Source organism: Mycobacterium sp. NGS40 (assembly GCF_059812735.1).
Genome location: NZ_JCALDG010000006.1, coordinates 115343 through 229463, shown reverse-complemented (window position 1 = coordinate 229463; position 114121 = coordinate 115343). Strand labels below are relative to the sequence as shown.

At 65.9% G+C, this 114121-nt stretch carries 102 protein-coding genes and 4 pseudogenes (2 of these 106 cut by a window edge); 53 read left to right on the top strand and 53 right to left on the bottom strand.

Annotation, left to right across the window (positions count from 1 at the left end):
- The 3 genes from cysW to AC5Y5O_RS12065 all read left to right on the top strand — a co-directional run.
- Positions 1–575 carry the 3' portion of a sulfate ABC transporter permease subunit CysW gene (gene cysW, locus AC5Y5O_RS12075; RefSeq protein WP_500025333.1) on the top strand. It extends 241 nt beyond the left edge of the window, so only the last 575 of its 816 coding nucleotides appear in the window; its start codon lies off the left edge, out of view; it ends in the stop codon at positions 573–575.
- Between the two features lie 174 nt (positions 576–749).
- Positions 750–2927 carry a glutamine synthetase III family protein gene (locus AC5Y5O_RS12070; RefSeq protein WP_096287514.1) on the top strand — a complete coding sequence of 726 codons (2178 nt, stop codon included), beginning with the start codon at positions 750–752 and terminating at the stop codon, positions 2925–2927.
- A gap of 161 nt (positions 2928–3088) precedes the next feature.
- Positions 3089–4213, top strand: coding sequence for a hypothetical protein (locus AC5Y5O_RS12065; protein ID WP_500025331.1), 1125 nt, complete (start codon positions 3089–3091; stop codon positions 4211–4213).
- On the opposite strand, the gene AC5Y5O_RS12060 is transcribed toward AC5Y5O_RS12065, so the two are convergent.
- From AC5Y5O_RS12060 to AC5Y5O_RS12050, 3 genes are all read right to left on the bottom strand, one after another.
- Entirely contained in the window at positions 4214–5893 is a 1680-nt protein-coding gene (locus tag AC5Y5O_RS12060) for a serine/threonine-protein kinase (protein ID WP_096287518.1), read from the bottom strand.
- Between the two features lie 256 nt (positions 5894–6149).
- Entirely contained in the window at positions 6150–9392 is a 3243-nt protein-coding gene (locus AC5Y5O_RS12055) for an MFS transporter (protein ID WP_500025328.1), read from the bottom strand.
- A gap of 32 nt (positions 9393–9424) precedes the next feature.
- Positions 9425–10492: an adenylate/guanylate cyclase domain-containing protein gene (locus tag AC5Y5O_RS12050; protein WP_500025326.1), complete on the bottom strand. Its 1068-nt coding sequence runs from the start codon at positions 10490–10492 to the stop codon at positions 9425–9427.
- A 666-nt stretch (positions 10493–11158) separates the two neighbouring features.
- On the opposite strand from AC5Y5O_RS12050, the gene AC5Y5O_RS12045 reads away from it, so the two are divergent.
- Entirely contained in the window at positions 11159–12931 is a 1773-nt protein-coding gene (locus tag AC5Y5O_RS12045) for a cyclic nucleotide-binding and patatin-like phospholipase domain-containing protein (protein WP_096287520.1), read from the top strand.
- Here the strand turns inward: AC5Y5O_RS12045 and AC5Y5O_RS12040 are convergent.
- Positions 12910–13311 (bottom strand): response regulator transcription factor, encoded by a 402-nt coding sequence (locus AC5Y5O_RS12040; RefSeq protein WP_096287522.1) that lies wholly within the window; start codon positions 13309–13311, stop codon positions 12910–12912. The two genes, AC5Y5O_RS12045 and AC5Y5O_RS12040, sit on opposite strands and share 22 nt — an antisense overlap.
- Before the next feature lie 46 nt (positions 13312–13357).
- The gene (locus tag AC5Y5O_RS12035) at positions 13358–14578 is read right to left on the bottom strand and encodes a sensor histidine kinase (protein ID WP_133160857.1); all 1221 of its coding nucleotides are present in this window, start codon (positions 14576–14578) and stop codon (positions 13358–13360) included.
- A gap of 340 nt (positions 14579–14918) precedes the next feature.
- Between AC5Y5O_RS12035 and AC5Y5O_RS12030 the strand changes: the two genes are divergently transcribed.
- Positions 14919–16361 (top strand): adenylate/guanylate cyclase domain-containing protein, encoded by a 1443-nt coding sequence (locus tag AC5Y5O_RS12030; RefSeq protein ID WP_243394014.1) that lies wholly within the window; start codon positions 14919–14921, stop codon positions 16359–16361.
- A gap of 3 nt (positions 16362–16364) precedes the next feature.
- Here the strand turns inward: AC5Y5O_RS12030 and AC5Y5O_RS12025 are convergent, their stop codons facing one another.
- Positions 16365–18158 (bottom strand): serine/threonine protein kinase PknE, encoded by a 1794-nt coding sequence (locus AC5Y5O_RS12025; protein ID WP_096287528.1) that lies wholly within the window; start codon positions 18156–18158, stop codon positions 16365–16367.
- Between the two features lie 130 nt (positions 18159–18288).
- Complete coding sequence (locus AC5Y5O_RS12020; RefSeq protein ID WP_096287530.1) at positions 18289–18630, bottom strand: hypothetical protein; 342 nt, start codon at positions 18628–18630, stop codon at positions 18289–18291.
- A 357-nt stretch (positions 18631–18987) separates the two neighbouring features.
- On the opposite strand from AC5Y5O_RS12020, the gene AC5Y5O_RS12015 reads away from it, so the two are divergent.
- On the top strand, positions 18988–19473 hold the full coding sequence (locus AC5Y5O_RS12015) for an SRPBCC family protein (protein WP_096287532.1): 486 nt from the start codon (positions 18988–18990) through the stop codon (positions 19471–19473).
- An 18-nt stretch (positions 19474–19491) separates the two neighbouring features.
- Here the strand turns inward: AC5Y5O_RS12015 and AC5Y5O_RS12010 are convergent, their stop codons facing one another.
- From AC5Y5O_RS12010 to AC5Y5O_RS11995, 4 genes are all read right to left on the bottom strand, one after another.
- Positions 19492–20211 carry a pyrimidine reductase family protein gene (locus AC5Y5O_RS12010; protein WP_096291111.1) on the bottom strand — a complete coding sequence of 240 codons (720 nt, stop codon included), beginning with the start codon at positions 20209–20211 and terminating at the stop codon, positions 19492–19494.
- A gap of 35 nt (positions 20212–20246) precedes the next feature.
- Positions 20247–20687, bottom strand: a complete 441-nt coding sequence (locus AC5Y5O_RS12005) for a flavin reductase family protein (protein ID WP_096291112.1) — start codon at positions 20685–20687, stop codon at positions 20247–20249.
- 144 nt (positions 20688–20831) lie between these two features.
- Complete coding sequence (locus AC5Y5O_RS12000; RefSeq protein WP_096291113.1) at positions 20832–21920, bottom strand: zinc-binding metallopeptidase family protein; 1089 nt, start codon at positions 21918–21920, stop codon at positions 20832–20834.
- Between the two features lie 63 nt (positions 21921–21983).
- Positions 21984–23108, bottom strand: coding sequence for an FAD-dependent oxidoreductase (locus AC5Y5O_RS11995; protein WP_096287534.1), 1125 nt, complete (start codon positions 23106–23108; stop codon positions 21984–21986).
- A 339-nt stretch (positions 23109–23447) separates the two neighbouring features.
- On the opposite strand from AC5Y5O_RS11995, the gene AC5Y5O_RS11990 reads away from it, so the two are divergent.
- Positions 23448–23897, top strand: coding sequence for a DUF1003 domain-containing protein (locus AC5Y5O_RS11990; RefSeq protein ID WP_096291114.1), 450 nt, complete (start codon positions 23448–23450; stop codon positions 23895–23897).
- 57 nt (positions 23898–23954) lie between these two features.
- Entirely contained in the window at positions 23955–24806 is an 852-nt protein-coding gene (locus tag AC5Y5O_RS11985; protein ID WP_243394016.1) for a hypothetical protein, read from the top strand.
- Between the two features lie 4 nt (positions 24807–24810).
- Here AC5Y5O_RS11985 and AC5Y5O_RS11980 read toward each other — a convergent pair whose 3' ends face one another.
- From AC5Y5O_RS11980 to AC5Y5O_RS11965, 4 genes are all read right to left on the bottom strand, one after another.
- Positions 24811–25743: a TIGR03564 family F420-dependent LLM class oxidoreductase gene (locus AC5Y5O_RS11980; protein WP_096287536.1), complete on the bottom strand. Its 933-nt coding sequence runs from the start codon at positions 25741–25743 to the stop codon at positions 24811–24813.
- A 35-nt stretch (positions 25744–25778) separates the two neighbouring features.
- A complete protein-coding gene (gene car / locus AC5Y5O_RS11975) occupies positions 25779–29327 on the bottom strand; it encodes a carboxylic acid reductase (RefSeq protein WP_096291116.1) in 3549 nt (1182 codons plus the stop codon).
- A gap of 93 nt (positions 29328–29420) precedes the next feature.
- Positions 29421–30530: an oxidoreductase gene (locus tag AC5Y5O_RS11970; RefSeq protein WP_500025319.1), complete on the bottom strand. Its 1110-nt coding sequence runs from the start codon at positions 30528–30530 to the stop codon at positions 29421–29423.
- A gap of 165 nt (positions 30531–30695) precedes the next feature.
- Positions 30696–31616 (bottom strand): TIGR03619 family F420-dependent LLM class oxidoreductase, encoded by a 921-nt coding sequence (locus tag AC5Y5O_RS11965; protein WP_165796400.1) that lies wholly within the window; start codon positions 31614–31616, stop codon positions 30696–30698.
- Positions 31617–31825: 209 nt separating this feature from the next.
- On the opposite strand from AC5Y5O_RS11965, the gene AC5Y5O_RS11960 reads away from it, so the two are divergent.
- Positions 31826–32437: a PadR family transcriptional regulator gene (locus AC5Y5O_RS11960; protein WP_096291118.1), complete on the top strand. Its 612-nt coding sequence runs from the start codon at positions 31826–31828 to the stop codon at positions 32435–32437.
- Here the strand turns inward: AC5Y5O_RS11960 and AC5Y5O_RS11955 are convergent.
- Positions 32434–34049: pseudogene (locus tag AC5Y5O_RS11955) on the bottom strand (3-ketosteroid-delta-1-dehydrogenase). The gene AC5Y5O_RS11960 and the pseudogene AC5Y5O_RS11955 overlap by 4 nt on opposite strands.
- Positions 34050–34237: 188 nt before the next feature.
- Here AC5Y5O_RS11955 and AC5Y5O_RS11950 point away from each other — a divergent pair.
- Positions 34238–35365, top strand: a complete 1128-nt coding sequence (locus tag AC5Y5O_RS11950; protein WP_096287540.1) for a 3-ketosteroid-9-alpha-monooxygenase, oxygenase component — start codon at positions 34238–34240, stop codon at positions 35363–35365.
- Entirely contained in the window at positions 35356–35703 is a 348-nt protein-coding gene (locus AC5Y5O_RS11945; RefSeq protein ID WP_096287542.1) for a ferredoxin, read from the top strand. Before AC5Y5O_RS11950 ends, AC5Y5O_RS11945 begins: the two co-directional genes overlap by 10 nt.
- Here AC5Y5O_RS11945 and AC5Y5O_RS11940 read toward each other — a convergent pair.
- The 5 genes from AC5Y5O_RS11940 to AC5Y5O_RS11920 all read right to left on the bottom strand — a co-directional run bounded on the left by AC5Y5O_RS11940 (position 35618) and on the right by AC5Y5O_RS11920 (position 41030).
- Positions 35618–36448 (bottom strand): SDR family NAD(P)-dependent oxidoreductase, encoded by an 831-nt coding sequence (locus AC5Y5O_RS11940; protein WP_096287544.1) that lies wholly within the window; start codon positions 36446–36448, stop codon positions 35618–35620. The two genes, AC5Y5O_RS11945 and AC5Y5O_RS11940, sit on opposite strands and share 86 nt — an antisense overlap.
- The gene (locus AC5Y5O_RS11935; protein WP_500025314.1) at positions 36445–37290 is read right to left on the bottom strand and encodes an IclR family transcriptional regulator; all 846 of its coding nucleotides are present in this window, start codon (positions 37288–37290) and stop codon (positions 36445–36447) included. The genes AC5Y5O_RS11940 and AC5Y5O_RS11935 overlap by 4 nt, the downstream gene beginning before the upstream one ends.
- A 173-nt stretch (positions 37291–37463) precedes the next feature.
- Positions 37464–38930 (bottom strand): FAD-dependent oxidoreductase, encoded by a 1467-nt coding sequence (locus AC5Y5O_RS11930; RefSeq protein WP_096287548.1) that lies wholly within the window; start codon positions 38928–38930, stop codon positions 37464–37466.
- Positions 38927–39835 carry a biphenyl-2,3-diol 1,2-dioxygenase gene (gene bphC, locus AC5Y5O_RS11925; protein ID WP_500025312.1) on the bottom strand — a complete coding sequence of 303 codons (909 nt, stop codon included), beginning with the start codon at positions 39833–39835 and terminating at the stop codon, positions 38927–38929. The genes AC5Y5O_RS11930 and bphC overlap by 4 nt, the downstream gene beginning before the upstream one ends.
- Before the next feature lie 10 nt (positions 39836–39845).
- A complete protein-coding gene (locus tag AC5Y5O_RS11920) occupies positions 39846–41030 on the bottom strand; it encodes an acyl-CoA dehydrogenase family protein (RefSeq protein ID WP_500025310.1) in 1185 nt (394 codons plus the stop codon).
- Positions 41031–41101: 71 nt separating this feature from the next.
- Here AC5Y5O_RS11920 and AC5Y5O_RS11915 point away from each other — a divergent pair, with 71 nt between their 5' ends.
- From AC5Y5O_RS11915 to AC5Y5O_RS11900, 4 genes are read left to right on the top strand one after another with little or no spacing between them, the layout of a single operon-like run.
- Positions 41102–41284 carry a hypothetical protein gene (locus AC5Y5O_RS11915; protein ID WP_096287554.1) on the top strand — a complete coding sequence of 61 codons (183 nt, stop codon included), beginning with the start codon at positions 41102–41104 and terminating at the stop codon, positions 41282–41284.
- Positions 41281–42084, top strand: coding sequence for a mycofactocin-coupled SDR family oxidoreductase (locus tag AC5Y5O_RS11910; protein WP_096287556.1), 804 nt, complete (start codon positions 41281–41283; stop codon positions 42082–42084). Before AC5Y5O_RS11915 ends, AC5Y5O_RS11910 begins: the two co-directional genes overlap by 4 nt.
- Complete coding sequence (locus tag AC5Y5O_RS11905) at positions 42081–42926, top strand: mycofactocin-coupled SDR family oxidoreductase (RefSeq protein ID WP_096287558.1); 846 nt, start codon at positions 42081–42083, stop codon at positions 42924–42926. Before AC5Y5O_RS11910 ends, AC5Y5O_RS11905 begins: the two co-directional genes overlap by 4 nt.
- Positions 42927–42936: 10 nt before the next feature.
- On the top strand, positions 42937–43422 hold the full coding sequence (locus AC5Y5O_RS11900) for a nuclear transport factor 2 family protein (protein WP_096287560.1): 486 nt from the start codon (positions 42937–42939) through the stop codon (positions 43420–43422).
- On the opposite strand, the gene AC5Y5O_RS11895 is transcribed toward AC5Y5O_RS11900, so the two are convergent.
- From AC5Y5O_RS11895 to AC5Y5O_RS11885, 3 genes are all read right to left on the bottom strand, one after another.
- The gene (locus AC5Y5O_RS11895) at positions 43419–44279 is read right to left on the bottom strand and encodes an alpha/beta fold hydrolase (protein ID WP_096291119.1); all 861 of its coding nucleotides are present in this window, start codon (positions 44277–44279) and stop codon (positions 43419–43421) included. The genes AC5Y5O_RS11900 and AC5Y5O_RS11895 overlap by 4 nt on opposite strands.
- A 202-nt stretch (positions 44280–44481) precedes the next feature.
- Complete coding sequence (locus tag AC5Y5O_RS11890) at positions 44482–44922, bottom strand: nuclear transport factor 2 family protein (RefSeq protein WP_096287562.1); 441 nt, start codon at positions 44920–44922, stop codon at positions 44482–44484.
- 54 nt (positions 44923–44976) lie between these two features.
- Positions 44977–45159, bottom strand: a complete 183-nt coding sequence (locus AC5Y5O_RS11885; protein WP_096287564.1) for a hypothetical protein — start codon at positions 45157–45159, stop codon at positions 44977–44979.
- Between the two features lie 184 nt (positions 45160–45343).
- Between AC5Y5O_RS11885 and AC5Y5O_RS11880 the strand changes: the two genes are divergently transcribed.
- The 3 genes from AC5Y5O_RS11880 (at position 45344) to AC5Y5O_RS11870 (ending at position 48694) form a co-directional block, all read left to right on the top strand.
- On the top strand, positions 45344–45769 hold the full coding sequence (locus tag AC5Y5O_RS11880; RefSeq protein ID WP_096287566.1) for a PPOX class F420-dependent oxidoreductase: 426 nt from the start codon (positions 45344–45346) through the stop codon (positions 45767–45769).
- A gap of 50 nt (positions 45770–45819) precedes the next feature.
- Positions 45820–48078, top strand: a complete 2259-nt coding sequence (locus AC5Y5O_RS11875) for a molybdopterin-dependent oxidoreductase (RefSeq protein ID WP_500025303.1) — start codon at positions 45820–45822, stop codon at positions 48076–48078.
- 109 nt (positions 48079–48187) lie between these two features.
- The gene (locus AC5Y5O_RS11870) at positions 48188–48694 is read left to right on the top strand and encodes an isoprenylcysteine carboxyl methyltransferase family protein (protein ID WP_096287570.1); all 507 of its coding nucleotides are present in this window, start codon (positions 48188–48190) and stop codon (positions 48692–48694) included.
- 4 nt (positions 48695–48698) lie between these two features.
- Here the strand turns inward: AC5Y5O_RS11870 and AC5Y5O_RS11865 are convergent, their stop codons facing one another.
- Positions 48699–49544 carry an SDR family NAD(P)-dependent oxidoreductase gene (locus AC5Y5O_RS11865; RefSeq protein ID WP_096291120.1) on the bottom strand — a complete coding sequence of 282 codons (846 nt, stop codon included), beginning with the start codon at positions 49542–49544 and terminating at the stop codon, positions 48699–48701.
- Positions 49545–49730: 186 nt separating this feature from the next.
- Here AC5Y5O_RS11865 and AC5Y5O_RS11860 point away from each other — a divergent pair, with 186 nt between their 5' ends.
- On the top strand, positions 49731–50741 hold the full coding sequence (locus AC5Y5O_RS11860) for an alpha/beta hydrolase (RefSeq protein ID WP_096287572.1): 1011 nt from the start codon (positions 49731–49733) through the stop codon (positions 50739–50741).
- A 34-nt stretch (positions 50742–50775) separates the two neighbouring features.
- On the opposite strand, the gene AC5Y5O_RS11855 is transcribed toward AC5Y5O_RS11860, so the two are convergent.
- Entirely contained in the window at positions 50776–50964 is a 189-nt protein-coding gene (locus tag AC5Y5O_RS11855; RefSeq protein WP_096287574.1) for a hypothetical protein, read from the bottom strand.
- 130 nt (positions 50965–51094) lie between these two features.
- On the opposite strand from AC5Y5O_RS11855, the gene AC5Y5O_RS11850 reads away from it, so the two are divergent.
- The gene (locus AC5Y5O_RS11850) at positions 51095–53803 is read left to right on the top strand and encodes an FHA domain-containing protein (protein ID WP_165796401.1); all 2709 of its coding nucleotides are present in this window, start codon (positions 51095–51097) and stop codon (positions 53801–53803) included.
- 31 nt (positions 53804–53834) lie between these two features.
- On the opposite strand, the gene AC5Y5O_RS11845 is transcribed toward AC5Y5O_RS11850, so the two are convergent.
- Positions 53835–53999, bottom strand: coding sequence for a hypothetical protein (locus AC5Y5O_RS11845; protein WP_165796402.1), 165 nt, complete (start codon positions 53997–53999; stop codon positions 53835–53837).
- A gap of 312 nt (positions 54000–54311) precedes the next feature.
- Here AC5Y5O_RS11845 and AC5Y5O_RS11840 point away from each other — a divergent pair, with 312 nt between their 5' ends.
- From AC5Y5O_RS11840 to fadD1, 9 genes are read left to right on the top strand one after another with little or no spacing between them, the layout of a single operon-like run.
- Positions 54312–55490 (top strand): acyl-CoA dehydrogenase family protein, encoded by a 1179-nt coding sequence (locus tag AC5Y5O_RS11840; protein ID WP_096287576.1) that lies wholly within the window; start codon positions 54312–54314, stop codon positions 55488–55490.
- Between the two features lie 3 nt (positions 55491–55493).
- A complete protein-coding gene (locus AC5Y5O_RS11835) occupies positions 55494–56615 on the top strand; it encodes an acyl-CoA dehydrogenase family protein (RefSeq protein ID WP_096287578.1) in 1122 nt (373 codons plus the stop codon).
- Positions 56608–57108 carry a MaoC family dehydratase gene (locus AC5Y5O_RS11830; protein WP_096287580.1) on the top strand — a complete coding sequence of 167 codons (501 nt, stop codon included), beginning with the start codon at positions 56608–56610 and terminating at the stop codon, positions 57106–57108. Before AC5Y5O_RS11835 ends, AC5Y5O_RS11830 begins: the two co-directional genes overlap by 8 nt.
- Positions 57109–57115: 7 nt before the next feature.
- Positions 57116–57556, top strand: a complete 441-nt coding sequence (locus tag AC5Y5O_RS11825; RefSeq protein WP_096287582.1) for a hotdog family protein — start codon at positions 57116–57118, stop codon at positions 57554–57556.
- Positions 57553–58755, top strand: a complete 1203-nt coding sequence (locus tag AC5Y5O_RS11820) for a thiolase family protein (RefSeq protein ID WP_096287584.1) — start codon at positions 57553–57555, stop codon at positions 58753–58755. Before AC5Y5O_RS11825 ends, AC5Y5O_RS11820 begins: the two co-directional genes overlap by 4 nt.
- Positions 58756–58759: 4 nt before the next feature.
- Positions 58760–59170 carry a Zn-ribbon domain-containing OB-fold protein gene (locus AC5Y5O_RS11815; protein ID WP_096287586.1) on the top strand — a complete coding sequence of 137 codons (411 nt, stop codon included), beginning with the start codon at positions 58760–58762 and terminating at the stop codon, positions 59168–59170.
- A 20-nt stretch (positions 59171–59190) separates the two neighbouring features.
- The gene (locus AC5Y5O_RS11810; RefSeq protein WP_096287588.1) at positions 59191–60147 is read left to right on the top strand and encodes an alpha/beta hydrolase; all 957 of its coding nucleotides are present in this window, start codon (positions 59191–59193) and stop codon (positions 60145–60147) included.
- Positions 60144–61751, top strand: a complete 1608-nt coding sequence (locus AC5Y5O_RS11805; protein WP_096287590.1) for a flavin-containing monooxygenase — start codon at positions 60144–60146, stop codon at positions 61749–61751. Before AC5Y5O_RS11810 ends, AC5Y5O_RS11805 begins: the two co-directional genes overlap by 4 nt.
- A gap of 4 nt (positions 61752–61755) precedes the next feature.
- Positions 61756–63360, top strand: a complete 1605-nt coding sequence (gene fadD1 / locus AC5Y5O_RS11800) for a fatty-acid--CoA ligase FadD1 (protein ID WP_096287592.1) — start codon at positions 61756–61758, stop codon at positions 63358–63360.
- Between the two features lies 1 nt (position 63361).
- On the opposite strand, the gene AC5Y5O_RS11795 is transcribed toward fadD1, so the two are convergent.
- Positions 63362–64207 carry a DMT family transporter gene (locus AC5Y5O_RS11795; RefSeq protein WP_096287594.1) on the bottom strand — a complete coding sequence of 282 codons (846 nt, stop codon included), beginning with the start codon at positions 64205–64207 and terminating at the stop codon, positions 63362–63364.
- 97 nt (positions 64208–64304) lie between these two features.
- On the opposite strand from AC5Y5O_RS11795, the gene AC5Y5O_RS11790 reads away from it, so the two are divergent.
- On the top strand, positions 64305–65045 hold the full coding sequence (locus tag AC5Y5O_RS11790) for an SDR family oxidoreductase (protein ID WP_096291122.1): 741 nt from the start codon (positions 64305–64307) through the stop codon (positions 65043–65045).
- On the opposite strand, the gene AC5Y5O_RS11785 is transcribed toward AC5Y5O_RS11790, so the two are convergent.
- Positions 65042–65551, bottom strand: coding sequence for a hypothetical protein (locus tag AC5Y5O_RS11785; protein ID WP_243394021.1), 510 nt, complete (start codon positions 65549–65551; stop codon positions 65042–65044). The genes AC5Y5O_RS11790 and AC5Y5O_RS11785 overlap by 4 nt on opposite strands.
- A 382-nt stretch (positions 65552–65933) precedes the next feature.
- Between AC5Y5O_RS11785 and AC5Y5O_RS11780 the strand changes: the two genes are divergently transcribed.
- Genes AC5Y5O_RS11780 through AC5Y5O_RS11765 form a run of 4 tightly spaced genes read left to right on the top strand, consistent with a single transcriptional unit; the run spans position 65934 to position 69991 of the window.
- On the top strand, positions 65934–66245 hold the full coding sequence (locus AC5Y5O_RS11780) for a hypothetical protein (RefSeq protein ID WP_133160858.1): 312 nt from the start codon (positions 65934–65936) through the stop codon (positions 66243–66245).
- Between the two features lie 49 nt (positions 66246–66294).
- The gene (locus tag AC5Y5O_RS11775) at positions 66295–67917 is read left to right on the top strand and encodes a class I adenylate-forming enzyme family protein (RefSeq protein ID WP_096287596.1); all 1623 of its coding nucleotides are present in this window, start codon (positions 66295–66297) and stop codon (positions 67915–67917) included.
- Positions 67904–68677, top strand: a complete 774-nt coding sequence (locus AC5Y5O_RS11770) for a class II aldolase/adducin family protein (RefSeq protein WP_096287598.1) — start codon at positions 67904–67906, stop codon at positions 68675–68677. The genes AC5Y5O_RS11775 and AC5Y5O_RS11770 overlap by 14 nt, the downstream gene beginning before the upstream one ends.
- Positions 68678–68722: 45 nt before the next feature.
- The gene (locus tag AC5Y5O_RS11765; protein WP_096287600.1) at positions 68723–69991 is read left to right on the top strand and encodes an amidohydrolase family protein; all 1269 of its coding nucleotides are present in this window, start codon (positions 68723–68725) and stop codon (positions 69989–69991) included.
- Between the two features lie 4 nt (positions 69992–69995).
- Here the strand turns inward: AC5Y5O_RS11765 and AC5Y5O_RS11760 are convergent, their stop codons facing one another.
- Positions 69996–70346, bottom strand: coding sequence for a hypothetical protein (locus AC5Y5O_RS11760; RefSeq protein ID WP_133160859.1), 351 nt, complete (start codon positions 70344–70346; stop codon positions 69996–69998).
- A 212-nt stretch (positions 70347–70558) separates the two neighbouring features.
- Here AC5Y5O_RS11760 and AC5Y5O_RS11755 point away from each other — a divergent pair, with 212 nt between their 5' ends.
- Positions 70559–71377, top strand: coding sequence for a class I SAM-dependent methyltransferase (locus AC5Y5O_RS11755; RefSeq protein WP_096287604.1), 819 nt, complete (start codon positions 70559–70561; stop codon positions 71375–71377).
- Positions 71378–71548: 171 nt separating this feature from the next.
- Positions 71549–71773: a hypothetical protein gene (locus AC5Y5O_RS11750; RefSeq protein WP_500025284.1), complete on the top strand. Its 225-nt coding sequence runs from the start codon at positions 71549–71551 to the stop codon at positions 71771–71773.
- Positions 71774–71792: 19 nt separating this feature from the next.
- Here the strand turns inward: AC5Y5O_RS11750 and AC5Y5O_RS11745 are convergent, their stop codons facing one another.
- A complete protein-coding gene (locus AC5Y5O_RS11745; protein ID WP_500025281.1) occupies positions 71793–72812 on the bottom strand; it encodes a nitronate monooxygenase in 1020 nt (339 codons plus the stop codon).
- Between the two features lie 93 nt (positions 72813–72905).
- Between AC5Y5O_RS11745 and AC5Y5O_RS11740 the strand changes: the two genes are divergently transcribed.
- Genes AC5Y5O_RS11740 through AC5Y5O_RS11730 form a run of 3 tightly spaced genes read left to right on the top strand, consistent with a single transcriptional unit; the run spans position 72906 to position 76768 of the window.
- The gene (locus AC5Y5O_RS11740; RefSeq protein WP_500025279.1) at positions 72906–74519 is read left to right on the top strand and encodes an arylsulfatase; all 1614 of its coding nucleotides are present in this window, start codon (positions 72906–72908) and stop codon (positions 74517–74519) included.
- A gap of 37 nt (positions 74520–74556) precedes the next feature.
- Entirely contained in the window at positions 74557–75768 is a 1212-nt protein-coding gene (locus tag AC5Y5O_RS11735) for an FAD-dependent oxidoreductase (RefSeq protein WP_500025277.1), read from the top strand.
- A gap of 10 nt (positions 75769–75778) precedes the next feature.
- Complete coding sequence (locus tag AC5Y5O_RS11730) at positions 75779–76768, top strand: Gfo/Idh/MocA family protein (protein ID WP_096287608.1); 990 nt, start codon at positions 75779–75781, stop codon at positions 76766–76768.
- 3 nt (positions 76769–76771) lie between these two features.
- On the opposite strand, the gene AC5Y5O_RS11725 is transcribed toward AC5Y5O_RS11730, so the two are convergent.
- Positions 76772–77596 carry a sugar phosphate isomerase/epimerase family protein gene (locus tag AC5Y5O_RS11725; protein ID WP_500025270.1) on the bottom strand — a complete coding sequence of 275 codons (825 nt, stop codon included), beginning with the start codon at positions 77594–77596 and terminating at the stop codon, positions 76772–76774.
- Positions 77593–78159 (bottom strand): SecDF P1 head subdomain-containing protein, encoded by a 567-nt coding sequence (locus AC5Y5O_RS11720; protein WP_500025267.1) that lies wholly within the window; start codon positions 78157–78159, stop codon positions 77593–77595. The genes AC5Y5O_RS11725 and AC5Y5O_RS11720 overlap by 4 nt, the downstream gene beginning before the upstream one ends.
- 180 nt (positions 78160–78339) lie before the next feature.
- Between AC5Y5O_RS11720 and AC5Y5O_RS11715 the strand changes: the two genes are divergently transcribed.
- The 7 genes from AC5Y5O_RS11715 to AC5Y5O_RS11685 all read left to right on the top strand — a co-directional run bounded on the left by AC5Y5O_RS11715 (position 78340) and on the right by AC5Y5O_RS11685 (position 86767).
- Positions 78340–79047: a TetR/AcrR family transcriptional regulator gene (locus tag AC5Y5O_RS11715; RefSeq protein WP_096291127.1), complete on the top strand. Its 708-nt coding sequence runs from the start codon at positions 78340–78342 to the stop codon at positions 79045–79047.
- Between the two features lie 287 nt (positions 79048–79334).
- A complete protein-coding gene (locus tag AC5Y5O_RS11710) occupies positions 79335–80537 on the top strand; it encodes a cytochrome P450 (protein WP_096287614.1) in 1203 nt (400 codons plus the stop codon).
- Positions 80537–81373, top strand: a complete 837-nt coding sequence (locus AC5Y5O_RS11705; RefSeq protein WP_096287616.1) for a mycofactocin-coupled SDR family oxidoreductase — start codon at positions 80537–80539, stop codon at positions 81371–81373. Before AC5Y5O_RS11710 ends, AC5Y5O_RS11705 begins: the two co-directional genes overlap by 1 nt.
- Before the next feature lie 38 nt (positions 81374–81411).
- Positions 81412–82380 (top strand): enoyl-CoA hydratase/isomerase family protein, encoded by a 969-nt coding sequence (locus AC5Y5O_RS11700; protein WP_096287618.1) that lies wholly within the window; start codon positions 81412–81414, stop codon positions 82378–82380.
- Positions 82381–82399: 19 nt separating this feature from the next.
- Positions 82400–84742, top strand: a complete 2343-nt coding sequence (locus AC5Y5O_RS11695; protein ID WP_500025262.1) for a CaiB/BaiF CoA transferase family protein — start codon at positions 82400–82402, stop codon at positions 84740–84742.
- Positions 84739–85503 (top strand): SDR family NAD(P)-dependent oxidoreductase, encoded by a 765-nt coding sequence (locus AC5Y5O_RS11690; protein ID WP_500025260.1) that lies wholly within the window; start codon positions 84739–84741, stop codon positions 85501–85503. The genes AC5Y5O_RS11695 and AC5Y5O_RS11690 overlap by 4 nt, the downstream gene beginning before the upstream one ends.
- A 4-nt stretch (positions 85504–85507) precedes the next feature.
- Complete coding sequence (locus AC5Y5O_RS11685; RefSeq protein WP_096287624.1) at positions 85508–86767, top strand: hypothetical protein; 1260 nt, start codon at positions 85508–85510, stop codon at positions 86765–86767.
- Positions 86768–86794: 27 nt separating this feature from the next.
- Here AC5Y5O_RS11685 and AC5Y5O_RS11680 read toward each other — a convergent pair whose 3' ends face one another.
- The 12 genes from AC5Y5O_RS11680 to AC5Y5O_RS11625 form a co-directional block, all read right to left on the bottom strand.
- Entirely contained in the window at positions 86795–86989 is a 195-nt protein-coding gene (locus AC5Y5O_RS11680; RefSeq protein WP_096287626.1) for a hypothetical protein, read from the bottom strand.
- Between the two features lie 56 nt (positions 86990–87045).
- Complete coding sequence (locus AC5Y5O_RS11675; RefSeq protein ID WP_243394025.1) at positions 87046–88407, bottom strand: HNH endonuclease signature motif containing protein; 1362 nt, start codon at positions 88405–88407, stop codon at positions 87046–87048.
- A 270-nt stretch (positions 88408–88677) separates the two neighbouring features.
- On the bottom strand, positions 88678–89790 hold the full coding sequence (locus AC5Y5O_RS11670) for a M24 family metallopeptidase (protein ID WP_096287628.1): 1113 nt from the start codon (positions 89788–89790) through the stop codon (positions 88678–88680).
- Positions 89780–91015, bottom strand: coding sequence for a M24 family metallopeptidase (locus AC5Y5O_RS11665; RefSeq protein ID WP_500025256.1), 1236 nt, complete (start codon positions 91013–91015; stop codon positions 89780–89782). Before AC5Y5O_RS11665 ends, AC5Y5O_RS11670 begins: the two co-directional genes overlap by 11 nt.
- Positions 91012–92184 carry an amidohydrolase family protein gene (locus tag AC5Y5O_RS11660; RefSeq protein ID WP_165796403.1) on the bottom strand — a complete coding sequence of 391 codons (1173 nt, stop codon included), beginning with the start codon at positions 92182–92184 and terminating at the stop codon, positions 91012–91014. Before AC5Y5O_RS11660 ends, AC5Y5O_RS11665 begins: the two co-directional genes overlap by 4 nt.
- A 19-nt stretch (positions 92185–92203) precedes the next feature.
- The gene (gene car / locus AC5Y5O_RS11655; RefSeq protein WP_500025254.1) at positions 92204–95719 is read right to left on the bottom strand and encodes a carboxylic acid reductase; all 3516 of its coding nucleotides are present in this window, start codon (positions 95717–95719) and stop codon (positions 92204–92206) included.
- Positions 95720–95753: 34 nt separating this feature from the next.
- Positions 95754–96701, bottom strand: coding sequence for an SDR family oxidoreductase (locus AC5Y5O_RS11650; protein ID WP_096287634.1), 948 nt, complete (start codon positions 96699–96701; stop codon positions 95754–95756).
- The gene (locus tag AC5Y5O_RS11645; RefSeq protein WP_096287636.1) at positions 96695–97924 is read right to left on the bottom strand and encodes a cytochrome P450; all 1230 of its coding nucleotides are present in this window, start codon (positions 97922–97924) and stop codon (positions 96695–96697) included. Before AC5Y5O_RS11645 ends, AC5Y5O_RS11650 begins: the two co-directional genes overlap by 7 nt.
- A gap of 25 nt (positions 97925–97949) precedes the next feature.
- A complete protein-coding gene (locus AC5Y5O_RS11640; protein WP_096287637.1) occupies positions 97950–98627 on the bottom strand; it encodes a TetR/AcrR family transcriptional regulator in 678 nt (225 codons plus the stop codon).
- A 90-nt stretch (positions 98628–98717) separates the two neighbouring features.
- On the bottom strand, positions 98718–99608 hold the full coding sequence (locus AC5Y5O_RS11635) for a DUF4344 domain-containing metallopeptidase (protein WP_096287639.1): 891 nt from the start codon (positions 99606–99608) through the stop codon (positions 98718–98720).
- A gap of 44 nt (positions 99609–99652) precedes the next feature.
- Positions 99653–100276, bottom strand: coding sequence for a hypothetical protein (locus AC5Y5O_RS11630; protein ID WP_500025251.1), 624 nt, complete (start codon positions 100274–100276; stop codon positions 99653–99655).
- A gap of 106 nt (positions 100277–100382) precedes the next feature.
- Complete coding sequence (locus AC5Y5O_RS11625; protein WP_096287643.1) at positions 100383–101192, bottom strand: SigB/SigF/SigG family RNA polymerase sigma factor; 810 nt, start codon at positions 101190–101192, stop codon at positions 100383–100385.
- A 476-nt stretch (positions 101193–101668) separates the two neighbouring features.
- On the opposite strand from AC5Y5O_RS11625, the gene AC5Y5O_RS11620 reads away from it, so the two are divergent.
- Positions 101669–102559, top strand: coding sequence for an SDR family NAD(P)-dependent oxidoreductase (locus AC5Y5O_RS11620; protein WP_096287645.1), 891 nt, complete (start codon positions 101669–101671; stop codon positions 102557–102559).
- A 138-nt stretch (positions 102560–102697) separates the two neighbouring features.
- On the opposite strand, the pseudogene AC5Y5O_RS11615 reads toward AC5Y5O_RS11620, so the two are convergent.
- Positions 102698–102991: pseudogene (locus AC5Y5O_RS11615) on the bottom strand (ATP-binding cassette domain-containing protein); the annotation flags it as partial.
- Positions 102992–103315: 324 nt separating this feature from the next.
- Between AC5Y5O_RS11615 and AC5Y5O_RS11610 the strand changes: the two are divergent.
- From AC5Y5O_RS11610 to AC5Y5O_RS11600, 3 genes are all read left to right on the top strand, one after another.
- Positions 103316–104710 (top strand): WS/DGAT/MGAT family O-acyltransferase, encoded by a 1395-nt coding sequence (locus tag AC5Y5O_RS11610; protein ID WP_096287647.1) that lies wholly within the window; start codon positions 103316–103318, stop codon positions 104708–104710.
- Between the two features lie 136 nt (positions 104711–104846).
- On the top strand, positions 104847–105632 hold the full coding sequence (locus AC5Y5O_RS11605; RefSeq protein ID WP_096287649.1) for a heavy metal-binding domain-containing protein: 786 nt from the start codon (positions 104847–104849) through the stop codon (positions 105630–105632).
- Entirely contained in the window at positions 105632–106009 is a 378-nt protein-coding gene (locus tag AC5Y5O_RS11600; RefSeq protein ID WP_096287651.1) for a DUF5073 family protein, read from the top strand. The genes AC5Y5O_RS11605 and AC5Y5O_RS11600 overlap by 1 nt, the downstream gene beginning before the upstream one ends.
- 179 nt (positions 106010–106188) lie before the next feature.
- Here AC5Y5O_RS11600 and AC5Y5O_RS11595 read toward each other — a convergent pair.
- From AC5Y5O_RS11595 to AC5Y5O_RS11585, 3 genes and pseudogenes are all read right to left on the bottom strand, one after another.
- A pseudogene (locus AC5Y5O_RS11595) lies at positions 106189–106857 on the bottom strand (cutinase family protein); the annotation flags it as partial.
- 104 nt (positions 106858–106961) lie between these two features.
- On the bottom strand, positions 106962–107432 hold the full coding sequence (locus tag AC5Y5O_RS11590) for a hypothetical protein (RefSeq protein WP_096287653.1): 471 nt from the start codon (positions 107430–107432) through the stop codon (positions 106962–106964).
- A 31-nt stretch (positions 107433–107463) separates the two neighbouring features.
- Positions 107464–108132 carry a TetR/AcrR family transcriptional regulator gene (locus AC5Y5O_RS11585; RefSeq protein WP_096287654.1) on the bottom strand — a complete coding sequence of 223 codons (669 nt, stop codon included), beginning with the start codon at positions 108130–108132 and terminating at the stop codon, positions 107464–107466.
- 157 nt (positions 108133–108289) lie between these two features.
- Here AC5Y5O_RS11585 and AC5Y5O_RS11580 point away from each other — a divergent pair, with 157 nt between their 5' ends.
- A complete protein-coding gene (locus AC5Y5O_RS11580) occupies positions 108290–110098 on the top strand; it encodes an N-acyl-D-amino-acid deacylase family protein (RefSeq protein ID WP_500025244.1) in 1809 nt (602 codons plus the stop codon).
- Here the strand turns inward: AC5Y5O_RS11580 and AC5Y5O_RS11575 are convergent.
- Positions 110087–110686: a TetR/AcrR family transcriptional regulator gene (locus tag AC5Y5O_RS11575; RefSeq protein ID WP_096291131.1), complete on the bottom strand. Its 600-nt coding sequence runs from the start codon at positions 110684–110686 to the stop codon at positions 110087–110089. The genes AC5Y5O_RS11580 and AC5Y5O_RS11575 overlap by 12 nt on opposite strands.
- Positions 110687–110886: 200 nt before the next feature.
- On the opposite strand from AC5Y5O_RS11575, the gene AC5Y5O_RS11570 reads away from it, so the two are divergent.
- Complete coding sequence (locus AC5Y5O_RS11570) at positions 110887–111432, top strand: class I SAM-dependent methyltransferase (RefSeq protein ID WP_096291132.1); 546 nt, start codon at positions 110887–110889, stop codon at positions 111430–111432.
- 10 nt (positions 111433–111442) lie between these two features.
- On the opposite strand, the gene AC5Y5O_RS11565 is transcribed toward AC5Y5O_RS11570, so the two are convergent.
- Together AC5Y5O_RS11565 and AC5Y5O_RS11560 are read right to left on the bottom strand one after the other, a co-directional pair.
- Positions 111443–112813, bottom strand: coding sequence for a DEAD/DEAH box helicase (locus tag AC5Y5O_RS11565; protein ID WP_500025240.1), 1371 nt, complete (start codon positions 112811–112813; stop codon positions 111443–111445).
- Positions 112814–113113: 300 nt separating this feature from the next.
- Positions 113114–113394: pseudogene (locus AC5Y5O_RS11560) on the bottom strand (thiocyanate hydrolase).
- Here AC5Y5O_RS11560 and AC5Y5O_RS11555 point away from each other — a divergent pair.
- Entirely contained in the window at positions 113333–113494 is a 162-nt protein-coding gene (locus AC5Y5O_RS11555) for a hypothetical protein (RefSeq protein ID WP_500025450.1), read from the top strand. The pseudogene AC5Y5O_RS11560 and the gene AC5Y5O_RS11555 overlap by 62 nt on opposite strands.
- Here AC5Y5O_RS11555 and scnC read toward each other — a convergent pair.
- Positions 113484–114121: the 3' portion of a thiocyanate hydrolase subunit gamma gene (scnC, locus tag AC5Y5O_RS11550; RefSeq protein ID WP_500025238.1), read on the bottom strand. The gene runs 61 nt beyond the window's last position; 638 of the gene's 699 nt are visible here — the last part of the coding sequence; its start codon lies off the right edge, out of view — the gene reads right to left on this strand; the stop codon is at positions 113484–113486. The genes AC5Y5O_RS11555 and scnC overlap by 11 nt on opposite strands.

Genomic DNA, 114121 nt, shown 5'->3' with positions numbered 1-114121 from the left:
GCAGCCGGTTTCGCGGACGCGGTGTGCTCCAGGCGATTGTCGATCTGCCCTTCGCGGTGTCGCCGATCATCGTGGGGGTGGCCCTGATCCTGCTGTGGGGATCGGCCGGGGCGTTGGGCTTCGTCGAGAACGACCTCGGCATCAAAATCATCTTCGGCCTGCCCGGACTGGTGCTGGTCAGCATCTTCGTGACCCTTCCGTTCGTGGTGCGAGAGGTCCAACCGGTGCTGCAGGAGGTGGGAACCGAGCAGGAGCAGGCCGCGGCAACCCTGGGTTCGGGTCCATGGCAGACGTTTTGGCGGATCACTCTGCCGACCATTCGGTGGGGTCTGATCTACGGAACCGTGCTGACCACCGCGCGCACTCTCGGCGAGTTCGGTGGGGTCATCATGGTGTCGTCCAACTTGCCGGGGGAGTCGCAAACATTGACGCTGCTGGTCAACGACCGCTACGCCCGCGGGGCCGAGTATGGCGCCTACGCGTTGTCCACGCTGATGATGGGCGTTGCCGTGTTGTTCCTGATCGTCAAGACCACGCTGCTGGTGCGCCGCAAACGCGCCAAGGCCACCGCCTGACCCGACATCGGAAGCCGGCCCGCCCGGGTAGGCAACACGGGGGTCTCATATTCGAAACCGATGAAGCGCACCGTTGACGCGTGCGTAACAAGTTCGGCATCGAAGGTTCCTAGGGTGGGGCGGTCCACCTACCGCACGTGAAGAACGTCGACCCCCTCAGCGATAGGAACTCCATTGAGCGGAAACGCAGTGCGCCTGCAGGCGATCAACAACGTCGAGGCATACGTCCCCCCGGCCAACAGCTTCGTCCCCGGTGAGACCCCCGGTGAGGTATTCGGCTCCAACGTCTTCACCAAGGCCGAGATGCAGGCACGGCTGCCCAAGTCGGTCTACAAGTCCCTGGTGGCGACGATTGACAAGGGCGCCAAACTCGACCCGGCGGTCGCCGACACGGTCGCCGTGGCCATGAAGGACTGGGCCCTGGAGAAGGGCGCCACCCACTACGCCCACGTGTTCTACCCGATGACCGGCCTCACGGCCGAGAAGCACGACAGCTTCCTCGAACCCGTCTCCGACGGGCAGACACTGGCCGAGTTCGCGGGGAAGACCCTGATCCAGGGCGAACCCGACGCCTCCAGTTTCCCCTCGGGCGGTTTGCGCAGCACCTTCGAGGCGCGCGGCTACACCGGCTGGGACGTAACCAGTCCCGCGTATGTCCTGGAGAACCCGAACGGCAACACGCTCTGCATCCCAACGGTTTTCGTCTCGATGACCGGCGAGGCGCTGGACTACAAAACGCCTCTGCTGCGCAGCCAGCAGGCCATGGGCATCCACGCCGAGCGAATCCTGACCCTGTTCGGTCACAAGGAACTCAACAAGGTGGTGTCGTTCTGCGGCCCGGAGCAGGAGTACTTCCTGGTCGACCGGCACTTCTTCCTGGCTCGGCCGGACCTGATCAACGCCGGTCGCACGGTGTTCGGCGCGAAGCCGCCGAAGGGACAGGAGTTCGACGACCACTACTTCGGTGCGGTGCCCGAGCGGGTGCTCGGCTTCATGATGGACACCGAGCGGGAGCTGTTCAAGCTCGGTATCCCGGCCAAGACCCGCCACAACGAGGTGGCCCCCGGCCAGTTCGAGATCGCGCCGATGTTCGAGCGGGCCAACATCGCCTCGGACCACCAGCAGCTGCTGATGACGGTTTTCAAGACGATCGCCAAGAAGCACGGCATGGAATGCCTGTTCCATGAGAAGCCGTTCGCCGGCGTCAACGGATCGGGCAAGCACGTCAACTTCTCGATGGGCAATTCCGAGCTGGGGTCGCTGCTGGTCCCGGGTGACACCCCGCACGAGAACGCCCAATTCCTGGTGTTCTGTGCCGCGGTGATCCGGGCCGTGCACAAATTCTCCGGGCTGCTTCGGGTGTCGGTCGCATCCGCGACCAACGACCACCGGTTGGGTGCCAACGAGGCGCCGCCCGCGATCATCTCGATCTTCCTGGGCGAACAGCTTGCCGACGTGTTCGATCAGATCGCCAAGGGCGCGGCCACCTCGTCAAAGGGTAAGGGCACCATGATCATTGGTGTCGATACGCTGCCTCATCTGCCGACCGATGCCGGTGACCGCAACCGGACCAGCCCGTTCGCCTTCACCGGCAACCGGTTCGAGTTCCGGGCGCCCGGCTCCGGGCAGACGGTGGCGGTGCCGTTGATCGTGCTCAACACGATCATGGCGGACTCGCTGGACTACATGGCCACCATCCTCGAGCAGGCCGTCGCCGACGGCGAAGACTTCGACCAGGCGGTTCAGAAGCTGCTCACGGAGATCATCACCGAGCACGGCGCGGTGGTGTTCAACGGAGACGGCTACTCGGAGAACTGGCAGATCGAAGCGGCCGAGCGTGGCCTGCCGAACTTGAAGACCACCCTGGACGCCATTCCGGAGCTGATCAAGCCGGACGCGATCGAGCTGTTCGCGAAATACGGGGTGTTCAACGAACGCGAGCTGCACAGCCGCTACGAGGTCCGGTTGGAGCAGTACGCGTTGACGATCGCCGTCGAGGCGAAGTTGGCGCTCGAGATCGGGACGACGATCATCATGCCCGCCGCAATCCGCTACCAGACCGAGCTCGCGCAGAACGTCGCGACGATGAAGAAGGCCGGTGTGGCGGCCAGCACGGCGGCCCTGGAAGCGGTTTCGGCCCCACTGGCCGATCTCTCCGCGGCGCTGACGACCTTGCAGGCGGCCCTGTCCGATCACTCGGCGGAGTCGGCTCTTGCCGAGGCCACCCATGCCCAAGAAGCGCTACTACCGGCGATGGAGGCGGTGCGTGCCGCGGCCGACACGCTGGAAGGCGTTGTCGCCGACGACTTGTGGCCGCTGCCCACCTACCAGGAGATGCTCTACATCCTCTAGAGCCGTCGTCGGGCGTGGGGGTCGACCGCGCGCTCGCGGAGCTTGGTAATCCGCGGCTCCCACGCCCGGCGACTCGACATCCCGCGAAACGCTCCGCTACACGTGCCGCACCTGACGCGTTAAGTTCTGAAGGAACGAAAGTCGCCCGGTCAGGGGAGAGCATGGGGCCATTCGACGACGGCCGGCGTCGTGCCGCCGAACTGGAGGCGTACCAGGCGCTCTGGAACCTGTGGCGGTCCGCGCGACGAACCGACATCGAGAACTGGGAGTCGGCGTGCCGGATGCTCGAAAATTACTACACCGTCGGCAAAGCCCGAGACAACGCCGAAGTCTGCGAAATGCGGATCCACTACCTGGAGATCGCTGAACCGTTGCCCCGGCTTGCGGACTTCGTGCAGCCGCCGGCCTACGACCGCGTGCCCGACGCCGAGCGGCTGCTGGGGCAGGCCCGCTATCAATATCAGCTGGCCCGGCGGCGGCACCCGGTGCGCGAACAGCAGCGGTTGAAAGAACTCGAAACGACCAAGGCGCTGTATGCGGCGGTGCGGGCCGCCGAAGCGAGAGCCGAAGCCGCGGAGCTGGCCCGCCGGCGTGAACGGCAGCAGAGCTGCTGGCCCAAAGGCATTGTGCTGGAAAGCGACGTCTACGACCTCGACGGCGTGGCCGCGCAGGTGGATCGGCAGAACGCGAAAATCGACTCCCAGATTGCCGCCCTGACCGATCTGCTGCGAACAGGATTGCGCCAGCTGCCCGACACGCTGACGCCGGACCCGGCCGAGTTGGCGGCCCACGTCGAATCGGCGCTGGCGGCAATGCCGTTGCCGCGGGGCTGCACCCCCAAGTCGGTCGTCGAGTATGCCCCGGCCACCGGCCAATTGGTTGTCGAATATGAACTGCCCACCGTGGCCGTCGTTCCGGCGGCCAAGGCGTACCGGTATGTCAAGAGCCGCGACACGGTTGTCGAGACGGCGCGGCCGGCGGGACAGGTGAAAGCGTTGTACGCCAGCACTATTGCGCAGCTGACGCTGCTGGCTTTGGCGACTGTTTTCGCCCTCGACGGCGAGCGCCGGTTGGAGGTGGTGATCTTCAGCGGTGTCGTAGAGACGACGGACCCGAGCACCGACCAGCCGGTCCGCCCGTGCTTGATCAGCGCGCGGGTCGACGCGGACACGTTCGCCGGGATCGACCTGCACGACATTGACCCGTCCGTGTGCCTGAAACGGCTGAACGCAACGGTGTCGCCGAATCCGACAGAACTGGTGCCGGCGCCGCCGTTGGCGGAGTGATCAGCTGTAGTTGTCCCACCAGGTGTGCAGATCCTCGATGGTGGCCGGGTCTCCCGAGACGTCGCTGAGCATCAGTTTTTCGTCGTAAGTCCAGACCACGTTCGGGTGGTTGTTGTAAGTCCCGCACGCGAGCATGCCCGCAGTCTCGGTGGGACCTTGGTCGTAGTGCCAGTTGGCGGGTGACCGCGACTCCCCGCGACATTTCACCAGGCTGACGTTGGCGACGTCATCGGTGAAAGCCTGCTTGAGGCTGGCGGCATTCGGGAAGAGTCCGTAGGTGGCGTGCGTCGGGCCGCCGGGGTTGGTGTTTTGCCCGCATGACACCAGGGCCACCGCCGTTACCCATACGCTGCCCGACTCGGGAGTGGCCGGTGTGCAGACGCCAGCAGGGTAGCCGGACGGAAGTAGGTTCAGCAGTCGGTCCAGGTCATTGCTGGGAGCTGCGGCGGATGCCGGCGCGGTTTTCGCCGCGCCTGTCTTTGAATGCTGCTGGGCAGAGGGTTTCAACAACAGCCAGATGCCGACCGCGGCAACGGCCACGACGACAGCGGCGCCGGCCGCGGCCAGGATTGGCCAGCGACTGCGCTTGCGTGCCGGCACCGGCTGATCCGAGCCGGCGCCGCCCGCTGCGATTTCGGGGCTGGATTGCCCGGCGGTGGGTGGCGCACCGCCGGCGTTTGTCAGCGGCGGCGCTGCGCTGTCCGGCTGCGTCTCGGGCAGGGATGTCAGCGGGTTGTACCGCGTGTGCGGGGAGCTCGACTCGGACACGGCGCTCGGCTGGGTTTCCTTTGCCTTCGCCGATGTTTCACTGCGCCGCAAAATGGTTGCGGCGCGGTCGCGCTCCGGGCGGGAAAGGGCGTCGTGTGCGGCCTCTGCCAGATCGCCCGCGGTGGCATAGCGTTCGATCGGGTTCTTGGCCATTCCGCCCGCGATCACGGCGTCGAATGCCTGGTCCACGCCCAAGCCTTGGGCGCTGGCCAGGGGGATGGGCTCCAACATGTGCGAGGTGACCAGCACGCCGGTGCTGTCCGCGGGATAGGGCGGCGCCCCGGTCAGGCATTCGAACAGCACACAGGCCAGCGCGTAGACGTCGGCCCGGGGAGTCACCTCGTCGCTCGAAAAGCGTTCGGGTGCCATGTATTTCCAGGTTCCCACCGCGGTGCCCATTTGGGTGAGCTTCTCGTCGGTTTTCGCGCTGGCGATACCGAAGTCGACGAGGTAGGCGAAGTCGTTGCCGGTGATCAGGATGTTCTGCGGTTTGACGTCGCGGTGCGTGACCCCGGCGGCGTGTGCGGCATCCAGCGCCGCCGCGACCTGATGGATGATGGCCACCGCGCGAGGCGGGGACAGCGGCCCGTCCCGCTCGAGCAGGCTGCCCAGGTCGATGCCCTCGATCAGGCGCATCTCCAAATACAGTTGCCCGTCGATTTCGCCGTAGTCGTGAATGGGCACCACGTGGGGCTCCAGCAAACGGCCGGTGATGCGGGCCTCACGCTCCATCCGCTTGCGGAAAACCGGATCCTGGCTGTAGGCAAGCGACATCAGCTTGAGCGCCACGGTCCACTGTTTAACGGTGTGCTCGGCCTCGTAGACCTCGCCCATGCCACCGCGGCCCAGCAGCCGTTTGAGATGGTAGGGGCCGAACATCGTTCCCAACCGCGAGCCCTGCGCGCCGCTCATCGCTGACTCCTATTCACGGTCTGGCAACCATGACGGTAAGCCCCGGCCAATATCACCGCTCGAAAACTACAACATCGCGGTGGCAAATGCGCGATCGCGTTAGCCGCACCTGTGCCCGGGTTTTCGTCCAGGTCACCGTTATTCGCGCGCACCACGGCCAGCCGATGCGAACGGTTGGTGAACTCCCGGCAACGCGTTGGTTGCGACTCGCAGCGAAAAGCGAAAATGCTTGCGTCGCAGCAATTTTCGGTGCCGCTCAACGATGTGCGAGCGCAAGGATCTGGGGCAGTGCCTCGCGGGCCGCGGCCCGGCCGGCCTCGCGGGCCGCGTCGATCTGATGGAACTCCAGCAGCCCGACGCCGCGGGTGCTGGGCCGGATCACCACGTCGGCTTGAGCCAGCGTCTCGGCGGCGGCCAGCCCGCTGCCCATCATCATCGTGCGAATGAGGGTTTCACCGATGCCGGGAACACGTGGGGGATCGGCGAATTCGCTCCTGGACGCCGTTGCGTCGCCGCCGAAACCGACCGCGACCGCGACCAGCGGGCCCTCGGTGCTCGACAGCGACGACACCGGGAGGTTGTCGAGCACCCCTCCGTCGACGTGCAGCGTGCCGCCATAGACGTAGGGCGGGAAGATGCCGGGCAGGCGCAACGAACACCCCACGGCGTCGGCAACCGGGCCCCGGCGATGCACGACGGTGCGCCGGCCCAGCAGGTCGACGCTCACGCACCGGAACTCCTTGGGCAGTTCCTCGACCAGCCGCTCGCCGTAGGCGCGACGCAGCAGCGCCGGAATGCGCCGCCCGCGTGTCAATCCCTTGATCGGCACGGTGTAGTCGCGGATCGGATTGGTGCGGATGAAGTACTCGTACACGTAGGCGTCGACGCCCGCCGCGTCCAAGCCGCTGGCCGCCAGCGCCGCGACGATCGCGCCCATGCTGGTGCCGGCGAAGCGGTCGACGACGACCCCGGCGGCTTCCAGCTCCTCGAGCACACCGAGATGGGCGAACGCCCGCGCACCCCCGCCGCCCAGTACCAAACCGATCGAACGCCCGACGATGCGCGCGGCGAGCGGCCGCAGGTCCTCGGCCGAACCGGAGGCGTGCAACGTCAGTACCGACCGCGGCGTGATCAGTTCTTCCCAGGCGCGCCGGTGCTCCCGGCTGGCGGGCGGACCGGCCAGCAGCAGGTCCGCGCCGATTGCGCGTTCGGGCAGCGGATCGGCAGGCGGCGCCGGATTTCCGGAGACGAGCACGATCCGATCGGCGACGCGCAGGCAGAAGTCTCGCCATTCCGCGTCGTCGACCTGCGCCTGCAACACGACCTTGTCCGCGGCCCGTTCGGCCCGCTCCAGGCCCTCGCGGTCGACGCGGCCCGGCCGCACCGCGCGGACGTAGCCCGACAGCAGGTGCACCAACTCGTGGGCCACCATCGTCACGGGCGCGTCGGCGTCGACGCCGACAATCGCGACCACCACATCGCATGTGGTCAGGTGCGCCGTTGTCGGCGGTGGCAGCTGGTGCAGCCGGGTGGCCAGCGAGCGCACCAGCGCACCGAGCATGCCGACGTCGGCGATCTTGTCGAACTGCGCCTTGGTGAGCCGTACCAGGGTGGAGTCGCGTACGGCCCGGATGGACGCGGACCGTGGTGTGCCGGTAAGCAACCCGAGCTCGCCGATCACGTCGCCGCGCCCCAGTTCCCGGATCGCGACGCCCTGCTGCAGCGCTTGAACGCGGCCATTGCGCACCACGTACAGGGAGTCGGCCGTATCACCTTCGTGGAACAGATACGAGCCCGCCGTGAGTTCGATCTCCTCGGCGCTGTGCCGCAGATCGGCGAGAGCGTCCGCGTCCAGGCCGGCGAACAGCGGCAGGTTCTCCAGGAGGTCGTCTTTGCGGTCGACCGCGAGCACTTGTTCGTGCCGCGCGACAGCCGTTGCGCGCGAACGTGGTTCGAGTCTCGGTGGCGGTGTGGCAGCCACGGCGTCGTCCGTGGCCTGCTGACCGGTGCGGCCGAGGAACAACGCCCCGATGGCAACCGCCACGAAACAGATGGCCGCCATCACCCAGCCTCGGCGCAGCGCGTCGGCGGCTTCACCGCGTGCCGGCGTCCCGATCAGGACGACCAGTAACGCGATTCCGATCACCGCGCCCAGTTGGCGGCAGCTGCTGACCACCGCCGACGCGGTCGCGTAGCTGCCGCCCTTGGGTACCCGGGCCAGGGCGGCGCTGCCGAGCAGCGGCAGCGTGGCGCCGACGCCGAGCCCCTGCAGCAGCTGGCCGGGCAGCCACTCGCGCAGGAAGTTCGGATGTGTCCCGACGCGCTGGAAGTACCAGACCAGGCTGCCGGCCCAGATCAGCGCCCCGACGAAGATGATTGCGCGGTGTCCGCGCCGGTCGGCGATCTTGCCCAGCCGCGCCGCGACGACGGCCGCGACGAGCGCCGCGGGGGCGACCGCGAGGCCCGTCTTGAGCAGGTTGTATCCCCACACGTAGTTCAGGAACAGCACGTGCGTCAGGAGGTAGCCGTAGAACCCCGCGCCCGCGACGATGGTCAGGGCGTTGCCCGCGACGAAGGACTGGACGCGCAGGTAAGCGGGCTCGATCAGCGGCGACGGGTGGTGTCGGGAGCTGATCACGAACCCGACCAGGGCGACGGCCGCGGCCACGAACGACCCGATCGTGCCGGTGCTGGACCAACCCCAGTCCGGGCCCTTGATCAAGCCGAGTGTCAGCAAGCCCAGCGCGGCCGCGAGCAGCACCGCCCCGCGCAGATCGGGCAGTCGTCGCTGTCCGGGCGAACGGCTCTCCACCAGCTCGCGTCGGGCCACCACCACCGCGACGACACCGAGTGGCACGTTCACCAAAAACGCCCAGCGCCAATCGGACACCTGCACGATCGCCCCGCCGATCGGCGGACCCAGGCCCGACGCGATGGCCGCCGCGGCTCCCCACAACCCCACGCCGTGGGCGCGGCGCGCAACCTCGAAGCCCTCGACGACCAGAGCGAGGGACGCCGGTACCAGCAGCGCCGCCCCGACGCCCTGCAGGATCCGGTAGGCGACCAATTGCTCGACGGTGGCGGCCAGCGCGCACAGCCACGAGGCGCCCGTGAACAGCACGACACCCCAGATGAACATCCGCTTGCGCCCGAGCAAGTCGGCGAGTTTGCCCGCCGCCACCAGGAAGGCCGCAAACACGATGTTGTAGGCGTTGAGGACCCAGGACAGGCTGCCGATGGGGTAGGTGGGGAAGGACTGCTGGATGTTCGGGAACGCGACGTTGACGATCGTCGAGTCGAGGAACGCGAGGAAGGCCCCGAACGCCGCGACCAACAGCACCGCCGTCGACGACGGCTGGCGGCGCACGCTGAGCGTGCCCGTGAGCGCCTGGTTGTCCTGACGCGTTACGGCCGTATTGCGTTTGGCTGCACCGTTACCCGTTGTCGTCGCGTCGGCGGCTTTCGATTGGCCCTGCACATGGGACGTTCCGAGATCCATCATTGACCCCTGGGGTGAAGCCGGCGGGCGGCTCAGTCGGCTTTTCGGATGGGCATTTCCGCAGTGGATTCGGGACCACCGCCCGGATCCCCCGCAGCGTTTCTCCCCGGAAGAGTCGTCGACCCGCTGGCCTGCCCGCGGCCGAGAACGGGAAATACCGTCTCTTTCCCGCTTCGGCCCTTGAGCTCGACCTCTTCGCCTTCCCCCCACGTGAAGTGACTCTCGACAGTCCGCCGCACTCCGCTGGTCACCATCACCGACGCGCGCCCTTGCCGTCCGGCGAGGCCGGCCAACCGGAACGCCACATTGGTCGAGTCGCCGATCACCGCCTCCACCGATCTCGTCATCGCCGCCAGCGCGACCCGGCCGACCACCACGCCCCAACCCATGCGGATCGGCGAGCCGTCCGGGCTGCGCAACGGTAGTCGTGGTCCTAGCTCTCCGACCAGCCGGTTGGCGGCAAGCGAGAAATCGATCGCGCGCTCGGCGGCATCCGGGAACCTGTTCGCCTCCCAGATCGCGAATATCGCGTCGCCGGCGTAGTGGTTCAGCGTGCCGTGATGGGCGTGCAGCACACCTCCCACCTCGTGCCACAGCGTGTGCAGGCTTTGCGCGATGACCTCTTCTTCGGTCACTTCGGAGATCGTCGAGTAATTGATGATGTCGCCGACCACCATCACCATGGCGGCCTGGCTGATTCGGGTCCGGGTCAGGCCAGGGGCGATCCCGGCGTCGACGGCGGTGAATCGCTGCGAGCGGAAGATGAGTGCCACGTCGGCGATCCGGATCTCGTCACCGGGCTGGATCGGCCGCGGAACGGCTCGCTCCAGCCGCATCCCGTTGAGCAGTGTGCCGTTGGTGCTCGTGTCGATCACGAAAGCCTGATCGGCGACGGCATCCAAGCGGATTTCCAGATGAGTCCGGGAAATCTCGGGGTCGCGGATCACCAGCCGGCGTGACTCGCTGATCCCGGCGCATTCCCGACCGATGAACAGCTGATCGATGATCGGCACGCTGTGCTCGGTGCCGCCGTCGCGCAATTCGAGGTAGGCCAGCGGGGTGCCAGGCTCCCGGTTTGGCATCCCCATAGACGACGTCATCATTGCCTCGCTGCCCGCCGTGTCAGTCCGCTCACCTGAAAGTCGGTTGGTGCCAATGTTCCTCCGCAGTCACGACGTCGCTGCGGTCTCATGACACGCCGTCATCAGCCGGGGTAGGGCGCCAGTTCGCCAGTCGTCACCCATGAGCTGCCTTTCCCGGTGATGAGGATCGCCGCGACCACGTCGACTCGCTGGTCCTTCGAACTCACGGCTGTCCTTCGTACCGGTGATTGGTGACGGTGCGGACATTACCGGAAACCACCCCGGGGAGTTTGAAATTCTGGAAATGGCCTACAGAAGCGAAATTATGGGTAAATCGCCGGTTAATCAAGGATGACGTTTGCCCGCGCCCGAATTGAGCCTTCATGCGTTCCGTTCCTGACGCCGGGTTGGATTCTGCGCCAAAAGGATTCGAGCGTGGGGCGGTCACCGTAGTATTGACGACCGAATACTCGTTGCGTCCGCCGCGCTGACGACGGCAAACGGGGGATCGGTTCGCCCGAGAGCTGGCGGGATTTCGAAAGGCGCGTCGGTCGGCAGATAAACTGCTGACCGACACCTCAATCCTTTTGGAGCGCCGGGGAGGAAGAGCATGCGTGCAGCAATCCCGTTTGCGGCCACCTGGGCCGCCCGTTCGCCGGGCGCCATCGCCGTACCGGCCATTAGATGAGTACTCGGCGGGAGTGGCGAGTCGCCGACGCGCGAAAGGCACTGCGGAATGTGCCGATACTCGCCGACATCGACGCGAAACAACTCAACGACCTGGCGAGCGCCGTGGACCGGCTGCATATCCCGGCATACGAATGGCTTTTTCGTTTAGGTGAGCCATCCGACGCCATATACGTGATCGACTCAGGACGGTTCGCGGCCGTCGGTGCCGATGGGCAGGTCATCCGGGAGATGGCGTCCGGCGACTCCATCGGGGACCTCGGTGTGATCTCCGGGTCGGTTCGTTCGGCCGGCGTCCAGGCGCTTCGTGACGGCGTGGTCTGGCGGATCGCCGGCGAGACCTTCAGCGAGGTGCTTGCCAACACTCCGCAACTGCAGCTGGCGATGGTCAAGGCGATGGCCGGGATGCTGCGCGACTCCCGGTCCGCGAATATCTCCTCGGCGCCGCGCGTCATCGGCATCGTCTCGACCGGATATACGGCGGCGGCACCGTTCGTTGATGCGATCGCGACGTGGCTGGGCGGATACGGATCGATCGCCGTGGTCGCGCCGCCCGCCGAGAAAACCGCCGAGATCACGGCGCACGCCGAACTCGTCGAGGCGTTCGCCGAGATCCTCGACCGCGCCGAGCGCAGCCACGATTGGGTGTTGGTGGTGGCCGACGGGGACTCGGGCGAGTTGTGGCAGCGATACGTTGTGGCGCAAAGCGATCGGCTCGTGATGCTGGTCGACCAGGCCCAGCCGCCGGACGGGCTCGATCAGCTCAATGCCCAGGGGCCGGTCCACCTGATCGCGCTGACCGAGCCGGATACCAGTTGGTGGGATCTGCTGGACCCGGTGTCGCACCATCGCGGCGACGACGACGGAATCGCTGCGATGGCTCGCAGGATCGCCGGCCGGTCCTACGGACTCGTGCTGGCGGGTGGCGGCGCTCGGGGACTCGCACACTTCGGCGTTTACGAAGAACTCACCCGGGCGGGCATCGTCATCGACCGCTTCGGCGGCACGAGTGCCGGTGCCATCGCCGCCGCGGCCTTCGCACAGGGAATGACCGCGGACGAGGCGACGGACGCGGCCTACCGCTTTGTCGGAAACACCAGCCCGCTCGGTGATTACACGGTCCCCGCGATCGCGCTGACCCGAGGGACCCGCATCGAGCGGTTGCTCGAGGACTTTTTCGGCGGCAGCGTGATCGAGCATCTGCCGAAGGGATTCTTCTCGGTCTCGGCGGACATGATCACCGGTGAACAGATCGTCCATCGTCGCGGATCGCTGACGCTCGCGGTGCGCGCGTCGATCTCGATTCCGGGTCTCATTCCGCCGGTGCAGCACGGCGAGCGCCTGCTGATCGACGGGGGTCTGCTGAACAACCTTCCCGCCGATGTGATGTGCGCCGACTGCGACGGTGAGGTCATCTGTGTCGACTTGCGGCGAAAGTTTTCGCCGTCCAAGGGTTTTGGTTTGTTGCCCGCAATCGTTCAGCCGCCCGGATTTGTCCGGCGCCTACTCACCGGGACCGACATCGCCCTGCCGCCGCTGCAGGAGACGCTGCTGCGCACCGTCGACCTGGCGGCCTCCACCGGCGACCTGCGCGCGCTGCCGCGGATCGCGGCCATCATCGAACCGGATATCTCAACGATCGGTCCGCTGGACTTCAAGAAGATCGATGCCGCCGTGGAGGCCGGACGGCTCGCCACCCGGGCCGTGCTGGAGGCGCAGCCACACCTGGTCGGCGCCAACACCCATCCTCAAGTCGCGAACATGATCTGACGCAGCGCCGAGAAGTCCAGCGGCTTGGTGAAGTAGCCGTGGGCGCCGAGCGCGGCCGCACGCTGGGTGTAGTTCGGGCTGTCGTACGCGGTCGCGAGGTAGATGCTGACGTGCGGCCACTTGTCTCGGACGTGTTCGAGCAATTCGAGGCCGTTCATCTCCGGCATCTCGATGTCACTGAAGATCAGGATGACGTCGGGGTCGACCATCTCGAGCACCTCGAGGGCCGCGCGCCCGGTGTCGGCGAACTGCATGATGACCTGCCCCGAGCGCAGTTCACGACGAAACCGCTGCCGAAACAGCGTCACGACGTCGGCTTCGTCGTCGACGACGAGCACATGCGTCGCCTTGCCGGCGACCGCGGTGTCGGTTCCGTTCATCGGCTTTTCCCCCTGTCGGCGTGAAATGGATTGGGTCGCAAGCGCTCTAGGCGGGTGTGGCGGCCTTGGCCGCCACCGCCTCCAGCGGGAGTTTTACTACGAACCGGGCGCCGGCCCCGGGCACGTTGCTCGCGGACAGCTCGCCGTGATGCCGGTTGTCGACGATGTTCTTGCTGATGGAAAGACCAAGGCCGGTGCCACCGCTGCGGTACTTGGTGGTGAAGAAGGGCTCGAAGATGCGGGGCAGGGTCTCGGGGTCGACGCCCGGCCCGTTGTCCGTCACGACGACCGTCGTCCAATGCTCCTCGTGCTGCACCGTGATATGCACCTCGCCAACCCGGTCGGCGTCCGTCGACGCGGCCTCGAGCCCGTTCATCACGAGATTGATCATCACCTGCACGAGGTCACCCTCGAAGCCGCGCACGATCGGGTCGTCGTCATCCAGGCTGATCTGGATCGCGCAGCGCGCGCCCTGGTGGCTGGCCCGCCACGAATGCTCGGCGAGCCCGGCGCTCTGCTCGACGATCGCATTGAGATGACATGGTTGTGCGTCGCCGGCATGCGATCGGCCGACCTGGAGCATCGTCGCCATCACCGCGAGGGCCCGGTCGGCGTGGTGAACGATTTTGGTCGTGTTGGCCCCGATGTCTGAGACCAGCTCTTCGCCGTCCTCGGTGACGAGTTCGCGCAGCTCATCGCAGAGCTCGAGGTTCAGCTCCGCGAAATTCTTGACGAAGTTCAACGGGTTCTTCGTCTCGTGCGCGACGCCGGCGGTCAGCGTTCCCATTGCGGCGAGCTTGGCCTGTTCGACCAGGCTCTGGCGCAGCTCGCGTTCGGCCAGTTGGCTGGAATCAAGCGAACTCAGCAGGTAGTTGAACGATGCGGCCGTCCGGCCGAATTCGTCGTCGCTGTACACGGGCAGCCCGTACCGCATCGTCAGCGGCTCCCAGTCATCGGCGCCCACGCTCGCCGCGATTTCGCGTTGTGCCGCCATCAGGCGAGTCGTGACGACGTGCAAACGGTGGCGCACCACCCGGCTGACGATCAGATAGTTCAACAGGCCGATCAACAACCCGGCCGTGATGCTGATGAAGACGGGCTCCGGGCGAAACGCTTCGTGACGATCAATTCCCAGCCCGAGAAGAGAGATTCGTCCGACCACGGCGACGAGCATCCCGAAGCCGATCATCGCCACGGCGAGGTTCCAGAAGACCCTGTTTGTCGGCCAAGGCCGCCGAACGTTCGGGGGATCGCTGTCTTGTTCCACGCTGCCTCATCGGTGTTCGTGTGTATGCGCAGTGTAGGGACATCGTCGGCGCCGATGCGCGGCAACGACGAGAAACATGCTCGCCCGAATTCCGTTGCGGCAGTGAATCGCCGACCGTTCCGCCGCGGGCGAAGCCGGATTGTAACCTTGCGTTCAACCGCGAGATAGCTTCTGACGCCCGGGAATCGCACTCGGTGCGAGTACGTGTCGGTTACGATACGCGAGAACCTCAGCCGACGCGGGCAACGCGATGAAGGTGCACACTGCATGACCGCCTGGTGAACAAACACCAAACCAACACGTTGGCAACGTAATTGATGCGTAGATGATTGGGGCCGCTGTGCCAGAGACTGAGCAGCCGGTGCGGCTTCTGGTCGTCGATGACGAAGAAGACGTCGGGGCGCTGTTCAAGGGCCGCTTCCGCAAGGAGTTGCAGCGCGGCGAGTACGACCTGATCTTCACCACGGATCCGGTGCACGCCCTGAAGCTGGTGGATGCGAGCCCGGACCTCGAGGTCTTGATCACCGACTTGAACATGCCGCAGATGAACGGCCTGGAATTGCTCACCGAGGTGACCAAGCTGCGCCGTCCGCTTAAGACCATAGTGCTTACCGCCTACAACGACCTGGAGAATGTGCGCGCGGCAATGATGCGGGGGGCCTTCGACTTTCAAGTAAAGCCGCTCGATGTGGCCGACCTCCGGACCACGATCTCCAAGGCCGTCACGATTGTGCGCGAGCTGCAAGCCGGCGAAGACGCGCGGCGACAGGCGAAGGAACTGACCGAACAGAAGCGCCGTGTCGAGGAGATCTTCGGCCGCTATGTCTCCGAAGAGGTCAAGGCGCGGCTACTGGCGCGCCCGGAAGGAAACCTCAGCAGTGAGCGACTCACCCTCACGGTGCTGATGGCCGACATTCGCGGGTTCACCGCCTTGTCCGAGGTTCTACCGCCGGAGCAGGTGGTCCAGGTGCTCAACGGCTTCCTCGAGCGCGCGACCGACGTCATGTTTCGCCGCAACGGCACGATCAACGAAATCCTCGGCGACGGCCTGCTCGTCTTCTTCGGGGCACCCATCACCGACGACAACGCCGCCGAGCACGCCGTCGTCGCCGCACTCGAATTGCAGCTCGCGATGCACGATCTCAACGTGGGCCATCGCGAACAGGGGCTGCCCGAACTGGCGCTGGGGATCGGCGTGCATACCGGGGAGGTCGTGGTCGGCACCATCGGCTCGCGCCGACGGCAGAAGTACACCGCCGTCGGCAGGACGGTCAACCTGGTCGCCCGTATCGAGGCACACACCGTCGGCGGCCAGGTTCTGGTCTCCGATTGGACATATCGCGAGATCAGCGGTATCGCAAGCACTTTGGGTTCTTTTCAGATCCGTGCGAAGGGCTTCAAGGATCCGGTGACCGTCCACGACGTCAGAGGCCTGGCCGGTGAGTACGACCTCCAGCTGCCCAGCGCCAACCGGGTCCTGAGCAGTCTTGCGGTGCCCAAACCGATTGGCATTGCGATCGTCAAGGACAAGATCATCGGCGAACAGCATGCCGCCGAGGTGATCGCCAGCGGTGAGGAAGCGCTTCGCATTCGCACCGAAGTGACCGTCTGTCCGTTTGACGACCTCGTGCTCGAGGTTGCCGGCCAGCAGGCGTTCGTGAAGGTGATCGAATGCGATAGGCAAGAAGGGATTTACGACCTCTTCGCCGTGTACACGTCGGTGCCGGCTGACGTGCGCCAAGCGCTGTCGGCAGTCAACGGCGCCGATCCGGTCCGTTCCTGATGCTCACCCGAGCAGCTTGGTCAGCCAGGTCGCGTCTTGGTAGTTGATCGACTTGTTGCCGTCCCAAACGAACGGTGTCCCAGAGGCATTGAACCCGGCCAGCGTCGTGTCTCCGGCCTCGGCTTTGGCCTTGGCGGTGGCCATGTCGTCGCCGGCTTTGATGCAGTTGATCACGTCGGCGTCGACACCGACGGTTTTGGCCAGTTGCGCCAGCTCGCCGTCGGTTCGGTCTTCGGGCGCGCCTTCTTGCGGCTGGAAGGCGCTGGCGAAGATCCCCGAGTAGAAGCTCATGTAGAGCTTCGGGTCGTTCTGGGCCGCCACGCAGTACGTGGCCGCCACCGCGCGAGTGGAGTAGTTCTTGCTGTGCGACTTGTCGTCGAGGAAGTTCAGCAGGTGATAGCGCACCGCGAGTTTCTGGTTGTGCACCGCGGTTTCGATGTCGCCCGCATTGGACCGGATGAAGCTGCCGCACGGCGGGCACATGGGTTCGTTGAAGATGTCGATCGTGACCGGTGCCGCGGTGCTGCCCACCAGCACACCGTCCTCGAGTACGCGGAGCTCGACCCCGTCGGGGGTGGTTGGCGGTTTGGACGAGGACGGTCCCGACGGCCGCCAGGGCTGGGCGACCACCAGAACGGCGCCTACCAGCGCTACCACGACGATGCCCGCAAGGCCGACCCACAGCCACGCTTTGCTTGCGCGCCGGGGTGCGGGCGGCTGGGCCCACGCCGTGCCGACGCTGGAGGGATCGCCCCAGCCGGCAGCGCCGGGCCATCCCGTCGGTTGTGGGAGCAGTCCGCTTGGCGGAGCCGGGATCCCGGTCGCCGATGGGGGCCAGCCCGGCGTCTGGTTCGCCATGGCGGGTGGAGTGGACGCGAAACCCAGCGGCGCCTGACTCGCGTACGCGGTCGGTAGTTCGGCGACCTGGCTGCGCTGCAAAATATCGGACGCCCGGTCCTGATCCGGGGTGGCCAGCGCGGCGTACGCGGCGGCGGACAGATCGCCGCAGGTGGGATAGCGGTCCAGCGGATCTTTGGCCATGCCGCGCGCGATTACCTGGTCGAAGGCCGCCGGGATGCCCGGCCGAGCGGCGCTGGGCCGCGGGATCGACTGGTGCAGGTGCGCGCTCATCACACTGACCTGATCACCCTGGTAGGGCGGAGATCCGGTCAGGCACTCGTAGAGGACGCAGGTCAGGGCGTAGATGTCGGCCCGGTAGGTGACGTCGGAGTCGCTGAACCGTTCCGGCGCCATGTACTTGAAGGTGCCCACCGTGGTGCCGAACTGGGTCAGTTTCTCGTCGGAGGTCGCGCTGGCGATCCCGAAATCCACCAGATAGGCGAAGTCGTCCCCGCTGACCAGGATGTTCTCCGGTTTGACGTCGCGATGCGTAATGCCCGCCGCGTGGGCGGCGTCGAGTGCGGAGCCGATCTGGCGCACGATCGCCACCGCCCGCGGCGGTTTCAGCGGTCCGTACCGGCTCAAGATGGTGGCGACGTCGCGACCGTCGATCAGGCGCATGTCCACATAGAGTTGGCCGTCGATCTCACCGAAATCGTGAATCGGCACGACATGGGGCTCCTGCAGCCGTCCCGCGGTGCGGGCCTCGCGTTGCATCCGGGCGCGGAAGACCGGATCGCTGGACAGCGTCTGGGACATCAGCTTGAGCGCCACGACCCGTTCCCGGACGGTGTCCTCGGCCTCGTAGACGTCGCCCATCCCGCCGCGACCCACCAGCCGTCGCAGTAGATACGGCCCGAACTGCGAGCCCTCCCGCGAACCCGCGGTGTCACCCATCGCCGACTCCTCTTTGCCAGGCATCAGGCTAATAGTTTGGGCCCACCGCAGGCACGGTGAATAGAGAGAATGCCGGCTAATTCGATAGCGTGCGGTCGCGCGGCCGAAAAGCGCTTTCAGCAGCCGAGTATCAGCGGCGTTCCTCGTCACCGGTCCGGCGTTCGCTGAGGCCCTCCCTGGACAGCGCCCGGAGGAACCCATACGCGTGAATCCCGGCCTTCCCGGGATTCTTGACGATCCATTCGTTGATGTTTCCCAGCGCCGCGGCCAGGTGGTCGCGCTTGATCCGCACCAAGTAGGTCATGCGGTCGTCGTCGGGGTCGTCGCTGGAGTCGGCGACCGCGACGGGATTTTTGAACGCGTACGCAATGCCATGAACGGAATCGTGGTTGAGCGCCCAGCGAAGTTCGTTGGGCCGCAGCCGGTTCACCGCGATGTTGCGGTAGCCGTCATCGTCGTCTGAATTGTTCACTTGGCCGATGGTCCTCCTCGGGAACCGCGCGAAAGTGGACGACGGGGTGCGCAAGGTGATGTCGCACAGGCAATTCGACGATCGTTTGAACTCGTGTCACCACAGCGAAACCGGGAGCACGCCCCGGACTGGCCCGTCGCAGGCCGAGACGGAGAATAGGCCCGGGCATGCATTCGGGAATTGCGCCGCCACATCAATCCACCGTGACACAGCACCGTCGCCGGCGCCATTGCAGCAGCACAGCAGCGGCGTCGCGGGACCGCGAGGCAGCCGTTGCGGGGCACCGCTTTCGGACATCGACCGGCGTGAGCGTCGTAAAGTAACCTCCCGACCCATCAACGTTGGCTGGGAGGACGCATGACCGAACGCATTGAGATTCAGCGCACCATTGCGGCGCCGGCGCCCGACATCTTCCGGGTGCTGTGCGACCCGCAAGGTCATGTCGCGATCGACTCCACGGGAATGCTGCAGGACGCCGACGGCGGTCCGGTGACCGCGGCCGGCGAGAGCTTCGTCGTGCACATGGACCGTGAGGCGCTCAACGACTACCCGCAACTCGGCAAGTACGACGTCACCGTCGAGATCACCGAGTTCGACCAGGACCGACTGATCTCGTGGACGGTTCTCGGTCAGCTGCGCCCCCAGATCGGCCACATCTACGGCTTCCAGCTGGAGCCGACCGAGGAAGCGGCGGGCACCGTGGTCACCTCGTTTTACGACTGGTCGAACATCGACCCGAAGTGGCGGGAAGCCGGGATTTTCCCGGTGATCTCCGAAGGGGCACTGCGGGCGACGCTGGGCATTCTCGACCGCACGGTGCGACGGGGATATCCGCGGCCCTAACTCCTCGGCGCCCCGCGGTCAGCGGCGATACTTCAAAAAAAGGTAGTCGTCGTGGGCCAGGGCGTGCTCGAGCCGCAACGCGGCCGGCAGCGGCAGTCGCGACGGCTGCCGTCGGTGTCCCACCGGTTGGCTCGCGGCCAGCTTGGGGGCGAGCGTGACACAGATCTCCGCGACCACGTCGGCGTCCACGAGTTCGTCGAGCAGTGTCGGTCCGCCCTCGCACAGCACCCGGGACAGTCCATGCGCGCGCAGTAGCGCAATCGCGCGTGCGACATCGACGGTGTCCTCGCCGGCCACCAGGACGCCGCATCGTTGATCGCTGCTGCGGTTGTGTCGCGCCGCGGACTGGGCGCAAGTCACCAACAGCGGTGGATGGTTGGGGTCGCTGACGAGCCGGGTCGGGAGCCGGCCAGTTTTGCTGATCACGGCGATCGGAGGCGGCTTGCTCCGTCCTTCGCGCTGCCGCTCGGCTTGTTGACCGTCGCTGAGCTGCACCGGACCGTAGTTCTCGGCGCGCGCGGTGCCGGCGCCGACCAGCACCACGTCGGCGAATCCGCGCAGGATCTTCAGGAGTTGCTGGTCGGTTTGGCCCGACAACGGGCCGGCGCGACCGCCGAAGACGGCGGCGCCGTCGGCGCTGTAGATCATGTTGACGCGCACCCCGTCGGGGGGCTCGGCATAGCAGGACGCGAGTTCGGCGATGTCGCTGACGGTCCCCACCCGGGGTGAATCGTGCACCGTGTCGGCCTGCTCGCGGTGCTGTTCGGATGCCGTCATGCCTCGTGGCCCGGGTCCAGCGAGCGGACATCGTCAAAGGACACCCATTGCTCCTGTTCGGTCGGCGGGTCGCCATCCAACGGTTCCAGCAGGTGCCCGACGTGATCGCCGAGCGAAAAGCGATCAACGATCTTCCCGACGAACCAGGCGGCTGAGTCGTCGAGGATGGGTAGCTCGGCTGGGCCGCGGTGCCAGCGGCAACGGTTGAATTTGTTGGTCTCGTCGCCCGTCTGGCTGCCGAACAGTTCGACCAGGTCGATGTGTTCGATATCGAACACGTGTACTGCCAGATGGGTAGCCTCGGCGGCGACGCGGAAGGTGTGGTTTTGCGAGGACAAGCCGACCAGGAATCGAGGCGGACGAATGCTGGCCTGGCACGCGAAGCCCACCAGGCAGCCGGCCGTAGACCCGTTGGACTGCGTGGTTACCACGAACATCGGGTAGTTGAGCAGCGCCACCAACTTCTCAAACGCACTGACCCCCGGCTCGCCCACCCGCTCTCTATTCCCATTCGGTGCGGTTTGGAATCACATCGACGCCAATGTCTTCAGGAGCACAGTCCGGTCGTCCAATTCGGCCGTTCAGAGGGTATTCGGCGGTCCTGTGTAATCGTTGGGAGTCGCCTGACGAATTACCTTGTGTACGAAGCCCAATTTGCGGATCACCGGGGGCGGGATTTCGAAGGGGTACAACGGCGCCTTGCCCATCGCGGTGTTGATGCGATTGAAAAACAGCGCGAGCCAATGCCAGTCATAAAGCAGCTGCTCGATGGGGGCCTCGGCGTAGGAGGCGAGCGGAACGATGTCGCGGGGAACGGCAACGCTCGCGCGGTCGGCAACCAGAATCAAACCGGCCTCTCGCACCGTGTTGATCGTGTCGGTGATGTGCAGATAGTGCGCAAAGCATTCCGCGAAGTCCTCCCACGGATGCATCGTCGCGTATTCCGATATGAACGACTCTTCCCAGCTGTCGGGCGCGCCGTATTGGTAGTGGCGAGCGATTGCGGCTTGGTAATCGGCGCGTTCATCCCCGAACAACTCCCGGCACTCGTCCAGATAGCGCACGCCGGGGCCGGTCTCGACCAAAAGGTTCTGATAGTAGTGGCCGACCTCGTGCCGGAAATGCCCCAACATCGTGCGATACGGCTCGCCGAGGTGCACCCGCAATGATTCCCGGTATGCGTCCAGGGACTCCGTCAGGTCGATGGTGATCACCCCGCCGGCATGGCCGATCACGATTTTGCGCCCCGAGCTGTGGCTGGACAGCAGGTCGAAGGCGAGGCCACCCTCCGCCCGCCAGAACGGATCCACCGGAAGTGCGAGGTCTAACAGCTGATAGGTGAGCCGGCGCAGGTCGACCGCGGTCGACACCAGCTTCTCGCGTGCGATCGTGTCGTCGGCGGCCGGTTCCTGCCGGATCGCAGAATCGGGCAGGCAGCGCCCCCGGCTGGCATGATCCGGCTGTTCGGCGGGCACCAGCCAATTGCAGCCCAGGTCGGCCGCTTTCGTGCAGCCGATCCACCGGCTACCGTCCACGACCGCGGCGCCGGACGAGGTCGCGACCATGGCCATCGACGACGCGTGAAACCCCAACGCGGCCTGGCAATTCGGGCAACGGTGCGATTCGAACGTCACGAACCCGTGGCACACCGGGCAGGCGAATGCGCGCACGCGATCATCGTGGCATACCGCCGGGTCGAACAGCACCCACCGCGATCAGACTTTCACAGGTGATTATCGAAGCGGGTCGTTCGCCCGCACCCCGCGGTACATGCCCCAGCGGACAAGGCCCGGCATCACCACGCGCTGGACCGACCAGGCGGGCAGCCGGAACGCGTGGCCGGTGGGCAGGAAGACTTCCAGCCCGTCGGCCTGGATCCCCACCAACGAGCCCCACCGTCGTCCCGGCGTTCGGTAGGTGCGCAGCCGTCGACCGGTGAACTCGGCACGAATGTTGTGCGCTACCAACGAGTCTCCGCGGTTGCGTGCCGAGCTGCGCAGAGGGTCGCTGGCCGCGACGTCTCCGACGGCGAACACACCGCGATGGCCGGGCACCTCCAATTCGGGTGACACCCGAACGAAACCGTGTTCGTCGAGCAGTTCGGGTGGCAGCCAGTCGGTATTGGGCCGTACCTTGCCGATGGCCCAGAGCACGGCGTCTGCGGTGGCCGGCGGTTGTCCGGTGGTCCAGCTGACGGGTTCGCTGGTGATCTCGTGGCCGGCGCCGTTCGAGAGCACCGCACGATGGCCGGGGTGCACCCCCACGCCCAGTGCGGTGAGTCGGCCGCGGATCCGGTCCCAGGTCCGCGGGTGATACCCGACGAGTGCGGCCTCGCCGGGGAAGTACAGGTCAATTCGCTTGTCCGGCCAGGTGGTTGCCATGTTGACCGCGCTGCTAACCGCCGCGGCCCCGCCGCCGACAACGATGACCGAGCCCGCTGCGGCCAGGCGATTGTGCGCGGCGTGCAGCCCGGCGCCGATCTCGTCGGCCGATTCCATGGTCGGTTGGCGCCAGAAGCCGTTCGTCACCCCCGTGGAGATCACCAGTGCGTCGAACTCCTCGGCTGTCGTCGCGCCGTCGCCGCCGCGGCCGAACACCGTTCGAGAAGCCAGGTCCACTCCGGTCAGGGTGGCCTGCACGGTGCGCACCCGATCCAGACCGCGGAACCGGTCGAAGGGTATCCAGTAGTCGCGTGCCCAGTCGCCAGGCCGGGAGATTCGGACGCCGAGTTCCTGGCCGCTTACCAGCGCGGACTTGGCGGAGATTCCGACCACGTCGGCGTGCTTGGCCAGCCGGATCGCGGTCAACAGGCCCACGTCGCCCAGCCCCGCCACGACGACGCGCTTGCGCGCCGCCATTACGGCGTATCCATTTCTGCCCCAAGGCGTTTGGAACGCGCGCGGCCACCGGCGCTGGAATCCATGCGGGCCTCCTCGCCCCTGCGACGCCCGGCTGACACCACCGGCCGGAATCGGCAAACTGTAACACGTTCTACTCGGCGACCTGGGGTGTGAGCTCAGCTGCGGACAGGGGCGAGTAATCGCTCGTCGCCACGGTGAAGACCGCCTGTGGGTCAACGTCTTCGCCGTTGCGCCGCTCGTCGGCCACTAGCATTGGCCAGCGGCTCGTCCATTCGCCGGAGCGGCTCAGTGGACACCGAACGCGCGCATCACCGCCGCAGAAAGGAACGGCTTCCGATGACGACACCAGCCGAGGGCCATCGACACAGCCCCCAATTGATTCCGCGCCGGCTGCTGCGCGGTGGGCAGATCCATCACCCCGCTGTCCTCGAGGAAGCCAAGCGGCGCAGCGACAATTTTCAGTTGAGACTGGCGGACCGGATCACGGCATTCGCCGGATCGATGAACTTCGTCTGGCTGCACGCGGCCTTGTTCGGCGTGTGGATGGTGTTCGTCGAACCCAGTCCATGGCCGACGCTGACCCTGGTCGTGTCGCTCGAGGCGATTTTCCTGTCGACATTCGTGATGATCGGCCAGAACCGTCAAGCGGCTTTCCAACAGGCCAGGGCCGACCACGACTTCCAGACCCAGGAGCTGGAGCTGAAGACCAACACCGAACTGACCCGTGAGATCCACCTGCTCACCGAGGAACTGCACCGGCGGTTCATCGGGACAACGCCGCAGTGACATTCGCTCGATCAATAGGCATTGGTACAGCGGGTGGTCGCTCGGGTGGGGGTTGACATGGCGGAGTTGCAGGAGACGATGCGCCCGCGGTTGCGTGCCGCCTTGCGAACGGTGGTGCGGGCATCCGCACCTCGTCCCGCCGCGGCCAAGCGGGCGGCCAAGGATTTGAGTCACCCGCTGTGGCCGGCCGTTGCGGCCGAAATCCGCTGGGCCTTCACCCCGCCCCGCACCTGGTTGATGGGCGTGGTGGCGAACCTGGTCTTCGCGGTGGGGTGGTTGGCGGTGCAGCCGCTGACGCTGGGCCGCCACCAGGACTGGGTGGTACTGGTCGGCACGTACTTCTCGTCGTGGATCCTCGCCGATGTCACCACGACGAATCTGCTTGGCTCGGACCATTATCGAGTCATCCAGGCGGTGTCCGACGGCGTGCCGTTCGGGCGGGTGCTGGTGATCAAGAACCTGGCCCTGCTGGTAATCGTCGGGCTGCCGACGTTGGTGACGGCGGTGGTGCTCACACTGTGGCTGGAAACCCCGCAGCGCCTGGGCATCACGATCCCGACGGTCGCGGTGCCCATCGTGTCCTGGCTCGGGGTGGGCAACTTCTTCTCCGTGCTGCACCCGGTCGGCGTCGCGCCGCTGACCCGGCGCTGGCGGCAGCGTGGCGACCATCGCCGCACCCGCGGCTGGATCGTTGCGCTGACGCTGCCCTACGCGCTGTACTACTTCGCCGACCCGATGAACGGGGTAGAGCATCAGCTGCTCTGGACGAAGGTGCCCGCGCTGATCTGGCCGGTCTTCGGCCGCGACACGAAAAGCTTCGTGCACCTGGGCATTGCGGTCGCGGTGTGGTTGGCCGGAACCATTGCGGCGACGCTCTGGGTGCGCAAGCGGGGACTGCGGATCCGGTGATCCGTCAGGTGGTGGGGTCGGAGACCTTCCGCAACAGCGCGCGGGTTCGTGCCATGGTCTCGTCGTCGCCGAACGGGTACGCGACGAATTCGTCGACGCCGGCGGCGCCTATTTCCGCGACGCGATCGGCGACGGTGGCTTCGTCGCCGATGAGCGCGATCTCCTCGGGGCGGCTCACTCCCTCGCGCTCCAGCATCGCGCGATATGACGGGAGCGTGCCGTAGATCGCGAATTCTTCGGCGGCCCGGGCCCTGGCGCCGTTCGCGTCATCGGTGACACAGATCGGCAGGCCGGCCAGTACCTCGACGGCGCCCTCGGGCCGCCCAGCCGCGGCCGCGGCCTCCCGCAAGGTGGGTCCGACATGATTGGCCAGCGTCGTGGGTCCGGTCATCCAGGTGAATGTGCCCGCGGTGCGCCGCGCCGCCACGCGCAGCATTTGCGGCCCCAGCGCGGCGATGTAGACCGGGGGAGCCGAGATGCCGGAAACCCGCAGCGCGCCACGCGTTGTCACCGTCTCGCCGACAGCGTGGGCCTCCTCACCGGCGAGCAGCGGTTGCACACCGTCCAGATATTCGTTCATCCGCCGTACCGGTTTGTCCCAGGGGATTCCCCACAACTCCTCGCTCATCTGCGGATGATTCACTCCCAGACCGAGTTTGAACCGCCCACCGGCGAGCGCACTGAGGGTCAGCGCGCGCTGGGCGGTCAACATGGGATGGGCGACCTGGAGGGGCAACACACCCACGCCCAGTTCAATATCCGGCACCGCGCGCAGTGCGAGTCCTTGCACGGTCAGCAGATCGAGTTGCCACGGAAGTTGGGCCGACCACATGGTGGTGAAGCCCTCCGCGGCCACGCGTGCAACGGTCTCGATGTACTCGTCCACCAGCGACGGTCCGTCGCCGTCGCCCAGGCTGTTGAAGATGCTGATCTCCATAAACCATTCCTTTCTTCGGTGGTTATCGGCGAGTCTCAGCCGATCAAGGACAGCTGCCGCAAGTCCTCGGCGTACTTGTCGATCAACTCCGCCGAGATATGCGGGATGTCTTTGTCGGGTCCGATGTCGGCGGCACGCACCGCGGCGTGGAACACGGCGGTGGGTGCGGCCGCACCCCGGATTGCCTTCTCGGGTTTTCCGAACGCGTGCAGCAGCGGCAGGACCGACCGCTGACGTTGCCGCTCGGGCAAACCCGTCAGCGCGGTCTGGAACCGGCTCAGCCATTCGTCGTAGTCGGCGATGCGCTGGATCCGGTGTCCGGCCCGAATCAGCCAGTCCACGAACACATCCAGCGAGACCCCGTCGTCGTATGGGTTCATGACGTCGAACGAGCGGTAATCGCCGGTGACCCCCGAGCCGATCGTGGTGATCGCCTCGGCGATGAAGTCGACCGGCAGCCCGTCGTAGTGTGCCCGCGCCCGGCCGCCGATCCCGTCGCATTCGTAAAACGAATGCGGCGCAATGCCCGTCACCAGCAGGCTGAAGATCAGCCGGGTAAACATGTCGGGCACGTTGAGTTGCCCGCGGTATCGGGTGTGGGCGAGGATCATGTCGGAGCGGAACACCGCGACCGGCAGGCCGCACAGCTCGTTGGCCTCCCGCAGCAACACCTCGCCGGCCCACTTGCTGTTGGCGTACCCGTTCGCGTAGTCGTCGTTGAGCGCACGGGTGGGGCTTACCTGCCGGATGTCACCGTCCTCCTGAAACTCGCCGGGCGGCACCGTCATCGCGACCGCGATGGTGGACAGGTAGGTGACCGGCTTGATTCGGGTCGTGATCGCCAGCCGGATAAGTTCGGCGGTCCCAACGACATTGGGCCCAAATAGCTGGGCATAGGGCAACACGTGGTTGACCAGTGCGGCGGGATGCACGATCAGATCGACGGTGTCGGCCAGCTGCCGCCAGGTCGCGGGGTCCAGGCCCAGGTTATGGTCGGCGACATCGCCCGCATGCACCTCGAGATGCATGGCGGCAAGCTCGCGGAAGCGGCTCAGCAGCTCGGGATCGCCGCTGTCGAAGGCGCTTTCCAAGCGAGCCCTGGCCTCATCGTCGTCGCGGCCACGCACGATCGTGATCAGCTTGCCGCCCCGTTCGGCAAGGCGTTCCAGCCACTCGAGAGTCAGAAATCGTCCCAGCCAACCGTTCGCTCCGGTCAGCAGCACCGTATCCGCCGCACCGGCGGCGTGCGGCAGAGACGCAGCGGTGGACAATGCGCGGGCGTCGATGAACTTGTCCAACGTCAGGTCGGCGGCCGAAATAGCGGTGCTGCCTTGCCCGTGAACGGTGCTGAAGATCGGCCGACGGATACCGGCACCGCGCTGGGCGTCGATGTAGTCGGCGATCTTCGCGATGGTGTTGGCCGGGCTGGTGATCACCGCGACGGGGACCTCGACGCGGAAGATCTCATCCAGCAGGTGCGAGAAGGTCAACGCGGACAATGAATCTCCGCCAAGGTCGGTGAAATGCGCTTCGGAGTTGGCGCTCGTGGCGCCGAGCAGGGCGCGACAGGCTCCGGCCAGCGTCTCCACCACGGGCCGGTCGGCCGCGCTCTCGCGCAGTATCCGGATGTCGTCGACCTGTGCGGCCGCGATTTCGGTGTACAGCCGCTCGAGCTGTTCGCCGTAGCGTTCCTTGAGCCGGGGGCGCAGCTGCTTGCCCAAGCCGGAAAGCAACCCGTTTTCGGTGGTGAACGGTTTGGTTTCCAGAATGAAGTCCACGGGCAGCTCGTAGGACTGCAACTGGGCGGACGCCGCGGTCTGCCGAAGGGATTGGTGCACAGCAGTTTTCAGAGCAGGGCTGTTGCCGTATTCGGTGAGCGCTTCGGGGGTGGGCACGATTACGGCCAACAGGCTGGGTCGTTCGCTGTTGCCGTAGACGAAGATCTGTCGTACCAGCGGTGCCCCGGCGTAGATGGACTCCAGATTCGTCACCGCGACGAACTCGCCCTGGGCAAGCTTGAGCACGTTGTTGCGACGATCGACATAGACCAGCCGGTCGGGCCCGACCTCGGCCATCACGTCGCCGGTCTTGTAGAAGCCGTCCTCGTCGAAAACCTGGCCGGTGATTTCCGGGCGCTTGTAGTAGCCCGGCGTCATCATGTCGGTCTTGACGAGCAATTCCCCACGCGGATAAGGCCGGTCGGTCAGGAAATAACCGAGCTCCGGGACGTCGATCAGTTTGTAGTCGACGACCCGCTTGCGGCTGATCACACCGTCGCGGGTGAGGATTCCGGTCTCGGTCAGACCGTAGCCGTCCAGGATGTGCGTGCCGAGCACCCCGTCCAGGAAGGCCTTCATCTCCGGTGCCAGCGGTGCGCTCCCGACAAAACCGCCCAGAACCCGGCCGCCCAGCACACTCTCGCGCATCTCCGTCGCGGCATCCCGCTCCGCGGTGGCGGGATCTGCCCCCTCGGCGATCCCGCGGTCAACGGCGCCGCGGTAGTGCTGGTACAGCATCTCCACCACCCGGGGAACCACACCGAGTTCGGTGGGCCGCACCAGTGCCCAGTCTTCGAACAGCGTCGACAGATCGGACTCGGGGACGAAGTAGTTGGTGCCGCCGGCGATGAATGCCGACGCCAGGGGCAGCCGGCCGCCGAGGTGATTCAGTGGCATGAAATTCACGTTGAAGACCGGCAGGCCGGATGTGAGGAACGAGCCCGATGTCCACACCTTGGTGACCGTCGCCTCGGTGTACATGGCGCCTTTGGGCGTTCCGGTGCTGCCGGAGGTGTACATGATCATTGCCAAGCGGTCGTCGCCGCCGTCGGTGATCGGTGCGACCGCAGGCAATTGGCTGCCTCGCTCGACGACATCGTCGATCGTGGTGACGACGACGTGCGTGCCCGAGCCCTGCAAGCGCACCCGGGTCTGTTCGAGGTTCTCCCGCTGCTCGTCGACGCCGGCGTGATAGTCGAAGACGATCAGCTGCCGCAGCGAGGCACTGGTCAGCACGGATTCCCTTGCCAGGTCCAGGTATTCGGCGCTGACTGCGACGATCGTCGGTTCGCATTCCTCGATGATCGGGCGCAGCCGGGCCACCGAGGCGTTGTGTTGCAGCGGCACGGTCACCAAGCCGAGGTAGGCGCAGACCAGGTCGATGACCAGATAGTCAGCGCTGGAGAATCCGATCGTCGCCACGACATCGCCTGAGCCGATCGGGTTCTCGGGGTCGTTGTGCCAGTCGGTGGCGATCGCGCGCACCCGGTCCCACAATTCGCGGTAGCTGATGGTCTCGAAGCGTGGTTGCAACCGGATCGACGTGCGGCCGTTGGCGTCGGTCACCAACGCGCGAGCACGCTCCCCGAGCGCGGGACGATCGGCGTAGCCCCCGACGATCGTCGCGATGACCTCGGTGAGCCGTAGGCCCGGCGTGCAGGCCGCCTCGATTACCTCGGGAAGCGGCACGGCCGCCGGGAATTGCGGTTCGGTGTCGAACAATTCAGCCACCCGCCGGGCCAGCTGCTCGTCTCGGTCATCACCCGTCCCGGTCAAGGTTGTGTCACGCAGCGATCCGCTTGTCATCGTGTGTCCTTCCGTCTTTATTTCTTCTTCGAAGCCGGCCACCACCCGGATGATTGGGGTATTGCGCCCAGTGAGTGTGAGTTCGGTTACGCGTCACGACATCGACGGGTAATCGGTATAGCCCAATGCGCCGCCGGTGTAGAGGAATTCCATCCGGGGCGCGTTGAGTTGGCTGCCGTAGGTCCATCGCCGCACCAGATCCGGATTCGCCAGAAACGCACTGTCGATGGTGACGGCGTCTGCGGTACCGGTCGTGACGACGTCGACGGCTCGCTCGCGGGTGGTCGTCGTCTGGAACCTGCGATTGAGCAGCAGACGGTCTGGCCAGCGGCGACGCAGCCACGAGTAGATCGGCCGTTCGGGTGGGACTCGTGCGTGCAGATATGCCAACCCCAGTTCGCGGGCGTGCTTGGCGAGGATCAGGTGCGCCTCGAGGTCCGGTTCGTGAATGTCGTTCTCCGGATTGCCCGGCGAGATGCGCAGCCCCAGCCGGTCGGGACCGATCGCGTCGGCGACCGCGGCGATGACCTCGCTCGGAAGCCGTGCCCGAGCCTGAGCGGAGCCGCCATAGGGGTCGCGTCGATAGTTCGCGTCGTAGGTGAGAAATTGACTCAACAGGTATCCGTCGGCGGCGTCGATCTCGACACCGTCGGCGCCGGCGGCGCGGGCACGGCACGCGGCGGACACGAAAACTGCTACGGTGCAATCTATTTCGTGAGCAGTGAGTTGGTGTGGTACAACGAAGGGTTTTTTGCCGACGGCGGTGTGCACCGTGCCGTTGGGTCTGATCCCCGACGGCGCCACGGGCCGTCGACCGCCCAGGATAGCGGGATGTGAGATCCGGCCAGAGTGCATGATTTGCATCACAATTCGGCCATCCGCCGCGTGGACCGCTTCGGCGACGCGCGCCCATCCGTCAAGTTGTGCGTCGGTGTGCAGACCGGGCTGGTTGGGGTACGCCCGCCCACGCGCCGAAGCGAAGGTGCCTTCGGAAATGATCAGACCCGAACTCGCCCGCTGCGCATAGTAATCGGCCATCAGCTGGGTGGGCACTCCGTCGTCGTCGGCGCGGGTGCGGGTGATGGGCGCCATCAGAATCCGGTTCGGAGCGTACAACGCGCCCAATTGAATTGGGGCTAGCAAAGGATGGCCCGGGCACAGCAGCCGCGTGGGTAGTGCGCGAGCGGCGAATCTTCGAGCCACGGTTGTCCGCTCCTTTCGTCCGGGGAGTTGACCGCCACAACACCGCACCTGCGAACTGCCCGTTGTTCGTGCGGACACCTCCATGGTGTCGGTGCGATACCGTCGCCGCTAGGACACGTGTCCTACCGCATGCGAGGCGTGGACTCCCACAGCGAGCGAACGCAGCTAACGGACGTTCGGCTTGATCTCCTCGATCACCCACTGCGCGTAGTCGAGATATTCGTCGACGCCGCGTACCGCCGGAACGGGAACGGCGCTGACCGTCACGCCCTGCTCGGCAAACCAGTTCAGCCTGTCGATGATCTGCTCGGCGCTCATACCCGGCCGGTCGCGGATCCCCTTTCGGACAACGTGTCCCTCGCCGACCCGATTGGTGCCCATCCCGTGCATCACGTCGAACGGCCGACCGTCGTAGCACGGCTGGGATTTGATGTAGTCCACCTTCTCGGCAATGTGTTCGGGCGGCGTCAGAAACGCCCACCAACCCGAGGCATGCCGGGCCGCCCGCCGCAGAGCCGCGTCGGCGTCACCGCCTATCCAAATCGGAAGATGTGGTTTCTGAACGGGTTTCGGCTCGAACACGACGTTGTCGAAGGATACGTAACGACCCTCGAATTGCGGTGTGTCGCTGGTCCACAATTCGACGATCGCGGCGAGGTATTCGTCGGCGATGCGGCCCCGCTCGTGAAACGGCACCCCGAGCAGTTCGAACTCCCGTGCCAGCCAACCGACTCCGAAGGTCACCATCATCCGGCCCCCACTCATCCAGTCGGCGGTGGCCAACGCCTTGGCCAGGACGATCGGATGCTGCAGCGGCAAGATCGTGACACAGGAATTGATGGCGATGCGTTCGGTGGCGCCGGCGACATGGGCTTGGGCGACCGTTGAGTGCAGATAGTGCGGCCCGGACAATTCGACATGCTCGACCGGAATGACGAGGTGTTCCGGAAAAGCGATCATGTCGTAGCCCCAGCGGTCGGCGCATTTTGCCATTCGGGTCTGATCGGGCCCGGTGACCTCTGGTTCCCACGGCTGCATCGTGGCCTTGAGCCGGAGCATATGCGGAAGCGGGAAGACGAATTTCACGCGGGAACTCCTTTTCGAATGCTGCCCACCACGAAATCAAAGCTCACCCGGCCGCCGTCGTCATCCAAAACCGGAAACCTAGCGTGTCCCGGCCAGCGGTCAGTGTCGCGCGATCACGGGTGCGGAGTTGTTAACCTGGCCACGTGGCGCGGACCAGCGAAGAGCCGGTGAAAGGGTCGCTTGCGGCGACCAGCTGGGCGCTGCTGGGCATGCTCTCCTACGAAGAGGAAGTTTCGGGTTACGACCTGAAGAAGTGGATCGACTGGAGTGTCGACCTCTACTATTGGAGCCCGTCGTACAGCCAGATCTACACCGAGCTGAAGAAGCTGGAGGGCCTGGGCCTGGCGACGTCTCGCGTCGAGCACGACGAGGGCACCCGCAGCCGGCGGCTCTACAAGATCACCAAGGCTGGAATGGCGGCGGTTACCGAGTGGGCCACTGACGCACCGGTGGACCCCCCGGTGCTCAAACACAGCGTGCTGATGCGCATGACGCTGGGGCATTTGAGTAACCCGAGCCGGCTCAAGGAGCTGCTGCAGGACTACGTGGCCTACACCGAGGCCTGCCATCGCAAGGCGGTCGAGGACGCCGAGGGCGCCGAAGCCGAACCCGCGTGGGCTTACTCGGTGATCGCGTTGCGCTGGGCGGCCAAGTACTACGCCGCCGAGCGCGAGTTCGCCCTGGAGATGATGAAGGACATCGACGAGGCCGACCGCATACTGCAGACGGCGCCGAAGGGTAGTTCGGGCAAACCGCGGACCACGCCAGGTTCCTGGCGCGAGGTCGAAAAACAGGTCCAGGCCAAGCGCGAAGCCGACTAATCGGCGCCGGCCGCGTCCCGCGCGGCGATGTAGCCGTAGACAAGTCCCTGCGCGATCGTGGCACCCGCACCCGGATACGTAGTGCCGAACGCGTTGGCAGCGGTATTGCCGATTGCGTAGAGCCCGTTGATCACGGCGCCGTCCTCACGCAGCACCCGCGCCCGGTGGTCGGCTGTCAATCCGCCGCAGGTGCCCAGGTCGCTGAGCACCATCTTCACGGCGTAGAACGGGCCCTTGGTCAACGCTCGCAGGTTGGGGTTCGGCGATATCGTCGGGTCGCCATAATAGCGATCGTAGGCACTGCGACCCCGCGCGAAGTCGGGATCGACACCGGCGGCGGCGTTTTCGTTGAAGCGGGTGACCGTCGTGGTGAACTCCGGAACCGGCACGCCGATCCGGGCGCCGAGTTCGGCGAAGTCGTCGGCGCGGACCGCGATGCCGGCGTCGTACCACCTCTGCGGGATACGCATCCGCGGAAAGAGTTGGGCGCCAAAGACATAGCTGTTGCGGTATTGCTGGTCGAAAACGATCCACATCGATTCCACCGGACTGCCCGCGCGTTCCAACTCCAGCAGCCGTTGGCCGAAGGTCATGTAATCGAGGACTCGTTGGCGAAGCGGCTCCCATGCTGGTTGACGATCAGGCTGCCCGGTAGCGACCGTTCGGCCAGCATCACGGCGGGCGCCTCGCCGGGCAGCGGCGCGACGGCGGGGAACCACCATGCCTGGTCCATCAGATCGATGCCAGCGCCGAGTTCCTGCCCCGCGCGAATACCGTCGCCGGTGTTGGCCGCCGCACCCAGACTCAGGTTGGCGCCCAACGATTCCGACTGGAATTTCCAGCGCATGTCCATGCTGTGATCGAAACCGCCGGTGGCCAGCACGACGCCGTGCCGAGCCGTGATCGACACCTCACGGCCGCCGTGCACCACGATCGCGCCGCGGACCCGATGACCGTCGACGTCTAGACGCAACAGGCTGGTGTCGGTCCATACCGGGATGCCGGCGCGCAACACGCCCGCGAACATGCCCGCCGCCAAACCCTGACCGCCGGCGGCGTAGCGCCGGCCCAGCATCAGGCCGCCCACTCCTTGCCCAATTCGCTTGGCGAACGTCGGAATTCCCTTGCGCGGCACTCGTGCCACCAGATTCATCCAGCGGTAATCGGCGCCCGTCGTCGGGACCGGGACGCTCACCTCCATCAAGCCCGGTTCCAGGCGGGTGCGGTAGGCGCCGAGAAGCGACGTGTCGAACGGATGGCACTCGCAGGTGCGTCCCGTCGCGCTGCCGCCGGGTTCCTCGGGGTGGTAATCGGAGTAGTCGCGCGCCCAGAAGAATCGCAGGGGAGTGGTTCGTCGCAACATGTCGACCATCGCGCTCACGTGCGTCACAAATCCCGTCGAGCGCTGCCGGGGCGCCGAATCCGCAACCACCGCGTCCAGGTAGGTCGTGGCGTGCTCTTGCGTATCGCCGGCACCCGCTTCGGCCAGCACCGGACCCACGGGCAACCACAGTGCGCCGCCGGACCGCGCGGTCGAGCCCCCGACGTGCGACGCCTTCTCGACGACCAGCACCGACAACCCGAGTTCGTGGGCGGCCAGCGCCGCGGCCATCCCGGTGCCCGAGCCCACGACCAGCAAGTCGGCGCTCGTGTCGGCCACAGGAAGTCCAGCGGGGATGGTCGCGCTGTGTGCTGTCACCCGAGAACGGTATTTCGCGCCGCCCAGGCAGCGGAATGGTCGTCCTGATGAGTGGAACAGCCAAGTCCAAAAGGGTCTATTCGCGGAGTTAAATCGTGCCTATGCATGACACCGACGACATTCGGCTCATTGAGGCCCAGGCCGCACCGACGCGGTTTGCCCGCGGCTGGCATTGTCTGGGGTTGATCAGAGATTTCGGTGACGGCAAGCCACACGCGGTCAACGCGTTCGGCCAGAAGCTTGTCGTCTTCCGAAGCGGGGACGGCAAAATCAACGTCCTGGACAGCTACTGCCGGCACATGGGCGGCGACCTGTCCCAGGGCGAGGTGAAGGGCGACGAGATCGCCTGCCCGTTCCACGACTGGCGCTGGGGCGGTGACGGACGATGCAAGATGGTCCCGTACGCCCGACGTGCGCCCCGGCTGGCCCGCACGGCGACCTGGACGACGCTGGAGCAGGACGGCATGTTGTTCGTCTGGAACGATCCGGAACGCAAACCACCGCCGCCAGAGGTGACGATCCCGCGCATCGAGGGTGCCACCAGCGACGAATGGACCGACTGGCACTGGTACACCACGGTCGTCGCTACCAGCAACTGCCGTGAAATCATCGACAACGTCGTGGATATGGCGCACTTCTACTACATCCACGGTGCATTGCCGACCTACTTCAAGAACATCTTCGAGGGTCACGTCGCGACGCAGTACATGAACGGCGAGGGTCGCCCCGACATGGGTGGCACCGAAGGTGCTCGGATGCTCGGCAACACGTCGGTGGCGTCGTATTACGGTCCGTCCTTCATGATCGACGACCTGACCTATCACTACGAATATGGTGACGCGCAATCCGTGCTGATCAATTGCCACTATCCGATCGACTCGAATTCCTTTGTGCTGCAGTACGGCATAATCGTCAAGAAGTCCGAAGCGCTGCCCGGAGACCCAGTCCAGACCGCGATTCAGCTCGGCGATTACGTCAAGCTGGGTTTCGAACAGGACGTCGAGATCTGGCGGCACAAGGCGCGCATCGACAATCCGCTCCTGGTCGAGGAGGACGGCCCGGTTTATCAGCTGCGGCGCTGGTACGAGCAGTTCTACGTCGACGTCGCCGATGTCGAGCCGGAGATGGTGGACCGCTTCGAGTTCGAGCTCGACACCACTCGGCCGTACGAGGCGTGGATGAAAGAGGTCGAGGCGAACATGGCGGCTCAGGGTTCGGTATGTGGTTGAATTCGCCGGTGCAGATGGATAATCGGCTCGACGAGATGCCGATGCTGCCCGTGGCATGCGGTAACTGCGGCGCGCAGGTGCTGGTCCGCAAGAGCACCTGGAATCAGACCAGCGTGCAGTGGGACGCCGATGCGACCCGGCGCTGCGCGCAGCGGGCCGAAGCGGTGTCGGCGCACGCCAATCGCGGGGTGTTCCTGGTGTGTTCGGCGCTGCGCGAGTCGATCCTGGATGCGGTGCGCCAGGGGGAGCTGGCTATCGTCGACGAGACGGAGGGCTCTGCGCCGCAAGCACATTGGCTCGTCCCGCCATCGCCGCCCCGACATACTCCGGTTCGGTGAGCAGGTAGAAGCGGCCTTCGGCGGCCTGCTCGAAGATCGCCGCCGCGGCCGTTTCCGCATCCATCGCAGCGGCTTTGACGTCGAGCATCGCCGCGCGCTGCGCCTCGGCAACGTCACCGTCCCCGTGCGAGTCGACACCGCCGGCCGACTCGAAGATGTTGGATTTCACCGCACCCGGCAGCACCGCTTGTACGTGAATGTGGTGACCGTGCCCGGCCGACTCCACATCCAGATACAGGCATTCGGTCAACGCCAGCACCGCGTGCTTGCTCACGATGTAGGGCGCCTGCAACGCAATTGCCACTACGGCGCCGACCGAGGACAGGTTCCACACCCAGGCGGGCTCGTCGGTGGCCATCATCATGGGCAGAAAGGCTCGCACACCGTGGAATACGCCGCTGATGTTGATGTCGACGACCCGCCGCCAGTTGGCCACCGGTGTGTCCCACAGATAGCCGAACTGTCCCACGCCGGCGTTGTTGACTAGCAGCCGGACGGCCCCGATATCGCGGTAGGTGCGCTCGGCAAGCTGCTGCATGACGTCCGGGTCACGCACGTCGCACACCACGCCGACCGCGGATCCACCTGTGGCGCAGAGCTGTTCGCGCAGGACCGCGATGGCGTCGGCATCGATGTCGGCCAGCACCACCGTCATTCCCAGCGTGACCGCGTGGCGGGCCAGGCCCGCACCGATGCCCGAGCCGGCTCCGGTGATGACCGCGACGCCGCCCGCGAACGGATTCACGCGTACTGCAACGCGGGTGCGGGACCGCGACGCTGGGGGAGCAGCGGGCGCCGCGGCTGCAGGGCGGGTGTCACCCTTGGGCGCCCAAGCGGACCGTCCTCGGCATTGCGCCAGATGCCCATCGCCGTCATGCGCACCGGCGCCGTCAGTCGCTGATCGAACATCATCCGGCTCATCGGGCCGCAGACCGACACCGCCGCAACAGCCTCACCGGCCTCACCGATAGGCGCTGCGACACAACCGAATCCGAGCAACGATTCCTCGCGCTCGAACGCCACGCCGTGCGCGCGCACCCTGGCCAATTCGGCGGCCAGCTGCGAACCGGTGGAGACCGAGTACTTGGTCTTGCGGACCTGAAGATCGACCTGGGCCTCCTCGTCGTGGTAGGCCAGGATCGCCTTTCCGACGGCCGTGCAATGTGCGGGCTGCCGGCCGCCGACCCGGGTGGGGATCGCGTCGGCCATGCGGTCGCCGACCTTGTCGAGGTACACCACGTCCGGCCCGTCCAGCACCGCCAGGTGTGCGACCAGTCCGGTGGCGCGGTGCAATTCGCCGAGCAGCGGGCCGGCCGCGCGCACCAGCCGGTCCTGGTGCACGGCCAGCGAGCCGAGTTCCACCAGGCGCATGCCGAGCTCGTAGTCGCGACCGCTGCGGCGCAACCAACGCAGCTGCACCAGGCGTTCGAGCATCCGGTGCGCCGAGGAACGCGGCAGCCCGGTGCGCCGCACGATCTGGGCCAGCGTCAGTCGTCCCGGCCCGTCGAATGCGTCGAGGACGAGCGAAATGCGGTCGATCACGGCCGTGGGGGCAGTGGCGTCGAGGGTCTTCGGCGTCCCGGTCATGGGTCCTCCATGGGCTGCGGTCTATCTGACTGCTATATTCCTATTAGGAAGATATGTCTACCACACGTGTGTGGGCGCTGTCACACAAGACACGAAACCGCGAGCGTATGCACACCGCGAATCACGGACCGAATTTTCGCCGTGTGCGTACGCTCGCGAAAGATCAGAGAAACTCAGCCCTTGGCGGCCGATCGCCCGGCGCGGCGGCCATAGAAACTGCCATCACCGAGAGAGACACCGCTGGCATAACCCCAGGCGGCCAGCCCGGCGGTGGAACGGCCCGCGGCGAACAGCCCCGGGATCGGCTCGCCGCTGACGTGTAGCACCTCGGCGTCCAGCGTGGTGGCCAGCCCGCCCAGCGTGAAGCCTCCGGTGTTCTCGCGCAGGTCGATCGCGCCGACCGGGCTGCCGATCGGCTTAATCCACTCCGGCTTCTTGTGCAGCAACGGATCCTCGCCGCGCGCGGCACCCTCGTTGTAGGCGGCGACGGTCGCCTGCAGCGATCCGGGTGCCAGGCCGATGTCGCGCTCCAGCTCCGCCACTGTGTCTGCCACCCACGTCGGTTGGCGGAGCATGAATTTCGGCGACCACGACGCCATCGCCTCTTCCTGGGCATCGTTGTCGATGATCAGGTAGGCGATGTTGTCCTGGTGATAGAGCGTGAGCTGCCCGACGCGGCCCGGGTAGGTGTCCTCGGCGACATAGCGCTGACCGCGGCCGTTGACCAGGATCCCGCGCACCAGCTGCTGGGGGTCGATGAAGATCGCGACCTCGGTGGCATCCATGTGGGCCAGGTCGGCGCCGAGGGCCTGCGCCATCCGGATCGCCTGGCCGTCGTGCTGCTCGATCGACGCGGCGGGACGCCCGGCGATCCGCGGCGCGTAGCGGGCCACCATCGCGTCGTTGTAGGCGAAGCTGCCCGTTGCGAGCACGACGCCGGTGCGTGCCCGGATCGTCATTTCGGTGCCGTACTGGCGGGCCCGGATACCGGCCACCCTGCCGTCGGACTCGACGATCAAACACCGCACCCGCACGTCGTAAAGCGCGCGAGCACCCGACGCCGTCGCGGTTTCGACGAGCGGCTTCATCAGCATGTAGCCCGCGCTGGCTTCGCCCTGCTTCTTGTTCTGCATCTGCGGGATGTGGCCGCGCGGGGCGGGGGAGGCGATGGTGTTGAACGGGTAGGAGTTTTCGCCGCCGCTGTACATCAGGCCCTGATCGCCCATCGGCTCCCAGCCGGGCTCGGAGAAGAACTCCGCCTTGAACGGCACGCCACACCCGACCAGCCATTCGAAATGGGCGACGCTGCCGGCGCAGTAATCGGCGATCCGGTTCTCGTCGGCGCCCGGTCCCATCGCCACGTTGAGGAACGCAGCCATGTTTTCGACGGAATCGGAAAAGCCGCAAGCCTTTTGCAGCGGTGTCCCGCCGCCGAGGTAGATGAAACCGCCGGCCATCGCCGCCGCTCCGCCCCAGGAACCGGTGCGCTCCAGCACCAGGACGTCGGCGCCGGAGCGCGATGCTTCGACCGCGGCCGCGGCACCCGCGACGCCGTAACCGGCGATGACGACGTCGGCCTCGTGATCCCACGCGGTGATCGACGACGCCGGGATCGGCGTGACGTCGGTGTCAGGTGTCATAACCGCATCGCCGCTGGCATTTCGCCGACCCATTGGTGGCCCCAGTAGCTGTCGGCGGTGATTTCTTCTGCGGTGTAATGGTTTTCGTCGACCCGCATGCCTTCGGTGCCGAATTCGATGTCCCAGTCGCCGGGCGCCCGGACGTAGAAGGAGATCATTTTGTCGTTGGTGTGCCGCCCCAGCGTCGAGGACAACTGGAAGCCCTCGGCGCTGACCCGGTCCAGCGCCTGGCCCACCGCGTCGAGGGTGTCGACCTCGACCATGATGTGCACCAGGCGCGGGTCACGCTGGTGAGCTGCCGGACAGATCGCCAGGCTGTGGTGTCGTTCGTTGATGCCGAGGAAGCGAACCCGCACGGGGCCATACTCTTTCGGCAACGGCACCCGGAACGCGCCGCGCGACCGGAATCCCAGCACCTCGGTGTAGAAGTCGAACACACCGCCCGGATCCATGGCCGGTACCACGACATGGCCCAGGCCCTGATCGCCGGTCACGAACCTCGCGCCGAACGGGGTGACGACCGGGCTGTGATCGAGCACCGCGCCGTGGAACACCTCGAGTGCGGTGCCGGCCGGGTCGTCGAAGGTGATCACCTCTTCGACCCGGCGGGCCTCGGCCTCCTCGACCGACAACTGTTTGAACGGCACCCCGGCGCCATCGAGGGCCGCTTTGACCCGCTGTAGCGCCGGGTGGTCGCGGACCTCCCAGCCGATGGTGAGCACCCGATCGGTCTCACCCGGCACCACGATCAACCGGGCGGCGCGCTCATCCATGCGCAGATACAGCGCCGACGGGTCCGGACCCTTGCCCTCCGCGAAACCCAGCACCCCGAAGGCGAATTGCCGCCAACGGTCGATGTCATTTGTCGAGATCGTAATATAGCCAAGGCTTTTCAGATCCGTCATCGAACGCTCCTCAGATCAGCGCCCGCAGCGGGCCCTCGGGCGGCTCGACGCCCAACGAACTGAGCGCCGCCGCATGATAAGTGGTGCCGGGTACGTGGATGGCATGCATCTGGCCGACGTGGACGTCACGCCAGTACCGCTGCAGCGGCTTGTCCATCCGTGCCGCGTTACCGCCCGAGCGGGCGAAGATCTCGTCGACCGCCGACACCGCGCGCCACACCGCGCGCACCTGCGTGCGACGCCCAGCCGCGCGATCGGCGAACGACACCTCCTTACCGGCGGCGACCATGTCGTAGATGCGGTCGGCGTTGGCCAGCAGTTCCTGGCGCGCGGCGTTGATGTCGGCGGCCGCCTCGCCGATCGCGTGCATGACATACGGGTCGTCCTTGATCGCGGTTCCGGTGGCGCCGACGCGCTCGCGCTGATAGTCCAGGTGCGCGGCCAGTGCCCCCTCGGCGATGCCGATCGTCGCCGCGGAGATGCCCAGCGGGAACATCGTCGACCACGGCATCAGATACAACGGCTCGGTCATCCCGGCCTCGCGCTGGGCGGTGCCGTCCATCACCTTGGTGGCGTCCATGGTCCGGTAGGCCGGCACGAACGCGTCGGAGACAATCACGTCCTTGGAACCGGTGCCCCGCAGCCCCACCACATTCCACGAGTCCTCGACGATCTCGTAGTCCTTGCGCGGCAGGATCATGTGCAGCATCTGCGGCGGCATCAACGGGACGCCATTCTCGTCACCGAGCATGGCGCCCAGGATGATCCAGTCGCAGTGGTCGGTGCCGGAGCTGAACTGCCACCGCCCGTTGAACAGGTAGCCGCCGTCGACCGGCTTGGCCACGCCCTGCGGCGCGTACGGAGACGCCACCCAGGTGTCGACGTCATCAGCCCAGATCTCGGCGGCGACCTTCGGGTCCGCGTAGGCCAACTGGTAGGGATGCACGCCCACGACACCGACGATCCACCCCGCCGCCGGGTCCAGCGCCGCCGTGGCCATCGCCGTCTCGGCGAACTCGCGGGGATGGGCCTCGAAGCCTTGGTATTGCTTGGTCTGCAGCAGCCGGATCAGGCCGGCACTCTTCATCAGCTTGACGGTGTCGTCGGTAAGCCGGCCGATTTGTTCGGCTTCGGCGGCCTGATCGCGCAATTGGTCCGCCATGGCCACTACCCGGTCCAGTACCCGGTCGCTCATATCTGTGTCCTTACGTGTGTGGGCTAAGTAATGGTCTACCGCAGTCCTCGCCCGTCCCAAAGGAAATCCCGATGAGCGGACGCAAATACGTGTCCGATGACCGGGAAGCCCGGCGCGCGGCGGCCGACCGGCCAATACCGTGCGTACCTATGAGTGATGCCGTCGATGTGATCGTGGTGGGTGCCGGGTTCGCCGGCCTCTATGCCCTGCACAAGCCGCGCGCGCAGGGACCCTCGGTGTGGGTGCAGCGATGACCGGCTTACTCGACAAGGTCGTCGTGGTCACCGGCGCCGGCAAAGGCACCGGTCGGGTGCACTGTCAGCGCTTCGCCGACGAGGGTGCCGACGTGATCGCCCTCGACGTTGCCCTGCATGCCGACGAATTGGCCAGTATCGCAACCGAAGTCGAAAGCCGGGGCCGTCGGTGCGTCACGGGTGTCGCGGACGTGAGCGACCTCGCGGACGTGACCTCGGCGATCGACAGCGGTGTCGCCACGCTGGGCCGCCTGGACGTCATCATCGCCAACGCCGGTGTTCACCTCCCGGGCGCCCCGTCCTGGGAACTCGACCCACAGGTCTGGCAGCGGACGCTGGACATCAATCTCTCCGGGGCCTGGCACACCGTCAGAGCCGGCGTGCCGCACATCGGCGCCGACGGTGGATCCGTCGTTCTGATCAGCTCTACCAACGGTCTTCGCGGGACGGCGAACACCGCGCACTACACGGCCAGCAAGCACGCGGTCGTCGGGTTGGCGCGCACGCTGGCCAACGAGCTGGGACCGCGCGGCATCCGGGTCAACACGGTGCACCCGGGGCCGGTCGCGACGCCGATGGTGCTCAACGAGGCGATGTACCGCAAGCTGCGGCCCGATCTGGCCAACCCGACGGCGGCCGACGCGGCCGAGGTGCTGCAGGCGCGCAATCTGTTGCCGGTCCCGTGGGTGGAGCCTGTCGACATCGCCAACGCCGTGGTGTTCCTGGCATCGGATCAGGGCCGCTACATCACCGGCACCCAGCTTGTCGTCGACGCCGGCCTGACCCAGAAGACGACATGACCGTGACGGCCGAAGGGCGTCTCAACGGGAAAGTCGCGCTGATCACCGGCGCGGCACGGGGGATCGGCCGCGCCCAGGCCGTGCGCTTCGCGCAGGAGGGCGCCGACATCGTGGCATTGGATGTGTGCGGGCCCGTCGACACCGTGGTGATCCCGCCCAGCACGCCACAAGACCTCGAGACGACGGCGGCCCTGGTCGCGGAAACAGGCGGGCAGGTGCATTCCGAAATCGTCGACGTGCGCGACCTCGCCGGGATGCGGGCCGCTACCGACCGCGGTGTCCGGCGCTTCGGCGGCTTGGACGTGGTCTGCGCGACGGCCGGAATCACTTCCCGCGGCATGGCGGTGGACCTGGACGAAAACGCCTGGCGCACCATGCTCGACGTCAACCTCACCGGAGTCTGGCACACGTGCCGGGCTGCCGCGCCGCACCTGATCGCGCGCGGCGCCGGCTCGATGGTCCTGACGAGTTCGATCGCCGGGCTGCGCGGCTTGCTCGGTGTGGCCCATTACACCGCAGCCAAGCACGGTGTGGTCGGCCTGATGCGTAGTCTGGCCAATGAGCTTGCGCCACATAATGTTCGGGTCAACTGCATCAACCCGACCAACGTCGACACACCGATGATCCAGAACGACGCCGTCCGCAGCGCGTTTCGGCCAGACTTGGACCGGCCGCGGAGCCGGGTGGAATTCGCCGAGGCCGCGACGGCGATGAATATGCTTGCGGTGCCGTGGATCGATCCGGTCGATGTCGCCAACGCCGCGCTGTTTCTGGCTTCCGACGAGGCGCGCTACATCACCGCGATCGTCCTGCCCGTCGACGCGGGCGCCACCCAGCGATGAGGAGACGACGATGACCGACGTGGCGGATTTGCTGACCCGGCTGCGACGGCTGGAGGACGACCGCGACATCAGACAGTTGATCGCGTCCTACGGTCCCGCGGTGGACGCCGGCGATCCGGATGCCAGCGCGCGGCTGTGGGCGACCGACGGCGTGTACGACGTCGACGGCTGGCGGATGGAAGGCCGTGCCGATGTGCACGCGATGATCAGCTCGGAGGCCCACCAGAAGTTGGTGGCCAACGGCTGCTCGCATTTCCTGGGGCCGTGTGTCGTCACGGTCGACGGCGACGACGCGGTGGCGGTCTGCGAGTCCCTGGTGCTGGTCCGCGACGGCGCTGAGAAGGGTTCCTACCGGGTATGGCGCGCCACCGCACACCATTTCGTGCTGCGCCGCGTCGACGAGCAGTGGCAGATCACCACCCGCACCAGCCGGGTGCTCGACGGCAATCCCGACGCGCACGCGTTGCTGCTGAAAGGACTTGCGGGAGCGCCCTAACGAGACAGGAAGGCCAGGACCGTACTTTCGAAGGCCGCCTTGGCTTCGATCATGGCCCAGTGCCCGGAGTTCGGGAAGATGTGCAGCTCCGCGTTGGGAATGGTGCGCATCGGGATCAGCGCCATGTCGGGCGGACTCACCCGATCGTCGCGGCCCCAGGTCAGCAGCGTGGGCGCGGCCAGCTTGTGCATCGTCGCCCACGGGAAGGGCCGGTCCGAGGCAGCCATCGCGGAGTTCATCGCGGCGAACGCCGCCTTGCCGTACATCCGGCGCGCGGCGTCCAGCGTGACGGGATCGGTGGCCAGTTGCCAACGCTCCTCGATGAGTTCGTCGGTCACCAGCGCCTGGTCGTACACCATCGACTTCAGCCAGTCGACCAGCCGCTGCCGGGTGGGGTCCTCGACGAACTCCTGCAGCAGCCGGATGCCCTCGCTCGGGCTGGGACTGAAAATGTTGGTGCCGATGCCGCCGATGGTCACCAGCCGGTCGACGCGGTCCGGGTTACCGATGGCGAAGTTGATGCCGACGCCGCCACCCATCGAGTTGCCGACGATGTGCGCCTTCTCGACTCCGAGCGCGTCCAGGAACGGCGCCACCGCGCCGAAGGCCGTGACCATCGGGTGACCACCCAGGTCGTCGGTGACCCCGAAGCCGGGGAATTCCAGGATCAGGCAGCGAAAGTGCTCGGCGAACGTGGGCAGAATTCCGCGGAAGTTGCGCCAGCCGGTGACCCCGGGGCCGGAGCCGTGCAGGAACAGCAGCGCGGGACCGGAATCCGGGCCGCAGTCGTAGTAGCGCAAACCGCCCTTCGGGGTGGTGATTTCACGCAGGTCATGCTCGACGGAGGTATTGGACACGCATGCCACCCTGCCATGTCCCCGCGTGGTGCGTGAGCGGTGTTCCGCTCAGCGGTAGGCGCGGCGAGCGTCTCGCTCACGGCCTCGAGTGTGCGTTCACGGTTTGGAGTGCGCGCTCAGGGCGACAATATCGCCGACTTTCGGTCCCGGACGCACACTCAATACCGAGCGTGCACGACGAAAGTAGCTGTGCGCCAAGGCCTCAGGACGGCCTGGCCATGGCGGAATCGGCGGCTGCCCAATCGGTCGACACCGTGCGGTGCTTGATCAGCCAGGTGCCACCGTCGGGCACCAAGACATCGCGATAGCGGCCGAAATGGTCGAGTCCGAGGTGGGTGACGACGGTGAAGTAGCAGGACACTCGAGCCTCGTCGGGAGTCAACGAGGTGAATGAGATGTTGGCGACGTTGTGCCGAACGACCGGCTTGACGTCCGCCTCGACGGCGAGCTTGCCGGTGACACCACCGAGGAACGCGACGATCGCGGATCGGCCACGCAGAGGTTCAGCACCCCGAATCTCGAGAACGCCGTCGACGCAGAAGGTCTCGGAAAGCCCGTCGAGCCGGCCCGCGTCACCCGACCAGTTGTATCGGGCGAGCGTGTCACGGATCTGCTCGCGGGCCACCAGCTCCCACATCTCCATCGCCGTGACTCCTCACCCGACCGCAGGTACTTCACAGCACCTTAGTCAGGCGGCCTACTGGACGATGCGAGGCTGGAAGCGGTGCAGCGGCTTGGGCATGACGCCGTTCAAGTCGAAAACGGCTATCATGGCCTGCAATAAGGCGGGGGACCAGTCGTCGAGTGGGTGTGCGTCTATCCGGGCGAGCACTTCACGTCGGAGGTACTCGATGTTCATCGGGGGCTGCTGATCGGTCATGCCGCGCCTCCGGCTCCTAGCTCCTGGGCAGGTCGTTCGGTCCTACATGACGCTAGGGCTGATGCCTCGGCGATGTATAGGCAACTTGTCAGATTCAAATGTCTCTCAAGGAATAGCGCCGCGGGTTACAAACTCCGCCGTCCTGAGCGGGAATGAATCGTTTCGGGAAGCCGTAGAACAACGCATGGAACTCAACGACGCCGCACGAAACCTCATCGGCAAGGGTGTCGACGCCACCCTGGTCACCGTCAATCCCGATGGCAGCCCCCAGGTCAGCCTGGTCTGGGTCGCGTTGCAGTCCACGCCGGACGGCGACGAACTCGTCAGCGCCCACCTGGCCGACTACAAGAAGCTGCGCAACATTCGCAAGGACCCGCGGGTCGCGGTGACGATCGTGGCGATAGACGACCAGGGCATCCGGCCCCGGCCATACCTGTCGATCGCCGGGACGGCGCGGATTGTCGAGGGCGGCGCCCCGGAGTTGCTGAGGGAACTCGATGCGCAGCTGGGGAGTCCGGACGTGCAGTTCCCTCCGGACGACGCTCCGCCGGGGTACCTCAACCGCATCCGCATCGAGAAGGTCGGCGGCATGGGACCCTGGGTGTCCTGAGCTGAGCTTTGCCACTTCCGCTACCCGGAGTATCGCAATACAGTAAGTGGATGAAACCGGGAGCTGACGGCAAACATATTCGGACCTGTCCGCTGTGTGAAGCCATGTGCGGCTTGGAGATTCAGGTCGAAGCGGGCGTAGTGACGGGCATTCGCGGCAACCGTGACGACGTGTGGAGCCGTGGACATCTCTGCCCGAAGGGCGTTTCGCTGGGCGCGGTACATCACGACCCGGACCGCGTCCGTAACCCACTGATCAAAGTCGACGGCGAGTTCCGGGAAGTCAGCTGGGATGCGGCGTTTCGGCGCTGTACCGAGCTGCTGACGCCGGTGATCGAGAAGTACGGGATCGGTGCGGTCACCGCCTACACCGGCAACCCGCTGGCACATTCGTTTTCGCTGGCCCGCTACGCCGGCGTGCTGATGGGCATGTCCGGGATGCCGGTCACCTATTCACCGGGGACGGTCGATCAATGGCCGAAGAATCTGTCGTCACACCTGATGTACGGCCTCTGGTGGAATTTTCCCGTGCCCGACATCGAGCGCACCGACCTGCTGGTCATCATGGGCGCCAACCCCGCCGCGTCGCAGGGTTCACTGCTGGCTGCACCGGACGTGATGGGCCTGATCGACGGAATCCGCAAACGCGGCAAAGTGATCGTGATCGACCCGGTGCGCACGCAGACCGCCGCGCAGGCCGACGAGTGGCTGCCGATCGTGCCCGGCACCGACGCGGCCCTGCTGCTGGCGGTCGCGCACACGCTGTTCGCCGAGGACCTGGTGAATCCCGGCCCGCACGTCGATGGCTGCCTAGATGGGTTAGAGACGATGCGTGACGTCGCCGCGGCCTGGCCGCCCGAGCGGGTCAGCGATGTCACCGGCATCGACGTCGACACCATCCGGCGGTTGGCGCGCGAACTCGCCGGTGCCGGGAAATCAGTGGTGTATGGCCGAATTGGCCTGTGCAACCAAGAGTTTGGCAGTTTGGCCAGCTGGATGGTCGATGTGATCAACATCTTGACCGGCCATTTCGACACTCCCGGCGGAGCGATGTTCCCCAAGCCGGCGGCCTGGTCGATCACCACGCAACCGCTGCCCGGCCTGGAGGGCGGTCTCCCGGAATTCGGCCGCTGGCACACCCGGGTGCGCGGCGCCAAGGAAGTGCTCGGGCAGGCCCCGGTGTCCTGCATGACCGAGGAAATCGCCACACCGGGCGAGGGGCAACTCAAGGCGCTGATCACCGTCGCGGGCAACCCGGTGTTGTCCACGCCCGGCGGCGACAAGCTCGACGAAGTGCTGCCGATGCTGGAAGCGATGATCTCCATCGACCTCTGGGTCAACGAGACGACCCGCCACGCCGATGTGATCCTGCCCGGGCTGTCACCGCTCGAGCAGCCCCACCACGACGACCTGATCCTGTTGTTCGCAATCCACAGCATCGCGAATTACTCGGCGCCGGTGTTCGATCCCGGTGATCGCCCGCACGAATGGGAGATCCTGATCCGGCTGACCGGCCTGTGTACCGGAACACCGGCCGAGGACGTCGACGTCGCCGCGATCGACGACGGCTTCTTCGATTACCTTGCCTTCACCCGCGGAGTCGACGGCGCCGAGCTACGCACGCTGTACGACGCAGCCGGTTTGAAAGGCGGGCCCGAACGCATACTGGACCTCACGCTGCGCACCGGTCCGTTCGGGGACCAATACGGCAAGAACCCGGGCGGGCTGACGTTGGACCTGCTCAAGGCCAATCCGAACGGCATCGACTTCGGGCCGATGGTGCCGCAGCTCCCCGACATTTTGGGCACCCCGGATAAGAAGATCCGGCTGGCTCCGCAGTACCTGCTCGACGACCTGCCCCGGCTCCAAGCGCGGATGCAGCGGCCGGCCGAGCAGTTGGTCCTGGTCAGCCGCCGGCACCTGCGCTCGAACAACACCTGGCTGCACAACGTGCCCGCGCTGATGAAGGGCAAGGACCGGTGCACGCTGCTGATCCACCCCGACGACGCCGCGCGCTGCGGCGTGTCCGACAACGACGTCGTCACGGTGAAATCGGAGGCCGGCGAGATCAAAGTGCCCGTCGAGATCACCGATGCGATCAAACCCGGTGTCGTGTCGATGCCACACGGCTGGGGACATGGCAAGCCGGGCACGCGCATGTCCGTCGCGAACAGCTCACCGGGCGCCAATACCAACGCGCTCTCCCTGCCGACATTTGTCGACGAGCCATCCGGTAACGGCGCCCTCAACGGGATACCGGTGACCGTCCTCGAGGATCAAGCCCGCTTCGAGGCCGCCCCGACCGGCTGACGACCAGCCTGCGCCAGAGCAGCTGGTCGACGCTCGCGCTGTTTGCTGAACCCTCGAATGCGGATCCACGTTGCTATAGCAGAACGTCGCGGGGAAGGGGGGAGACGCCATGTATTACTACCTGCTGTTCATCGCGCTGATCGGCGTTGAACGCCTGATCGGGCTGGTCGTCGCACACCGGAATGCGCAATGGTCAATCGCCCACGGGGGCAAGGAATTCGGGCTCGATCACTACCCGGCGATGGTCAGCCTGCATGTGTTGCTGCTGGTGTCATGTGTGGTGGAGGTGTGGGCGCTCGGACGCCCTTTCGTGCCCTGGCTGGGCTGGCCGATGCTGACCGTCGTCGCGCTCAGCTGCATCGTCCGCTGGCGTAGTGCGATGGCCCTGGGCAGGCACTGGAATCCGCGGTTGATCGTGATTCCGGGTGCGCCGCTGGTCCGGCGTGGCCCGTATCGATGGGTGCGGCACCCCGACTACATCGCCGTCGTCGCGGAGGTCGTCGCGCTGCCGCTGATCCATTCGGCCTGGCTGACGGCGATCGTGTTCAGCATTGCCAACGCGGCGCTGCTCAACGTGCGCATCCGCCTGGAAAACGCGGCGTTGACCTACGTCTGAGCGATCAGGGCGCGATGGGCCGGTTCGTCCACTCCCGGTCGGGCCGCCGCGACGAACGGAACCATCCGCCCGCCGCGCCGGTGCCCCCGTCGGTGGGAATGGTGTGGCCCGTGACGAAGTCCGACAGATCCGAGGCCAGAAACAAGATCACCCTGGCCTGGTCCGCAGGCAACCCCATCCGTCCGGCCGGAACCCACTGCGGCCACTGCGCCTGCTCCTCGGCGGACAGCCACTGCGAGTAGGGCACCTGGAGCGATTCGGTGACATCGGGGCCGATCGCGTTGACGCGCACGCCGTCACGGCCCACCTGAACCGCGAGGCTGCGGGTGAAATGAATGACGGCCGCCTTGAACGCGGCGTAGACCGGGTCCTCGGGGTAGCCGCGCAGCCCTTCCACCGAGGAGACGTTGACGATCGAGCCGCGGCGTTGACACACCATCGCCGGCAGGAAAGCGTGGGTGACCAGGAAGACGTGGTGCAGGTTGATCCGGTAGAGCTCGTCCCACAGTTGCGGATCGGTGTCGACGAAATTGCCGGGGTGGCGCAGCCAATGCCCGACATTGTTGACCAACACATCGATCCGGCCGAACCGATCGAGCACCGATCGTGCCAGGGCGGCAACCTGATCCGCGTCGCGTACGTCGGCGACGACCGGCACAGCCACCCCGCCCGACGCCGAGATCGCATCGGCGGTCTGCTCGGCGAGTGCGGCGTCGATATCGGCGATCACGACCTGGGCACCGTGTCGGGCGAACAGCTGCGCCGTGGCCGCGCCGATGCCGCCACCGCCGCCGGTCACCACCGCCACCCGGTCGGTCAGCAGCACACCGGCGTCAGTTGCCTGTTCCATGCTCATATCTTCGAGCACTCGCGAAATCGTCGGCATCGAGGCCAGAACCGGCGCACAACTTTGCCTGCCCAATACCCGAATTCAGCACCCGCAAACGGTGACGAACGTAGCAATTCACGACGGTCTAGCTGCGGTTATCGCCCTTCATCGCGGGTACTCTGCGATCCCTTAGGAGTTGGTCAATAAATGGTTACCAAACCGGTTACGCGGCACGTTCACCATCGTCGCAGTCCGCAATCGATCGCCGTCTCAATGGCAAGTCGATTGATCGTGAAGAATGTGGTCCGAGCGTGGGCGCTGCAGCCGGGTCCGCAATGGCCGTTGGGGTACGTCGACGGTCTGGTGGGCTTGATACCTCATTTCCGCTCCGCGGCGACGGTGCAGCCGGTGCGCCTGGAACAGTGCAACGCCGAATGGGTGCGCGCCCCCGGCGTATCCCCGACGCGGGCCATCCTCTACCTGCACGGCGGCGCCTTCCTCACGTGTGGGGTCAACACCCACCGCGCGCTGGTGACTCGTTTGTCGGAGGCGGCCGATGCCGGCGTGCTGATCGTCGGATACCGAAAACTTCCGTCGCACCAGATCGCCGACGCGATCGACGACGGACTCTGCGGCCTGCGTTGGCTGCAGCGGAACGGCTACGAAGCCGACCGGGTGGTCGTTGCCGGCGACTCGGCGGGCGGATATCTCGCATTCATGACGACACTGGCCGCGATCCGCACTCAGCTCGCGACGCCGGCTGGGGTCGCCACCGTATCGCCGTTCACCGATGCGAATCCGGACCGAAAACTCAAGCACCGCAACGCACGCAGATGCTCGATGTTCACCGCCGGTGCGTTGTCGATCTTCTCGCGCTATCTGGGCGAAGTTCAGCTTCCGGACGGTCCGGGCAGCTCTTCGGGTCATGTCGTCTCACCCGTCGACGCCGATTTGTCGGCACTGCCGCCGGTGGCCATACATGCGGGTGCCGACGAACTGTTGCTTGCCGACGCCGAGCTCATGGCAGAACGGTTGGAAGCCAACGGAATTCGCTGCGATCTGCATGTCTGGCACGGCCAGATCCACGACTTTCCGCTGGCGGCCGATGTTCTGCCCGAGGGTAGGCGGGCCATCCGTTATCTCGGGGATTTCGTCAAGGAAGTCACGTCCGGATCTTGGCGTCGCGGGAGCGGACAAGTCACCGCCGCCGCGGGATAGTGCGGTTCGCCCCGAAATCAGCGGGGCTGCGGGCCTAATCGGTTTCGTCGAAATCCGAGTCGATCGTCTGCTGCTGCTCGCGCCAATCGGAATCCGTTGCCTCCAAGGGCACCTCGGCGTCGTCGGGCCGGGCTGGGTTCGACGAAGACTCGCCGGTGGTGCGTTGTTGCTCAACGGCGTCGGCGATGGGCACGTCGTCGGGGAACTCGCCGTTATCGTGCATGCGCGTCGGGTTACCCGAGCCGCCATCACCCAAACCATGCTGAATTTGCGCCGCGCCAGGGGTGCAAACCGCACGCCGGCGGCAACGCGTATCGGCGACCAGTCCCCGATTTGGCCCCGACGCCGATACAGTGGGGCTCGTGAGCCGAGCAGCCCCACCTGTGCTGACCGTGCGGTACGAGGGATCCGAGCGGACCTTTGCACCCGGCAACGATGTGGTCATCGGGCGTGATTTGCGGGCGGACGTCCGCGTTGCGCATCCGTTGATTTCCCGGATACATCTGGTGCTGCGCTTCGATCAGGGCCGGTGGATCGCCATCGACAACGGCAGCCTCAATGGTTTGTACGTCAACAATCGCCGGGTCCCGGCCGTCGACATTCAGGACGGTCAGCGGGTCAACATCGGCAACCCGGATGGGCCGACGGTGACCTTCGAGGTCGGACGGCATCAGGGTGTGGCGGGGACGCCGCCACTGACGACGTCGATCCCCATCGTCAACCCGCTTACCGGGCCGGCGGATCCGCGGCTGGCCCAAGGACGTCCACCGACCGGCTCGATGTCGCAGGGTTTGCCGCCGCACCCGCCGGCGAGCCCGTCCCGGCCGATGCCGACGTATCCGACCCCGCCCCCGCAATCCGGCCCGCCATCGGGGCCCCTTCCGACGTATCCGACCGGCGCGCAACCCAGCGGACCTCTGCAGCAGCATCACCCGACCGGCACCCAACCGGCGGGCCCGGCCAGCGGACCGATGTCGTCGCCGCACATCTACCGGCCACAGCCGGCCCAGTCTCCGCCGGCCGCGCCCCTCGACCCGCCGACCGCACTGACCAGCCGAGTCGGTGGCGGCGACGGCTCGAACCTGGCGACGTCGATGATGAAGATTCTGCGGCCGGGCAAGGTGGGCGTGGACGCGCCCGGCGCGATCAAGATCGGCCGGGCCAATGACAACGACATCGTCATTCCCGAGGTCCTGGCCTCGCGCCACCACGCGACGTTGATCCCGACGCCGACCGGCACCGAGATCCATGACAACCGCAGCATCAACGGCACCTTCGTCAATGGTCAGCGTGTCGACTCCGCGGTGCTGAAGGACGGCGACGTCGTCACGATCGGCAACATCGACCTGGTGTTCGCCGGCGGCGCGCTGGCCCGCCGGGACGCCGACACCGCGGCGCAGACCCGCCTCGGCGGTCTGGACGTGCGCGGGGTCACCTGGACGATCGAAAACAACAAGACACTGCTCGACGACATCTCGTTGGGCGCCAGTCCCGGAACGCTGACCGCGGTGATCGGTCCGTCCGGCGCGGGCAAGTCGACCTTCGCCCGGCTGGTGGCCGGCTACACCCACCCCACCAACGGCACGGTCGCGTTCGAGGGCCACAACGTTCACGCCGAATACGCCTCACTACGCAGCAGGATCGGGATGGTGCCCCAGGACGACGTGGTCCACGGCCAACTGACCGTCCAGCAAGCACTGGGCTACGCGGCCGAGCTCCGGCTGCCGCCCGACACCACCAAGGCCGATCGTGAGCAGGTGGTGGCCCGTGTGCTCGAGGAGCTGGAGATGACCCAGCACCTGCACACTCGAGTGGACAAACTGTCCGGTGGTCAGCGCAAGCGCGCTTCGGTGGCGCTGGAGCTGCTGACCGGGCCGTCGCTGCTGATCCTCGACGAGCCGACGTCGGGTCTGGACCCGGCGCTGGACCGGCAGGTCATGACGATGCTGCGGCAGTTGGCCGACGCCGGTCGTGTGGTGCTGGTGGTCACCCACTCGCTGACCTACCTGGACGTCTGCGACCAGGTACTGCTGCTGGCTCCCGGCGGCAAGACCGCGTTCTGCGGTCCGCCCGCGCAAATCGGTCCGGCCATGGGGACGACGAACTGGGCCGACATCTTCAGTTCAGTCGCCGGTGACCCCGACGCGGCCAAGGCTAAATACCTCGCCCGAACCGGGCCGCCGCCGCCACCACCGCCGCCGGAGAAGCCGGCCGAGATCGGCGATCCGTCGCATACGAGTCTGCTGCGGCAGTTCTCCACGATCGCGCGCCGCCAGATCCGGCTGATCGTCTCCGATCGGGGTTACTTCCTCTTCTTGGCGCTGCTGCCGTTCATCATGGGTTCGCTGTCGATGTCGGTGCCGGGCGACGTCGGCTTCGGCATCCCGAACCCGGTGGGCAACGCGCCAACCGAGCCGGGACAGATCCTGGTGCTGCTGAATGTCGGTTCGGTGTTCATGGGGACCGCATTGACGATCCGAGATCTCATCGGTGAGCGCGCCATCTTCCTGCGAGAACAGGCGGTCGGCCTCTCCACCAGCGCCTATTTGCTGGCCAAGGTCTGCGTCTACACGGTGTTCGCGGTCGTGCAGTCGGCCATCGTCACCATCATCACGCTGCTGGGCAAGGGCGGACCGACGCAGGGTGCTGCCGCGCTGGGCAAGGCGCCGCTGGAGCTTTTCGTCGATGTCGCGGCGACCACCGTCGCCTCGGCGATGCTGGGGCTGATGTTGTCGTCCCTGGCGAAGTCCAACGATCAGATCATGCCGCTGCTGGTGGTTGCGGTCATGTCGCAGCTGGTGTTCTCCGGGGGCATGATCCCGGTCACCGGCCGGATCGGGCTCGACCAGATGTCGTGGGTAACCCCGGCGCGATGGGGTTTCGCGGCATCGGCGTCCACTGTCGATCTGACCAAGTTGGAACCCGGACCGCAGGTCCCGAAGGACGCGCTCTGGCATCACAATGCCGGCACGTGGTGGTTCAACTTCGGCATGCTGATCGCGATCAGCATTTTCTACCTGGGCTTCGTGCGCTGGAAGATTCGCCTCAAGGGCGGGCGCTGACCCACGCGGGGCCGGCGATGCCGGTGACCGGCTAGGCGCCCCTGCGGACTGTCTGCTCGGACGCGGCGTGCATCCGGTCCGACAGCCGAAGGAGATCGTGCTCGCCTATTCCCTGGGGCAGGGTGTACGCCAGCCGACGCAATTCAACGGCATAGTCGCGCAGCTCCTGGCGGAGGCGCGTCTCAATAGTCGGCATGACTGCTCCCGATCGTCGATCCGCCAATTTCAAGATCATCCCAGCCCGGTCCCGTTTCTGCGCTGCGGCCGACGGGTTTTAACGGGAGTTTGACAGCGTATTTACAGAACGACCGTCCCGGTGAACGGGCGATCACAGGTTGGGCGGCAACGGATGTCTCGTTCGGAACACGGCGGCGAGCCCCGTCGATGAAGGACGCAGTCTCCCCGGGGCCGTCGAGCCCGTACGCGGCCGGGCGTAACGTCTGTGCGAAATGGCGGGCGAAATCTCGCGCCCGCGTTACGCTGACGCGGCCATACGAAAGGGGCCGGAATGGATTTCGAACTCGACGCCGGGCAATACGCGTGGCTGACCGAGGTTCGCGAATTCCTTTCCGAGAACGTCACCCCGGAATTACGTGCCGAACTGAGCGAGCACGACCTCGAATTCCCCAATGGCGAGGTGGCCCGCTTTCGCCGCAAGATCGGTGCGAAGGGTTGGTTCGGACTGAACTGGCCGCGTGAGTACGGCGGGCTCGGGCTCGGCGCGGTGCATCAACACCTGCTGATGAGCGAATTCGAATACGCGGGCGTGCCCGGGCCCGACCTCACGGTCACCTCGGTCGCCCCGATGATCATGCGGCACGGCACCGAGCAGAACAAGACCGAATGGCTTCCGCAGATCGCCAAAGGCGAAATGATCTGCGCGGTAGGCTATTCCGAGGCTGAGGCCGGCACGGACCTGGCGAGCCTGCGGACCCGAGCGACGCGCGATGGCGAGCATTGGGTGATCAACGGCAGCAAGATCTGGAACAGCGGCGCGCAGCGCGCCACCCACGAGTGGCTCTGTGTGCGCACCGATCCGACCGGTGTGCGCCATCGCGGGATTTCGGTCATCATCGTGCCGATCGACAGCCCGGGGATTTCGATCCGCCCGCTCTACGCATGGTCGGGTTACCGAACCAATGAAATCCACTTCGACGACGTGCGGGTCCCCGTCACGAATCTGATCGGCGAAATCAACCGTGGCTGGACCTACATCACCGGCGCGCTCGATCTGGAGCGCGGTGCGCTGACCAACGCGGGCGATCTGCGTCGCGCGGTGGACGAGTTACGCGACCTGGCCCGCAGCCCGCGACGCGACGGCTCGGTGCCCGCCGACGATGCAGGCCTGCGGCGCCGGCTGGCGCAGGCCGAGGCCGACGTCGAGGTGGCGACGTTGATGGGTTACGAGGCATCCTCGATCCTGGACAGCGGCGTGATCCCCACCGTGGAGGTCAGCGTCGAGAAGATCTTCACCAGTGAATTGCGGCAGCGCATCGCCAATCTGGCGCTCGATCTCCTGGGCCCGGACGGATTGCTGGCCCACCGCAGCGAAAGCGCGCCGCTGGCAGGCAAATTCGAGCGGCTCTACCGGGTCGCTCCACTGATGCGCTTCGGTGGCGGCACCAACGAGGTGCTCCGTGATGTGATCGCCCAGCGTGGCCATGGAATGCCTTCCTATGGGCGGTGAGGCGTGAAAGCGATCCCCACCGCTGAACAGCGCGAGTTCGCCGCGTCGGTGCGCGCGCTGCTGGCCGCGGAGTGCCCGGTGAGTCTGGTGCGCGCGCTCGCCGAACCCGGTGCCGATCGAAGTATCCCGGCGCTGTGGAAGGCATTGGCGGACGCCGGTGTGTTCGGGCTCGCCGTCGCCGAGGAGTACGGCGGGTCGGGTGGCTCGCTCGACGACCTCGCCGTGTTCTATACCGAGGCCGGACGCGGGCTGTGCCCGACAGCCGTGCACAGCACCATCGCGGCGGCGCTCGTGATCGACCAACTCGGCTCGCCGGAGGCCAAGACCGCGTGGCTGCGGCGACTGGCGGACGGGACCGCCCGGGGCGCCACGGCCTTGTGGAATGTCCGTGACGCCGCGGATGTTTCGCCGGTGCTGCAGGCGCATTCAGACGCATCCGGATGGCGGCTGAACGGGACAGCCGACTATGTCGCCGACGCCGACGTCGCCGACCTGATCGTGGTGTCAGCCTCGGCAGGCGAACGCACACTGGTGTTCGCCGTGGACGCCCACGCGGCCGGGGTGAACGTGCATCCACTGGCCATGACGGGTGGGTACCGGGCGTTCGCGGTCCGGTTCGACGATGTGGCGGTCAGCGCCGAAGAGCTGCTCGATCACAATGCGCCGGATCGAACCGCGTTGCGCCGCTTGGCCAATGCGGCGGTGTCGTTGGGATCACTTGACCTGGTCGGGGTCGGTCATGCGGTGCTGGACCGCACCGTCGAGTACACCAAGCTGCGCCATCAGTTCGGCCGTCCGATCGCCTCCTTCCAGGCGGCGCAGCATCTGATCGCCAATATGCACATCGCCGTGGCCGCCGCGCGATTGGCCGCATATTCCGCCGTCTTCTGGATCGCGCGAGGACAGCTGGCGACCCGTCAAACCGCGATTGCGCGCATGCATGCCGCGACGGCGGCCCGGCTGGTCACGCTGGACGCGCATCAACTGCACGGCGGAATCGGGTATGTGACCGAAACCGATCTGCACTTGTGGACCGAACGAGCAAGGCTCGGTTCAACTCTCGGCGGCGGGGCAGAAGTCGCCGCGGCCTGGCTGGAGGAAACGTTGGAGGAAATCGGTGAGTGAGGACACCCTGATCGACGCCGAGTCGGCGTCGCGCGTGGGTACCGTCGCCGCGACCGCGACCGGCGAAGTGAATCGACGCGATTGGCAGCGCTGGGCGGCCGCGGTCGGTGACCACAATCCGCTGTACTTCGATCCGGACTATGCCCGCGCCAACGGCTTTCGCGACGTCTTCTGTCCGCCGCTGTATCTGCAGTACGCGGTGCTCGGCGTGGCGCGGCTCGATTCGTTGCGGCCCGACGGCTCCTCCGGTGCGGTTTCGGGGAGTCTGGCGTTTCCGCGTGCTCCCAAACGGATGGCCGGTGGCGAGAGCTTCACCTTTCATCTGCCGGCCTATCACCGCGACGAGGTCGAAATGGTGCGCACTATCGAGTCGATCGTCGAAAAGCAAGGTCGCTCCGGCAAATTCGTTCTGGTCACCTGGCACACGGTGTACCACAACCAGCACCGCGAGCTGGTCGCCGAGGCCTCGACGTCGATGATCGCCCGACCCTAGGACCGTGATGACTGGACAGGTGTATTACGACGACATCGGCGTCGGCGAGCCGATTCCCACGCTGACCGTCACCCCCGACGAGACTCAGCTGTTCTTCTTCAGCGCCGCCACCTACAACGGCCACCGCATCCACTACGACAAACAGTGGGCCCGGGACGTGGAGGGCTACGACGACGTGCTGGTGCACGGTCCGCTTCAGGCGGCACTGCTGGCCCGCGCGCTCGGCGACTGGATCGGCGGGCGCGGTCGTCTGGTCTGCTTCTCGGTGCAAAACCGCGCCACCGCGTTGCCCGGCCAGTCGCTGACGTTCGGCGCGGTGGTCACCGGCAAGCGCCTGACGGACGGCGCCGGGCTGGTGGATCTCGAAATCAGCGGCCGCCGCGACGACACGGTCCTGATGCCCGGAACCGCGACGGTCGAACTGCCGTTGCGCGGAACGCCGTCGTGACCGGACTGCGGGGCGAGGCGGCGATCGTCGGCATCGCGGAGTTGCCGGCGCTGCGTCGTCCGGCGGGACCGCCGCTGTTCACCCTCGACCAGTACGCGCTGCTGGCGAAGATGGCGGTCGAGGATGCCGGCGTCGATCCGGTGCATATCAACGGTCTGCTGACCCACGGCGTGGCGGAATCGACGATGTTCGCCCCGGCGACGCTGTGCGAATACCTGGGCCTGGCCCTGGATTTCGGCGAACGTGTCGATCTGGGCGGGGCGACGTCCGCCGGGATGGTCTGGCGGGCCGCCGCCGCGATCGAATTGGGCATCTGCGACGCCGTGCTGGCCGTGGTGCCCGGGTCCGCATCGGTGCCCCAATCCGAAAAACGCCCGGTACCGGCGCCGAATTGGTTTGGGGCATCGTCGAATAACTATGGGTCGCCGCAGGCCGAGTTCGAAATCCCGTACGGCAACCTGGGCCAGAACGCACCCTACGCGCAGATCGCGCAGCGCTACGCCGCGGAATTCGGCTATGACCCCGCCGCGGTCGCCAAGATCGCGGTAGACCAGCGCACCAACGCCTGTGCGCATCCCGGCGCGGTTTTCCACGGCACCCCGATCACCGTCGACGACGTCCTCGCCAGCCCGATGATCGCCGATCCGATCCACCTGCTTGAAACGGTGATGCGCGTGCACGGGGGAGTGGGCGTGCTGCTTGCCAATGCCGACATCGCCCGCCGCGGCCGGCACCGCCCGGTGTGGATCAAGGGGTTTGGCGAGCACATCGCATTCAAGACGCCGACCTACGCCGAGGACTTGCTGCACACCCCGATCGCGCGGGCCGCCGGTAAGGCATTTGCGATGTGCGGGCTGGACCCCTCCGATGTCGACATCGCCTCGATCTACGACTGCTACACGATTACGGTGCTGATGAGCCTGGAGGATGCCGGCTTCTGCGCCAAGGGCGAGGGCATATCCTGGGTCGCCGGGCGCGACTTGACCTACCGCGGAGACTTTCCGCTCAACACCGCCGGCGGTCAGCTGTCGTTCGGTCAGGCCGGCATGGCCGGCGGCATGCATCACGTCGTCGACGGGGCGCGCCAGGTCATGGGACGAGCCGGGCAGGCGCAGGTGCCGGACTGTCACACCGCGTTCGTGACCGGCAACGGCGGCATCATGAGCGAGCAGGTCGCGCTGATCATGCGGGGGGACTGAGGCCTTGAGTACCGAACCCCGTCCAATTCCCGAGCCCACCCCGGTGTCGAAGCCCTTCTGGGATGGCTTGGCCCAGCATCGAATCGTGGTCCAGTACTCGCCCTCGCTGCACCGCTACGTGTTCTATCCGCGCACGCTCGCCCCCGGAACTCTGGCCGATGATCTGGAGTGGCGTGAAATCGATGGTGCGGGAACGCTGTACACCTTCACGGTTGCCCGCAGACCCACCGCCCCGCCCTGGGCGGATGCCGTGCCGCAATTGCTCGCCGTGGTGCAATGGGATGCCGGGCCGCGGATCAGCACCGAATTGATCGACATCGACCCCAGCGACATCCGGATCGGTATGCGGGTGGAGCCGGTGTTCTACGATCTGCCCGAGGCCGGTATCACCCTGTTGCGATATCGGCCCGCGTGACCTCAACGGTGAGGTGCCAGGTGCAGATGGACGACGTCGTGCAGGTGATGCTCGACCAGTTGAACGCGGGGTTCCCGTGCGTCGAGACCATGACCGGTGCGAAGGCACGCGCCGCGGTGGCCGCCCGCCGGATGCCGGTCGACAACATCGATGACGTCGAGAGCACCACCGACCGCGCAATACCCGGCCCCGGGGGTGCCATCGGCGTACGCATCTACTGCCCGCGCGGCGTGCCCGCCGCGGACCGTGCCGGGATCGTGTTCTATCACGGGGGCGGATTCGTCTTCTGCGACATCGAATCCCACGATGGGTTCTGCCGGGCCCTGGCCCGCGGCAGTCAGGCCGTTGTGGTGTCCGTCGACTACCGTCTGGCTCCCGAGCATCGCGCGCCCGCGGCGGTGCACGACGCCTTTGCGGGATTCTGCTGGGTGATCGAGCACGCCGCCGAACTCGGCATCGATCCCGCGCGCACTGCCGTCGCCGGTGACAGCGCCGGCGGGAATCTCGCCGCGGTCACCGCGATCCTGTGCCGTGACCAGCGAGTCACGCCACCTGCCGCGCAGGTGCTGATCTACCCGGTGATCGATCCGAGCTTCGACACCGACAGTTACCACCGCTATGCCACGGGATACTTCAACACCCGGGCGGCGATGCAGTGGTACTGGCATCAATACGTCGGTGCCGAAGGGGTCGTGGACCCGCCCGACCTGGTGGCCCCGGCACGCGCGGACTCGCATGCGGGCCTGGCACCCGCGGTGATCGTCACCGCGGGGCTGGATCCCCTGCACAGCGAGGGGTGCGACTACGCTCGCCGGCTGCGCGATGCGGGAGTACCGATCGTGCACCGCGACTTTCCCGGACTGTTCCACGGCTTCATGACCATCCCATCCTTCGGGCCCGCGACCTCGGCGCAGGACCTGGTCTTCGCCGATCTGCGCCGGCTCTTGCACCCGGCACACCGAGGCGGCTCGATATGACCGAGGTGAGCGACGTCATCGTGATCGGCGCCGGGTTCGCCGGGCTCTATGCCGTGCACCGGCTGGCGACGTCGGGCCTGTCGGTGATCGGCGTCGAAGCGGCCCCCGACGTGGGGGGCACCTGGTACTGGAATCGCTATCCCGGAGCGCGATGCGACGTCGAAAGTGTGGACTATTCCTACTCTTTCGACGACGACCTGCAGAGAAGCTGGCAGTGGAGCGAGCGCTTCGCCGCGCAGCCCGAGATCCTGGCCTACCTGCGGCACGTCGCCGACCGCTTCGAGCTGCGTCGCCATTATCGATTCGGTGTCGACGTGGTCGGAGCCGCCTTCGATCGAGATCGTTGGCACGTCCAGACCGCCACCGGACATACCTATGCGGCACAATTTCTGTTGTGCGCAACCGGCTGTCTATCGGCGGTGAATCGGCCCAATATCGCTGGAGTTGACGACTTTTCGGGCGAGGTGTATTTCACGGCCGCGTGGCCGCGCGAGGATCCCGATCTGCGCGACAAGCGGGTCGGCCTGATCGGCACGGGATCATCCGGAATCCAGGTGGCGCCGATCATCGCCGACCAAGCCCGCCACCTCGTCGTGTTTCAGCGATCGGCGAACTACACCATTCCGATGTCGAACCGGCCGTGGTCAATCGAGGAACAACGAGAGATCCAGGAGCAGTATCCCGAGCGCCGGCGGGCCTCGGCGTATGCATCGGCCGGCACACCGCACGGCACCTACCCCAAGAACGCCGTCGATACCGAACCCGGGGAACAAGCCGAGGCGTTGTGGAAGCGCTGGCGCGAAGGTGGCGTTCTGTTCGCCAAGACCTTCCCCGACCAGACCAGTGACCCGGCCGCCAACGACGTCGCCCGGCGCTTCGCCGAGGAGCGGATCCGCGACATCGTCACCGATCCCGTCGTCGCAACCGATCTCATCCCGCTCGACCATCCGATCGGAACCAAACGGATCTGTACGGACAGCGGGTACTACGCCATTTTCAATCGCGACAACGTGCAGCTGGTGAACCTGCGCCGCGAGCCCATCCGCGAGATCACGCCGCATGGGGCGCGCACCAGCGCGGCGATCTATCCGCTCGATGTGCTGATCTTCGCCACCGGCTTCGACGCCATGACGGGGGCGTTGACTCGAATCAACCCGTCCGGACCCGGGGGCGAGCGACTGCGGGACATCTGGCATGACGGACCGTTGACCTTTCTCGGCCTGATGGTGCCCGGGCTGCCGAATCTGTTCACGATCAGCGGGCCGGGGAGTCCGTCGGTGCTGGCGAACATGGTGCTGCACGCCGAGGTTCAGGTCGACTGGGTCATCGACCTGATTCGCGCCGCGCGGCAACAGGGGGTCAGCGAGATCGAGCCGCGCCTGGACGCGGCCCGGGCGTGGACCGACCAGGTGGCCGAGGCCGCCGAGCGGACGCTGTTTCCCAAGGCCGCGTCGTCGTGGTACCTGGGCTCCAACATCGAAGGCAAGAAGCGCACCTTCATGCCGTACATCGGCGGATTCGGTACCTACCGGCGCCACTGCGACGATGTGGCCCAACACAATTACGCCGGGTTGGTGTTGACGACGAGATCAAAGGGGAAGTGAGACCGTGCCGGAGACGGTTCAGCAGCTGTTGCGGCTGCGCAGGCATGACGACACCCCTGCGATCGCGCACGGCGACGCGACGTGGACGTGGCGCGAGCACCTTGCCGAGGCCGAGGCCGAGGCGGCGGCGGTGATTACCCTCGCCGACCCGGATCGCCCGTTGCATGTCGGTGCCGCACTGGGTAATTCGCCGGCGATGTTGCGCGCGATGGCCGCCGCCGCGTTGGGCGGCTACGTCTTGTGCGGGCTCAACACCACCCGCCGCGGGGCTGCGCTGCTTTCCGATATCCAGCGCTCCGACTGCCAGCTTCTGCTGATCGACGACGAGCACCTGCCCTTGTTGGAAGGCCTGGATCTCAAGGGAATTCAGGTTCTGGATGTGGGGTCGGTGCGCTACGCCGACGCGGTGGCCGCGGCACCACCCTTGACCGCCCACCGCGAGGTCACCGCCGCCGACACGTTCATGATGATCTTCACCTCCGGAACCAGCGGCAACCCCAAGGCCGTGCGGTTCGCACACGGCATGGCGATCATGTGTGGCGCCAGCCTGGTCTTTCAGTACCACGTCACCGCGGCCGATGTCTGCTATCTGGCGATGCCGCTGTTCCACTCCAACGGCGTCGCCGCCGGCTGGGCCGTCGCCATCGGCAGCGGGGCGCTGATGGTCCCGGCCAAGTTCTCGCCGTCGCGGTTCATCGAGGACGTCCGTCGCTACGGCGTGACCTACCTGAATTACGTCGGCAAGCCGCTTGCTCTGATCCTTTCCACTCCCGAGCTTCCCGACGACGCCGAAACGACACTGCGGATGGCGTTCGGCAACGAGGCAACCGATCGCGATATCACGGAATTCGCAAGGCGTTTCGGTTGCCGGGTGGTGGACAGCTTCGGATCCAGCGAGTTCGCGGTGATCGTGGTGCGCGAGGACGGCACCCCGCCCGGCTCGATCGGCAAGCCGTATCCCGGCGTCAGCATCTACAACCCCGCAACTTTGACGGAGTGCGCCGTCGCCCAGTTCGACGAACACGGCGCGCTGATCAACTTCGACGACGCCGTCGGCGAGCTGGTTAACACCACAGGAGCGGGGCCGTTCGCCGGCTACTACAACGATCCGGACGCCACCGCCGAGCGGATGCGACACGGCATGTACTGGGCGGGCGACTTGGCCTATCGCGATGCCGACGGCTTCATCTACCTCGCCGGCCGTACCGCCGACTGGATGCGGGTGGACGGCGAGAACCTCGCGGCGGCGCCGATCGAGCGGATCCTGGAACGACTGCCGCAGGTCAGCCAGGTCGCGGTCTATGCGGTACCGGACGAGCGGGTCGGCGACCAGGTGATGGCGGCGCTGGTGCTTCGGCGCGGGATGGATTTGCGGCCAACCGATCTCGAGGAGTTCCTGGCCGGCCAGAGCGATCTCTCCCCGAAGGCCTGGCCACGCTACGTCCGCATCAACGACGACCTCCCGGCGACCGCCACCAACAAGATCCTCAAGCGCGAACTGATCGCCGCCGGCATCGACGCCGAGGGTGGAGTGCTGCTGACCCGGGAACCGCGCGGCACAACATTTGCGATTGCGCCACAACAGGTTTCAGAAGTTGCACCGTCCTAGCTCACTCCGCGGAGCTGGGCGCCTCGCCGAATCGGGCCAGGACCAGCGTGCCGCCCACGGCCACAACGAATCCCAGGATGACCACCCACCCCCAACCGGGCCGCGCGGTATCACCCAGCCACAGCACGCCGACCAGTGCGGGCGCGATGGTTTCACCGACGACCATCGCGGCCACCGTGGTGGTGACCGATCCGCGTTGTAGGGCGGAGGTGAACAACAGGAACCCCGCGGCGCCGCCTGCGGCCGCGGCGTACAGCGCCGGGTTGGTGTAGAACGCGGCCTTGGTCGGGTCGATCTCGTCGACCAGGCGCACTCCGATTTCGACGACGCCGAATCCGCTTCCGGCGCCGAGGCCCAGGACGAGTGCACGTTCGCGGTCGGGCAACCGGCCGGCGACGGTGCCGACCAGGAAGATGGCGGCGACGACGACGATCAACGCCCAGCCGAGTCCGGCTGGGCCATGCCGGAAGTGGCCCGGACCGGCGGCACAAGCGAGCGCGAAGAGGCTCACACACACCACACCCACGGCGGTCCACTCGGCCTTGGACAGCCGTGCCGAGAGCACCCACACCGACACGATGCCGGTGACCGCGATCGAGGCGGCCAGCGCTGCGGCGACGACGTAAATCGGCACCAGGCGAAGCGCCGCGACCTGCAACAGGAAGCCGACGCCGTCCAGGCCGATGCCCGCGATGTAGCGCCACTGCCGCAGGGCACGCAGCAGCAGCTTCGCGTCGACACCGGATTTGCCGCCGGATTCCACCGACCGCGCGGCGACAGCCTGCAGTACCGAGGCGGTGCCGTAACACACCGAACAGCCCAGAGCGAGGAGGAACCCGATCAGCATTGACCGACAGTAGCCGAGCGAGGGTTCTCGGGCAGGGCCGCGCAGGCGCAGGGCGACAATGGCGCAGTGGGGCATTCAGCGGCGCGAGGGGATGGCGATGACAGGCATTGAGGGCAAGGTCGTGGCCGTCACCGGGGCGAGTAGCGGGATCGGCGAGGCGACCGCGCGCCTGCTAGCCGGCCGCGGCGCACGCGTGGTCCTGGGTGCGCGTCGCGTCGAACGTCTTGACGAGATCGCAGGCGAGATAGGCGATCACGGGGGACAGGCCGTCAGCTGCCGGGTCGACGTCGCCCGTCGGGAGGATCTCGAGCGGCTCGTCGGTACCGCCGTCGACCGGTTCGGTCGCCTCGACGTGTTGGTGAGCAACGCCGGCATCAGCAAGATCGGGCCGATCTCCGAACTGGACGTCGACGGCTGGGCGGCGATGATCGACGTCAACCTTCGCGGGGTGCTGCACGGGTTCGCCGCGGCACTCCCGATGTTTCGCCGGCAGGGCCGCGGGCACTTCGTGACGACAGTCTCGACGGCCGGGCTGAAGATCGTGCCGACCATGGCGGTGTACGCGGCGACCAAGAACGCGGTGCGCACGGTGATGGAGGGTCTGCGCCAAGAGTCGACCGACGGCATGGTCCGTACGACATCGATATCGCCGGGCTTCGTTGACACTGAACTCGACACGTCGATCGACGACGTCGCGTTGCGCGAGCAGATCCGGCGCACGATGAGCGACGTCGGTATTCCACCGGACGCGGTCGCACGCGCCATCGCGTTCGCCGTCGAGCAGCCCGACGAAGTGGAGGTCGGGGACATCACCATCCGGCCCACGGTCCAGGGCTAGCGGCCCGCGGGCCGGCAGAGTGGCGCGAGGTAGTGCAACACCAGGGCCGTGACCACGCCATAGCCCAGATGTGGAACCAGGTCGCTGATCCAGTCGGCCGCACTCCAGGTGAGCGGATTGGTAACCCCGAGAACGGTCATCGGTCCGTTCGTGCCGACCAGAGCGATGGCCGACGCGACGAGGGTGGCGACCAGTAGTCCGGGCCGCCAGCCCAACGCATACGCCAGCCCCAGAATGACGCCCATGCCGATCCCCGCGGCATACCCGGTGAGCGCTGCGAGCCCCGCGATTCGGTTGGCGAGCACGTCGCCGCTGCCGGGAACGGTGAGGCCCAACAACCTCGCCATGGCTTCGACGGTCCGCTCGGGGGTGCTACTCGTCGGACGGCCTCGCACCGCGATGTCGAGGTAGGTGATGACATTCAGTGTGGTGGTGCCCGCCGCACCGGCGGCCGCGCCGCACAGCAGGCCCGGGCCCAGCTGTCTGCCTCGCAGCGCCGACCACACCCCGGCAATGATAGGCGCGACGTGGGCGCATTACGGCTCTACACATTGCGCCGCGGAAAAACTAGAATTCGACACGTGCTTAGACGCACGGGTAGGACGCTAGCCGCGGCATGCGGCGCGGCCGTGCTCTCGATGGGGCTTGGCGGTGTCGGCGTGACGACAGCGCCGTCCGTCAGCGCGGACCCCACCCCAACACCCGGGCCCTGCTGCTGGGCGAGTGACGCGTCGCAACCGATGGGCCTGAGGATCCAACCCGAAGGCGGCGGCGCCAGCTGCATCGTCGGCCTGAACTGTGGGCGCATCAACCCGAACCGGCCTCCACCGGTAACCAACCCTCCGCGTCTTCCGCAGTAACAGGGCACCCGCGCCTACAATGGTCGTCGTGGGAAATCACAAGGGCAAGGCGGTAGCCGCATTATGCGGCGGTGCGGCAGTACTTGCGGTGGCGTTCGGCGGTATTGGTTCGGCTGACGAGTCGCCCGCCACCTCTGCCGTTCCGTCGTCCAGCGTGGTTCCCGCGCCTGCCGGAGATGGTGGGGGCGCCCTGCGGGTCAAACCCGCCGGTGGCGGTGGCGGCTGCATCAGCGGCCTCAATTGTGGGCCCATCAATCCCGACCGGCCGCCGCCCCCGAAGCGCCCGCCGCGTCTTGTGCATGGTCCGGGAGATCCGCTTCCACTGCCGCGCAATCCCTAGCCGGCCAACCCGCCATCCACAGCCCGCATAGGTTTCCTATCATTTGGTCATGAGCGCCGGTGAGCTGAATACCGAGGGCTCGCCGGCATTCACCGACGACGACCCGGCCCGGTTCCGCGCGGCCGGATGGTGGTCCGATTCGACACTGTCGGACGCGGTGCGGCGCAACGCCGAACGATCACCAGAGCGCTTCGCCTATTCCGACGAACCCGGCACGTCGTTGACATGGCGCGAATTCAATTCTGCGGCAGATCATTTGGCGGGTCAGCTGGCCGGTACCGGCGTTGCGCGCGGTGACCGAATTGCGGTGTGGCACGGGGACTCCGGCGCGATACACGTGCTGTTCGTCGCGATCGAGCGTTGTGGTGGCGTCGTCGTCGGCATCGGTGCGCGCGCCGGTACCCGGGAGGTCGGCGCACTGCTGCGCAACGCGGCACCGAAGATCCTGATCAGTGACCCCAAGCACGGCGATGACGCGGCCCGGGCCACCGCAGAATCATCGGTATCGCTAATGATCCTGGCGGAGGAGGCCGGAGCGCCGCGCCTGAACAGTGGAGCGCGCCCGAAGGCGGTCGCCGCCGAATCTCAACTCGGCCCCGACGATGTCTTCCTGATCAACTCCACGTCGGGGACCACCGGCCTGCCCAAGTGCGTCGTGCATACACAGAATCGGTGGCATTACTTTCACCAGAAGGCCGTCGCCAACGGGCAGTTGACGTCCGACGACGTGTTCCTGCCGGTCATCCCGATGCCGTTCGGCTTCGGAATATGGACCAGCCACACCACCCCGATCTACCTCGGTGCCACCGCGGTGATTCTGCAGCGCTTTTCGGCGCGCGCTGCGTGTGAGGCGATAGCCCGGCACAAAGTATCCGTATTATGTTGTGTGAGTTCGCAATTGACGATGCTGATGGCTGACCGCGCGTCCAGGGAGTACGACCTGAGCTCGCTGCGTGTCGTTTTCACCGGCGGTGAGGCGATTCCGTACCGGCCGGCGGTCGAATTCGAAGAGCTCACCGGCGCGAAGATCCTGCAGTTCTACGGCTCGAACGAAACAGGTCTGCTCAGTGCGACAACCGTGGACGATCCGCTGGATCGTCGCCTGCGCACCGGCGGACGGATCGTTCCCGAAATGGCGGTTCGGCTCTTCGACGGGGATCAAGACGTCACCGCGACGGGACGGGGTCAGCCGGCGTGCCGAGGCCCCGCGACCAGCCTCGGTTATCTCGGGGGTACCGACCACGACAAGCTGTTCACTCGCGACGGCTGGATGCTGATGGGCGATATCTGCGAGCTCGACGCTGAGGGCTATCTGACCATCACCGGCCGGACGTCCGACTTCGTCCTGCGGGCCGGCAAGAACATCAGCGCATCACAGGTCGAGGACGCCGTGATGACTCACCCCGCGATTGCGCTGGCCGCGGCGGTGGCGATGCCGGATCCGGTCTTCGGCGAAAGGGTCTGTCTCTACGCCGAACTCGCCGACGCCGCGACCCTCGACCTGCCCGCACTCGTCGACCACCTGCTGGCGCTGGGGGTATCCAAGGAATTGCTGCCCGAACACCTCGTCGTCGTCGACGCAATACCCCGGTCGTCCGGCGGGAAGATCGCCAAAGGCGAACTCCGCCAGGATATTCGAGCAAGGATGGAGGCCGAACATGAACACGCCTAGTCCACGACGAGGTGGCCTGCAGGTGTGGGCGCCGTCGGTGGTGCCCCCGATCGGTGTCGAGTTGTCCAACGAGCAGGCGCTCGCCGTTGCCTTCCGGCATCTGGCCGGCATCGGGTTCGCCGAGAACATGGCCGGACACATCACCTGGCAGCTAGACGGGCAATCCGACATGTTGGTCAATCCGTGGGGACTGTGGTGGCAGGAACTCACCGCGTCCGATATCTGCTTGGTAGACAGCGAAGCTCGAGTGGTCAGCGGTCGGTGGGACGTCACCCCGGCCATCCACATTCATACCGAGCTGCACCGGGTGCGCGAGGACGCCCGGGTGGTCATTCACAATCACCCGTACTACGTCTGCGTGCTCGCGGCGTTGGGCAGGCTGCCCGAGCTGGTGCACCAGACCGGCGCGTTGTTCCTGGACGACCTGTGCCTGGTCGGCGAATACGACGGTGAGATCGACAGCCCCGACCGGGCAGCCGACCTCGCGGCGCGCATCGGCCGTGCCAACCTCACGATTCTGGCCAACCACGGCGTCATAGCGACGGGCCGGAACCTGCCCGAGGCGGTATACCGGGCGGCGTCGATCGAGCGGGTCTGCAAGCTGGCCTACGACGTCATGCTCACCGGCAAGGAGCCGGTCGCGATGAACTGGTCCGACATGGCGGGCATGCAGCGGTCCCTGATCGAGCGCGCCGCTGACGTGTATTGGGCTGGCGCGGCGCGGATGACGATCAAAGCGGATCCCGATGTACTCAGCTGAGCTCGGCAAATATCACCGCCGGCCGACGCGGAAGGAGATTGCGCCATGAAATCAATTGACGAGCTAGCCTCTGATCTGAGTTTCACGACCGCCAAGACCGGCGACGAGCGGTCGGTCACGTTTCTGCCGGATCCGCCGCGTTCACCACGCCGCTACACGGTGATCTCGGTCGACGACCACATCGTGGAACCCCCGGACACCTTCACCGGCCGGCTGCCCCGAAAATTCGCCGACCGTGCGCCGCGGGTCGTCGACACCGCCAGCGGCGGACAAACCTGGGTTTACGACAATCAGGAACTGCCCAACGTCGGGTTCAACGCCGTGGTCGGGCGCCCGGTGGCCGAGTACGGTTTCGAGCCGGTTCGATTCGACGAAATGCGCAGGGGCGCATGGGATATCCATGAGCGCGTCAAGGACATGGACCTCAACGGCATCTACGCGTCGCTGAATTTTCCGTCATTCCTGCCCGGCTTTGCCGGCCAGCGGTTGCAGCAGGTGACCAAGGATCGCGATCTGGCGCTGGCCGCGGTGCGGGCCTGGAACGACTGGCACTTCGAGGTGTGGGCCGGGTCGTATCCCGAGCGGATCATTCCCTGCCAGCTGCCCTGGCTGCTGGACCCCGAGCTGGGCGCCACGATGATCCGCGAGAACGCCGCGCGCGGCTTTCACGCGGTGACGTTCAGTGAGAACCCCGCCATGCTCGGGTTGCCGAGTATCCATTCGGGACACTGGGATCCAATCATGGCCGCATGCGCCGAGACCGAAACCGTGGTGAATCTGCATATCGGATCGTCGGGTTCCTCGCCGTCGACCACCGAGGACGCTCCGCCGGACGTACAGGGTGTGCTGTTCTTCGCCTACGCCATCTCGGCGGCCGTGGACTGGCTGTACTCCGGATTGCCGAGCAGGTTCCCGGATCTCAAGATCTGCCTGTCCGAAGGCGGAATCGGCTGGGTGGCAGGCCTGCTCGATCGCCTCGATCACATGCTCAGCTACCACGCGATGTATGGCACGTGGCAGTCGCTGGGGGAGAAGCTTACTCCCGCAGAGGTTTTCACCCGCAACTTCTGGTTCTGTGCGGTGGAGGACAAGTCCTCGTTCGTACAGCGCGACCGAATCGGTGTGGACAACATCATGCTCGAAGCCGATTACCCGCACTGCGACTCCACCTGGCCGCACACGCAACAGACGATCCACGAGGAGATCAGTGATCTGCCCCCGGACGCGATTCGCAAGTTCACCTGGGAGAACGCGTCGCGCTTGTACCAGCATCCGGTGCCGACAGCCGTCCAGCAGGATCCCGAAGCGTTCTGACGGCTCACTTGCCGCTCTTCGGGCAGGGGCAGTCCCCGGTGTCGGCCTTGAAACCGGCCGCGGCTTCGGTCCGTGCCGCGGTGCGGATCCAGACCGAGGCGGCGGTGGCTACCGGCTTGTCCGTCAGCTGTGCGGTGGTCCCCGCGGCCACCGCCACCGCTGACGACGACGCTGAACTGGTTTCCAGGCACGACGGCGTGACGACCCAGTCCATGAATTGCCAGACCGCGGCAACCAGGGTCAGCAGCAGCAGGACCGTCGCGACCGCGTGGGCCACCAGGTAGTAGCAGTATCCGGTTGAGGTCGGTGGTGAACCGTCGCCAGCGGCAACCATTTTGAACGTCACCTGTCGCATCGAAGGCCCCTTTTCCCGGCCTGGCGGTGTCACCGCGCCACAACCGTTGCTCGACAGTTCTTCGGAGCACCGGGTCGATCGGATGGGCAACCGTGGATTCCAGGCAACTGCGGCACCGTGACCAGTTTGTTTGCCCCCTCCGGTGCTTCGGGGGTGGCCATCACGGCCCGGATGCGCTTCGCTATCGGTAGGCCGCTAACCAGGAGGGGACTGTGACGACGGGCAAGATTGATTTCAGTTCGGTCCGCTGGGGCTCGGTGGAGTGGACCAACCTCGTGACGCTGTATCTGCGTGCTCACGAAAGTCGTTCTCGGCATCCGATTCTGGGCGACCATGCCGCGGCGGAGGCCGTCGATCGGATCGACTACGACTTCAAACGCATACACCGGAACTCGTTGCCGGCGTCCAATCAGTACCTGGTCGCGCTGCGCGCCAAGCAGCTCGACGTGTGGTGTGCCGATTTCCTTTCGCACCACCCCGACGCGGTCGTCTTGCACCTGGGCTGTGGACTCGACGGCCGGTCCTTGCGCCTCGAGGTCCCGCCGGCCGTGCTGTGGTTCGACCTCGACCAGCCGAGCGTCATCGGGCTTCGCCAGCAGCTCTACGACGAAACCGAGCGCTACCAGATGATCGGCTCGTCGGTCACCGAGTTGAGTTGGCTCGATCAGATCCCCAGCGGCCACCCGACACTCGTCGTCGCCGAGGGCCTGCTGATGTACGTGGACGAGAGTGACGTCCGCGCCCTGTTCGCACGCGTGCTGGACCGATTCGCTTCTGGGGAGCTGCAATTCGACACCCTCTCGGCGCTGGCGCCGTTGCTCTCGAAGGTGCTCACCCGGGGCATCATCAAGTGGGGGATCGGCAACGCGCGCGACATCGAAACCTGGGATCCACGGTTGCGATTGGTCGAACAGACACCGGCACAGGCCGGCTACGAGAAGATCGACAGCACCGTCGTGCGGTGGATATACCGATTCGTCAATGCCTCGCCGTTCGGCCCCTATGACACGCTGAACCGGTTTACCTTCTAGGGCGCATAAGCGTGGCGAGCAACCCGCCAGAGCTAATACGAGTTCTTTGCTGCACAACTGCCAAGTCCGCACCACCTCGGGATTGCGTGGACGATTTCCAGTCGGTAACGTCGGTGCTCAGCAAACTCTGGCTTCGGGATCCAGGGGGTGGGCGCGAGCAGGAGGCATTCTGTGAAGAAATTGATCGCTGCAGGTATCTTGGTATTTTCGGCAACGATGACCATCGGGGTGGGTGTCAGCAACGCCGATGAGATCCTCGTTGAAGGCAACTATGCGACAGAGGCTGGGTGCATGGCGGACGGCCCGCATGTCGAGGTCGTCCATCCCGGCACCTGGACACACTTTTCGTGTGTCCAGCATTCCGATGGCCTTTGGTACCTCTACCTGAGCAACTGAGTCCGGCCGCCGCCGGCCGTCACAGATCGGTGGCGAGCCGCCGCAGAATGTCCGCGGTGGGTTCGGCGGTGGCGTGCCGGTACCCCGTGCCCGCCCACAGGTGGACGTAGTCGGGCTTGCCCGCCGCCGCGGCGGCTTTGCGCAGCGGACTGGTCAGGTGGTGGATTGCGGGGTAGCCGAACGGTGCTTGGTCCTCATGGTTGTCGATGAACGTGTTGCGCAGTCCGCGGGCGGGGCGTCCGGTGAAGGCATGGGTCAGCACCGTTTCGGTCCGAGCGGGATCGGTCAGGGCCGCCTGGTGGGTTGCCGACGCACCGCTTTCGGCGGCGCGCAGCAGAACGGTGCCGACGACGGCCGCGGCGGCCCCGGCCCGGATCACGTCGGCCACCGCTTCGGGTGTTGCCAGCCCACCGGCGGCCAGCACCGGCAGCGGCACCGTCGCGGTGACCTGTTTGACCAGGTCGACGATCGGGACCGGCTGCACCGGTCGCAGAGGTGTCAGGGTGCCGGAATGCCCGCCGGCGACGGCAGCCTGTACGGCCAGCATGTCCACGCCGGCGTCGCGGGCTTGCAGCGCCTCCTGCGCCGTCGTCACCGTTTGGACCACCACGGTCTTGGCCCGCTGCAGCGCGGCGATCACGTTGCCCGGCGGGATGCCGAACGTGAACGACACCATCGGCACCGGCTCATCGAGCAGCAGCGCGATCTTCTCGTCGAACCGATCGGTGTCCTCGATGGGGTCGGCAGGCAGAGCGAGGCCGAACTGCTCGGCCTCCTGCTGGATGATCGCTGCGTAGGCCCGGTAGCGGTCCGGGTCGACCGGCACCGGATTGGGTGCAAACAGGTTGATGCCGAACGGGATTCCTTCGGCACGCACGCTCTTGAGCTCGGCTTCGACGGCCTGCACCGTCTTATAGCCCGCGGCGAGCATGCCCAGTCCGCCTGCCCCGGTGGCCGCCGACACCATCGCCGGCGTGGTCGGGCCGCCCGACATCGGGGCGGCAACCAGAGGAATCGACATCTCGAACTGTGCCAACATGGGGCGCCCCTCCGGGTTCAGTGTTTCCCGAATCGAGCCTAGTCAGTGCGGGAACGTTCCATTCGGGTGCCGGACCTGACAGGATGCTTCACCGTGAAGCGGCCTAACTTTTTGGTGATCCTGGCAGACGACCTCGGGTTTTCCGACATCGGTGCGTTCGGCAGCGAAATCGAAACGCCCAACCTCGACCGTCTCGCGCACGCGGGCATCAGGCTCACCGATTTCCATTCGGCGCCGGCCTGCTCGCCGACCCGCGCGATGCTGATGACCGGAACCGACCACCACGTCGCCGGTATCGGCACGATGCTGGAAGTCGCGATCCCCGGATTTCAGGGCGCGCCCGGCTACGAGGGTTATCTCAACGACCGTGTCGTCGCGCTGCCGGAACTGTTGCGCGACGCCGGATATTTCACCCTGATGTCGGGCAAATGGCATCTGGGCCACACGATTAAAAGATCGCCGTGGGCGCGGGGTTTCGAGCGTTCGTTTGCGCTACTACCGGCGGGTGCCAGTCACTACGGCGGCGCGGCCGGCCGCGGATTCTCGCCGGTGCCAACGCTTTACACCGAGGACGACCAGTTCGTCACGGTGGGCGAAGACTTCTATTCGTCGGACTCCTACACCGACACCTTGCTCGGCTACTTCCGCGACCGCGGGTCCGATGACGACCGGCCGTTCTTCGCGTACCTCCCGTTTCAGGCGCCGCACTGGCCGCTGCAGGCCCCCGACGAGTCCGTTGCCAAATACCGCGGCCGTTACGACGCGGGCCCGGATGCGTTGCGCGAGGAGCGGTTGGCGGCGCTCAAGCGCCTCGGTCTGTGTGCGCCCGACGTCGAGCCGCACCCGGTCGTCGCCGACGGCGCCCCGGAGTGGGCCGACATGACGGACGAGGAGCGCGCGATTTCGGCCCGCGCGATGGAGGTCTACGCCGGCATGGTGGACCGAATGGACTGGAACATCGGCCGGGTGATCGACTACCTGGCCGAGACCGGCGAGCTGGACAACACCGTCGTGATGTTCATGTCCGACAACGGGGCCGAGGGCGCGATCGTCGAGGCGATGCCCCTGCGCGGACCGCAGATCGTTGCGCAGATCGAAAAGAACTGCGATAACAGCCTGGAGAACCTGGGCCGGCCGACGTCATTCATCTGGTACGGACCCCGCTGGGCCCAGGCGGCCACGGCGCCGTCGCGGTTGCACAAGGCCTTCACCACTGAGGGCGGTATCCGGGTGGTGGGTTTCGTCACCTGGCCGGGTTTCGCGCGCCAGGACGCGATCGGAACCGCATTCGCGACCGTCATGGACATCACGCCCACCGTGCTGGAACTGGCCGGTGTCGAACATCCCGGCACCTCCTACCGCGGCCGCGACGTCGAGGCGATGCTCGGCCGCTCGCTGGTGCCGTACCTGTCGTGCGACGCCGAGGCGGTCCACTCGGGTGAGACCGGCACCGGCTGGGAGTTGTTCGGCCGCCGCGCGATTCGTCAAGGCGACTGGAAAGCCCTCTATCTGCCCCCGCCATACGGGCCGGGCGCCTGGCAGCTCTATGACCTTTCCTGCGACCGGGGTGAGATCCATGACCTCGCGGCCGCCCATCCCGACAAACTCGCCGAGCTGCTGGCGTTGTGGGATCGCTATGTCGAGGAAAACGGGGTGCTCACGGAGCCGATTTCGGTGTACGACGTCGACCCGCAATTGCTTGGCTGACAACCACGTTGTGCAGCAACGGATCTCGGGGGAGCCGATGACTGAAACGACGACCTGCGCGGTGATCGGCGGTGGGCCGGCCGGAATGGTGCTCGGGCTGCTGCTGGCCCGGGCCGGCGTGGAGGTCACGCTGCTGGAAAAGCACGGTGACTTTCTCCGCGACTTTCGCGGGGACACGGTGCACCCGACCACGTTGCGCCTGCTGGACGAATTGGGTCTGTGGGAACGCTTCGCCGCCATTCCGCACAGCGAGGTGCACACCGCGAAGTTCGAATCGGACGGGCGATCGGTGACGTACGTCGACTTCAGTCGGCTGCGCCAACCCCACCCCTTTGTCGCGATGGTGCCGCAGTGGGATCTGCTCAACCTGCTCGCCGATGTCGCGCTGGAGGAACCGACCTTCACGCTGCGGATGAATACGGAGGCGACCGACCTGCTGCGAGAGGGTGCCACGGTCACCGGCGTGCGCTACGAAGGCCCGGACGGGCCCGGCGAGTTGAAGGCGGAGTTGACCGTAGCGTGCGACGGCCGGTGGTCGATGGCGCGCCGTGCGGCCGGCCTGCAGAGCCGCGAGTACCCGGTGAACTTCGACGTGTGGTGGTTCAAGTTGCCGTGCGACGGCCATCAGGAGTTCTCGTTTTTGCCGCGGGTGGGCCCGGGCAAGGTCCTCGGGGTGATTCCGCGGGAGGGCTACAACCAGATCGCGTACATCGGGGCCAAGGGCACGGACACGCAGCTGCGGGCGAAAGGCATCGAGGCGTTTCGCGACGACGTCGGCGCGCTGTTGCCGGAATCGACCGCGGCGGTCGCGACGCTGACGTCGATGGACGAGATCAAGCACCTCGATGTCCGGGTCGATCGCCTGCTCCGCTGGCACACCGATGGACTGCTGTGCATCGGCGACGCCGCACACGCGATGTCACCGCTTGGCGGTGTCGGCATCAACCTGGCGGTCCAGGATGCCGTGGCGGCCGCAACCATCTTGGCCGAGCCGCTGCGCCGGCACCGGGTCACCGATCGGGACCTGGCGGCCGTGCGCCGTCGCCGGCTGTTTCCCACCGCCGTCACCCAAGGCGTGCAACGGTTCCTGCAGCGCGGACTCGGGCCGCTGTTGCGTGGCGCGGACCCGACCCCGCCGGCGGCCGTCCTGGGCGTGCTGCAGCGACTGCCGTGGCTGTCCTTCATCCCCGCCTATTTCATCGGTGTCGGGGTCAGGCCCGAGCGCGCCCCGGCCTTCGCCCGGCGGTAGCGTCGGGCCCATGGCTGAACACCTGCGGATCGGCATCTTGGGTGCTGCCCGGATCGCGCCGATGGCGCTGATCAATCCCGCCAAGGACAACCCTGAGGTCGTGGTCGCCGCGGTGGCCGCACGCGACGGCGCGCGCGCTCGCGCGTTTGCCGCCAAGCACGGCATCGCCCGGGTGCACGATGACTACTCGTCGCTGATCGCCGATCCGGATCTCGATGCGATCTACAATCCGCTGCCAAACGGGTTGCACGGCAAGTGGACCCGAGCCGCACTGGCCGCCGGTAAACACGTGCTGTGTGAAAAACCGTTCACCGCCAACGCCGCCGAGGCCCGCGAGATCGCCGGGTTGGCCACGCAGTCGGATCGCGTCGTGATGGAAGCCTTCCACTATCGCTACCATCCGCAGACTCTGCGCGCCGAGGAGATCATCGCTTCGGGAGAACTGGGCAAGCTCACGCACGTCGAAGCCACGCTCTGTTTCCCGCTGCCGCGGTTCTCCGACATTCGGTACAACTACGCCCTGGCCGGCGGTGCGACGATGGATGCCGGCTGTTATCCGGTTCACATGGTTCGCACGTTCGGCGGTTCGACCCCGGAAGTCGTTTCGGCGCAAGCGAAGCTGCATAATCCTCAGATCGACCGGGCGATGACGGCAGAGCTGCGGTTCGCCGGCGGACACACCGGCCGGGTCCGGTGCTCGATGTGGTCGCGGCGGCTTTTCGATATCAGCGCCAAAGTGATCGGCGAACGCGGCCAGCTCCAACTGCTCAATCCCGCAATGCCGCAGATGTTCCATCGGCTCTCGGTTCGAACCGCGGACGACAACCGGGTGGAGAGCTTTCCGCGCCGCGCCTCCTACGCCTACCAGCTCGATGCGTTCGCCGCGGCGGTGCTTCGCGGCGAGCCCGTGAAAACCACCGCGCAGGACGCGATCGAGAACATGACCGTCATCGACAATATCTATCGCGCGGCGGGTCTGCCGCTTCGGGAACCGAGCTGAAACTCAAGGCTGGCGGCCGATTTCGGCCAGCAACCGATGTGCTGCCTCGACGCATGGGCGGACCCGGTCGATCGGGCTGACCCCGGCCAACGCCAACGACCGTCTGGGCACTTCGATCTCGAGCACGATATCGGACGCAAGCACGGACAGGAGGTCGATGAGCGGGAGTTCGCCTTCGCCGGGGACCATGCGCTCGAACATGGCTTCCTCCATGTAGTTGGCCAGGCGCGGCTGCAGGGTCGTGTCGTTGAGTTGGGCGTAACCGATGTATTCGGGGTCGACGGCCGCCAGATCTGCGGCGCCCGACCCGGAGCGCACCAGATGCATCGTGTCGATCAGCAATCGAAAGTCCGGTCGGCCGACGTATTCTCGTGCGGCCAGCGCGGTGGGCAGATCACCCACGGTCAGCCCGGGAACCGGCTCGACGACGGTCTGGATGCTGCGCTCGGCGGCGAGCTCGGTCAGAGCCGCGAACTGGTCGAAGGTGCGGTCGAGATCGGGATCCAGACTGACGACGTTGATTCGCGGCACACCCAGTTCGGCCAACACATCGAGATCTGCACTCAACAACCGGATTTCGGTGTCTGGCAGCACCAGGAAGCCATCGCCCAATGAGGCGGCCACGCCACGTTGGCGCATCCTCGCGAGCACGCCGCGTCGCAGCGCCGGGTCGTCTTTGAGGGAAAAGGGCGGATAGCCCAGCGGCACCAAGGGCGCGCCCCGCACCACCGCGGAGATGTAGCGGCAGCCGAGATCCGCGGCCAGATCGACGAACTCTATTGGCGGAAGGCCGAATCCATTGAGAAAGCCGATAGCCAGTTCGGTCATGCCGGACGGCCCGCCAATTGCGCCAATTGGGCGGCAGCCGCGGCCGTTTGGGTCGTCAGCGCGATCTGCCCGGAGCTGACCTGATCCTCGATCATCGGCGCCTCCAGGACCAGATCATCGCGGATGAAGGCGATGTGGGCGTGCAGATGCGCCGCCGTGAATGCCGCCCATGCCGTCTCCGACGCCGGGTCCATCGTCAGAATCACTTGGAAGAAGTCCGCTGTCAGTGGTTTGGGTGCGTCCACGTGAGTCAGCCCGAGTCGCATCGTTTCCGGTCCCAACGTATACCGCGTGGTCCGGGCGAGGTCGCAGGTGACCAGGACGCTGTCCGGCGGTGCCGGGGCCGCCGGATTGGTCGCGGGACACTTTTCGGGCGAGGTCGGCTGCGATTTCTCGACCGGCCGGACCGGCAACGGCGCAATCCGTGGAACGGGCGGGGGCACCGACACGGCGGTACTGGTCGACGTGGTGAGTGTCGCCGCATGCTGGGCCGAATGGCAGCCGCACGCGAGCGCGCCGACCAGAATGGCACTGGTCAGCCGAACGGTCGTCGTAGCAGGCATCGAACTCAAGCAAAGTAGGTCGAGCGCCCGTTGTCGCCCACTGCGGCACAATTCGCGTGAATCGTGATGACACCGTTGCGCTGGCGGCGTGCGCTTTACGGACACTACGAACATAGAGTATGGTCGTGCTGCACGTCAGCGAATGTTCACTTTAGATCCTTGCCACGAAAGCCTGTGTTCATGGCTCGATACCCGTCTGCGGCGGCAACAAGACGAAAGCCCAACCCCGCGGAGCGCCGCCGCGATCTGTGCGATGCGGCGATCGAGTTGTTGGCCGCCGACGGGGCCAAGGGCCTGAGCCATCTCAAGGTCGACCGCAAGGCCGCCGTTCCCGACGGCACCACCTCCTTCTACTTCCGGACCCGGTCCGCACTGCTGCGCGCGGTAGCCGAACGGCTGGCCGAGCTCGATCTGGAGCGGCTGCAGTCGATCGCGGACAGCGCCGGTAGCACGGGAGACAATCCCACGCCCTCGTTGTTGTCGCAGGTGGTGATTCAGGCCGGCACCGAGCCGCAGCTGTCGTGGACCAAGGCCCGCTACGAGCTGACAATGCAAGCGGCCCGGGATCCCGCGATGGCCGCGATCCTGCAGCGGGCCACCGACGCGTTCACCAAGCTGCACCGCGAGATCCTCGTGCAGCTGATGCCCCATGGGGCCGAACTGGAATCGGCGGTGGTCGAGGATCTGAGCAACGTCACGTTGACGTTCATCAACGGACTGCTGATGCGCGCCGCGCACGGCGACCGAATTGTCGACACCCCCGAGCAGCTCGACGCGATCCTGACGGCCATCGCGACCGGAATCCTGAAGAGTCCGCACCGGGGCGCCCTCACCGAGGCCGCCGATGTGCAACCGGGTCGCGGCCGCCGGGCCGCCGCCTCCAGCTGACCGCCACCTCCGGCTGACCGCCGGCAAAAGCACCACGCGCCGGGTCCCGGGCGTTTTGGGTCTTGCCACAGCATCCGCTATATGGTTCTCTACGAGAATAGAGTGAACCGGCGTTCACGGGCCGTCGGTGATCCCGCTATCAGCCGAGCCCGTGCGTTTGTCGAAACAAACGCATTTAAGCGGAGTGTACAAATTGCCCGACCCGGATCCGGCGCTGACCCACGGCCGGCTACAGCGATGTCTCGGGCATGTCGCTCCCTGTAATCGGAAGCGCTAGGAGGGATTTCGTGACAGCGAGCACCGAGAGCCATGTCAGCTTTGATCCATATGATGTCGAGCTGATTGCCGACCCATATCCGATGTTTAAGCGCTTGCGTGACGAGGCGCCGCTGTACTACAACTCCGAATATGACTTTTACGCGCTGAGCCGATTCGCCGATGTCAACAAGGGCATCATCGATCACGGCACCTACAGCTCTGCGCGGGGCGTCATCATGGAGCTGATCAAGGCCAACCTCGAGATTCCATCGGGGATGCTGATCTTCGAAGACCCGCCGATTCACGACGTGCACCGCAAGTTGCTGTCGCGGATGTTCACGCCGCGCAAGATCGCCGCGCTAGAGCCGATGATCCGCGACTTCTGCGCGCAATCGCTGGAGCCGTTGGTGGGTTCGGGCAGATTCGATTTCGTCACCGACCTGGGCGCGATCATGCCGATGAAGGTCATCAGTGCCCTGCTCGGGATTCCCGAAGAGGATCAGGAGTACATCCGCGATCGCGGAAACGCGCAGCTACGCACCGAGCCGGGCAAGCCGATGAGTGCCGCCGAGCATGGCTTGTCGGTGGGCGAGCAGTTCGAGGCCTACATCGACTGGCGTGCCGAGAACCCGTCCGACGACATCATGACCGAGCTGCTCAATGTCGAGTTCGTCGACGAGACCGGGACCACGCGGCGGCTGCGCCGCGAGGAGATTCTCGTTTATCTCAACGTGGTGGCCGGAGCGGGCAACGAGACCACAACCCGTCTGATCGGTTGGGCCGGAAAGGTTCTCGCGGAGCATCCAGACCAGCGCCGCGAACTCGTCGAAAATCCCGCGCTGATCCCGCAGGCGATCGAGGAGTTGCTTCGCTTCGAGCCGCCGGCGCCGCACATGGCGCGGTATGTGACCCGCGACGTCAGCCTCTACGACCGGACGGTGCCGGAAGGCAGCGTGATGCTGATGCTGATCGGTGCCGCCTGCCGCGACGAGCGCCAGTTCGGCCCCGATGCAGGAGAATTCAACATCCATCGCGCCCCCCGGCCCCACCTCACGTTCAGCGTCGGTGCCCACTTCTGCCTGGGCTCGGCACTGGCGCGACTGGAAGGTCGGGTCGCCCTGGAGGAAATCCTCAAGCGCTTCCCGGAGTGGGAGCCCGACATGGCCAACGCCACCCTCAGCCCGACGTCGTCGGTGCGGGGCTGGGAAACCCTGCCGACACTGGTGCCCTGATGGCCGGTCGCGTCGAGGGCAAAGTTGCCTTCATAAGCGGCGCAGCCCGCGGGCAGGGCCGTAGCCATGCGGTGCGCCTGGCAGAAGAGGGCGCCGACATCATCGCGGTCGACGTCTGCGGGCCGATCGACAACCTGGCCTACCCGCATTCGACCCCTGAGGATCTCGCCGAAACCGCAGATCTGGTCAAGAACCTCGACCGGCGCATCGTAACCACTCAGGTCGATGTCCGCGACTACGACGGCCTCAAGGCCGCAGTGGACAGCGGCGTCGAACAACTCGGCCGGCTCGACATCGTCGTCGCCAATGCGGGTATCGGGACCTTCGGCAACAAGTTGCACAAGATCCGCGAGGAGATCTGGCGCGACATGATCGACGTCAACTTGTCCGGCGTGTGGCACACCGTGAAAGTCGGTGTGCCGCATATCCTGGCCGGCGAGCGCGGCGGTTCGATCGTGCTGACCGGTTCGGTCGGATCCCACAAGGCGTTGGCCCACACCGGCCATTACATCGCCGCCAAGCACGGCGTCATCGGTCTGATGCGGGCCTTCGCCGTCGAGTTGGGCCAGCACAACATCCGGGTCAACTCGGTACATCCCAGCCAGGTCAACACGCCGATGACGATGAACGAGGTGACCTACAAGCTGTTTCGGCCTGACCTGGAGAACCCGGGACCGGACGACTTCGCACCGTTCTCGCAGATGATGCACACGATGCCGGTGCCCTGGGTGGAGGCCCGCGACATCAGCAACGCCGTCCTGTTTCTCGCTTCTGACGAATCACGTTATGTCACAGGCGTTTCGCTGCCCGTTGACGCGGGCGCATTACTCAAGTAAGCACTATTCAATTAAGCACGACGAAGTGGAGAAATCTCATGCCGGAATTCGACTACGAAAAGCTGAAGAAAGAAGCCGAGCAGTACATCAAGTTCGAGAAGGACAAGAAGAACCGGATCGCCTACATCACCTTTGACCGGCCGGACGCACAGAATGCCACCAGCCTGGGCATGCGGCAGAACTACGCCGACCTGATCCACAAGTGCAATGTCGACGACGACGTCAAGGTCGTCGTAATCCGAGGTGAGGGACAGGATTTCGGTAGTGGTGGCGACCTGCCCGAGCAGCGGCCGATGCTGGAGAATCCCGGCCTACCGCTGCACCACGAGCTCGCGATCAACGATGACGACGTCAAGTACCCGCCGGGTGGGTCGTACCGTTACCTGTCTACTGTGACCGACTTCTACGCGAAGGCGCGCGCCGGTAACCGGCCGCTGCAGGAGCTTCGGAAGATCAGCATCATCGAGGCCAAGGGCTACTGCTACGGCTGGCACTTCTACCAGGCCGGTGACGCAGACCTGGTGATCTCATCCGACGATGCCCTGTTCGGCCATCCGGCGTTCCGGTATGTGGGCTGGGGGCCCCGGCTGTGGTGGTGGGCCGAGACGATGGGACTACGCAAGTTCTCCGAGATGCTCTTCACCGGAAGGCCTTTCAGCGCGAAGGAAATGTACGAATGCGGCTTCGTCAACAGCGTGGTGCCGCGCGAGAAGCTGGAAGCCGAGACGCTCAAGTACGCAATGGCATGTTCGCGGTCGCGTCCAACCGACACGGTCGCGGTGCAGAAGACGTTCCTCGAGCTCTACAAGCAACACAAGGGCGAATACTTCGGCAGCCTGCTGACCGGCATGGTCGAGGGCATGTTGCCGATGATCAAGAACGACGCGGAAGAAGTCGACCTCACCGGTGGCACCTTCGAAAAGGGCCTCAACAACGTGGTCAAGGACAACGACATGAACTTCCCCCCGGAGTGGCGCCTCAGCCGTTCGGGCCGCGCGAAGCCCTGACCGCCTTGGGAGAGCTCGCATGTCGGCGCTGACGGGTTTCAGGGTCGTCGAGCTGGCGGGGTCGGTCGCAGGGGAGTACTGCGGAAAACTGCTGGCCGACTTCGGCGCCGAGGTGATCAAGGTCGAGGCGCCCGGGTGTGGCAGTTCCACCCGGGCGTTTTCTCCCATCCTGGGCGACGGGCCCGATGGCAGTGCGCTGTTCGCATACCTCAACACGAACAAGAACTCCGTCGAGCTTGATGCTCGCGACCCGCGGCTGCACGCATTGATGGCCGGCGCCGACGCGGTGATCGACGACGGCGCGACCACGGTGGCTTCCCGGCACCCGAATGTGATTTTCTGCTCGATCACGCCGTTCGGCCGGAACGCCGCGCCCGAGTATGCAAATGCGAAGAGCATCAACGTATTCCATGCCAGTGGGTGGGGATATCACACTCCCAGCCATCCGGACCCCGGTAAGCCGCCGCTGCGGGGACCGGGCCGCTTCATGGCCGACTACGAAGCCGGCCTCGAGGCGGCACTCTGCGTGGCCGCAACACTGTTCGGGCGGCTACACCACGGCCGGGGTGAGGCCATCGACATCTCCCAACATGCCGTGCTGGTCTCACGCGCCGATTGCATTCTGGGCCGCCTGATCACCGGCGAAGTCCCCGCCCTCGGCACCCGCGACGACTACGACCAGCAGGGCCCGGCGTCGTTCTTTGCCTGCGCCGATGGCTTCGTCTACTTGTACATGACCAGCGGCGCGCACTGGCTCGGTGTCAAAAAGCTGATGGGACAACCTGACTGGCTCGACGAATTCGACGACGACTGGCTCGAGTTCTCGGTCACCACGGAAAAGGTCAAGGCATTCCAGCAGGGCTTCGCGGAGTGGGTCCGCGATCTGCCCAAGGAGACGGCGGCCGACGAAGCTCAGCGCATGGGTGTGCCACTCGTCCCGGTCAACGACGCCGCCGATCTGCACGAGTCGCCGCAGTACCGGCACCGCGGCTTCTTTCGCAACGTCAGCCATCCCGTGCTGGGCGACGCCGCCTACCCCACGGTGCCCTACCTGCTGAGCGCATCGCCGGCTGAACTCACCGCTGCCGCACCGACTCTCGGTCAGCACACGGCCGCGATCTTGAGCGGCCTGGATAGGACGCGCACACCACCCACGGTGCGAGTACCTCAGCTGAAGCCGCCGAAGACCCCGCGGGGTGGGCCATTGGAGGGGGTGCGAGTCGTCGAGCTCACCAAGGTATGGGCGGGCCCCTACGCCGGCAAGCTGCTGGCGATGTTGGGCGCCGAGGTCATCAAGGTGGAAACGGCGGCCCTGCCCGAGGAGATGCGCGCCTACGGCGGCACCGACATCAACCACGCACCGTTCTTCCTGAGCATCAACCCCGAGATCCTCAGCGTGGACCTCGATATCAAATCGGCCGAAGGCATGGCGCGACTGCGTGGACTGATCGCGCGCAGTGACATCGTGATCAACAACCTGCGCCCGGGCGCGATGGAGCGCCAAGGCCTTGGCTATCCGGAGCTCACCGAGATCAAACCGGACATCATCTCGGTGTCGATCAAAATGTGGGGCAACGACGGGCCCCTCGGTCACCAGACCGGCTACGCGCCATGTTTCGCCGCCCTGGCCGGACTCGCACCGCTGGTCGGCTACCCCGGTGGGCCCCCGCTCGGAACGAGTATGCGGTACGGAGATTCCACGGTCGGCGCGGCGGCCGCCTACGCCGCTGTCGTTGCCCTGCTGCACCGCGAGCTCAGTGGCACAGGGCAATTCGTCGACATCTCGGCGGTCGAAACCCTCTCCTCGATGATCGGGGACTGCCTGCTCGAACAAAGCCTCACCGGACGCCGCCTCGGACCGGATGGTAATTATCACCCCGATATGTGTCCGCATGGGTGTTATCCCTGCGCGGATGGCGCCTGGGTCAGCGTGGCCGTCACAGGCGACGACGATTGGCGCCGGCTGTGCGACGTGCTCGATGCCCGCGCCCTGGCCGACGATCCCCGCTACGCCACATCGGACGGCCGGCGCGGACACGTCGAGGTGCTCGATGGTGACATTGCGGAGCTGACCCGCGACCTCGATGCCGACGACCTCGCGCACCGACTGCGGGCCGCGGGAGTGCCGGCCACCAAGAGCGCCACCGCGATCGACGTGATCGGCGATCAGCAGCTCTGGGATCGCGAGTTGTATCGCTTCGTCTCCGATCACCGCGAAGGCCAGCGCCCGATCGTAGGACCGGCATGGCGGATGGCGCGCGAGCCGGCGCGCATCGAGCGAGGCGCGCCCGACCTGGGCCAGGACACCGACTACGTTCTCCACGAAATACTGGCTGGGGCACCGACGTTGGGCGGGTTATGACTGGAACACTGGCACAGACCGCGGCACTGGTTACCGGTGCCAGCAGCGGCATCGGTGAAGCGACCGCTAAAGCGCTGGCTGCCGAGGGCGCCGCAGTGGCGCTGCTCGCGCGCCGCGCCGACCGGCTGGCCGAGCTGAAAGCCGAAATCGAATCGTCCGGCGGTACAGCGCTGGTCGTGCCGGCCGACGTCACCGATGCCGAACAAGTGGCCGCGGCCGTGCGGCAAACCGTCGCCGAGTTGGGACGGCTGGACATCCTGGTGAACAATGCCGGTTTGATGCAGTCGGCACCAGCAACCGAGGCGCCGTTGCAGGACTGGGACCAGATGGTGTCGGTCAACGTACAGGGCGTCCTTTACGCCACCAAGGTGGCACTGCCACATCTGATCGAGGCGGCCGCCGATTCGCGGCGCGGCGTGGCCGATCTGGTCACCATCAGTTCGACGGCGGGCTGGGTGGCCCGCCCCAATACCGCGGTCTATTCGTTGACCAAGTTCGGCGTCAACGCCTTCAGCGAGGGGCTGCGCCAAGAGGTACTCGGCAAGCGCGTCCGGGTCGGCGTCGTCGGTCCCGGTACGGTCGATACCGAGATCTTCAGCCATCTGGCCGAGGACTCACGGGAGGCGTTCGAACGCCAAACCGCCGGCATGGTCAGGATGCGGCCGGAGGACATCGCCGACGCGGTGCTGTTCATGGTGACCCGCGACCGCCGGGTGGCGGTCAACCAGATGCTGGTCCGTGCCGCCGAACAGACCTGGTAATCGGGTGGATTCGCGGTGGGTCGTCGGTGACCAGTCCGGGCTGACGTTTCCTGCCGACCCCGCGGCGTTGCGCGAATGCGGAGCCCGGTTTCTCACCGACGCGTTCCGGGCTTCCGGTGTGCTCGATGACGGCAATGCGGTCGTCGATGTCACGGCTTGCACCGAGATCGGCGGGGGCAGCACGGGCCGCAAGGTCATGCTGTCGATCGAATATGCCGACGAGGCAACCGGTTTGCACACCGATCTCTTCGTGAAATTCTCGCGTGATTTCGACAATCCGATCCGCGATCGCGGCAAGACGCAGATGGAGCCGGAGGTGCGATTCGCCTCGCTCTCGCGAACAGCGGGCTTTCCGATCGCGGTGCCCAGCGCACTCTTCGGGGACTATCACCGCGACAGTGGAACCGGAATACTGATCACCGAGCGAATCCGATTTGGCCACAACGGAATCGAGCGCCAGTATCATAAGTGCCTCGACTACGAGATGCCCGAACCCTTGGAACATTACCGAGCGCTGCTCACAGCGCTGGGCCGGCTGGCCGGAACGCACCGGTCCGGTCGACTACCCGCCGCGCAGTTTCCACTTGATGTGCAGGCCGCGACGGTGGGTGAGCGAGCGCCGCTGTCCATCGACAAGCTGGAACGGCGGCTGGACCAGCTGGGCGAATTCGCCGACACTCATCCCGGGCTACTGCCCGCGAATGTCCGCACGCCGGAATTCCTGGCACGGCTGCGCCACGACGTGCCCCGGGTCGCCCTTCTCGAACAGGCGGTCACCGCTCAGTTGGCCGATGATGCCGACTATGTTGCGCTGTGCCATTGGAATGCCAACATCGACAATGCGTGGTTTTGGCGCGACACCGGCGGCACGCTGCGCTGCGGTCTGATGGACTGGGGATGCGTCAGCCAAATGAACCTGGGCATGGCGATCTGGGGTGCGTTGTCCGCAGCGGAGACCGAGCTGTGGAACCGCCATCTCGATGAACTGTTGCGGTTGTTCGTGACCGAGGTCGCGCGTTGCGGCGGTCCCGACCTGGACCCCGAACGGCTTCGTCGGTACACCCTGCTCTATGCGGCGTCGATGGGAATTGCGTGGTTGTTGGACGTTCCGGTCCTGATACGCAAGCGATTCGGAGACGATGCGCCCGGCAGCCGGAAGGATCCGCGGATCCGAGAGGACGAAAGCGTGCGTGCGCCATTGCAGATGCTGTGCAACCTGCTAAGCGCCTGGGAGCGGTATCGGGTGGGGGAGATGCTCGATTAATGGCCAGCAGCATCGATCTGAGGGGCACTACGGATCGGTCGCGCGGCGCTTCCGGGACCAGGCTCGGTAGGCGATGTAGGTCATCAGCACTGTAAGGCCTCCGGTACTAATCAGGCCCAGCATCGTGCCGTGGGTGCAGGCATTCAGGACTAACAGCGCGAGGAAGAGCGCGGCCAGCCCTGTGTAAAACTGTGGGCTGTAGAGGGGCCGTGCCTTCTTCACGCGCGAAGTTTATGGTGATCACGCGGCAGCCGGTTGTCACCTGTTGCTCACGGGCGCTAAGGCGCATCGTCATCGCGGTCGATCAGCAGCTTCTCGGGGTGATGGAACGTATTGACGCGTGGCTGGCCATGATCGAGGTGCGGCGGCGGAATCCATTCGGTCTCACCCCGGGAGTTCTTGCGGGTGGTCCAGCCGCCGGGTTGCAGTAGGCGGTGTTGGGGGCCGCAGGCGAAGGTCAAGTCGTCGACGTCGGTGGTGTGGCACGTCACCCAATCGGTGACGTGATGCACTTCGCAGTAATAGCCGGGGACGGTGCAGCCCGGCGCCGAGCACCCGCGATCCTTGGCGTACAGGATAATTCGTTGCGCCGGCGACGCCAGTCGTTTGGTGCTATACAACGCTAAGGCTTTGCCCTTATCGAAGATTGCCAAGTAATGACGCGCATGACGCGCCAACCGGATCACGTCGCTCATCGGGAGGATGGTGCCACCGCCGGTGAGGCCGCGCCCGGCGGCGACCTCCAGCTCGGCCAGTGTCGTAGTGACGATAATCGAGGTAGGCAGCCCGTTGTGCTGTCCTAGCTCCCCCGAGGCGAGCAAACCTCTCAGCGCCGCGTTCAGCGCGTCGTGTTGGCGTTGCGCGGCATTGCGCGAATCGCGCTCGATGGACTGCTCGCTGGGACTTCCGTCCACACATGGGCTTTCATCGTCGGGATTACACATACCCGGAGCGCCCAGCTTGGCCCAGACCGCTTCCAGCGTCGCGCGTGCCTCGGGAGTCAACCATCCGTGAAACTCCGACATACCGTCGCAACCCTGATTACCGAGCCTCAATCCACGACGACGTGATCGGTCATCGTCGGAGTAAATCCCATCGGGGTTGAGGCAGTCCGCCATGATGGCGGCCAGGTCCGCGATTTGTTCGGGCCGGAAGTGGGTGCCCTCGAAGGCTAGTTTGGCTTCGGCCTGCTCGCGGGTGCCGGCATCAATCCAGCCGGGCAGCTGGTGATAGAACTTTCGGATCGCGGCCACCTGCCCCGGCCCCAGCGTGCCCTGGCGCTGCTCAGCGGCCGTCGCCGCCAAGACCGGCGAAATCAGTTCACCGGTTATTCCGCAGCGCGGCCCCAGATCGGCGGCCTCGCGGATGCGCCGGGCCGCCTCGGCGCGGCTGATCAACGTCGCTTCGGCAATCGCATGCGACAGTTTGCCGCCGATCTCCTGCGGCGTGGCCTGGCGGGCCAGGCCATTGATCAATGGGTGCTCAACCGCCGGCAGCCGACGACGAATCTTTTCGCACCGCAACAACAACGCTAATTGCTCACGGGTGAGTAACGCATCGCAGTCTTGTGTCATCAATTCGTCCAAAGCGCCGTCGATGGTGTCGAAAGCCGCCGACAAGGCCTCCCGATCGATACTCACAACTCAAATGCTATGAAGACCCACCGACAAAAATTGGTAATTTGTTACCACTGAAACAGTAGTGGCACAAGGGATTCCAAGCACGGACCGTCAGTCCACGCGTGCGCAGCCGCCAGCACGTCGCCGACGTAGATGCCACACACGGCACGGCTTTCGCCAGGGAAAAAAGCACAGTGGGACAAGGGATTCCAAGCATGGACCGTCAGTCCGCGCGTGCGCAGCCGCCAGCACGTCGCCGACGTAGATGCCACAGATTACGAAACCGCACGCCTAACTCTCAAGCCACGACGGACTGTGCGTCAGCACGTCGACACCGACCTCGGTGATGTGAACGGTGTCGCGGCGAAACACCGCCCCAACGCCTTGCTGCCACACATAACCAGTGATCGCCAGCACCATGCCGGCCTCGAGTTGGTCGTCTTCCCCGGCGGCCACCAGCGTCTCGGATACCACTGGGGGATCGAAACCCAGACCCAATCCATGTGCGATCGGCATCGGCGGTATCGGCTCACCGGCCGCCTCGTAGGCGGCCAGCAGCTCGCGGATGGACACACCCGGGCGACAGGCGGCAAGCATATTGTCGTACAACGTATTCGACCGTTCGAAAAGCGCACGAGCATCAAAATCGCCCACCTGCCAGGTGCGGCCTACCTCGGCGACATAGCCGTTGGCCAGGGCGCCGGCGGCGAACGCGACAAGATCACCCGGCTGCGCCGAAGCCTGGCCGCGATGCCACGGCCGTTCCCGCGAGGTCACCCATGCCGCGTCCTGGGTAGCCGGCGTGGAGACCCCGCCCGCGGCCATCGCCTCCATCATCACCCCGGCCAGCGTCTGTTCCGACACACCCGGCGCCAGTTGGCTTACGGCAGTGGCGAGTCCGTGCTCGGCGATCCGCAGTGCGCTATCCATCGTCGCGATCTCGTCGGCTGTCTTGATGCGCCGCGCCGCGCGCATGGCGGGCTCGGCATCGACGAGTTCCGCGTTCGGGAACGCGTCGGGCAGCAACGCGGCGAAAGTCGGTGTGATCGCGTCAGTTCCGACCCGCCGCGCGGCATCGGCCCCGTCGACCTTCTTGAGCACGTCGATGAGCGTCATCGGGTTCCAGGCCAGCCCGTACAGGTGATCGTGGTCGATCTCCTCGGGTACGCCCTCATCGTCGGTGCTGTTGAGGTAGATGTCTCCGGTGGAGCGCACCAATACGCACATGGGGCCGAACGGCCGCGTCCCGGCGATCCAAAGCTGGGGCGCGCCAGTCACATAGCGGATGTTGGCCTGCCGGCCCAGCACCAGGATGTCGAGGCCGTGTTTGTCCATCTCGGCCAGGGCCCGATCCCGCCTGCCGATGCGCAGCGCCCGGCTGTCGGGCAGAACCTCAGTCGCCATAGGGCGTATAGGGGTAGTCGGTAATCGGCGCGTAGCCGTCCTCGGTGATCACCACGATCTCCTCACTGCGATAGCCTCCCGTTCCGTCTTCCCACATGACCGGTTCGAGAACCAGAACCATGCCCGGCGGAAAGACGAAGTTGTCGTCGAATTCCTCGCCGAGATCAGTTCCGATCATCGGCGCTTCGGCCGGGTAGGTGCCGATGCCGTGGCCCAGATAGAAATGCGGCAGCCACGGTTTGCGGCCCCCGTTGGCCGCGATCGCCGCGCGTGCCAAATCACCCGACGTCGCACCGGCTTTGGTCACCGCGAGCACCGCGTCAAGGACGGCCCGCCATTGCCGGAATTGATCCTGCTGCGCACGGGTCGGTTCCTGACCGACCACCCACGTACGGCCGAAGTCTGAACAGTAGCCGTGGTAGGTGATGCTGATATCGGTCCACAACACATCGCCGGCGGCCAGTTCGCGGTCGGTCGGCAGTAGCGGCAGCGCCAGATCGCCATGCGTGGTCCAGACACCGGCTTCCCGTGAACTCGGCATCACCTGCCAGATCGCCTCGAGCATGTTGGTGGTGGCCCCGAGCTCGAATGCGCGGCGCACGAAGGTGGCCGAGAGATCGATCTGCCGCACGCCCGGCACCAGGGCCTTCTGCACGTCGACAATGGCATCTTCGGTGATGCGGGCCGCCCTGCGCAGACAGGACAGCTCGTCGCGGGTCTTCACCAGTTGCGCGGTGCCGATCACGATCGCGGCATCTGCCGGCGGTCCCGCCGGAAAGAGTTCAGCCGCCGCTCGCCGCATTGCTCCGGTGAGCTCGTCGACGGCGATATGCGCTCCCGGCGGGATCAAACCAGCCAGCTGCCGTACGAATTCCTTTACACCGTGGTCGAATTCGAGGTAGGCGGGACCGTGCAGATGGTCGTCGGGCACCGGCGCCTCCGCCGATGATCCGCTGCGCAACGGCATGAACAGGTGCGGATGCTCGTCGTCGGCGAGCACGACCGCGACCGGGCGCTCCACATGCGAGAGGCCGGCGTCCAGCAGCGGCCAGCTGGCTCCCGTCGCGTAACCGACGTAGCCGTTCATCAGCAGGATCAGCGCGTCGACCCCGTGCTCGGCCATCGCGGAGCGCAGTCGGGCACCGACCTCGGTGCGCATGCGGGCCCAGTCCGGCTCAGCCGGGGCGTCGAGGACCGAGCGTCGGGCAGACAGTGTGTTCGTCATGCCGGAATCCCCAGGAATGTCTTGATGTTGCCGCCGACGACACGCACGGCGTCCTCGGGTCCTACGGCGTCGACCACAGCGGCCAGCGAGCGCTCAGAATAGCCGAAAGTGCTTTCGTTGTGCGGATAGTCGGACGACCACATCACCTTGTCGATGCCGATCTCGTCGATCTGTCGCAGACCAAGTCCGTCGACCATGAACGAGGCGCACATGTGTGTGTCCCAGTAATAGCGGATGCCGTGCTCAGGCTGGTGCCGCAGCATGTGCTGATAGGAGGCCAGCACGTGCTCGGCGTCCTGTAGAGCGGTTGGTACCCAGGCTATTCCGCCCTCGAACCAGCCGATGCGCAGGCGTCGGTGCCGGTCCAGGATGCCGCCGAAGATGTACTTGGAGAACATCTCCCGGAACGAGTCGATGTTGACCATCATGGCCACCGCAACGCTGTTGACCTCGCTGGGAAACTTCGGCTGACTCTCGCCGATGTGGTGCGTGAGGGGCAGGCCGGCTTCTTCGATCTCGTCCCAGACCCCACTCATCGCTGTGCTGGAGTAGTCGATGGGCTGCCCGTTTTCGTCGTTGCCCGGGCTGATCGGCATCAGAAATGTCTTCAGCCCCAACGATTTCAGTTCTGTCAACGTCCGACGGGCCCCGCGCGGATCCCACCAATTGATCAGCCCGACCCCGTAGCAATGGCCATCAGAGCGCTCCTGGACCCCGGCGATGTGTTCGTTGTAGACGCGGAAGATGCGCTCGCGGATCTCGTGGTTCGGGTGGTGGAACAGCGCCAGCACCGCGTTGGGGAAGGCCAGTTCCTTATCGACGCCGTCCTCGGCGAGCTCGCGAATCCTGGCTTCGACGTTGTTGGTGGCCGCGCCGGCGAGGTCGTCGTATTGCATCAGCACCGCGCTGAAATCGCCCACCACCATGGACTGTCCGGGCCGGCCAAGCAGATACGCGCCATCCTCGTACCAGATCCGCGGCGCCTGGTCCTTCAGATCGTCGGGAAACTGTTCGTAGAAGATGTCGTCGGCCACCGAGATGTGGTTGTCGGCGGAGAACACCTCGGTGCCGGCCGGCAGGCCGGTGCGAAATTCCGCGGCCCGGCCGTGCCGGTGCTTGGGCGCGCCGATCATGCCTTCGGGGTAGAGGGTGTGGGTTGCGCTGGACATCATCGTCCCTTCGTTGCGATCACCTGCTGAGGATGCCGATCTGTTCCAGGTCGGCGAGGTACTTCTCGATCAGCTGCTGCGTGACGTGCGGGATCGCGCGGCCCGAGTGTGCGACCGCGGACTGAAATTGCGCGCCGGGTACCGGTGAACCGGCGATAGCGAGCATGGGTTCACGGTAGACGTCCAGCACGGTCAGCACCGACTGGGCGCGCTGGCGCTCGGGCAGAGCCCCCATCGCGGTCTCGAAGCGTGTGAGCCAACTCGAGTAGTCGTCGATCCTTTCGACCGGATAACCCGCGGCGATGATCCAGTCGACGAACGTGTCCATCGAGATGCCGTCGTCATACGGGTTGGTGGTGTTGTACGTGGCGAAACCGCTGCCGTGCCGCGGTCCGATCGCGGCGATCGACTCGGCGAGGAAGTCGACCGGCAAGCCCTCGTAGTGCGGCCTGGCGGCGCCGGTCCGGTAGAACGACCTCGGCGCGACACCGGTGGTCACCAGGCTGAACAACAGCCGGGTGAAGATGTCGGGCACGTTGAGTTGTCCCGCATAGCGGCTGTCGGCCAGGATCATGCCCGGCCGGAATACCGCCACCGGCAGCCCGCACAGGTCGTGGGCCTCGCGCATCAACACCTCGCCGGCCCACTTGCTGATCCCGTACCCGTTGGCGTAGCTGTCATCGGCCACACACTCGGGGACCGAGCGGCGGATGTCGGTGTCTTCATCCACCAGCTGATGGGCCACGGCACTGACGCCCAAGGTGGAGATGTAGTGGACCGGTTTGAGTTTGGTGGTGATCGCCAATCGGATCACCTCGGCGGTACCGACGACATTGGGGCCGAACAATTGCCGATAGGGCAGGACGTGGTTGACGTGAGCGGCCGGGTGCACGATCAGGTCGACCGTCTCGCTCATGCGCCGCCAGGTCGCGTCGTCGATACCGAAGCCGGCTTCGCCGATGTCGCCGGCCACGACTTCCAGATGGCCCTCAGCCAGGCTCCGGAAGCGGTCGAGCAGCTTGGGATCGGAATCCAAAGCGGCCTCGATGCGCCGGCGCGCATGTGCGGCGTCGGCGCCGCGGGTCAGGCACACCAGCGTGCCGCCCGAATCCGCCAGTCGTTGCAACCATTCCAGCCCGAGGAACCGCCCCAGGAAGCCCGTCGAGCCGGTGAGCAGCACGGTGCGGATCTCACTGGTGGGGGCGGGCAACAACATGGCGTTCTTCAGGATGTCGTCGTCGATGAACTTGTCCAGGCGCAGGTCGCAGGCCGAGACCTCGCGGCCGGCGGTGTCGTGCACGGAGCCGAAGGTGGGCCGCGGCACGTCGGAATTACGTTGCCGTTCAATGTGATCGGTGATACGAAGCAGATCACCGGTCGGGTCGATCACCACGCCCACCGGAACCTCAACACCGTAGATGTCGGCCAGCAGCGTCGAAAACGTCAACGCGGACAGCGAATCGCCGCCGAGATCGATGAACCTGGCCTCCGGCGAGACATCGGCCGCCGGCACCCCGAGGGTGGCCTGGACGGCCTTGCTTACGGTCGCCAGCACCGGCTGGTCGGCACCGCCGGTGCGCAATGCGCGCAGCTGCCCCAGTTGGTCATCGGCCATAGCCGCATAGAGCTGCTCCAGGCGTTCGCCATAGCGCTCTTTGAGCCTGGGTCGCAAGAACTTGCCGACACCGGACAACAGGCCATTGGTTAAGCTGAACGGCTCGGTCTCGATTAGGAAATCGCGGGGGATCTCGTAGCCGTTGAGCCCGTTGTCCCGCGCGATCTGGCGCAGCGAGTCGGCGATCAGCGAGGTGCCGACACCGGTGTCGATCGGCACGATCACGGCAAGCAGGAAGGAACGCTCGCTGTTGCCATAGATGTAGATCTGGTGAATCAACGAGCTGGTCGAGTACAGCGCCTCCAACCGCGAAACAGCGACGAATTCACCCTGCGCCAACTTGATGACGTTGTTGCGGCGGTCGACGTAGCGCAATCGGTCCGGCCCGACTTCGGCCATGATGTCGCCGGTCTTGTAATAGCCGTCCGCGTCGAACATCGTGGCCGTCAGGTCGGGACGGTTGTAGTAGCCGGCCATGAAGCGAGCCGACTTGACTGCCAATTCCCCACGGGGATATGGCTTGTCGGTACTGAAGTAGCCGAGCTCGGGCACGTCGAGCAGCTTGTAGTCGATTACCGGCGGTCGCAGCACATGTTCGTCGGCCACGATCATCCCGCCGGCGATCTCCGTGGACGAATAGCCGATCAGCAGGTGCTGGTCGAGCACGACTTCCATGAACTCCTTGATTTCCGGAGACAGCGCCGCCGATCCACAGCCCACCGCCAGCACGCGGCCGCCCAGAATCTGCTCGCGGATAGCGGTGGTCAGTTCGTCGGCGGCCTCGTCGGAGGCCTCCCCGGTCAGGCTGCGCCGGTCCAGCTCGCGCTGATAGTGGTGGTAGAACATCTCGCAAACCCGCGGCACCAAACTCATCGACGTCGGACGTACCAGCGCCAAATCGTCGAACAGCGTCGACAGATCGCTCCTGGCCGCGAAATAGCTGGTGCCGCCGTTGGCCAAGGTCAAGATCACGTAGCCGTACCCGATCAGGTGACTCATCGGCATGTAGCTCAACGTGATGACCGGTTGATCCGACTGCGCGAGCCAGGTGCCGATACACAGACTCTCGGTGAACATCGCGCCCTTGGGTGTGCCGGTACTCCCGGAGGTGTAGAAAACCCATGCCAGCGGGTCCTCGTCGGCCGCTGCCACGTGCAGTGGCGGGGCAGGCAACGATTGACCCTGCGCGACAACATTATCGAGTGTTTCGATGGTCAGCCCGGTGCCCGTCGCGGCCAGCCGGTCCCGCGCCGCCTCGTAGCTGGCACGCTGATCGTCGTCGCGGGGTTCGTAGTCGAACACGATCAGCCGCTGCGGTGCGGTGCCGGTCCGGCTTGCCGCTAAGACTGCTTCCACGGCGATCTCGAGGTTGTCGATCCCGACGGCGAAGATTCGCGGTTGGGTCTCGTCGAGGATCGGCGCATGTTGCGCGGCCGGTGCGCTGGTCTGTAACGGCACCACCACCGCACCGAGGTGGATGCAGGCGCATTCGATGGCGGTGTAGTCGATACTGGCGAAACCGAGCACGCACACGAAATCGCCCGTCCGCAGCGGATGCCGACCGTGATGATGCCAATCCCCGGCCACCGCTTGGACACGCGCCCACAGTTCCGCGTAGCTGACAGTCTCGAAGCGCGGCAGGAAGTTCACTGTCGAGCGCCCGGTCGCGGGATCGGTGGTGACTTCGCGTACCCGCTGTCCCAACGCCGGCCGGTCGGCGTAACCCTGCAACACGGTCGCCATGACCTCGCCGATCCGCAGCCCCGGTGCGCGTGCCGCGGCCGCGATGTGCTCGTCGGGGCGGGTGGCACTGAATTGGGCGTCCTCGGCATAGAGTCGCTCACGCCGGCGTGCCAACCGTTCCCACTGGTCCTGCTGGGCGCCCGGATCCTTTACGTCAGAGCGGCCGACGAACGCCATATTTCACCACTTCCATGTGTTGAAACCATCCCAGTCAGTCCGGATAGCTGACGCCGGTGAGTTCTTCGGAGAGCCGCCACAGGCGCTGCATCTCGATTTCACTGCGTGCGAGCCGTGGGACGGCGGCGAATGTGACTCCGCCCCCGGCGGTTTCGTAGAAGCCGCGCGGTCCGTAATAACGGCCGCCTTCGGCATCCGGCGAGACCGCCGCGTACAGGGTCGGCTTGATGCCCTCGTCGATGTCTAACCACATGAAAGGCAGTAAGCGCCAGGTTAATCGGGTGAGTCGCGCCTGCACGGTCGGTTTGTCCCGTCCGTACGAGGCGCCGCTGAGCAGATTGGTCTTGCTCAGTCCCGGGTGTGCGGCATTGGACATGACGCCCCAGCCACTTCGGCCGCTGCGCCGGTTCAGTTCTACCGCGAACATCAGCTGCGCCAGCTTGGCGATGCCGTAGGAGACCATCGGTTTGTAGCCGTGCCGGGCGTTGGGGTCCTCGAAGGACAATTTCGGTTGGGTGGCGGCGATGCTGCTGACCGTCACGACGCGCGACGACGTCGCGGCGCGCAGCAGCGGCAGCAAGTGCGCGGTGAGGGCGAAGTGGCCCAGGTGGTTGGCGCCGAATTGCAGCTCGAAACCGTCGCCGGTGTGCTGCAGCGCCGGCGGGGTCATGACGCCGGCGTTGTTGATCAAGATGTCGATCGGCCGACCCTCGGCCGTCAGCTCTTCTCCCAGTGCCGCAACACTTTCCAGTGATGCCAGGTCCAGCTGCCTGATGCTGAGCTTCGCGGCGGGGACGTCACGGCGTATCTGCGCGATCGCGGTCTCGCCCTTGGCATTGTTGCGAATGGCCATCACGACGTCGGCGTCCGCGGCCGCCAACCGCTTCGCGAGTCCGAATCCCAGACCGCTGTTGGCCCCGGTGACGACCGCACGCTTGCCGGCGAGATCCGGCAGGGCCAGCGTCAGGTCCGGCTTCACCATCTCACGGGAAGCTCGTAGACGCCGTAGGCCAACGTGTCGTGCTTGAACGGCAGCTCCTCGACCGGAACGGCCAGCCGCAGGGTCGGTACCCGGCGCAGCAGCGTGGGCAGCGTGATCTGTAATTCCATGCGGGCCAACTGCTGCCCCACGCACTGATGACGGCCATAACCGAATCCGACGTGCGCACCCTGGTCGCGGGTCAGGTCCAGCCGGTCGGCATCGGGGAACTGACGGTCGTCCCAATTCGCCGGTGCGACATCGAGAATGATGCCTTCGCCCGCGCGGATCGTCTCACCACCGACGTCGATGTCCTCGATGGCGATGCGGCGTTGACCCGTTTGGATGATGCTCAGATACCGCATCAGCTCCTCGACCGCGTTGGCGATCGCCTTCGGATCGTCGGTTTGGACCAGGAACTGCCGCTGATCGGGATGCTCGAGCAGGGCCGCGATACTCAGACTGATCATGTTCGCGGTGGTCTCGTGGCCCGCGATCAGAACGCCGACCGCCAGTTGAGTGGCTTCGCGCACGCTGATCTCGTCGGCGTTGACCCGTTCCGCCAGATCGGACACCAGATCCTCCGACGGGCTTTCCATCTTGACCCGGATCAGCTTGGCGAGGTATTTCGCCAACGACGCAGCGCCCTGGGCCGTGTCCTCTTCGGTCGCGTAGCGCCCGGTTCCGCGTTGAGCCTGTTCCTGGAAGAAATCGGCGTCCTCGTATGGCACGCCCAACATCTCGCTGATGACCAGCGTCGGGACGGGCAGCGCCAGCGTGCTCACGATGTCGCCGGGGTTGGGGCCGGCCAACAACGCGTCGATGCGCTCGTCGGCGATCTTCTGTACCGCGGGACGCAACCCTTCGACTCGCTTGAAGGTAAAGGGTTTTGACAGCATCCGGCGATAGCGCGTGTGCTCCTCGGCGTCGGAGGTGAACACCGAGCGCGGGCGTTTGTGCACCGTCGCCAGCATTCCCTCGTTCCAGTGCGGATAGCCCGGCAGCCGGTCGTCGACGCTGGTGCGCGAATCGGTGAACAGCGAGCGGATCGCGTCGTAGCCATGGATCAACCACGGTGTGCTGCCGTCCCAGATCCGCACCCGGCTGAGCTGCTTAGTTGCGTTGAGCGCCAACGATTCCGGGGGAGGGGCGAAGGGGCAGCTCGCGGCCCGCGTCATCGGGAAGTCCGGGATGTCGGTGGCTGGATCAGTTGAGACGTCGGTCATCGTGCTCCTTGTATCCGGTGGTTCGTCAGGCGCCCGCTGCACTCACATGAACCGGCGCGCGCCACAACCCGACGATCGCGTCGATCAATCCCTCACCGGCGACCGGCCAACTGGAACGCGATCGCGGCCCGTGCTCGGCCAACGCGCCTTCGTGCTCGGCGCAGGTGTGCATCAGCAGATTTCGGACCATGACGATCCGCTCGGATCGCACTCGCTTGGGCAGGTCGGGCAGGCACCGGTTGATGCCGTCGATGGTCTGCACCAACCTCGGCGACATCAAGGCGTCCTTGGTGACGACATGGTGATAGGTCGGGTCGGCCATCGCCTGAGCGGCGAACCGCGCATACCAGCTCGGGGTGCCCAGCGCCGCCAAATGGTCGGTGAGTGGCCGCACCAGAGTGCTCACCCAGTCGCGCAGCTCGGTGGAATCGCCTATGTCGTCCAGCATCTGGGCGCGGAGATGTTCGATCGGCTCGCGGTGCTTGCTTTCGATCGCGCGCAACAGTTCGGTCCGGGTCCCGAAGTGATAGCACGCCGCGGCGTTGTTGCCCTGCCCGGCCGCTTCGCTGATCTGCCGATTGGACACGGCATACATTCCGCGCTCGGCCAACAACCATTCGGCGGCCGACAAGATCGCCTCGCGCGTACTTATCGACCGGTCAGAACGCGCCGTCCGCTCGGCTTTCACCGCCTCAGTGAACACCGCGCGGCGGATTAAATCAAGCAATTTATTTAAAGCGTGTCACAGGCGGCAAGCCATGTTGTCCGTCGGGATCCCGTGCGCGAGCGGGTGCTAGCTGGGCTTCCTGAGATGCGGCCCCAGCAGCGACTGCCAGCCGCGCTGCATGTTCTGAAACTCCTCCTCGCAGTTGCCGGCTCGACTCTCCGGCAGGTCTCCGGAGGAGACGATGCCGGCGTTGGCCTGCGGATCGGAGCCGTAAATCCAGCACTCCCAGTTGTACATGCGGGTGATGTCCATGGAATGCCCATCCCAGAACGGAAGCTCGTTGGCGTCGCCGGCTTCCTTTGCGCTCAATTTCCATTCGGTGGCGGTGTTGGTGGCGATACGCACCCCGTCCGGATAAGGTTTTCCGTCCGCGCCGGGGTTGAGAAGCATGAACGCGGAGAGTTGATCGGCCACGTCCTCCTCGCGCCCGGTGAACGCGAGCTGATAGATCGCGAGGGTGGCGTGCCCGAGCTCGTGGTAAGCGGCAGAGATCGTCTCGTCGATCGCGGGGGTTACCGGATCGGGAATTGAGCTGCCCGCGGCCAGCTTTTCGGCGTGCTCCCTGGCCTCGTAGCAGAGCTGTATCTCGTTGGCGTCGGGAAGGTAGAAATCGTTGTCCGCATCGCATTGCTTACCGACCACGCCCAAGTCGGACGGCAGCACCAAGGTGTCCTGGATGTGTCGCGCGAGGTCCTCCAGCACCTTTGCGTCCTGCATGAGCTGGCGGCCACGCTGTGCCTGCGGTGTCGTGGCGTCTTCGTAGCGGATCTTCACCGTCCCTGCCCCGGGAGGCGTCGGCTCACCCGGTTGCTTCGGTTGCGGGGACTCGGTCGGTGTCTGCGCAGCGGGCGAATTGGATTCGGCCTGTTGGCTTTTGGATCCGCCACACCCGACCGTGCAGAGCAGCGCTGCACACGCCGCAGCGATCGATGTCGTTACCGCTCTGATCGTTGCCATGTGCACCGCTGCGGGTGGCGCCGTCGGGTAGCCGGCAGCCTTGGCTAGCCGCCGAGCCCCTTCTTCACCGCCGCATCCTGCTTTTGGCCGATGTCGTTGATGAAGTCCGGTGGCGGCAGCGTGTCAGGCGGACCGTCGAATTCCAGCGTCACAAAGGCCTTGCCCTCGGTGAACAGCAAGACCGCGATGCCCTTGGAGTTGTCGGGCGAATTACCCGACACCACGGTTCCGTCGGTGCCGATCTTGACCGCGTCCGTGGTCGGATGCTTGATCGCGCCACCCTGTGCCGATTTCGCGGCGTTCAGTGCGCTGGTTGCCGCACCTGGGTCCGGCAGCACCTGGATGGTGACTTTGATGGTGTGGCTGTTGTCTTGGGTGTTGAAGGTCGTCGCGGCGCCGGGCTGGCCGTTCGGGTTGTTCGTCGGCGGCGTGCCCGTGAACGGCACCGGCGCGTCGATATCGGTCACCTGGATCAACCATTCGGTGTAATCGGCGGCCGGCGCCGCGGGCGCCGAGGAGGTCGGCGCGGCGCTGCTCTTGCTGGTCGACGAGGTAGCCGATCCCGATGTCGTCGGCGAAGGCTTCTGACTGCCGCCGCAACCGGCCACGGTCAACGCCAGCGTTGTCGCCGCAACGATCCCCGCGACTACGGGTCGTGAAAGCCTCATCGCATCGTGCTCCTTTTAGGCTCGATCTGGCAGCGGGGTCGATTTCACCCCAAAGGCACAGTACAGTGCGCGTTTCGTCAGATCGGCTGGACACCGATGTCGCGGGCTATTCCAGCTGGTCGCGCAGGGATGCCAAGGTATTCGCCAGAATGCGCGACACCTGCATCTGTGACACCCCGATTCGCTTCGCGATCTGGCTCTGCGTCATCGATTCGAAGAACCGCATGTGCAGCACGTCTTGTTCACGCTCGGGGAGCGCGGCGATCAGCGAGCGGACCGCTTCGCGGTTGGTGATGTGGTCGATCTGGGGGTCGACTGCACCGACCGCGTCGGCGACCAGACGACTCCGCCCGGATGCGTCGGCGCCGACCGGTGCGTCCAGGGACTCCAGCTGGTAGGCATCACCGGCAACAAGGCATTCGACGATCTCGTCGTGCGAGACCCCGAGCTCTTCCGACAGCTCGCGGGCCGTCGGTGCGCGACCTAGCCTCTGGACCAAATCTGCTGTCGCTCTGCTGATTTGGACATGAAGCTCACGCAGCCGGCGCGGCACCCGCATTCCCCAGCTGTAGTCGCGGAAGTGGCGCCGAACCTCGCCCATCATGGTGGGAATCGCGAAGCCGATGAAACTGGGCCCCTTGTCGGGGTCGAACCGGTTGATGGCGTTCATCAGGCCCAGCCGCGCGACTTGGGTCAGGTCGTCGAGACTCTCACCGCGTCGTCCGAAGTGACGAGCGACATGGTCAGCCAGCGGAAGACACCTGCTCACGATGCACTCGCGCTGACGGTGGTACTCATGCGACTCGGCTGGCAGGGTGCTCAACACCAGAAACATGTCGATGACGTCGTCGTAGGAATCGTCGTTGCGAGTGGTAGCCGGCCGGGTGGGCCTGGGTGCAGCAAGGACTTCGGTCATCTGCTCAACCCACCCCTCGCAACCACACGTGTGGAAACAGCCGTGCATAAACGGATGTGCATTGCGGTACTTCCTTACGAAGTCGCGTGCAGTGAGGATTCGCGGCATATGCCGACACCCCGCTGCAACCGTCCGGTGGACACGGATCGGTTGTTCGCAGCGCACGGGGCACCGAGGTAAGGGCCCGGAAGATGTCGATCGCCGGAGCCAGAGCCCAGCAGCCGTGCGGCTTGCTGACCGCTTTTAGCTAAACGGCGACGTGTCCAGAGCGGACTCAATTCCCGATCCTACGCCCCCTGAGCCCGGATCGGCGACCATCCGCCGGTACCGGCTGCTGAGCAACCTCGTCTGGCCCGAACCGGCACCGTCGACGGAGGTCAACACCGCACGCGTACTGTTCGGCAAATGTCGGTGTCCTGCGCCACCCGCGGCACCTCGGGGCATTGTCGGGAACACGCTGGTTGGAGGCGGTGCCCATGAAGAACCGGGATCTGCTGGCCGGACGCGGTGCGGTGGTGTCCGGCGGAAGCCGCGGGATTGGCCGCGCGGTCGTCGAACTGCTTGCCGACTTGGGCGCCGCAGTCGTGGTCAACGGCCGCGATGCCGATGCCGTGACCGAAACCGTCACGGCGGTCACAGCGAAGGGCGGTCGAGCGACCGCGATGATCGGACCCGCCGACGACGAGGCCGTCGCCACTGCGCTGGTGGACACTTGCCGTGACACGTTCGGACGGTTCGACATCCTGATCAACTGCGCCGGTATTGCCGAGCCGCCCGGCTCCTCGATCCTGGACATCTCGGCCGACGACTTCAATCGATTGTTGAGCGCCCATATCGGCACGGTCTTCCACACCTGTCGGGTCGCGGCTCGCGCGATGGTCGAGCAGGGGCACGGGACGATCGTCAACACCAGCTCGGTGGCCTTTCTCGGCGACTACGGGGGCACCGGCTACCCAGCGGGCAAGGGCGCCGTCAACGGCTTGACGGTGGCCATTGCCGCTGAACTCAAAGCCAAAGGCGTGCGGGCCAACGTGGTGTGCCCCGGCGCGCGGACGCGGCTTTCCACCGGAGACGACTATGAAAAGCACATCGCGGATTTGCACCGCCGCGGATTGCTCGACGACGTGACGATGCACGCCTCGCTGGATAGTGCCCCGCCCGCGTTTGTGGCACCGCTCTACGCGTATCTCGCCAGCGACCTGTCGCGCGACGTGACGGGTCAGATCCTTGTTGCCGCAGGCGGATTCGTCGGGCGGTTTGAGCGCCCAACCCCGTCCCTGCTCGGCTATCGCGACCACCATGACGCCGCGCCGTGGGGGATTGAGGACTTGCACAAGATGATTGGTGTGCGCGGCCCATTCCCCTGAACCGATTCGCGCGCACTTACGTGTCGGGCACGCAGGACCAGCAGGCGCAAACAACAGCGTGGTCGCCCGGGCGCCGGCAGCCGTGTCAGCTGGCTGCCGTCCTCGAAGGCGCGGTCCATGCCGACAACGTCGGTTAGAGGTCGGTAAGAGATTGAAGAACTGGAAGATGAAGCCGACGCGACGATGGCGAAACTGCGACTGCTGTTGGTCATTGAGACGCCCGATCTCGTCGCCGTCGAATTCGATCGAGCCGGAATCGGGGGAGTCCAGCGCGCCGAGCAGATGCAGCAACGTACTCTTGCCGGCACCGGACGGCCCGACCATCGAGACGAATTGGCCGCCCTCCTACCGCAGCCTGATCTCGTCGAGTGCGCGAACGGTTTGTCCGCCAATCCGGTATTCGCGCACCACATCTCGCAATTCGATGGTCAGCAGCTTGTGCTTGGGTGCATCGCAGGTATCGACTCGTCTGAACATGATCCTCCTGCGCCGCCGCACCTAAACAGCGCGCGTGTCTGCCGCTAACCCCACGGCGCCCAAGGCGCCGGGAGCCGGTTAACGAGACCCGATCGTGATGAGTTCATCCAGCGGCGAGGCCCGCGGACACGTCGCCGGTTGCCGCGTTGAATACCGCGGCGGTATGTCGTCAAAATTTAACCGAGTGCGCCTGGGTGAGAGGTAGCTGACCGCTGGTCAGCTACCTAAACTCCTAGAGGTTCGGGGGGTTTTCTGAGGTCACTAGTCGAGCAGGCGGCTATGGAACGACTGAGCGGGCTGGACGCGTTTTTTCTCTACTTGGAGACGCCGACCCAGCCATTGAATGTGTGCTGCGTGTTGGAGTTGGACACGTCGACAATGCCGGGGGGCTACACCTACGGCGGTTTCCGCGCCGCGCTCGCGAAGAGCATCGCGGCGGTGCCGGAATTCCGGATGAAACTCGCCGACAACCAGCTGAATTTCGATCACCCGGTGTGGGTGGACGACGACGATTTCCAGCTGGAGCACCATTTGCAGCACGTCGGTGTGCCGGCACCCGGTGGGCGCCGAGAGCTGGCCGAGATCTGCGGGTATATCGCGGGGCTGCCGCTGGACCGGGACCGACCGCTGTGGGAGATGTGGGTGCTGCAGGGCGGGGCGAACAGTGACGCGGTCGTGGTGATGCTGAAGGTTCATCACGCACTCGTCGACGGGGTCGCGGGCGCCAACTTGCTGGGCCACCTGTGCAGCGCGGAGCCCGATGCGCCGGCCCCGAGGGCGGCCACCGGTGCGGGCGGCGGTAACGCCCTGCAGATCGCGGTGAGCGGACTGCTCGGTTTTGCCCGCCGGCCATTGCGGTTGGCGACCGTGGTGCCCGCGACCATGCTGACGGTGGCGCAGACCGTGCTGCGGGCGCGCGAGGGCCGCACGATGGCTGCGCCGTTCTCGGCCCCGTCGTCCCCGCTCAACGGCTCCGTCACGCGTTACCGCAACATCGCCTACACCCAGCTGGACATGCGCGACGTCAAACGAGTCAAGGACCGCTTCGGGGTAACCGTCAACGACGTCGTTGTGGCGTTGTGCGCCGGGGTGTTGCGGCGTTTCCTGCTCGAGCGCGGTGAGCTGCCCGAGAACCCGCTGGTGGCCACCGTGCCGGTGTCGGTGCACGGCAAGTCCGATCGTCCCGGGCGCAACCAGACCACGTGGATGTTCTGCCGGGTGGAAAGCCAGATCAGCGATCCGGCCGAACGTATCCGCGCGATCGCCGCCGGAAACAAGGCCGCCAAAGAGCACACCGCGGCACTCGGTCCAACCCTGCTGCACGACTGGACACAGTTTGGCGGCCCGACGATGTTCGGTGCGGCGATGCGCCTGCTGCCGCGCATTCCGATCAACCGCAGTGCATTCAACCTGGTCCTGTCAAACGTGCCGGGGCCGCGGGACCAGCTGTATTTCCTGGGGTGCCGCGTCGCCACGATGTACCCGCTCGGGCCGATCATCGGCGACGCCGGACTCAACATCACCGTGATGTCGCTCAACGGAGAACTCGGCATCGGCCTGATCGGCTGCCCCGATCTGTTGCCCGACCTGTGGGGCATGGCCGACGCATTTCCCGATGCGCTCAAAGAGCTGCTGGAGTGCCAGGCCGACGACAGCTACTCGCCGGATGCGTGAGGCCGCGAGCACTCCGTCGGTTGCCGAGTCCCGGTAGCCGAGGCGGCGCTGGATTGCCCGGCTCGTTATTCGCGCCGTGCCAGCGCTCGCCGTCGCCGGGCTACGCTGGCTGCGAACCGCAGGAGGGTCTTTGACAATGGAACCGAACCAGCTCGACCCCGTCGCCAGCGAACGTCTGTCGCATGCGGGCAAGTTATGGACTTCCGATCTTTCGATCAACGAATTCGCACTGCTGCACGGCGCCGGATTCGAGCCGATGGAGCTCGTGATGGGGGTTTCCGTCTATCACGTCGGCTATCAGTTCACCGGCATCCGCCAGCAGTCGGAGTTGCCTGTGCTGACCGACGCGACCTACCGGGCGCGCTGGAACGCGATGTCGCGCATGCAGGCCGAGGCCGATGCGCTGGGCGCCGATGGCGTGGTGGGTGTGCGGCTCGATTGGCGTCATCAGGGCGAAGGCGAACACCTCGAATTCATCGCGGTCGGAACCGCCGTGCGATATGCCGCCAAGCCGGGAGCGTTTCGCAGGCCCAACGGGCAGGCCTTCAGCAGCCACCTGTCCGGCCAGGATCTGACCACCCTGCTGCGCTCCGGGTTCGCACCGGTCGCATTCGTGATGGGCAACTGCGTGTTTCACATCGCCGTACAAGGCTTTCTGCGGACGCTCAGCCAGGTCGGGCGCAACGCCGAGATGCCGCAGTGGACGCAGGGCAGCTATCAGGCCCGGGAGCTGGCCATGTCGCGCATGCAGAGCGAGGCCGAGCGCGACGGCGCAAACGGCGTCGTGGGAGTGCATTTCGCCATCTCGAACTACGCCTGGGGGCATCACACCGTCGAGTTCTACGTGGCCGGCACCGCGGTTCGGCGCACCAGTGAGCCGCAGACCATCACACCCTCGTTCGTGCTGCCGATGAGTGATTGATGACGAGTTACGACCCTGAGCGCGCCAGCCGCGCGATCGGATCAGCCTTGGCCGGCCCCGGCGGAGTCGGACAAGTGATCAGGGTGTTTTGCGGCGTTCCCGGCGTCATTCTGACGCCGGCGCGGCGCGGCCTTTTCCGGTCCGCACCGGAGCGAGTGCAGATCGGCGAATGGCGCTACGAAGTCACTGCCGATGGTCGACTGAGCGCCGGTCACGTCGTCAACGGCATTGTGTTGGCCGAAGAAATCCTGGCTGCCGGCATCGTCGGCCCGCATATCGCCCGCGCGCTGGGGCAGCTGGTGGGCCACTACGGTCCGACCATCATTCCCAACGTCGACGCGGCCGTTGAGGTTCTCGAGGCCGCACCCCGCTACTGAGTCGATAACTCCGATGCAGGCCCCGGGGGCGGGCCGGGGTGATGCGATGCCGCGGGCGTCGGCGACTGCGAGGTCGACGGTGCAGTCGAATGCACCGGTGCCGGTGTCGCCGTCGGCGGGTGTCCCGGCCCCGGTGTCGATCCCGGCGCCGGTGACGGAGTCGGGGGAGTAGCCGCGGCAATGCGGTTCGCGCTGAAATCGGCTGCCTGGTCGATCATCCCGATCTGCTGGTACTGCCTATGCGCCGAGAAGTCACCCGAGCCCGCGCAGATGGGATCGTTCGGGACACACATCTCAATGGCTTTGGGCGCGTACAGCGGGCCGATTGTCACCGCCGGCTGGTTGATCATGCTCATGAACTGGCTCGCCGGCTTTCCGAACAGCGCTACGGCGGCAACGTGGTTGGCGACTTCGGCCGGCATGGGCTGCAGGTCCTGCCCGATGCGGGCACCTTCCGGCACCTGGTTAGCAGTGACGAACCCCATTACGGCCGCGCCCTGCGAGTATCCGCCGAGCACCATTTGGGTCTTAGGACACGCCGCCGCCGTCTGTTCGATGTGAGCGCCCGCGTCGCTTATGCCGTCGACGGCTCTAGGGAAGCTCATGGTCGCGGGGTAGTCGACCGGATACACGGCAAGCGACTTCGAGCCAAGTCGCGCGCGCAGCGCATCGACGAAATTCTCCCCGACATCGCCCAGTCCGGGCGCCTCGTCGGTTCCTCGGGCGAACACGACCTCGACATCGGGGCACGGTTCGGCGGACACAGCGGGAGTGGGGGCAGTCAGCAGCGCCGCCCACGTGGACGTTGTAGCGGCACAAAGCAAAACGGGGAGGGCGTACGCCTTCACGCGTTGATTTTGTCACATTTTCGCCGCCAGCGCCTGCTCATTTTCGTATCTGCCGGTAAGTCGCCCGCGCCGGGCCGGGCACTAGTGAAGTCGTTGTCGCGCAGTTACTTTGGTGTGTCCTGATCACCTTTATGCCGGTGCAGAAAAGCGCTGCCCGCACGCAGCACGCCACGAAACGCGTAGCCGGCCGCCACCACGCACAGCAGGATCAGCAGGATGAACATCGGCAACCAGTTGCCCCGGCTGTGGTCGACGCCCCACCAGACGATTGTGAAGAGCACCGCGCACAACATCACCACCACATCGCGCCAGTTGCCCTGGTACGACATCGCGGCCCGGCGCAATGCACGGCTCCGGTTCGCTGCGTCGACCAAGTCGTCAACCCTGGCATCGATCGAGCGGCGCAGCGCATCGCGTCTCTCGCTGGCCTCGGGTGGCAGGCGATCCAGCAGATCCATGTCCTGCTGGATCAATTGCCGATAGTCGGGACCCCGGAATTGCACGGCCGCCAGCGCCAGTAAGACACCGCCGAAAGCCGGTGCGCTGTCCAACGCGAGCTGTCCAAGTCCGACCATGGTCACTCCTCTTTGAGTGGCTGATCCCGGATCAGGACGCCGCCGATGGCCGCCGCCGCGCGCGCGGCTCAGGAGTCCGCAGCGGGTCCATCGCCTGGGCGATTTGCGGGTAGGCGATCGCCGGTCCGATCCAGCGGACCAGGTAGCGCCGAAGATCCGCGCCGCTGCGGGCGGGCCGGCCGGGGTCTGCGAGGAACGAGTGCAGCAGCCGAAGGGTGAACTCGTTCAACTCGTCCAGGCCCGCGTCGTCGAAACCGTGCTGCTCCCAATCGATATCGAAGCGGTGCAGCATCGATCGCCCGAAGGCCAGCGCGGTATCCGACACGATGGAAATCGCCTGACCTCCGCGGTGGCGCCGGTTCAGCACCAACTCCAGCTGATTGTCGGAAGCCAGCTGCTCGACGCAGAACGCAAAACTCTCTGTCACCGCCAGGACGGGATCGGTGATGCCTTTGAGGTGAGCCGCCAGATGATCGAGGAAGCCGTCTGCCGATCGCATCGCGCTCGCCACCAGCAATGCCTGAGTCCCGGGGAAGTACCGGTACACGGTTTGCCGGGTCACACCCAGAGCTCGGGCGACATCGGCGATCCGCATCGCCGAGCCGCGCTCGTCGATGATCTTGTCCGCCGCGTCCAGGATTCGCTCGATCGCTTCCTCATCGGAGGCGGGCGTGTTCCCGGCCCAACCGTGACTGCGCATAGCTAGCGAGCGGCAAACATGTTGTCGGTGCTCATCACCGCTAGATCATATCGTCGCAGCTAGACGATCGTTGCTGACGCGCTCAGCCGACCCGCCAACCAATGACAAGACACTATCGGCGGTGTGTATGCTCACTCCTAATCGGGAGGCCTGAAACATGCAGTACGACACCGTGATCATGAATGGACGCTGGTTCGACGGAACCGGCGCGCCGTCGGCTGTTCGCAACATCGGGGTGCGCGACGGCCGCGTCGCCACCATCACCGGCGAGGCGCTGGACACGACCGGCGCCGATGTCATCGACGCAACGGGACAGTGGGTGATCCCCGGGATCATCGACATCCATACCCACTACGACATCGAAACACTCTGTGAACCAGCGCTTTCCGAGTCACTGAGACACGGTGTCACCACCGTGCTGCTGGGCTCCTGCTCGCTGTCCACGGTGTACCTGGACAACGTCGACGCGGGCGACATCTTCGGCCGCGTCGAGGCGATTCCGCGCCGCTACGTCATCGAGCAGCTCGACAAGGCCCGGTCGTGGCGCAGCCCGAAGGAGTATGTAGCCGCCCTCGAGGAGCTGAACCTGGGCCCCAACGTGGCCGCGTTCATCGGCCATTCCGATATGCGGGCCGCGACGATGGGGCTCGACCGGGCGACCCGCAAGGACATCCGGCCGTCGGCGGGCGAACTGGCGCGGATGGAGTCGATGCTGACCGAGGCGCTCGACGAGGGTTTCGTCGGGATGTCCTCTCAGCAATTGCTCTTCGACAAGCTCGACGGTGAGGTGTGCAGGTCGCGCACCCTGCCGTCGACCTACGCCACGCCACGCGAACTGCGTCGGCTCAACGCTATTCTGCGGCGGCGCAACAAGATCCTGCAGTCCGGTCCCGACATCAAGAATCCGCTGTCGATCTTCTCCCAGCTGGCGACCTCGCTCGGGGTGGGCCGCCGTCGCCTCAAAACCAGTCTGCTGTCGGCCGCCGACGTGAAGGCCTTGCCACCGGTCATCTACCTGATGGAAGCCGCGGCGCGGGTCGTTAATCGACTCGGCGGTGACTTTCGGTGGCAACATCTGCCGGTGCCGTTCGAAGTGTATGCCGACGGGATTTCGCTGGTGATCTTCGAAGAATTCGGCTCCGGCGCCGCCGCGCTGCATCTGCAGGACGAGCTTGCCCGCAACGAGCTGATCCGCGACGAGGACTACCGGCGCCAGTTCCGCAAGGACTACGACCAGAAATACGGACCGCGCGTGTGGCACCGTGACTTCTTCGACGCCGACATCGTGGCGTGCCCCGACGAATCGGTGGTGGGCAAGTCTTTCGGGCAGGTCGGGCTGGATCGCGGCGGCCTGCACCCGGTCGACGCGTTCCTCGATCTGGTGCTCGAGCACGGCGAGGCGCTGCGCTGGCGTACCACGATTTCCAACCACCGGCCCGAATTGCTCAGGAAGCTGGCGCAAAGCGCATGCGTCCAGATGGGGTTCTCGGACGCGGGCGCGCACCTGCGCAACATGGCGTTCTACAACTCCGGCCTGCGGCTGTTGCGCCACGTGAACGACGCCGCGAAGCGCGGCACACCGTTCCTGTCGGTCGAGCGGGCAGTGCACCGGCTCACCGGCGAGCTCGGAGCCTGGTACGGGATCGACGCGGGCACCTTGCGTGAAGGCGACCGGGCGGACATCGTGGTGATCGACCCGGACAAGCTCGACGAATCGCTGGATGCGTATGCCGAGCAACCGGTCGAGTCCTACGGCGGGCTGTCGCGCATGGTGAACCGCAACGACGACACCGTCACGCACGTGTTCGTGTCCGGGCAATCCGTGTTCAACGCGGGACAGGCCTCGCCGGTGCTGGGCAAGCAGCGGTTCGGCCAGTTCCTGCGGGCCGGCGAGCCGGCCCGGACGCTGACACCGGTGGGCCTGAACAGTCAATCCACTTGTGCGGCAGGCTCATCAGGCAACTGAGGCTCCCAGGATGAGGTTGACCGCCTCGTCGAGTTGCCCGGCGATCTCCTCGTAGCTGACGAATCGCGCCGTCATCAGCGCGCCGGCGAACGTCATCTGGAGGGTGGTTTTCACGGCGCGCGGCCAGCCCGGGCCCAGCGCGGCGGCGATCCGCTTGGACACTTCTTCGCCGATCTGTTCGCGCAGCGGCGCAACGGCCGGATCGTCGGCCATCAAGGCCGTTCCGCAGGCGGCACTCAGCTCGGGCTCGTCGGCCACGGCCACCGCCATGTCCCGCAGTGTCGCGCTCACCCTGGTCTTGGTGGTGTTGTTGACGTCGGTATGCAGCGGCAGCGCACGCAGAAAGCGCAGATAGACGGCCGCCACCAGAGCGCTTTTCGACGGGAAGTAGGTGTAGGCGCTGGCCGGCGACACCCCGGCCCGCGCCGCGACGGCCCGCATCGTCAGGTTGGCGTACGACGATTCGCGCAGTTCGGCCAGGCCGGCGTCGAGGACCTTGCGGATCGTCTGTCCTGGCCGGCGATCCGAGCGGCGCGCACCTGCGGCACCGTCCGCCGACCGGGCGGCAGGCGCCACTTCTCTAGACACCCGTCCACTGTAGAAAACGGCCACCCCCGGCCCACCACCGCGTCCCAGGACGGTTAAACGTCCCGGTACTGCGTCGACGGCGTCTGTTTCGCCTCGATCGGTGGATACGCGAGCGCCGACCCGTAGCGTCAAACGCAGACAGTTGTCCAGAACTTTCGACTCTGCGGTTCGCGTGCCGTAGGAGTCGTAAGGTGACGGCTGTGACCCGGGAGGACCAGCGCCGTTGGGACGAGCGGTACACGAGTAAGGAACCGGCGTCCGGCGCGGCGGTCGGGCCTCCTGCTGCCTTCGCCACCTATGCGGATATTTTCCCGACAACCGGGCGGGCGCTCGACGTCGCCTGCGGCCGGGGGCTCGCCAGCGTCTGGCTGGCGCAGCGGGGCCTGCAGGTCGTCGGGTTCGACGTCTCCGCGGTCGGCATTGGCCAAGCCCGGGAACTGGCCCGGCACAGCGGAGTTGACGCACGCTGCCGTTTCGATGTTGTGGACCTCGACGACGGGCTGCCGGACGGCCCACCCGTCGACGTCATCGTCTGCCACAGATTCCGCGACCGGCGCCTCGACCAGGCGCTCATCGATCGCCTGGCGCCGGGCGGCCTGCTGGCCACGGCGGCGCTCAGCGAAGTCGGGGCCGAACCGGGACCGTTTCGCGCGGCTCCGGGCGAGCTAGCGTCGGCCTTCGGCGCACTGGGCGTCATCGCCGCAGGCGAGAGCCAGGGCCTAGCCTGGCTGCTGGCCCGGGCTTGAGCCCCGCGAATCACCCCTGCGCGCGGCTGGATCGCCGGCGATGTTCGACCCGCCGGGTCGGTGTCGCGGTGCGGTGCGGCGCCCCCGATTCGGTGCGCGCGGTATTGGCTTTCGCGGATCGAGTGCCACCCTGACGGCGGCGGTGGCCGCCCTCGTTCGGTCGGTGCTGCCGGGGCGGGCGCGATGGCGCAGCGGCGGGCGCCGGCGCCTGGTAGGGCGCGACCTCGCCGACGAGCGCTTGCACCGCCTCCGATGTCGCGGTCACCTGCTGAGGGGCGACTTTGATACCGGCCTTGCGCATCAATGTCTGCGTGTCATGTCGCTGCTCGGGCAACACCACGGTGACGACGTCACCGGCGCTGCCGGCCCGTGCCGTGCGCCCGGACCTGTGCAGATAGGACTTGTGCTCGGCGGGCGGGTCGATGTGCACGACGAGTTCGACCTCGTCGACGTGCACGCCGCGGGCGGCGATATCGGTTGCTACCAGCACCCGGGCGCCACCGGAGGCGAACATCGCCAGGTTGCGCTCGCGGGCGGGCTGAGACAGGTTGCCGTGCAGGTCGACTGACGGAACTCCCGATTCGGTGAGCTGCTTGGCGAGCTTGCGGGCCTGATGCTTGGTGCGCATGAACAGAATCCGGCGCCCGGTGCCGGACGCGAGCCGGTGCACGACTTCCTTCTTGGCTTCGGCGTTGGCGACGTGGAACACGTGATGGGTCATCGCGGATACCGGCGAGTCGGCACTGTCGACGGCGTGTGACACCTCATCGCGGAGGAACCGCTTGACGAGCTTGTCCACGCCGTTGTCCAGGGTCGCCGAAAACAGCATCCGCTGGCCGCCGTTGGGCGTCGCGGCCAGAATTCGGGTGACGCCGGGCAGGAAGCCGAGATCGGCCATGTGATCGGCTTCGTCGATCACAGTGATCTCGACCGCCTCGAGGCTGATCAGCCGTTGCTTCATCAGATCCTCGAGCCGGCCCGGGCAGGCCACCACGATGTCGGCGCCGGCCCTCAGCGCGCTCACCTGACGAGATTGCGAAACGCCGCCGAAGATCGTCGTGACGCGCAGACCGCATGCGGTTGCCAGCGGTTCCAGCGTCGCGGTGATCTGGCTCGCCAGCTCACGGGTCGGCGCGAGCACCAAACCCGATGGCCGCGAGGGGCGCCGGTTTCCGTCGGAGAGTCGGCTGACCAACGGGATCGAGAAGGCAAGGGTCTTGCCGCTGCCGGTCTTCCCGCGGCCCAGCACGTCCCTGCCGGCCAGCGTGTCCGGAAGGGTTTCGACCTGAATCGGAAATGGATGTTCGATGCCGCGCTTGGCGAGTGCGCCGACGATCGGTCGTGGCACGCCGAGATCGGCAAATGTTTTGTCGGTAGTCACTTTTCGGTGCCTTTCAGGCATCGGTGCCGAGCCGGCGACGAGTACATCGTGCGGCCATCAGCACTATGGTGGCGAGATTGCCGGTCGGCAAAATCGATCGCCGCGAGACAAGCTAGTGCGGATGCACGTCATCTGGATGCGGTGTTGGGCTCAGACTTTGAGCTGGCACCGGAGGATGAGGAAGCGTTCCACGACGTCGTCGGTATTCGAGGTAGATGAGACCAACGTTGTTCACAGCCTAGCGCACGCGACGAAAAAGACGACGCTGGAGGGTTGTGATGTTCGTCGCTGCACGTGTGGTCAGGCTTCCAGCCGGGCCCGGACTGCCGCCAGTCGCTCGGCCAGCTCGACTTCACCGATGACGCCGCGGGCCACCAGCGAGTGCGCCAGGGCGACCAGCCGGTTTCCGGGTAGGGCAGGTCGGCGTAGATCGTCGCCGACAGCGCGTCCTCTTCGTTGCGGCGTTCGACGAAGTTGAGTACCTCTGAGCCACAAGCACTTTGGTCAAGTGCGTCGCAGATGCCGTCCAGGCTGGTCTTCCAGGGCGGCACCGGATTTTCGACGCCGTACTTCGCGGCCATTCGGGCCCATATCTGGTTGCGTTCAACAATTTTCGCCAACGGCGCGATCGTGGACGGGTCGGAACTGTTCACCTGGCCACCCGCGGTGATCAGTCGCTGACCGGATGGGTGGCGGGCCGTGTCGCGGTGATCGCGTTCGTCGTCACCCCCGCCTTGGGCAGCGCGACGCCGATCAGACAATCGCGAGTAAGGATCTCGACCAGCTGGTCCTCGGTCCAGCCGTCGGTTCCTTCGGGGCGTACGGGCATCACCATGAAGCGATGTTTCTGATTGGAATCCTCCACCCGGATCTCGACGTCCTCGGAAAGATAGAGCCCGAACTCCGCGAGTACCTGGCGCGGCCAGCGCACGATGCGCCGCCGGAAGTTGGGTGTGCGGTACCACTCGGGCGAATTGCCCAGGATCGGACGGGGATAACACGAACACAGCGTGCACACGATCACGTGGGGCAGCACGGGCGTGTCTACAAGAACGTGAAACGCCGTGAAATCGCTGGGCGTTCCGAACCCCGTCGGTTGCAGCCAGTCGACGCCGACTTCCTTGCTGGCTGCGAGCGGGTCGGCAACGACCAAGTCTTTGAACGCTGGCTGAAGCCACGCCCTAGCCACCAGGCGCGCGGCGGGCGTGGGACCGATCTGTTCGGCGTACTCGGTCATCAGCCGGTGTTCGGCCGCGGTGAAAATCCCTTTCTCGATACACAATTCGCGAAGGGCGATCTCAAGGACCT

What these genes read in the sequence shown, in the direction of transcription:
- AC5Y5O_RS12065 (WP_500025331.1), top strand. Translation starts at nt 3,089, where the DNA reads ATGGGGCCATTCGACGACGGCCGGCGTCGTGCCGCCGAACTGGAGGCG.
- AC5Y5O_RS12060 (WP_096287518.1), bottom strand. Translation starts at nt 5,893, where the DNA reads ATGAGCGGCGCGCAGGGCTCGCGGTTGGGAACGATGTTCGGCCCCTAC.
- AC5Y5O_RS12055 (WP_500025328.1), bottom strand. Translation starts at nt 9,392, where the DNA reads ATGGATCTCGGAACGTCCCATGTGCAGGGCCAATCGAAAGCCGCCGAC.
- AC5Y5O_RS12050 (WP_500025326.1), bottom strand. Translation starts at nt 10,492, where the DNA reads ATGACGTCGTCTATGGGGATGCCAAACCGGGAGCCTGGCACCCCGCTG.
- AC5Y5O_RS12045 (WP_096287520.1), top strand. Translation starts at nt 11,159, where the DNA reads ATGAGTACTCGGCGGGAGTGGCGAGTCGCCGACGCGCGAAAGGCACTG.
- AC5Y5O_RS12040 (WP_096287522.1), bottom strand. Translation starts at nt 13,311, where the DNA reads ATGAACGGAACCGACACCGCGGTCGCCGGCAAGGCGACGCATGTGCTC.
- AC5Y5O_RS12025 (WP_096287528.1), bottom strand. Translation starts at nt 18,158, where the DNA reads ATGGGTGACACCGCGGGTTCGCGGGAGGGCTCGCAGTTCGGGCCGTAT.
- AC5Y5O_RS12015 (WP_096287532.1), top strand. Translation starts at nt 18,988, where the DNA reads ATGACCGAACGCATTGAGATTCAGCGCACCATTGCGGCGCCGGCGCCC.
- AC5Y5O_RS12005 (WP_096291112.1), bottom strand. Translation starts at nt 20,687, where the DNA reads ATGTTCGTGGTAACCACGCAGTCCAACGGGTCTACGGCCGGCTGCCTG.
- AC5Y5O_RS11995 (WP_096287534.1), bottom strand. Translation starts at nt 23,108, where the DNA reads ATGGCGGCGCGCAAGCGCGTCGTCGTGGCGGGGCTGGGCGACGTGGGC.
- AC5Y5O_RS11990 (WP_096291114.1), top strand. Translation starts at nt 23,448, where the DNA reads ATGACGACACCAGCCGAGGGCCATCGACACAGCCCCCAATTGATTCCG.
- AC5Y5O_RS11985 (WP_243394016.1), top strand. Translation starts at nt 23,955, where the DNA reads ATGGCGGAGTTGCAGGAGACGATGCGCCCGCGGTTGCGTGCCGCCTTG.
- AC5Y5O_RS11980 (WP_096287536.1), bottom strand. Translation starts at nt 25,743, where the DNA reads ATGGAGATCAGCATCTTCAACAGCCTGGGCGACGGCGACGGACCGTCG.
- car (WP_096291116.1), bottom strand. Translation starts at nt 29,327, where the DNA reads ATGACAAGCGGATCGCTGCGTGACACAACCTTGACCGGGACGGGTGAT.
- AC5Y5O_RS11960 (WP_096291118.1), top strand. Translation starts at nt 31,826, where the DNA reads ATGCTCTCCTACGAAGAGGAAGTTTCGGGTTACGACCTGAAGAAGTGG.
- AC5Y5O_RS11950 (WP_096287540.1), top strand. Translation starts at nt 34,238, where the DNA reads ATGCATGACACCGACGACATTCGGCTCATTGAGGCCCAGGCCGCACCG.
- AC5Y5O_RS11945 (WP_096287542.1), top strand. Translation starts at nt 35,356, where the DNA reads ATGTGGTTGAATTCGCCGGTGCAGATGGATAATCGGCTCGACGAGATG.
- AC5Y5O_RS11935 (WP_500025314.1), bottom strand. Translation starts at nt 37,290, where the DNA reads ATGACCGGGACGCCGAAGACCCTCGACGCCACTGCCCCCACGGCCGTG.
- AC5Y5O_RS11930 (WP_096287548.1), bottom strand. Translation starts at nt 38,930, where the DNA reads ATGACACCTGACACCGACGTCACGCCGATCCCGGCGTCGTCGATCACC.
- bphC (WP_500025312.1), bottom strand. Translation starts at nt 39,835, where the DNA reads ATGACGGATCTGAAAAGCCTTGGCTATATTACGATCTCGACAAATGAC.
- AC5Y5O_RS11920 (WP_500025310.1), bottom strand. Translation starts at nt 41,030, where the DNA reads ATGAGCGACCGGGTACTGGACCGGGTAGTGGCCATGGCGGACCAATTG.
- AC5Y5O_RS11915 (WP_096287554.1), top strand. Translation starts at nt 41,102, where the DNA reads ATGAGCGGACGCAAATACGTGTCCGATGACCGGGAAGCCCGGCGCGCG.
- AC5Y5O_RS11910 (WP_096287556.1), top strand. Translation starts at nt 41,281, where the DNA reads ATGACCGGCTTACTCGACAAGGTCGTCGTGGTCACCGGCGCCGGCAAA.
- AC5Y5O_RS11905 (WP_096287558.1), top strand. Translation starts at nt 42,081, where the DNA reads ATGACCGTGACGGCCGAAGGGCGTCTCAACGGGAAAGTCGCGCTGATC.
- AC5Y5O_RS11900 (WP_096287560.1), top strand. Translation starts at nt 42,937, where the DNA reads ATGACCGACGTGGCGGATTTGCTGACCCGGCTGCGACGGCTGGAGGAC.
- AC5Y5O_RS11890 (WP_096287562.1), bottom strand. Translation starts at nt 44,922, where the DNA reads ATGGAGATGTGGGAGCTGGTGGCCCGCGAGCAGATCCGTGACACGCTC.
- AC5Y5O_RS11885 (WP_096287564.1), bottom strand. Translation starts at nt 45,159, where the DNA reads ATGACCGATCAGCAGCCCCCGATGAACATCGAGTACCTCCGACGTGAA.
- AC5Y5O_RS11880 (WP_096287566.1), top strand. Translation starts at nt 45,344, where the DNA reads ATGGAACTCAACGACGCCGCACGAAACCTCATCGGCAAGGGTGTCGAC.
- AC5Y5O_RS11875 (WP_500025303.1), top strand. Translation starts at nt 45,820, where the DNA reads ATGAAACCGGGAGCTGACGGCAAACATATTCGGACCTGTCCGCTGTGT.
- AC5Y5O_RS11870 (WP_096287570.1), top strand. Translation starts at nt 48,188, where the DNA reads ATGTATTACTACCTGCTGTTCATCGCGCTGATCGGCGTTGAACGCCTG.
- AC5Y5O_RS11865 (WP_096291120.1), bottom strand. Translation starts at nt 49,544, where the DNA reads ATGGAACAGGCAACTGACGCCGGTGTGCTGCTGACCGACCGGGTGGCG.
- AC5Y5O_RS11860 (WP_096287572.1), top strand. Translation starts at nt 49,731, where the DNA reads ATGGTTACCAAACCGGTTACGCGGCACGTTCACCATCGTCGCAGTCCG.
- AC5Y5O_RS11855 (WP_096287574.1), bottom strand. Translation starts at nt 50,964, where the DNA reads ATGCACGATAACGGCGAGTTCCCCGACGACGTGCCCATCGCCGACGCC.
- AC5Y5O_RS11845 (WP_165796402.1), bottom strand. Translation starts at nt 53,999, where the DNA reads ATGCCGACTATTGAGACGCGCCTCCGCCAGGAGCTGCGCGACTATGCC.
- AC5Y5O_RS11840 (WP_096287576.1), top strand. Translation starts at nt 54,312, where the DNA reads ATGGATTTCGAACTCGACGCCGGGCAATACGCGTGGCTGACCGAGGTT.
- AC5Y5O_RS11825 (WP_096287582.1), top strand. Translation starts at nt 57,116, where the DNA reads ATGACTGGACAGGTGTATTACGACGACATCGGCGTCGGCGAGCCGATT.
- AC5Y5O_RS11805 (WP_096287590.1), top strand. Translation starts at nt 60,144, where the DNA reads ATGACCGAGGTGAGCGACGTCATCGTGATCGGCGCCGGGTTCGCCGGG.
- AC5Y5O_RS11795 (WP_096287594.1), bottom strand. Translation starts at nt 64,207, where the DNA reads ATGCTGATCGGGTTCCTCCTCGCTCTGGGCTGTTCGGTGTGTTACGGC.
- AC5Y5O_RS11790 (WP_096291122.1), top strand. Translation starts at nt 64,305, where the DNA reads ATGACAGGCATTGAGGGCAAGGTCGTGGCCGTCACCGGGGCGAGTAGC.
- AC5Y5O_RS11775 (WP_096287596.1), top strand. Translation starts at nt 66,295, where the DNA reads ATGAGCGCCGGTGAGCTGAATACCGAGGGCTCGCCGGCATTCACCGAC.
- AC5Y5O_RS11770 (WP_096287598.1), top strand. Translation starts at nt 67,904, where the DNA reads ATGAACACGCCTAGTCCACGACGAGGTGGCCTGCAGGTGTGGGCGCCG.
- AC5Y5O_RS11765 (WP_096287600.1), top strand. Translation starts at nt 68,723, where the DNA reads ATGAAATCAATTGACGAGCTAGCCTCTGATCTGAGTTTCACGACCGCC.
- AC5Y5O_RS11760 (WP_133160859.1), bottom strand. Translation starts at nt 70,346, where the DNA reads ATGCGACAGGTGACGTTCAAAATGGTTGCCGCTGGCGACGGTTCACCA.
- AC5Y5O_RS11745 (WP_500025281.1), bottom strand. Translation starts at nt 72,812, where the DNA reads ATGTTGGCACAGTTCGAGATGTCGATTCCTCTGGTTGCCGCCCCGATG.
- AC5Y5O_RS11735 (WP_500025277.1), top strand. Translation starts at nt 74,557, where the DNA reads ATGACTGAAACGACGACCTGCGCGGTGATCGGCGGTGGGCCGGCCGGA.
- AC5Y5O_RS11730 (WP_096287608.1), top strand. Translation starts at nt 75,779, where the DNA reads ATGGCTGAACACCTGCGGATCGGCATCTTGGGTGCTGCCCGGATCGCG.
- AC5Y5O_RS11725 (WP_500025270.1), bottom strand. Translation starts at nt 77,596, where the DNA reads ATGACCGAACTGGCTATCGGCTTTCTCAATGGATTCGGCCTTCCGCCA.
- AC5Y5O_RS11720 (WP_500025267.1), bottom strand. Translation starts at nt 78,159, where the DNA reads ATGCCTGCTACGACGACCGTTCGGCTGACCAGTGCCATTCTGGTCGGC.
- AC5Y5O_RS11715 (WP_096291127.1), top strand. Translation starts at nt 78,340, where the DNA reads ATGGCTCGATACCCGTCTGCGGCGGCAACAAGACGAAAGCCCAACCCC.
- AC5Y5O_RS11705 (WP_096287616.1), top strand. Translation starts at nt 80,537, where the DNA reads ATGGCCGGTCGCGTCGAGGGCAAAGTTGCCTTCATAAGCGGCGCAGCC.
- AC5Y5O_RS11700 (WP_096287618.1), top strand. Translation starts at nt 81,412, where the DNA reads ATGCCGGAATTCGACTACGAAAAGCTGAAGAAAGAAGCCGAGCAGTAC.
- AC5Y5O_RS11695 (WP_500025262.1), top strand. Translation starts at nt 82,400, where the DNA reads ATGTCGGCGCTGACGGGTTTCAGGGTCGTCGAGCTGGCGGGGTCGGTC.
- AC5Y5O_RS11690 (WP_500025260.1), top strand. Translation starts at nt 84,739, where the DNA reads ATGACTGGAACACTGGCACAGACCGCGGCACTGGTTACCGGTGCCAGC.
- AC5Y5O_RS11670 (WP_096287628.1), bottom strand. Translation starts at nt 89,790, where the DNA reads ATGGCGACTGAGGTTCTGCCCGACAGCCGGGCGCTGCGCATCGGCAGG.
- AC5Y5O_RS11665 (WP_500025256.1), bottom strand. Translation starts at nt 91,015, where the DNA reads ATGACGAACACACTGTCTGCCCGACGCTCGGTCCTCGACGCCCCGGCT.
- AC5Y5O_RS11660 (WP_165796403.1), bottom strand. Translation starts at nt 92,184, where the DNA reads ATGTCCAGCGCAACCCACACCCTCTACCCCGAAGGCATGATCGGCGCG.
- car (WP_500025254.1), bottom strand. Translation starts at nt 95,719, where the DNA reads ATGGCGTTCGTCGGCCGCTCTGACGTAAAGGATCCGGGCGCCCAGCAG.
- AC5Y5O_RS11650 (WP_096287634.1), bottom strand. Translation starts at nt 96,701, where the DNA reads ATGGTGAAGCCGGACCTGACGCTGGCCCTGCCGGATCTCGCCGGCAAG.
- AC5Y5O_RS11645 (WP_096287636.1), bottom strand. Translation starts at nt 97,924, where the DNA reads ATGACCGACGTCTCAACTGATCCAGCCACCGACATCCCGGACTTCCCG.
- AC5Y5O_RS11635 (WP_096287639.1), bottom strand. Translation starts at nt 99,608, where the DNA reads ATGGCAACGATCAGAGCGGTAACGACATCGATCGCTGCGGCGTGTGCA.
- AC5Y5O_RS11630 (WP_500025251.1), bottom strand. Translation starts at nt 100,276, where the DNA reads ATGAGGCTTTCACGACCCGTAGTCGCGGGGATCGTTGCGGCGACAACG.
- AC5Y5O_RS11625 (WP_096287643.1), bottom strand. Translation starts at nt 101,192, where the DNA reads ATGACCGAAGTCCTTGCTGCACCCAGGCCCACCCGGCCGGCTACCACT.
- AC5Y5O_RS11620 (WP_096287645.1), top strand. Translation starts at nt 101,669, where the DNA reads ATGAAGAACCGGGATCTGCTGGCCGGACGCGGTGCGGTGGTGTCCGGC.
- AC5Y5O_RS11610 (WP_096287647.1), top strand. Translation starts at nt 103,316, where the DNA reads ATGGAACGACTGAGCGGGCTGGACGCGTTTTTTCTCTACTTGGAGACG.
- AC5Y5O_RS11605 (WP_096287649.1), top strand. Translation starts at nt 104,847, where the DNA reads ATGGAACCGAACCAGCTCGACCCCGTCGCCAGCGAACGTCTGTCGCAT.
- AC5Y5O_RS11600 (WP_096287651.1), top strand. Translation starts at nt 105,632, where the DNA reads ATGACGAGTTACGACCCTGAGCGCGCCAGCCGCGCGATCGGATCAGCC.
- AC5Y5O_RS11590 (WP_096287653.1), bottom strand. Translation starts at nt 107,432, where the DNA reads ATGGTCGGACTTGGACAGCTCGCGTTGGACAGCGCACCGGCTTTCGGC.
- AC5Y5O_RS11585 (WP_096287654.1), bottom strand. Translation starts at nt 108,132, where the DNA reads ATGCGCAGTCACGGTTGGGCCGGGAACACGCCCGCCTCCGATGAGGAA.
- AC5Y5O_RS11580 (WP_500025244.1), top strand. Translation starts at nt 108,290, where the DNA reads ATGCAGTACGACACCGTGATCATGAATGGACGCTGGTTCGACGGAACC.
- AC5Y5O_RS11555 (WP_500025450.1), top strand. Translation starts at nt 113,333, where the DNA reads ATGCCGTCCAGGCTGGTCTTCCAGGGCGGCACCGGATTTTCGACGCCG.